This is a genomic window from Streptomyces sp. NPDC088732 (assembly GCF_044751205.1).
In the GTDB taxonomy this organism is placed as follows: Bacteria; Actinomycetota; Actinomycetes; order Streptomycetales; family Streptomycetaceae; genus Actinacidiphila.
The window spans coordinates 168,479-283,821 of the sequence record NZ_JBIVLI010000002.1 but is presented as its reverse complement, the minus strand read 5'-3'; the positions used below and the strand labels follow the sequence as shown (position 1 = coordinate 283,821).

Sequence of the window (115,343 nt, the reverse complement as noted above, 5' to 3'; positions counted from 1 at the left end):
TGGCCAGCGCCGACGGCGCGGCGATGCCGGCGGTCGGGTCGACCGCCTCCTCGTCGTCCGCCGCCGCCGGGAGTCCGCCGACGATCGCGATCCCGGCCTCGTCGAAGGTCCGCTTGATACGCCAGCGCAGTTCGCGTGCCGCCGACAGCGCCTTGCCCGGCATCGTCCTGGCCTGCGCCTGAAGGACCATGGAGTACGCGGTGACCGACTCCAGCCCCAGCACCTCGACCGGCTCCCAGAGCACCTCGTCCCATGGCTGGGTCTTGGCCATCTCCTCGGCCGCCCGCAGGATCAGCGCCCGCGCCCGGTCCAGGTCCTCGTGGTAGCCGATCCGCACGTCCACGGTCGCCGTCGCCCAGCCCTGGCTGAGGTTGCCGATGCGCTTGACCTCGCCGTTGCGGATGTACCAGATCTCGCCGTTGTCGCCGCGCAGCTTCGTCACCCGCAGACCGACCTCGATCACCGTGCCGCTGGCCACGCCCGCGTCGATGACGTCGCCGACGCCGTACTGGTCCTCCAGGATCATGAAGACCCCGGAGAGGAAGTCCGTCACCAGGTTCCGCGCGCCGAAGCCGATGGCCACACCCGCCACACCGGCGCTGGCCAGCAGCGGCGCCAGATTGATCTGGAGCACCGACAGCACGGTCAGCGCGGCCGTGCCCATGATCACGAACGAGGCCACGCTGCGCAGCACCGAGCCGATGGCCTCGCTGCGCTGCCGCCGCCGCTCGGCGTTGACCAGCAGCCCGCTGAGCGCGCCCGGGGCGGCGGTCTCCGCGCCGCGGTTCATGCGCTCGATCAGTTTGGTGAGCATCCGGCGCACGATCACGCGCAGTACCAGCGCGATGACCAGGATCAGCACGATCCGCAGCCCGGCGCCCAGCCAGTCCGCCCAGTTCTGGCCGATGTAGTCGGCCGCGCCGTTGGCGGATTTCTGGGCGTCGTCGATGGTCGAGGCGGTGGCGAGCGGTGTGGACACAGGCGGGAACCTCCGGTCGGGCAGGCTTCCCACACTAACGGGGTAAACGATGTGTCTCGTTGCCTCGTTCGAGAGCGACGTGCGCCGATTCAGGGCATGTAAAGGGGTGTGGTCGAAAACACCCTCGGTCCGTTACCCGGTCATGGTGGCGCCGCGGCCAGGCTTCCGGAGAGACTGTGGGCAGATCGTCCCGGCGCGAGCCACGCGCCGCCGGCGTAAAAGGAGGCACCCGTGCCGCATGTCCTGGTCCTCAATGCGTCGTACGAGCCGCTCGGCGTCGTACCGCTCCGCCGCGCACTGATCCTCGTGCTGAACAAGAAGGCCGTGTGCCTCGAGGAATCCGGCGCTTATCTGCACAGCGCGACCTGTTCTGTCCCCGCACCCAGTGTTGTCAAGCTCACCAAGTTCGTCCGAGTCCCCTTTCGCGGCCCCGTGCCCCTGACCCGGCGGGCGCTCTTCGCCCGGGACGGCGGCCGGTGCGCGTACTGCGGAGGCGTCGCAACCAGCGTCGACCACGTGATCCCGCGCAGCCGCGGAGGCCAGCACACGTGGGAGAACGTGGTCGCTGCCTGCCGCCGGTGCAACCATCTCAAGGCCGACCGGCATGTCGCCGAGCTCGGCTGGCGCATGCGCCATCAGCCCGCCCCGCCGTCGGGCCTCGCCTGGCGGATCATCGGGACGGGGCATAGGGACCCGCGCTGGCTGCCATACCTGCAGCCATTCGGCGCGGACGACGCCTTGGCCCGGATCGACGGCATATCCGCCTGAGACCGGGCCTTTGTGTTGCCCGGCGCGGGGCCGCGGGGCGCGGCTCCCGGGCCGCCCGTCGCGGTCCCGGAGGCCCCGTCCCGCGGCCCGGCCTACTCGTGGCGCAGCTGCGCGGGGTGCGCGGCGTGCCGCAGCAGGGGGAGTGAGCAGGCGGCGGCGAGCAGGGCGGCGACGGGCAGCGCGACGGCGACGAGCAGGGGTTCCAGCAGCGGGAACGCGTACGAATGGTCGAGTCCCAGCGCCTTCCACCAGCCTCCGACGGCCATCAGCCCGCATCCCGTGGCCAGCACGGCGGCCGGTACCAGCGGGAGCGCGGTCTCCAGCAGCGCCGCCCGGTTCAGGACGCTCCGGGGCACCCCGCCGGCGGCCAGCGCCGCCAGCGTGCGGCGCCGGGTGAGCACCGATTCGGCCGCCCCGACCGCCAGGGCGCCCAAGGCCACCGCGAAGGCGATCGCGATGCCGGCGCCGGCCAGTCGGAGCCCGTCGGTGTAGTACTCCAGGCCCATCGCGCTGTGCGGGTACCGGTGCGGCGCGGTCAGGTCCTCGATCAGCAGGCGCCGTACGCCCATGAAACCGACTCCCGCCAGCACGGCCGCCAGCACCGCCCCGCGCGCCCGTGCGCCCGCCCAGGGATCCGCCTGGAGGCGTTCCCCCGCGATCAGCAGTTCCGGGCGCCCGGAGCGGGCCGCGAGGCGCCCGGACAGCAGGGCGAGCCCGGCGCTGCCGTGGACCACGCCGACCAGGCAGAGCACGACGGCGGCCACGGTCACCGAGGCGGTGACCGCGGGCGTCACCGTCCGGCCGTCGAGCACGAACAGGTTCACCAGGTGCAGGCCGGTGCCCATGACGAGCGCCGCAGGTGCCAGCGCCCACAGCGCCAGGCGCCCCCGCCCCGGCCGCGGGTGCGGCCGCCGGCTCCCCGGGGCGGCCCCGAGCGGATCGGCCGCCGCGCGGCGCAGCGTGAACCGGGCCTCCAGCGTCGCCAGCAGCGGCATGCCGAGCACCACGGCGACGGCCGCGAACCACGGGACGGGCACATCGACGGGCCAGGCCACGGCGACGGGCTGCACAGCGGCGAGCACCGCCCGCAGCACCAGGAAGGCCGCCAGCCCGGCGAGGGCGCCGGCCCCGCAGGCCGCACCGGTCTCCAGCGCCTGGATCCGCCGCACCTGGCGTGCGGTCGCCCCGGCCAGCCGGAGCGCGGCGAGCCGCCGCTCCAGGCGCAGGGCGCCGATCCGGGTGCACTGCCCGAGGAACGCCAGCAGCGGGACGAGCAGCAGCACCAGCCCGGTGGCCAGCGCGTTCCGTGCGGTGGGGTCGTTGAACAGCCGACGGGTGTACCAGTGCACACCGCCGCCGAACCGGGTGCCGATCACCGCGACGACCACGGCCGCCAGCGCGAAGCCCGTGCCGAGCGCCGTGCCCGCCGCCGTCAGGCCGAGCCGCCACCATTCGCCGCGCGGGGCGCCGCGCAGCAGCGACCAGGCCAGCCGGGCGTCGGCCCGCAGCGCGGTCACCGCGGCACCTGCGCGGGTTCGCCCTCCACGGCGCCGTCGCGGACGGTGGCCTCGCGGTCGGCGTAGGCGGCGACCTGGGCGTCGTGGGTGACGAGCAGGACGGCGGTGCCCGTCTCGCGGGCGGCCCCCACGAGGGCGGTCATGACCTGCTCCCCGGCGAGGGAGTCCAGGGCGCCGGTCGGCTCGTCGGCGAAGACGGCCTTGGGGCCGGTGACCATGGCGCGGGCCAGGGCGACGCGCTGGGCCTGGCCGCCGGACAGCTCCCCAGGGCGCAGGCCCGCCCGGTCGCCGGCGCCGAAGCGCTCCAGCCACGCGCGGGCACGGTCGTGGGCGGTGGCGCGCGAGGTGCCCGCCAGCAGCAGCGGCAGCGCGACGTTGTCGAGCGCGGTCAGCTCGCCGACGAGCTGCCCGAACTGGAAGACGATGCCGAAGTCGGTGCGGCGCAGCGTCGTACGGCGGGTCTCGCCCGCCTGGTCGAGGCGCTCGTCGCCGTACCGCACCTCGCCCCTGTCCGGCCGGACGATGCCCGACAGGCAGTGCAGCAGCGTGGACTTGCCGCTGCCGCTCGAGCCGCTGACGGCCAGGATCTCGCCGGGGTGCAGACGCAGCGACGCACCGCGCAGGGCGTCGGTGGTGCCGTAGCGCTTGACCAGGCCGCGGGCCTCGATCAGGGGTGGGGTCATGCGGAGGCGACCTCCTCGGCCAGGCCGCCGAGGCGCTGCGCGGCGTTGTCCATCCAGCGCAGGTCGGCGTCGAGATGGGTGAGGGCGTAGTCGGCGGAGAGCACGGCCGACAGGGGGGCGCCGGGTGCCGTCTTCACCGCGGTGAGTTCGCGCATCCGGGCCAGGTGGGCGGCGCGCTGGGTGCGCAGGAAGTCCGCCGGGTCGCCGTGGCCGGAGGCGATGATCGCCGTGACCTTGGCGAAGATCTCATTGGCCGCGGTGACCGGGGCGGGCGGCACGGGTTCGGCGAGCCAGCCGAGCAGCGCGCCGGTGCCCCGCTCGGTGAGCCGGTAGGTGGTGCGCTCGGGGCCGCCCTCGCTCTCGGTGGCGTCGATCTCGGCGAGGCCGTCGCGGACGAGGCGCTGGAGGGTCGAGTAGACCTGGCCGTAGGCGAGCGGGCGGGCCTGCGGGAAGCGTTCGTCGTGCCGCCGCTTCAGGTCGTAGCCGTGGCCGGGGCCCGCGGCGAGCAGTCCCAGCAGCGTGTTGCCGGTGCTCAACGGTTCCTCCCCGGGGATCTATTCACTCCATACATGTATTGAGTGAATAGTGGCAGGCGCGGGATCACCGGGGCAAGAGGTGTGCCGGAAGGTGCCCGCGAGGACGGGCTCAGCCCGTGACGGCGAAGGCCTGGAGCGCGTACAGCGAGTAGCCGTACTTCGTGCCGCGCTCCACGCCCTGGACGCGGAGGAAGCGCGTGTCGCCGGGCGCGTCCAGGCGCACCGACTCGGTGCCGCCGCGGCCGTCGTCGACGACCGCCGCCGTGTGCCAGTTCTGCCCGTCTGCCGAGGTCAGGATCGTGTAGCGGGAGGCGTACGCGTCCTGCCAGCGCAGCGTCACCCGGCCGATCCAGGCGGCCCGCCCCAGCTCGACCTGCACCCACGCGTCGTCCTGGGCGGGTGAGGACCAGCGGGTGCCGGGGTCGCCGTCGGTGAGCGCGGAGGCGGGGAAGTCCGCGGTCTCGTCGCCGGAGGAGGTGGCGGCGGCGCCCTGTGCGACGTCCGGGCCGCCGGTGCGCGGGTAGGCGTGCACGGTGACGGTCTGCCGGACCGTGCGGCCCTCGGCGCGGAACTCCAGCGGCACCTCGTAGACGCCCGGCACGCCGTCCTCGGGCAGCGACAGCCGCACCGGCACCACGACCCGCCCGCCGCGCGGCAGTTCTACGTCACCGGGGGCCGTCGCCCGTATCCCCGGCGGGGCCTTGGCCGTGAGGGTCACCCGGGCCGCCCCCGGGGAGGCGTCGGTCAGTTCGGCGGTGACCGTCGCCGGCGCGCCGCCGGCCTCGACGTCCGCCTCGGTACGGTCCAGCGTCATCCGGGCGGCCGGCCGGTCCGCGTACCAGGGCACGATCTCGTGGACGACCGGCGGCGGCGTCCCGGGCGCCGGGGTGACCCGCACCGCGTCCACCCGCAGACCGTGCGCCGGGAGTTCGGTCCAGCCGCTGCCCAGTGCGCCCAGCCGGCGCCAGCCCTGCCCGGGCACGCGCGCCTCGACGGAGCCGCCGGTGCCGCCCTCGGGCCCGGTCAGCACGGTCAGCGCCTCCAGGGGGCGGGCCGCGCCGTACTCCAGGGTCAGCCCGTCCGCCGGTAGGCGGTAGGCCGTGGTTGCGTCGCCGTCGGCGGCCGCGCCGGCCGCCGGGTCGCCCGCGGGGACGGCGGGCTCGTGCCCGTCCCGGGTGGTCACGGTGAACTCCCGTACGGTGACGGCGTTCTCCTGCGCGGCGGTGGCCCTCAGCCGCACATAGCGGGCGCGGGTGCCCTCCGGCAGGGTCGCGGTCACCGTGCGCTCGCCGGCGACCTCGGTGACGGGCCGCCAGCCGGCGGCGTCGCCGGCCGAGTACTCCAGCACCGCACGGCCCAGGTAGTCGTCCTGCTCCGGTCCGGGCTGCGCGGACCCCATGGCGATCCGCACCTCGCGGATCTCGTGGGTGCCGCCCAGGTCGACCCCGAAGGTGTCGCCCTCCTGCGGCGGGGCGTCGCTGGCCCAGGCGGTGGAGTCCTTGCCGTCGGTCATGAGGGACGGCTCCGTGGCGCGCGCCGAGCCGAGGGTCGCGGTGGCGGTGCCGTCCTCGGCGCGCATCCCGGTCCAGGCGTCGGCCGTGGCCAGGGTCCTGGCCAGGAACGGGTCGAGCACCCTGTCGCCCACGGTCGCCGCGCTCCGCGCGATGTGCCGCCGCGCCGACTCCAGTGCCAGCCGGTCCTTCCACGCGCCGGTGCCGTCGCCCGCGCGCAGCGACACCAGCATGTCCACCGCGTGCTCCCCGGCGGTGCCGTAGCGCGCCAACTGGTCCAGCCAGGGTTGCACTTCACCGCCGAAGGAGCCGCCGGCGAGGGTGTCGAGCCGCTGCGGGGCGCCGCTCATCGTGGTGAAGGCCGCGCGCAGCCGGCCCGCGGCCTTCGCCAGCCGCTGCGCGCTGCCGTTCCCGTACGCGTCCAGGAACTCCTTGAGCAGCGGCCGCAGATAGGCCGACTCGTTGTCGTCCAGGGCGGAGGAGGCCTCGTTGCCCGCCAGCGCGCGCAGCGCGTCCCGCGTGGCCGGGTCGGTGCCCGCGAGGTCGTCGACGGCGGCCTTCCAGGACGAGGCGCGGTCGTAGGCGTGCGGGTTCCAGGCGTAGTCCGCGGCCGTGAACAGGGCGATCCGGGACGCCGCCGGCTGCCGCATGGCGGTCGCCAGCACTCCGGCCGTGACGGCCGCGACGGCCGGCTCGCGACCGGAGTAGGGGCCGAGGAAGATGCGGTCGTCCGCCCAGTCGTTGACCGGGTAGTTGTCCATCGTCAGCAGCGGGTGGCGGAGGGCGTCCTGCGCGCCGGCGACCTGCGCGCCCGTGATCGTCCCCGGTATGACGCCGACGCCGGTCCAGGCCACCTGCACGGTGCCGTCCAGCGTCCGCGCGAGCTCGTCGCGGAAGTCGGTGGCGCCGTCCTGGTAGTACTCCGTGGGCAGCAGCGAGAGCGGCACGCCGCCCTCGCCCCGGCGGCGCTCCAGATGGCGTGCGATGGCGCCCGCGACCTCCGCCTGGGCGCGGGCGGCGGCCCGCGGGCCGTCCCCGTAGAGCGCGGCGTCCGCCCGGCAGTGCCACTCGCTGTAGCTGACGTCCTGGAACTGGAGCTGGAAGCCGCGCACGCCCAGCGCCCACATCGCGTCGATCTTGCGCAGCAGCGCCTTGCGGTCCTCCTGCGAGGAGAAGCACAGCGCCTGGCCGGGGGCCACGGCCCAGATCAGGGTGACGTGGTTGGCCCGGGCGCGCTCCGCCAGGGCGCGGAAGTCCGCCCTGCGCGCGGCCGGGTAGGGATCGCGCCACGACTCCTGGCGGTAGGGGTCGTCGCCGGGTGCGTAGAGATAGCCGTTCTGCTTGGTGCGGCCCAGGAAGTCGACCTGCGACAGGCGCTGTTCGGCCGTCCACGGTTCGCCGTAGAAGCTCTCGGCCATGCCGCGTGTCGCGGCCACCGGCCAGTCGCGCACGACGACGCCGGGCAGGCCCTGCGGTGTCATGAGCTGACGCAGCGTCTGCGCCGCGTGGAACAGCCCGTCCTCGCCCGTGCCGGCCAGCGCCACGGTGCCGTGGCCGAGGACGTGGCCGACGGCCAGCCGGTAGCCCCCGGGGGGCAGGTCGCCCACGGGTGCGGCGCCCAGCGCGCGGAGCGCCGTTTCCGCGCCCTCGCCGTCGGCGTACACGGTCAGGCCGCCGCGCGGGACGTCCGTGCTGTCGCGCAGGTCCCGCACCCCGGCGTCGCGCAGGATCCCGCGGAGCACGGCCAGCGCGTAGGGGTCGGCGCCCGGGCCGGCGACCAGGGTCACGGTGTCCGGCACGGTGGTGAGGCCGCCGCGTTCGCGCATCACCTGGGGCGTGGGACGGACCGCGGGGAGGGCGGCGGCGGTCCTGCCCGTGGCGGCCGGCGCGTCCGGCAGGGCGGCGGGAGGGGAGGGGGTGGCGGGCGGCGCGGCCACGGCGCCGGGCGACACGCCCAGCACGCCACCGACCACGGCGGCGACGATGGCGGCCGTTCTCGCTGCGGCGGTTCTTCTGCCCCGGGTCATGTTCGCGACAGCCCATCACCCGCACGGAGGGCGTGTCAACGCGTTCGGGAGCCCCTCCATCCCCTCCCGTCCCGGTGGTGTGCGGCCCGTACCGCCGGTAGCCGCCGCCCATAGGGGGAACCGTCCGCCGGTCGAGGGAAAACCCCTGGCCGCCCGGCCCCCCTCGCGTGCGAGGATGGCCGAAAAACCGACGAAGGAGACGGAAACGTGCCTGGCACGAACCTCACACGTGAGGAGGCGCGCCAGCGAGCGCGCCTGCTGACCGTGGACGCATACGACATCGAGCTCGACCTGAGCGGCGCCCAGGAGGGCGGCACCTTCCGGTCGGTGACCACGGTGCGCTTCGAGTCCGCCGAGGCGGGTGCCTCGACCTTCATCGACCTGGTCGCGCCGGCCGTCCGCGAGGTGGTCCTCAACGGCACCGCGCTCGACCCGGCCGAGGTCTTCGCGGACAGCCGTATCGCGCTGCCGTCGCTGGAGGCCGGCCCCAACGAGCTGCGGGTCGTCGCGGACGCGGCGTACACCAACACCGGCGAGGGCCTGCACCGCTTCGTCGACCCGGTCGACAAGCAGGCCTACCTCTACACCCAGTTCGAGGTGCCCGACGCCCGCCGCGTCTTCGCCAACTTCGAGCAGCCCGACCTCAAGGCGACCTTCGCCTTCACGGTGAAGGCCCCGGCGGGCTGGACGGTCATCTCCAACTCCGCGACCCCCGAGCCGGTCGACAACGTGTGGCGCTTCGAGCCGACCCCGCGGATCTCCACCTACATCACCGCGCTGATCGCCGGCCCCTACTACGCCGTGCACAGCACCTGGGAGGGCGAGGGCGGCCGCACCGTGCCCCTGGGCCTGTACTGCCGTCCGTCGCTGACCGAGTTCCTCGACGCGGACGCGATCTTCGCGGTCACCCGGCAGGGCTTCGACTGGTTCGAGGAGAAGTTCGACTTCCCGTACCCCTTCACCAAGTACGACCAGCTCTTCGTGCCGGAGTTCAACGCCGGCGCCATGGAGAACGCGGGCGCGGTCACCATCCGCGACCAGTACGTCTTCCGTTCCAAGGTGACGGACGCGGCCTACGAGGTGCGCGCCGAGACCATCCTCCACGAGCTCGCCCACATGTGGTTCGGCGACCTCGTCACCATGGAGTGGTGGAACGACCTGTGGCTGAACGAGTCGTTCGCCACCTACACCTCGATCGCCTGCCAGGCCTACGCGCCCGGCAGCAAGTGGCCGCACTCCTGGACCACCTTCGCCAACTCCATGAAGACCTGGGCGTACCGGCAGGACCAGCTGCCGTCCACCCACCCGATCATGGCGGAGATCAACGACCTCCAGGACGTCCAGGTCAACTTCGACGGCATCACCTACGCCAAGGGCGCCTCCGTCCTGAAGCAGCTGGTGGCGTACGTCGGCACGGACGAGTTCTTCCGCGGCGTCCAGGCGTACTTCAAGCGCCACGCCTGGAAGAACACCCGCCTGACCGACCTGCTGAGCGCGCTGGAGGAGACCTCCGGCCGCGACCTGAAGACCTGGTCGAAGAAGTGGCTGGAGACGGCCGGCATCAACATCCTCCGCCCGGAGATCGAGACCGCCGCCGACGGCACCATCACCTCCTTCGCCGTGCGCCAGGAGGCCCCGGCGCTGCCGGCCGGCGCCAAGGGCGAGTCGATCCTGCGGCCGCACCGCATCGCGGTCGGCGCGTACGACCTGCGCGACGGCAAGCTGGTGCGCGTCCAGCGCGTCGAGCTGGACATCGACGGCGAGCTGACGGCGGTGCCCGAGCTGGTCGGCACCGGGCGCCCGGCGGTCGTGCTGCTCAACGACGACGACCTGTCCTACGCCAAGGTGCGGCTCGACGAGGTCTCGCTGGCCACCGTGCGCGACCACCTCGGCGACTTCACCGAGTCGCTGCCGCGCGCCCTGGTGTGGGCCTCCGCCTGGGACATGACCCGTGACGGCGAACTGCCCACCCGGGACTACCTGGAGCTGGTGCTCTCCGGCATCGGCAAGGAGTCCGACATCGGCGTCGTGCAGTCGCTGCACCGCCAGGTGACGACGGCACTGGAGCTGTACGCCGCCCCCGAGTGGCGCGAGACGGGGCTGGCCCGCTGGACGGAGGCCACGCTGGAGCACCTGCGCGCGGCCGCCCCGGGCAGCGACCACCAGCTCGCCTGGGCCCGCGCCTTCGCGGGCACCGCGCGCACCAAGGACCAGCTGGACCTGCTGGGCGCGCTGCTCGACGGCTCCGAGGTCGTCGAGGGCCTGGCGGTCGACACCGAGTTGCGCTGGAGCCTGCTCCAGCGGCTGGTCGCCACCGGCCGCGCCGACGAGGCCGCCATCGCCGCGGAGCTGCAGCGGGACGCCACCGCCGCCGGCGAGCGCCACGCGGCGACCGCGCGCGCCGCCCGGCCGACCGCCGAGGCCAAGGCCGAGGCCTGGGCCGCGGTCGTCGAGGCCGAGACGCTGACCAACGCCGTTCAGGAAGCGGTCATCGGCGGCTTCTCCGTGCCGGACCAGCGCGAGCTGCTGGAGCCGTACACGGAGCGCTACTTCGCCGCGATCGCCGGCATCTTCGAGTCCCGCTCGCACGAGATGGGCCAGCAGATCATCGTCGGCCTGTACCCGGCGATCCAGGTCTCGCAGGCCACGCTGGACGCCACCGACGCGTGGCTCGCGGCCGCCGACCCGGCGCCCGCGCTGCGCCGCATGGTCACCGAGTGCCGTGCCGGCGTGGAACGCGCCCTGAAGGCACAGGCCGCGGACGCCGCGGCGGCGTGACCGCACCGGGGCCCGGGGACGTCGCTCCCCGGGTCCCGGCGGACGCCCGCCCGCAGGGCGGGCACACTGCGCCGTACGGGGGAACGCCGGAACGGGCCGCGGCGGAACCGCGGCCCGGCCCGAGCGGTCGGTCGGGGGGAGGAGCCCGTCAGGCCTGCGGCTTGCGCGACTTGTCGGTCACGGTCACCAGGCCCGCGATGATGAGGAAGGCCACGACCGGGATGCCGAGGAACAGCCCCAGCGTCTCGATCACGCTCAGCCCCGGCCCCGGGTCGGAGCCGTCGTCCACGCTGTTGGCGAACGCGGGGGACGACACGAGCAGCATCAGCGCCGTGGTGGCCGAGACGGCACCGGCGCGCAGGGCGTTCTTGTTGAGCTTGTCCACGCTCTCAAAGTAGCGAACGCTCCCGTACCCCGCGCGCCCGGGGTGCCCTTCACGGGGGCTACGGGACATCCGTCGCCCCCATCGCCGTGCGCACCTCGTGGGCGAGGGCGTGCAGCCGCGGCGAGGCGGCCAGCTGCTCCAGGGTGAGCGGGCGGCCCTCCGCGTCGGCGATCGGCAGCCGCCAGTTGGGGTACTCGTCCCAGGTGCCGGGCAGATTCTGCGGGCGCCGGTCGCCGACGCCGTCGGGCAGCCACACCCCGACCATCCGCGCCGGCGTCGCGGCCAGGAAGCGGTGCACGGCCTTCACCACGGACTCCTCGTCCCGCGTGCCCTCCGGCAGCAGCCCGAGCCGGCCGAGCAGCGCCAGCCACTCCGCGACGTCCACCGCGTCGGCGGCCTGCTCCTCCTCCAACGACCGCGTCAGCAGCCCCAGCCGGTGCCGCAGCCCGACGTGCTCGCCGGTCAGCCGCGCGGCCGTGGTCGGCAGGTCGTGCGTGGTCACGGTGGCCAGCACGTCCGCCCGCCACTCCCGCGGCGGCAGCGGCCGGGCGTGCCCGTGCCCGCCCGCGGCGGCCGCCCCCTCCCAGTCCCGCTCGAACCAGAGCACCGACGTGCCGAGGATGCCCCGGTCCGCGAGCTCCTCCCGTACGCCGGGCTCCACCGTGCCGAGGTCCTCCCCTATGACGACCGCTCCCGCGCGGTGCGCCTCCAGGGCGAGGATGCCGAGCATGGCCCCGGCGTCGTAGCGCACGTACGCACCCTCGGTCGGGGGCCTGCCCTCCGGCACCCACCACAGCCGGAACAGCCCCATCACATGGTCGATGCGCAGCCCGCCCGCGTGCCGCAGCACACCGCGCAGCAGATCGCGGTACGGCGCGTACCCGGTGGCCGCGAGAGCGTCCGGGCGCCACGGCGGCAGCCCCCAGTCCTGGCCGCGGGCGTTGAAGGCGTCCGGCGGGGCGCCCACCGACATGCCGCGGGCGAGGGCGTCCTGCAGCGCCCAGGCGTCGGACCCGGAGGGGTGCACCCCCACCGCGAGGTCGTGCACGACGCCCACGGCCATCCCGGCGTCACGCGCTGCCCGCTGCGCCGCGCCCAGCTGACTGTCCGTCAACCAAGCCAGCCAGCAGTGGAAGTCGACCTGGTCCAGCCGCTGCCCGCGCTGCCGGGCGACCTGCCCCGACCGCGGGTCCCGCAGCCCGGCCGGCCAGGAACGCCAGTCGTGACCGTGCAGTTCGGCCAGCATCGACCACGTGGCGTGGTCGTCCAGCGCCTGCCCCTGCTCGGCCAGGAAGTCCCCGTACGCGGCCCGGCGGCCCGGCGACAGCGGCACCTTGCGGACCAGCGCCAGCGCCTCGCGCTTGAGCTCCCACACCGCGTCACGGTCGATGAGGGCGTCCTTCAGCAGCACCGAGTCGCGCAGCACCGCCGCCCGGCGCAGCAGGTCCGCCGCGCGCTCGCGGTCCCCCGCGTCGAGATGGGCGTACTCCGGGATCTCCTCCACCCGCAGGTACACCGGGTCCGGGAAGCGGCGCGAGGACGGCCGGTACGGCGACGGATCGGTCGGCCGCCCCGGCACCGCCACGTGCAGCGGATTGACCTGGAGGAAACCCGCGTGCAGCGCCCGCCCCGTCCACGCCGCGAGGTCCGCCAGGTCACCGAGGTCGCCCATGCCCCACGAACGCGCCGACAGTACGGAGTACAGCTGCGCCATGAAGCCGAACACCCGCTCGGGCGGCCCCGGAAGCCGCTCCGGCGCCACGACCAGCAGCGCCGACGCGGTCCGCCCGTCCGGCGTCCGCGCCCGCAGCGCGTGCCGGCCGACCGGCAGCGCCGCGCGGCCGTCCCACGCGCTCTCGACCCCGTCCTCGCGCTCCACCCGCAGGGCCGTGCCCTCCGGCAGTGTCAGCCCCGCCGGGCGCCCGGCCCGCAGCACCACGTTCCGGGGCAGCAGCCGCTGCCCCGCCCGCTGCTCGTGCTCCGCCAGTGCGTCCCGCACCGCCGCGGGCGTCGAGGCGTCCACCCCGAGCGCGGCCAGCACCTGGACGACGGTGTCGTCCGGCACCCGCACCTCCCGGTCGGCCGAGGGGCGGTACGTGGGGGCTACGCCGTGCAGCACGGCAAGTCGGTCCCGCTCGGCGGCATCGGTCATCGGGGTGCGCTCCCGGGGGTGGTCGAAACAGGGCGACAGCCTCAGCCATACCCAATGCGTGCGGGTTCGCTGCGCTGGCCGCCCGGGTTTTTTCCCCGCCCTCCCGCCCTCCCCCAACCTTCGGCCGGGGGTGCCCCCAGCCCGGCACGGTAAGTGCGGGCCCCGCCCGTTTGCCGTGGGGTCGGTGCCGCGCCGGGGTACGTCCTCAGCGCTCGCGGGTTACCCCCGCGATTCGTGTACCGCGGTCACCGCTCGTCGCTTCCGGGCGCACCCCGCCACACCCCCTCCCGGGGCCGGTGGGGCGACTTACGGCCGGTGGGGGTTCGGATGGGCACTTGCGGTGACCCCGGACCGCCTCTTCGCCCACCCACCGGGGATCAGGCGCATGGCGAAACCTGAGGGGGCGGGGTCGGAGGGGTGGCGTTCTGGACTGTGGAGCATATTTGGGTGCACAACCCGGAGTGATCAAGCCGGGTACCAGAGGCACCTAAATGTGCTGTCCAGAATGGCAGCCCCGGAGGCCCCGAACCCGGCCCCCGGACAACGCGCGTCGGGGCGCCCTGACTTCACAGGGCTCACGGGAGGGTGGGTGGGGGAGAAACAGGCCAGGGGGCCGCAGCCTCAAGCTGCTGCGCCAGGGCGAGAAGCGGCCCCTCCGCGCCGTGAGGCGCGCCGAGCATCATGCCGATCGGCAGTCCCCCCGCGCTCCACCCCAGCGGCAGCGACACCGACGGCAGCCCGGCGATGTTCCAGGGCGCGGTGAAGGGGGTGAAGGCCAGTTGCGCGGCGAAGTCGGCCGCGGGGTCGGCGTCGTCACGCAGGGTGCCGACGGGTGCGGGGAGCTGGGCGAGGGTCGGGGTGAGGACGGCGTCGTAGGGCTGGACCGCGCGGGCCAGTTTGCGGCCCGCGGCCTGCATCGTGCCGAGGGCGCGCGCGTAGTCGAGGCCGCCGACGTCCAGTGCCTGGGCGCGCAACCACGCGGTGAGCGGGAGCAGTTCGTGCTCGCGCTGCGGCGGGACGGGCGTGAGGGCCGCCATGACCGCCCATACCGGGGTGAACGCGTCCCGGTCGCCGGGGGCCAGCGGTTGGGGCACGTCGACGACCTCGTGCCCGAGGCTTTCCAGCAGGGCCGAGGTCCGCTCGTACGCGGCGAGCACTTCCGGGTCGACGGTGGCCCCGGCGACGTCCGGGCGGGCCCAGCGGGCGATGCGCAGCCGGCGCGGTTCGTGGTCGCACCACCGCAGGAACGTCCGCTCGGGCCGCGGCAGCGGGAAGGGGTCGCCGGGGGCCGGTTCGGAGAGCACGTCCAGGAGCGCGGCGGCGTCGCGTACCGTGCGGGCGATCGGGCCGCCCACGGCGAGTCCGCTGATGTCGCCGCCGGGTGCGAGGCTCACCCGGCCGCGGCTCGGCTTGAGGCCGACCACGCCGCAGCAGCTCGCCGGTATCCGGATGGAGCCGCCGCCGTCGCCGGCGTGCGCGGCCGCCGCGAGGCCCGCGGCGACGGCGGCCGCGGCGCCGCCGCTGCTGCCGCCCGCGCCGCGGGTGAGGTCGTACGGGGTGCGCGCGGGCGGTCCGACGCGGCCCTCGGTGTAGGCGGGCAGTCCGAACTCGGGGGTGTTGGTCTTGCCGGTCATCACCGTGCCCGCGTCCCGGAGCAGGGTCACCACGTGGGCGTCCTGTTCGGCGACGCGGTCGGCGAACACGGGGGAGCCCGAGGTGAAGCGGATCCCCGCCACCGGGGTGAGGTCCTTCACCGGGACCGGTACCCCGAGCAGGGGTGGCAGGTCCCCGCCGGCCAGCAGCAGCCGCTCGGCGCGCCGGGCGTCCTGAAGGGCCCGTTCCGGGGTGACCGTGAGGTACGCCCCGAGCGCGGGGTCGATCCGTTCGATCCGGTCCAGGTGATGGGTCGTCAGCTCGACCGGTGAGATCTCCCGGCGGCGTACCGCGGCGGCCTGTTCCAGCATCGTCAGCTCGTGGGGTGCGGTCACCCTGCCCAGCCTAGGCCGGTACGGCCCGGGCAAAAGGCCGGGGCGGGTGCTCGTTCCAGCACCCGCCCCGGATCGTGCGCAAGGTCGCGCGGACTAGCCCGCGTTCACCTTGCCGATGATGACGCTGCCGGTGCCCGCGGCGGTGCCGTTGGCGTTGAGCAGCTGGACCTCGCCGAAGAACTGGCGTCCCGCCGGAGCGGGGGCGGCCACCAGCACGTTCGCGGTGACGTTCGCCGAGGCGCCGTTGGCCAGCGGCACGCTTGCCGCCTCGTCGACGACGACCGAGCCGAGCGACGCCGAGTAGAAGACGTCACGGTAGTCGTACGCGGTGGTGCCGGACGGGACGGCGAAGCCGTCCACCTCGATGGTGTAGGTGCCGGCCGCCGGGTTGGCGATGCTGACGGCCTCCTCGGAGTCGCCGTCCGCGGAGCGGCCGACCTCGACGCCGTTGCGGAAGACGTACAGGTCCAGGTCGGCGCCGGTGTCCGAGGTGCTGCCGATCGCCACGTCGAGACGGGTGGCGCCCGCGGGCACGACGACCTGCGTGTCGATGACCTGGCCCTCGCTGATGGACGGACGGGTCGCCTCGGCCGAGCCGAGCGCGCCGCCCTTCAGCTTGCCCTGCACGGCGGCGAAGCCGTTGGTGACCTTCCACGAGACCGGGGCCGGGGTGCCGACGGTGGCCTCGGCGACGGTCTGGACCTCGGGGTCGAAGGAGACGCCGAGCGCGGTCGCGGTCAGGGTGTACGGGTTGTCCAGCAGCGGCGAGGTCCGCCGTGCCTCGACCTCGAACTCCCAGACGCCCGGCAGCGGCTTCGCGTAGGAACGCAGGTCGGGGCGGCAGGTGTTGGCCGGGTTGTTGTAGTTCGGGTAGCAGGACGGCGTGGAGGTGTCGTCCACCGGGACGCCCCACGGGTTGATGGCGATGAAGCGGGTCTGGCTGCCCGCCGCGAGACCGCTCATCCTGACCTCGAGCGACTTGGCGCCCTCGGGCACGGTCACGAAGTACGACGTGGTGCTGTTGCGCTGGACCGTGTCGGACGCGGTGAACGCGTAGCCCGGCTTGGCCTGCGGCGTGGCGACCACGACCGTGTTGAGGATCTGCTGGTCGACACCGCGCGTCGACGGGTCGTCGACCTCGAGGATCGCGCTGTGCGCGCCGGCGGTGTGCGGCTTGGCGGTGATCTGCACGGTGACCGGCGTGTTCAGCGGCAGGTCGACGGTGTCGTCACCGGGGAACCGCCAGGTGCTGTCGTCGTTCAGCCAGTGCAGGTCGTGGCGGATCACGCGGTCCGGGCCGGAGGTGCGGGTGAGCGTGACGTCGTACGTCTTGCTCTGGTTCGCCTTGAGGCCGGTCTCGCGGTCGTAGACGCCGGTGCCGTAGCCCGGGGTGGCCAGGAACTGCGACAGGGCGGTGGAGACCGGGGCCTTGACCGTGTAGGTGTTGGCGTCGGCACCGGTCTTGATCAGATGCCAGGCGCGGTCCACGTCCAGCAGGCCGGCGCCCTGGGCGAAGGCCTGGACGTCCTTGATCTTCTTCGCGGTGCTGATCAGCGCGGTGCGCAGCTTCACCGGAGTCAGGTCGATGCCGGCGTCCTTGGCCGCGGACAGCAGCAGCGCGGAGGCGCCGGCGGCCTGCGGGGAGGCCATCGAGGTGCCCTGGAGCATGCCGTAGCCGGGCGGCAGGCTGTAGCCGGCCTCGGCGACGGGGGCGCCGGGCTCCCAGGTCGGGATGGCGTTGATGGAGGCACCGGGGGCCGAGATGACCGGCGCGATGCCGCCGTCCTCACGCGGGCCGCGCGAGGAGAACGGCATCATGTCGTAGTCCTTGGTGACCTGCGAGCCGTAGTTGGCCGCCCAGGTCTCCTTGGAGATCGTCGCGCCGACGCTGATGACCTTGTCGGCCAGGCCGGGGTCGCCGATGGTGTTGAGGCCGGGGCCGCTGTTGCCGGCCGAGATGACCAGCTGGACGCCGTAGTCGTCGATCAGGCGGGTGTACAGCTGGGCGCGCACGTTGTTGCCGTCGTTCAGCGCGGGCAGGCCGCCGATGGACATGTTGACGATGTCCACACCGCGGTTGACGACCAGGTCGATCATGCCCTCGGTCAGCGCGATGTTGGTGCAGCCGCCGTCCCAGGAGCAGGCGCGCGAGGAGACGAGCTTCGCGCCCGGCGCCGCGCCGATCATCTTGCCGCCGAACAGGCCGTTGGCGGAGGTGATGCCGGCGACGTGCGTGCCGTGCTCGGACTGGATGACGCCGATGTTGACGAAGTCGGCCTTCTTGCCGATCCAGTCGCCGCCGTACGGGTCCGTCGGGACGTCCTTGCGGATCTCCACCACGAACGGGATCCGCTCGGAGATGGCCGTCGCGGGGTTGTCGGTGCCGAAGTACCCGACCTGGAAGCCGTCCTTGTACGGCTTCATCGGGGTGTCGTCACCGAAGTTGCCGTTGTCGTTGAGGTCCACCCGGACGGTGCCGGCGGCCGGGTCGTAGAGCACGCCCCACAGGTCGGTGGTGTCGCCGTCCCGGTTGAGGTCGCCGGCCATGTCGCCGCCGACGGTGGCCGACTCGCGGAACACCGTGACCTGCTGCGAGGGGTTGAGGGCGGTCCAGGTCCTGGTGCCCACGGTGACCGTCGGGCCGTTGGTCATCCGGCGCCAGGTGGCATCGTTGTCCAGGATCGGGTCGGTCGCCGTGACCCAGTCGACGATCTTGCGCTCGCCGGTGGTGGTCTTCTGCAGCGCCGGGTGGCCGAGGTCGACGCCCGAGTCGAGGATGCCGATGGTGACGCCGCGGCCGTCGGCCTCGGGGTTCTTGCGGACGAAGTCGGCCGCGCCGGTCTCCCACGCGGGCTGGTACGGGTTGACCGCCGGGGTGTTGGCGTCCGGGCCCGGGTAGGTGACGGCCGCGGACTTCTTCGCGGAGGCCGTGGCGGCGTCGCCCGACGGGGTCGGGTCGTCGAGCTTGATCTCCTGCTTCAGGTCGACGGCCTGCACGGAGGAGAGCTCCTGCGCCGCCGCGATGGCGGCGTCGGCCTTGCCCGTCGGGACGGTGGCGCGGACGTAGCCGAGCTTGTCGTACGTCCGGTCCACCGAGGCGCCCTTGAGGGCGTCGATCTCGTCCGAGATCTGCTCGGTGGAGCCCGCCTTGGTGGCGATCATCATCGTGACGTTCTTGTCGCCGGCGGCCTTGGCCTTGGCGAGCAGTTCCGCGTCGGCGGATCCGAGCTTGTCGCCGGCGGTCTTGACCGCCGCGTCCGCGGGGTCGTGCGCCGGGTCGGCGAAAGCGGTGGAGGCGGATATTCCGGTCGCGGTCAACGCGGCGACGAGGCCCGCGGCGAGCGCGATGCGGACGCGTCTCTTCCCGCGTATGTGTTCAAGAGACATGGGCATCCTTGTTCAAGATTTGGGCGCCAGTTGACGGACACAGTGGTCCATGTGCCGGGTTGTTGGGGAGTGCCGGAGATGGCGCAGGTCTGCCATGACGCGAATGCGTCAACGTGGCGACGACTGCGAATGCCGCACAATGCCCCAACCCGCCCAAGTCGCCGTCCACGCGCCCGCGGTACGGCCCTGCCATGCGGGGGGACGGGTGAACATCGAATGAGCAGTTCACTGCGGAAGGGCCGGTCCCGGATGGCCGGCGCGCGGACCGCCGGCCGATGTCAGGGGACCGGCGTCGGCCGTTCCGCCCGTGTTGGGCCACCGGTCACACCGGTCACCGGTGCCGCCCCGCCCCTCGCGAGGTACCGCGCCGCTGTGTCCACTCCGTCCACACCGAACCTTGGCCGATTGCCACCGAGCATCGACCGACGGCCCTGCGCGGGCGGGGGGTCGGCTCAGCGCCCGGCACGATGGAGCCATGGAGATCGAAGTCCCGTTGTCGGGCGGACGCATCACTCCTGGCGTGGTCAGGGTCGGCAGCACCGTCCGGCGGCCGGTCGGCGCGTCGTCCTCGTTCGTCGCCGAGCTGCTCGGTCATCTGCGGCAACAAGGTTTCACCGGCGCTCCGCGTCACCTCGGGTTCGACGCGGTCGGTCGGGAGGTGTTCAGCTACCTCCCCGGCTGGGTGCCTGCCCGTTTCCAACGCTGGACCGACACGCAGGTGGCCGCCGCGGGCTCCCTGCTCCGCGCTTTCCATGACGCCACGCGCGGCAGCCGCCTGGCCGGCCGGCACCCCGTGGTCTGTCACCACGACCCAGGGCCGAACAACACGGTCTTCGCGAACGACGTCCCGGTCGCCTTCATCGACTTCGACACCGCCGCGCCCGGCGACCCCCTTGAGGACCTCGGATACATGGCGTGGACCTGGTGCATCTCCTCCAGACCCGACGCACCGCCCGCCACCGCACAGGCGGCGCAGGTGCGCGTCCTCGCCGACGCGTACCGGCTCGACTCCGCTGCCCGTCCCCGCCTCATCGATGCCGCGCTCGACCGGCAGACCCGAAACGCCCATTGGTGGCGCAGCCACCTCGCAGGCCCGCCCCCGCACGTCGCCGGAGGCCAGGAGATCGCCGAACGCATCCGGTGGTCCGACAGCGATCACGCCCATACCTCGGCCAACCGCGCGATCTTCGAAGCGTCCCTGGTCTGACGGATCGACGCGACGGCCATCGGTCAAGGGTCGATGTCGCAGGACACCCCCTGCCGCACCCGGTCTGACGGACCGGCAGTCCCCGGCGCCGCGTGTGCCCCCGCCTCGTCCCGGCCGCCGGCTTGTACCCACCCCCGTGGCCCCCGCCGGCGGACCGTCTTCCGTGGCCGGAACGGGCGCCCAGTGCCCGTATCGGTGAGACCGCGCCTCTGCACGGCCGTTCCCGGGAGGTCCCCACCGCCTCCCGTCCCCGGCTCGTCCGCAGAGCCCGGTCTCTGGTCGGCCTCAGCGGGGGAGTACCACCACGTACGAGGCCGGGTTGCGGTCCACCGAGGCCATCAGCGCGGTACGGACGACGGCCGCCTGCTGCTCCAGCGCCTCGCGCAGCTTCTTCGGGGTGATGTGCACCACCGTGATGCCGAGCCGCTCCAAGTGCTCGCGCTTGCGGGCGTACTCCGACCACAGGGCGTCCTCGTCCTGGCGCGGGGCGCGCGCGTCGATCTCGACGGCGACCGCGTGCTCCGGCCAGTACGCGTCGACGCCCCCCAGGTGCGGGCCGCCGGGCAGCCGCAGGTCCACGTTCCACACCGGGTCCGGCAGGCCGAAGCAGCGCACCATGTCGTACAGGCGGCTCTCGGCGATCGCGCGGCCCTCGGCCAGCAGCGCGTCCACGGCCTCGACGACGTGCGGCCGCGACAGGAGCCGCGCGCGGCTCAGCTCCCGGACGACGGACGTGGCCTCGCAGTGCCCGCCGCGCACCGCCTCGGTCAGCACCAGGCGCACCGTCTCCGCGTCCTCGAGTTCGGCCACCGCGTCGGCCAGTGCCCGCTGCACCGGGGCGCACGGGATACCGCCCACCAGGTGCGGGCGCGGCGGGGTCTGCGTCCGCACGAAACCCACGTCGCCCGCGGCGCGCACCTTGCGCTGACGGGCCACCAGCAGGTCGATCCGCTCCAGCCCGAGCAGTGGGGGGACCGAGGAGAAGCGGTGCAGGGCGAGGCACGCCAGGCCGGTCACCATCGCGTCGCCGTCCGCGTACAGCAGCGCCGCCTGCAGCCGTTCCTCGCTGGTGGGCGGTCCCGGGTGCAGCACGTAGACCTTGGGCAGCACCTCCTGCCACGGGCCGTCCGGTCCGCAGCGTTCCGAGAGCGTGCCGGGGGTGACGCCGTGCTCGCGCAGCTGACGTGCGGTCAGTACCGCGGGCCGCTTGCGGGAGGGGTGGTCGAGGGGGCGGGGGCTGAGGGGGGTGTTGTGGTTCATGTCGGGTCAATTCCCGCTGCCCGGGGGCGGGCTAACCGCTGTTACCGTTCCGTCGACAAATGCGGACATCCCCGCACTAAAGTTCAGACGTTCGGTTGCCGAAGGGCGGATTTCACCTATCCGGGTGTACCGGCCCCGGCTGCCTGCGGATTCGTCACCGCGGTACCCGGGGCACCAGGGGGTGCCCGGACGGGGGACCGTACGCCGTTGGGGTGACCGGACGTCTGTTCCCGGGGGAGCGGGGGCGCGCGGGTAGCGTGCGGGGGTGCGCCGACCGCCGGGCGGCGCACCCCCGCACACGACCTCGGGTCAGGCCTCCGCGCCGGCCGCGGTGTCGCGTTCCTGGGCGCGCAGCGCCCGCGCGAGGTCGTCGCGGCACTCGGCGACGAGCCGCCGCAGGGCGGGAGCGGCACCGGAGTGCGCGTCCAGCCACGCGTCCGCGGCGTCGACGGTCTCCGCGCGGTCCTGCAGATGCGGGAAGAGCCCCCGGACCACGGCCATGGCGATCTCGATCGACCGCTCCGCCCAGATCCCCTCGATGGCGGCGAAGTACCTCTCGGCGTACGGCGCCAGCAGTGCGCGCTGCCCTGCCTGCTCGAAGCCCGCGATGGTCGCCTCGACCAGCGCGTTGGAGAGCGTGTCGGACTCCACGACCGCCGCCCAGGCCTGCGCCTTGACCGCCGCCGAAGGACGCGCCGCCAGGCAGCGCACCTGGTGCCGCCTGCCGGAGGCGGTGTCGTCGCGGGCGAGTTCGGCGTCGATGACGGACCCGTCCGCGGCGCCGCCCGCGGCCAGCGACTCCAGGAACGTCCAGCGCAGTTCCTGGTCCACCTCCAGGCCGTCGACCTTCTCGGTGCCGTCCAGGAGCGAGCGCAGGAACGCCGTCCCGGCCTCGCCCGAGGCGACCGAGGCGTGGAAGCGGGCCCAGGCCAGCTGGTGCCCGCTGCCGGGCTCGGCCGCGCGCAGCTCGCGCAGGGCGCCCTGCTCCAGGGCGCGCAGCCCCTCCTCGCGCCACTGCGGCGCCGCGTAGTCGTGCAGGGCCGTACGGGCCTGCATGTGCAGGCCCTGGAGCACGCCGATGTCGGTCTCCGCGCCCGCGAAGCGCAGCACCAGGCCGAGGTAGTCACGGGCCGGCATGAGCCCGTCGCGCGTCATGTTCCACACCGCGGACCAGGTCAGCGCCCGCGCCATGGGGTCGGCCAGCTCGCCCAGGTGCTCCCGGACGGCGGCCAGGGAGTCCTCGTCGAAGCGGATCTTGCAGTACGTCAGGTCCTCGTCGTTGACCAGGACGAGGTCGGGGCGCTCGGCCCCGGCCAGCTCGGCCACGACGCTGTGCGCTCCGGCGACGTCGGTCTCGGTGCGCGCGTACCGCTCCAGGGCGCCGCCGGGCGTGCGGCGGTAGAGCCCGACCGCCACGCGGTGCGGCCGCAGCTGCGGGTGCGAGGCCGCGGCCTCCTGCACCACGGCGAGCTCCGCGACGCGCCCCTCGGCGTCGTACGTCACCTGCGGCGTCAGCGAGTTGACGCCCGCGGTCTGCAGCCAGGCCCGGGACCACTCGGCCATGTCGCGCCCCGAGGTCTCCGCCAGCACCGACAGCAGGTCGCCGAGCCCGGTGTTGCCGTACGCGTGCCGCTTGAAGTAGCGCCGCGCGCCCTCGAGGAACGCGTCCCGGCCGACGTAGGCGACCAGTTGCTTGAGCACCGAGGCGCCCTTGGCGTAGGTGATGCCGTCGAAGTTGAGCTTGGCGTCCTCCAGGTCGCGGATGTCGGCCGTGACCGGGTGCGTGGACGGCAGCTGGTCGGCGCGGTAGGCCCACGCCTTGCGACGGTTGGCGAAGGTGATCCAGCCGTCCTTGTAGCGGGTCGCCTCCACGAGCGAGAACGCGCCCATGAAGTCGGCGAACGACTCCTTGAGCCACAGGTCGTCCCACCACTTCATGGTGACCAGGTCGCCGAACCACATGTGCGCCATCTCGTGCAGGATGACGTTGGCCCGCGCCTCGTACGACGCCTGGGTGACCTTGCCGCGGAAGACGTACTCCTCCCGGAAGGTGACCAGGCCCGGGTTCTCCATCGCGCCGATGTTGTACTCCGGCACAAAGGCCTGGTCGTACTTCCCGAAGGGGTACGGGTAGTCGAAGTGGTCGTGGAAGAAGTCCAGGCCCTGCCGGGTGACGGTGAAGATGTCCTCGGCCTCGAAGTGCCGGGCCAGGCCCTTGCGGCACAGCGCGCCCAGCGGGATCTCCAGCTCCGTGCCGTCCGCCAGGGTGCGCCGGTAGCTGTCGTGCACCATGTGGTACGGCCCGGCGACGACCGCCGTGATGTACGTCGAGATCGGCCGGGTCGGCGCGAAGTGCCGGGTCTCGCCGCCGTCCGAGACGCCGGTGACCCGCTCGTTGCTCAGCACCACCCAGGACTCCGGGGCGGTCACCGAGAAGGTGAAGGGCGCCTTCAGGTCGGGCTGTTCGAAGTTCGCGAAGACCCGGCGGGCGTCGGCCGGCTCGTACTGCGTGTAGAGGTAGACCTCGCCGTCCTCGGGGTCGGCGAAGCGGTGCAGACCCTCGCCGGTGCGGCTGTACGCGCACTGCGCGTCGACGACCAGCACATTGTCGGCGGCCAGGTCCGGCAGCGCGATCCGCGCCCCGTCGAAGACCTCCGCGGGGTCCAGCTCCCGCCCGTTGAGGAGCACCGACGTGACGGAGGGCGCCACCAGGTCCGCGAAGCTCGCCGTGCCCGGCTCGGCGCAGCGGAAGCGGATCGTGGTGACCGAGCGGTAGGTCGGCTCCTCCGCCCGGACCGCCGACCGGAGGTCGAGCGCGACCTCGTAGCCGTCCACGGCGAGCAGCCGGGCCCGCTCGTGGGCCTCGTCACGCGTGAGGTTCTCACCGGGCACGGGGTCTCCATCCTTGGCACGTCGTTGTGGGGTCCGTCTTGTGGACGCCAGGCATCTTCGCACGCGGCACCCGGGGCCACCGCACGGGAATGGCGATGCGGCCGGGGGTGTTCCCTGTTCCGCACCACGTGTCGATGTGTCATGCCCCGAGGAGACAACCGTGACCGAGACCACAGACGCCACCACCCCGACCCCGGTGGACTTCTGGTTCGACCCCGCCTGCCCCTGGGCGTGGATGACCTCCCGCTGGATGCTGGAGGTGGAGAAGGTGCGCCCCGTCGAGGTGCGCTGGCACGTGATGAGCCTGGCGGTGCTCAACGACGGCCGCGACCTGCCCGAGCAGTACCGCGAGTTCCTCACCACTGCCTGGGGCCCCGTCCGTGTGTGCATCGCCGCCGAGCAGAAGTACGGCAGCAAGGTGCTCGGCCCCCTGTACACCGCCCTGGGCACCCGTATCCACAACCAGGGCCTGGGCCACAAGGACCGCGACGTGATCGTCGCCGCCCTGGAGGAGGCGGGCCTGCCCGCCGACCTGGCCGACTTCGCCGACAGTGACGCCTACGACACCGAGCTGCGCGCCTCCCACCAGGAGGGCATCTCCAAGGTCGGCCAGGACGTCGGCACCCCGGTCATCGCGGTCCCCGGCGCCGACGGCGAGCAGATCGCCTTCTTCGGCCCCGTCGTGACCCCCGCCCCCAAGGGCGAGGCCGCGGCCCGCCTCTGGGACGGCACGCTGCTCGTCGCGTCGACCCCCGGCTTCTACGAGATCAAGCGGACCCGCGACCAGGGCCCGATCTTCGACTGATCCCCCCTCCGGGGCACCTGGGGCCGCTCAGAAGTGGCGGAGCAGTTCGGGGAAGGCCGTCAGCCGCAGCACGCGCCCGTCGGCCGGGTCGATCTCGGACTGCTCCAGCACCCAGGTGTGGGCGTTGGGGATGTGGACGGCGTTCATCCCCGCCTCACGGGCGGGGATGATGTCGGACTTGGGGGAGTTCCCGATCATCCACGTGGCCTCCGGCACGAAGCCGTAGTGCGCGATCAGCCCCCGGTAGGTCTCCACGTCCTTCTCCGGGACGATGTGCACCCCGCGGAACCGGCCGGCCAGCCCCGACGCCTCGACCTTGCGGGACTGCTCCTCCGTGTCGCCCTTGGTGAGCAGCAGCAGGTCGTGGCGGCCGCCCAGCGCGTCGAGGGTGTCCGCGACCCCGGGCATCAGCTCCACACGGTGCTCGGTGAAGGCCAGCGCCAGCTCGTCGATGCGGCGGGCCTCCTCCGCCGTCCTCGGCCGCTCCCGAAGCTGCTCCAGGCACTCGCCGAGGCTGCGCAGGAACACCTTGCTGCCGTACCCGTGGACGAGCGCGTTCGCCGCCTCGATCTCGTCGAGCAGCGCCCTGATCCGGCCCCGGTCCAGCACCGGGTGGTCGACCCAGTCGAGGAAGTCCTCTATCACCCGTTCGAAGACGACGTTGTTCTCCCAGAGCGTGTCGTCCGCGTCGAAGATCAGTACCTGCCCGGTCGGCCTCGCGTCACCCATGGCGGGAGCCTAACCAGCGCACGGGCTCCGGGGCCCGCGATTATCCGGCGGGGCAGGCGGCGTCGAGCTCGGCCCGCGTCGGGGGATCGGCGCCCACCCGGGTGCAGTTGATCGCGGCCGCGGTGACACAGCGGGTCAGTACCCCGGACAACCGCTCCGGGGCGGTGGGCACGCCCGACGCGGCGACCGCGTCCAGCAGCGCGGCCTGGAAGGCGTCGCCCGCCCCGATGGTGTCGACCACCGCCACCGGCGGCGCCGCCACCCGCACGACCGCGTCCCGGGTGACCGCCGCAGCGCCCCCGGCGCCCAGGGTGACGACGGCCAGCCGCGGCCCCTCGGCCAGCAGGACCCGGGCCGCCTCGGTGGGATCGAGGCGCGGGAAGAGCCAGGCCAGGTCGGCGTCGCTGGCCTTGACCACATCGGTGACCCCGGCCAGCCGGAGGCACGCCTTGCGGTAGGCGAGCCGGTCCGGCTGCACCGCGGGCCGCACGTTGAGATCGGCGACCACGGTGCGCCCGGGGAGCGCGTGCAGGTCCCGGCACAGCTCCAGCACCCGGCCCGCCCCCGGCTCGATGACGGTGGCCAGCGAGCCGGTGTGCAGCACCGCGGTGTCCGGCGGCACGGCCAGGTCCTCGGGGTCCCAGGAGGCCAGGAAGTCGTACGAGGCGGAGCCCTCCCGGTCCAGGTACGCCATCGCCAGCGTCGTCCGCCCGGCCGGGCCCGGCGCCCGGACGACGTCGATCCCGGTCGCCGCCAGATGGTCCCGGACCAGCTCGCCGGGCGGGTCCTCGCCCCAGGTCGTGACCAGGGTGGTGGGCCGGCCGAGCCGCCGCAGGCCGACCGCCACGTTGGCCGGGCTGCCGCCGGGCAGCGGGGTGACCCCGCGCTCCCCGGAGCGCCACAGCAGGTCGACGAGGACCTCGCCGACCACGGTGACCCGGGACGGGGCGGACGGAGACGCGGGGGACGGCGACGGAGCACTCATCGGGTCGGGTACGCCTCCAGTTCGGTGCGATCGGGCGGCATCCGGAGCGGGGCGCCGTCGCAGAAGGATAAGAGCGGGACGCCGCGGCCGCCCCCGCGGGGCCGGGCGCGGCGCCGTTGCGGCGCGATTCCCCCGGCGCCACCGATTGGAGAGATCCCACAGCGGCCGTTTCGCCTTCCCGTGACGAAGCTCACGTGTCGTGTGGTTCCTTGTAGGGATGCCACCACCACGGCGATCAGGGCTTTGTGCTCGGCCGACGATGATCGGGGCGAGGGAGCCGGGTTAACGTCGCGGTGACCGAACAGACCCTCACTCCGCGGAGTACCGATGGCCACCGCAGTTCCCGCCGCTTCCGCCGTACGCACCCACCCGGTCCTCGCCGACCTGATCCCCGCGTCGCGGCTGCGGGACGCCACCCTCGTGCTGGGCGGCGCCGTACTGACCGGCCTGGCCGCGCAGTTGTCGGTGCCGGTGCCCGGCTCGCCGGTGCCGGTGACGGGGCAGACCTTCGCGGCGCTGCTGGTCGGCACCGCGCTCGGCGCCCGCCGCGGCCTGCTCGCGCTCGCCCTGTACGCGGTGGCCGGCGTCGCCGGGATGCCGTGGTTCGCCGACGGTTCGTCGGGCGCGGGCGCGCCCAGCTTCGGCTACATCCTCGGCATGGCGCTCGCCGCCGCCGTCGTGGGCGGGCTGGCCCGCCGCGGCGCGGACCGCAACGTGTGGCGCACGGCCGGCACGATGGTGCTCGGCAGCGCCGTCGTCTACGCCGTCGGTGTCCCCTACCTCGCGCTGGCCGCGCACCTCTCGCTGAGCCAGGCCGTCTCCCTGGGCCTCACGCCCTACCTGATCGGTGACGCCGTCAAGGCGGCCTTGGCCATGGGCGCGCTGCCCGCGGCCTGGAAGCTCGTCGGCCGCCGCGGCTGACCGTACGACCCGTACGCAACGACCGAGGGGGCGGCCGCCGGCCGCCCCCTCCGTCGTGCCGGCGCGGCCGGTCAGTGCCGGGCCGACCGCGGGCGCCGGGTCAGCCACAGGCCGGCGCCGCCCGCGGCCAGCAGCAGGCTGCCGCCCAGGGCGAGGACGGCTGTGCGGTCGGGGGCGCCGGTACTGGGCAGGGTGCCCGAGGCACTCGGGCTCGGACGGACGGACGCGTCGGGGCCGAAGGGCACGTTGTCGGTGCCCAGCAGCAGCGGGGTGTCGGGTGCGTTGGGCGTCGGCTTGCTGGTGCCGAAGGGAACGGGCCCCTGCTGCCACAGCAGCACGCCGTCCCGGTCCATGACGGGCAGGCAGATCCTGCCCTTGCCCTTCAGGTCGTAGGTCGCGGACACCGGGTAGCTCCGGCGCTTCCCGGCGGCCAGAGTGCCGACGTCGCAGCTGAACCCGCTGTTGGAGCCCTTGGGCAGCTTGCCCTCGGGGATCGGGTCGCAGCCCTTGACCCCGGTGATCCTCATCGCGTCGAAACCGACGACCAGCAGCGTGAGTCGAGGGGACTCCTTCTTCCCCTTGTTGAGGACCGTCGCGGTGATCGAGGTCTTCCCCGTCGTGTTGTCGACGGAGATCCGGGACGGCAGTTCGGTGGCCACCTTCACCCCCGCGGGGACCTTCGGCCCCGGGGTGCCTCCCTGGCCGCTGCCGGGTACGGGCTCGGCCCCGAACGCGGGCCCGGCGAACGCCAGCCCCAGCACGGCCACCGCCGCGGCCGTCCGCCGAACGTGAATTCGCCGATCGAAAAGGCGCATTGCGCTTCCCCCTTCTTGCCTCCGCATCAGCGGTATCTGTGAAGAGGTACCACAAGATTCGGGGCATCTATGCTGTGATGGTGGCAAGTTCATACTTCTGTCCCGGACCCGTCGTGAATGATGCGATACCGGACAGGAATTGAGGGGCAGGGGGAATTCCTCCCGCAGTGGGGAGTCCGGGCATGGTGGGAAACACGGGCGGCGACGTGCGCGGCCGGCTGGTCGTGGGCCGCTACCGGCTGGCGGAGACGATCGGCCAGGGCGGGATGGGCCGGGTGTGGCGGGCCGTCGACGAGGTGCTGGACCGCCAGGTCGCGGTCAAGGAGATGCGGCTGGACGACATGGCGGCCGAGGACGCGCGCGTCCGCCGCGAGCGCACCCTGCGCGAGGCGCGCGCCACGGCCCGCATCGACCACCCCAACGTGGTGCGCGTCTACGACGTGGTCCAGGAGGCCGACCGGCTCTGGATCGTGATGGAACTGGTCGACTGCCGCTCCCTGGAGCAGGTGCTCGTGCAGGACGGCCCGGTCGACCGCGCCGAGGCGGTGCGGATTGCGACCGGTCTGGCACGGGCGCTGCGCGAGGTCCACGCGGTCGGCGTGCTGCACCGGGACATCAAGCCGGGCAACGTCCTGATCGACACCCGCGGGCGGGTGGTCCTCACCGACTTCGGGATCGCCGCGATCCAGGACTCCGCCGCGCTCACCATGGCCGGGATGCTCATCGGCTCCCCGGACTACATGGCCCCGGAGCGCATCGAGGGCCGGCAGCAGGGGCCGCCGTCGGACCTGTGGTCGCTGGGTGCCACCTTGTGCGCCGCGCTGGCCGGGCAGTCGCCCTTCGCCCGCCCCACCACCCTGGCCACCCTGCACGCCGTGCTGTACGAGGAGCCCCAACTGCCCCCGGAGGCGGGCCCGCTGCGCGAGACGCTGGCGGCGCTGCTGCGCAAGGACCCGGAGGAGCGGCCGACCCTCGACCTGCTCGACGAGGCGCTGGCCGCCCTCGCCGGCCCCGTGGGCGGGCCCACCGTCGTGACCCGGCAGGCCCCGCCGCCCGCCGAGGAGGGGTACGTCCCCACGCTCGCGGTGGGCGGGGCGCCGCCGCCCGCACCGGAGCCGGAGGACGCGGTCCCGCCCGGCTGGGAGGCGTACGCGGCCGCGAAGAGCGAGCAGCCGGCGCCCGAGCCTGCGCCCGAGCTCGCGCCTCCACCGGAACCGGCCGTCCCGGCCGGGACGCCCGAACCGCCCCCCGCCCGCGCCCGGTTCCGCCGCGCCGCCCTGCTCGCCGGTGCGGGCCTGACCGCCGCTGCCGTCGCCGCGACCGTGGTCGTGCTCACCGCCTCCCGCACCGGCCACCGCGAGGGCCCCGTCGTCGCCGGCACCAGCCGCCCCCCGGCGAGCGCCACGGCGCCGCCCGCCACCTCACCCGCCACCGCGTCGGTCTCCGGCCGCAACGAGACCGGCTTCGCCTGGCAGCCCCCGCACGGCTGGACCCGAACGGCCAAGAGCCCGTCCAACGTCCACTACCACGCCCCGGACGGACGGCAGGAGATCGCCGCCTCGTACGCACTCGCACGCGGCGGCGATCTCCTCCAGCAGTGGCAGGACTTCGAGGCGAACTCCCACGACGTCCCCGGCTACCGGAAGATCCGGCTGGAGCGGACGACGTTCCGCGGCCGCCCGGCCGTCGTGTGGGACTACTCCTTCTCGCAGGCCGGCTCCCCCTGGAAGGCGCGGCAGCTCGGGTTCACCGAGGCGGGCAAGTCGTACCAGGTCAACATCTGGTACGACGCGGCCGTCGAGCCCGCCGCGCTGTCGGTCTACGAGGAGGTGACCGCGTCCTTCCGGCCGCTCTGAACCCGCCGGCGGACCACCGCGACGCCGATCACCCCCAGGGCCAGCAGGACCGAGACGACCACCTGGTCGCGGCCCCCGCAGCCGCACCCGCCCCGGCGCATGCGCAGCCGTAAGAAGCAGATCACCAGCCGGACGAACAGCGCGATCGCGCCGGAGGCGTTGCGCACGAAGAGGAAGACGCTGTCCGGGTACGTGTGGTCGCAGAAGACGGCGGCGAAGCCGAAGACCACCGAACCCAGGATCGCCGCACGCGGCACACCGTGGGTGCTGGTCCGGGCGAACGCCTTGGGCGCGTCGCCGCGCCGGCCGAGCGAGAACGCCGTGCGGGAGGCCGACACCGCACACGGCCATCACTCCCTCACCTGTTTTCTCCCGGGAGACCCGGGCCGTCGAGCCGGGGAGGAATGGGTGCTCAGGCCGGAGCCGCGGAGCGGCGGAGTCGGCTGCGCATCGCCCACGTGATGCTGGTCCGGGCTGGTCCCAACCCGGCTGGTGCCGATCGTGCAAGAGCCGGCGGACTGCTGGTCCCCAGCCCACGTGAGCCAGAAATCCCCGCCCGTTGGGGCGGCGGGGAGGACGTCAATCGGAGCACCCGGGGCGGCACCCTCGGGGGTGGCCGTGCCACACTCGACGCTATGCGCGTGTACCTCGGCTCCGACCATGCCGGCTTTGAACTGAAGAACCACCTCGTCGAGTGGCTCAAGGCCAACGGCCACGAGCCCGTCGACTGCGGACCGCACGTCTACGACGCCCAGGACGACTACCCGCCGTTCTGCCTGCGTGCCGCCGAGGGCGCGGCCGCCGACCCCGACAGCCGTGGCATCGTCATCGGCGGCTCCGGCAACGGCGAGGCCATCGCGGCCAACAAGGTCAAGGGCGTGCGCGCCGTGCTCGCCTGGAGCGAGGAGACCGCGACCCTGGGCCGCGAGCACAACGACGCCAACGTCATCAGCGTCGGTGCCCGCATGCACTCCCGCGAGGACGCCACCCGCTTCATCGAGGTCTTCCTGGGCACGCCGTACTCGGGCGAGGAGCGCCACTCCCGCCGGATCGCCATGCTCACCGCCTACGAGGCCACCGGCGAACTGCCGCCCGTCCCGGCCGACCCCCGGGAGAGCTGATCCGGGCATGCCCGAGGGGCATACGATCCACCGCCTCGCCGCGGACCACGAGGAGCGCTTCGGCGGCCACGCGGTCCGCGCGAGCAGTCCGCAGGGCAAGTTCTCGGACGGCGCCGCACTGCTGGACGGCCAGGTGCTGCTGGGCGCCGAGGCCCACGGAAAGCACCTGTTCCTGGGCTTCGGGCCGCTCGGCTGGGTCCACGTCCACCTGGGCCTGTACGGCAAGTGCGCCTTCGGCGCCGGGCCGGGCGGCGCGCCCGTCGGCCAGGTGCGGCTGCGGCTGGCCACCCGCGACCACCACATGGACCTGCGCGGCCCCACCGCCTGCGAGCTGATCACGGACGGGGAGAAGCAGGCGATCCACGACCGCCTCGGCCCCGACCCCCTGCGCCCCGCGGACACCGGCGACCGCGCCTGGTCCCGTGTCGCGCGCAGCCGTACCAGCGTCGCCGCGCTGCTCATGGACCAGAAGGTCGTCGCCGGCGTCGGCAACGTCTACCGCGCCGAGGTCCTCTTCCGGCACGGCATCGACCCGTACACGGCGGGCCGCGACCTCGGCCGCGAGCGGTGGAGCGCGGTCTGGGACGACCTGGTGGCCCTCATGCGCGAGGGCGTGCGCAACAACCGGATCGACACCGTCCGGCCCGAGCACACGCCGGAGGCCATGGGACGGCCGCCGCGCGTCGACGACCACGGCGGCGAGGTCTACGTCTACCGCCGCGCGGCCATGCCCTGCCTCGTCTGCGGCACCGAGGTCCGCACCGCCGCCCTCGCGGCGCGGAACCTCTTCTGGTGCCCGGGCTGCCAGCCGGCCGCGGGCGGCCGCGGCTAGGACCGCCCTGGGCGCCGTGCCGTCGGACGCCTTCCCCCAGCGGCGGCCGGGGGAGGGCATGCGACGACACGGCCCGGAACCGCCCCTAGAAGCCGTGCGGCAGCCACGGCGCGATGTCGCCGGCAAAGGCGACCGACGTCTCCTTCACCGCCCCGCCGCGCAGTTCCCGTACCCGGCCGGCCCGCTCCAGCGCGGTGAGCGAGGTGCCGCCCAGGTACGCCGCGCCCAGCTCCCGCGCCGACAGCGCGAGGTCCGCGGGGTCGGTGGTGCGCTCGCACGAGGCGCCCTTGGTGTCGCCGCAGAGCCGCCACCGGCCCTCGTTCCAGGGGCAGAAGGGGTCGGTGACCTCCAGCACGACGTCCACCGGCGCGGTGTACGTACGGGCCGCGAGTGCGGCGCCCACCTCGACCGGGCGCAGCAGCATGCCCTCCTTGAAGCGCACGCCGCAGCGGCGCACGTCCTCCACCATGTGCAGGACCGCGTCGTCGGCCGGGCGGTTGCGGGAGGTGATCCGGCAGGTCAGGTCGATGCCGAACAGGTAGCGCCACAGGGCGCCGCGGGCGGCCGGGTCCAGGGCCTCCAGGTCGCGCAGCACGACCGTGCCGTCCGGGCCGTGCGCGTTCCAGGAGCTCTTGACCGCGTAGCGCACATAGCCGACGACCTCGCCGTCGCGCTCGGCGAGCACGCACTGGAGGTTCGACGCCCCGTCGCGGTACGCCTCCGGGTCGAGCACCCCCTTGCGCTCCCATCCGGGGCGCCGCTCCAGCATGCCCGGGCGGCCCGGGACCAGTCGCGCGTAGACCGCCTCGCACGCCGGGACCGACGCCTCGGGGTCCGCGAAGCGCAGTGTCACGTCGTCGGCGCCGTTCGGCACCGTCAGGCCGGCGCGCACGGTGTCGATGTCCACGATCATCTGGTCGGTGGCCACCGCGTAGCCGAAGCGGCCGTAAATCGCCGGTTCCGAGGCGGTCAGCACGGCCAGCGGTTCACCGAGCCCGCGCACCTCGTCCAGCTGCCGCCGCATCATCGCGGTCAGTACCCCGCGGCGCCGGTGCGTCGCGGCCACGCTCACCATCGTCACGCCGGCCGCGGGCACCACCACCCCGCCCGGCACTGTCAGCCGGAAGGAGAAGGCCCCCGCCGTGCCGACGATCTCGTCGCCGTCCCAGGCGGCCAGCGACCGCCCGGTCTCCGTCACGGAGCGGTCGAAGTCCCGCTCCTCCGCCGGCATCGCCGCGCTGCCGAAGGCCCGCTCCAGCGTGCCGAACCACGTGTCCCACTGCCCGGGTTCGAGTACCCGCAAGTCCACCGTCATGTTTCCTGACTACCAGCGGCCTCCCGTACCGGCGAGCGATTTTCGCCGCGGGTTGCGACGGGACGGCGAACCGCCGGGGGGACCTGCGCTGCGGAGAACGGGTGACAGTGGATAGGGTCGCCGGGAACATGGCACAACGCCCGGTAGGAGACGGCTTGAGGGCCAGGTGGGGGAGGACCGCCCACCAGGCCCGCGTCGGCCTGCGCAAATCCGCGGTCGACTACTTCCGCGGGGACGCCGCCGACTGGCTCGCGCTGGTCGTCCTGCTGCTCTGCGTCCCCGTGATCGCCTGGGGCACGGTGCTCGCCCCGCAGTGGTGCCCGCCCACCACGCTGGTGCTCCCCGTCCTCCTCGGCGGGCTGCTGCTGCGGCCGTCGAGCCTGCTGCTGCTGTACGGCAGCTCGGCGGTGGCGCTGGTCGTGGAGTCGGCGGTGCTGGGCCCGTACCGGGACGGCGTGGGCCGGGTCACCCCGGGCACCGTGCTGGTCGTGGCGGCGGTCGCGCTCGCCGGGCTGGTCGTGGCCCAGTTCCGCGCCCGGGTCGGTGTGCCCTGGATGCGCGGCGGCACCATGCTCTTCGACCTGCGCGAGCGCATCCGGGTGCAGAGCAGGATTCCGCGGCTGCCGGACGGCTGGCACGCGGAGATGGCGCTGCGCCCGGCCGGCGGCCAGTCGTTCTCCGGCGACTTCGTGGTGGCCACCCGCACCACCGGGGGGCGGATCCTGGAGGCCGTCCTCACCGACGTCTCCGGCAAGGGCATGGACGCGGGCTCACGGGCCCTGCTGCTGTCCGGCGCCTTCGGCGGGCTGCTGGGCTCGCTCCCGCCGCACGCCTTCCTCACGGCCGCCAACGGCTATCTGCTGCGGCAGAACTGGGACGAGGGCTTCGCCACCTCCGTCCACCTGGTGCTGGACCTGGAGACCGGGGACTACGAACTGCTCTCCGCGGGGCACCTGCCCGGCATGCAGCTGAGCGCCGGCACCGGCCGCTGGGAGGAGAAGGCCGCCGAGGGCCCGCTGCTGGGCGTGTACGACGGTGCCGAGTTCCACGGCGTGAAGGGCACGCTGCGCTCCGGCGACGTCCTGCTGCTGTTCACGGACGGCCTGGTGGAGGCCGCCGGACGCGACATCGCCGAGGGCATCGACCGGCTCATCGGCGAGGCCGACCGCTATGTCGCGCACGGCTTCCGCGGTTCGGCCTGGCAGTTGATCGAGGCGGTCGCCAAGGACGTCAACGACGACCGCGCCCTGCTCATCGTGTGCCGGGACTGACCGTCTCGGTACGGCGGAACGCCCAGGCCATCCGCGGCTGCACCGCGAAGCGGAACAGCCTCTGCACCGGCGGCGTGCACAGCGCACTGACCACGGCGGCCGCGATCAGGGTGCACGCCACCCTGCCCGGCGCGGTGTGCACCCACGGGGGGTCGAACCAGCCCAGGGACAGGGCGGTCTTCACCGCGAAGCCGTGCAGCAGGTAGCCGTACAGCGTCCCGGCTCCCAGGGCGGTGAACCAGGTGCGGCGGCGCGGCACCCATGCGAAGAAGCACGCGGTCAGCAGCAGGGAGAGGCAGAAGAGCCCGGCGGTCGCCACCGCGCCGAGGGCGACCAGGAACCAGGTCAGGTACCAGGGATCGAAGATGCTGATCGGCTGCGACGGGTCGTGCTCCGCCCAGCGCCTGAAGAGGCCGTACGCCGTCTCGAAGAGCACGTACGGCACGACGACACCGGTGACGAGGCGACGGGTCGCGGTCGCCGGGGGAGCGGGCACCGCCGGGCCCGGTGGTCCCGCGGGGGACCGGCGGCGGGGACGTGCCGTCGAACTCCTGCGGGGGCTGGAACATTCGAGGCACCAGGGCGAGCTGAAACCTGTCGCGTGAATTCTCTCTGGAATGCGGATGACGTCTCGGCTGCCCCGGAGTTGACCTCCCATCCCGATGTCGTATTCGTCCGTTGATGTCCTGCGTCAAAAGGGCTGAACGGGAGGGAATACCCACCTTCCGGTACCCGCGGTGACGGTGCGTGCGTCAACTGAATGTGTACGACAACGATGTGACGGACATTCATGTGCGACGGGCAGTGCAATGACCGGAATCGCCTTGCCGGAAGGACGCGGGATGCCGCCGCGCGGCGGCCGTTGGGCGGGCGGGTGCCCCGCGTCACAGGTGTGCGCCCCCGGTCTGCGGGGAAGGTGAGCCCTGCGGGGTCTCGGTGTCGGTGGCAGGTGGCACGATGGACGTCGCGGGGGCGCGGCTGCCGCTGTTCCCCCGGAACGATGAGGCGTCAGACCGAGGATGTGATCCCCAGTGGCCATCTCCCTGTCCGTGGTGCTCTTGTTGGCGATCATCATGGTCGTGCTCATCAGGGGCAAAACACTCAAAGTCGGACCGGCGATCATCGCCGCCCTGTTCGGCTTCTTCCTTGCTTCCACGGGCATGGCGCCCGCGATCACCAAGTTCCTGGACTCGCTGGCGGACACCATCAACCAGATCAACTTCTGACGGTGCGGGCCGGACGGCCCGATCCGCCCCCTGGGGAGTGGAGCTGACGCGGGCTCAGACGCCTGCGGGCGTCCGCTCCTGCGCGGTCCCGACGATGCGCCGCAGTGCCTCGGCGCGTTCCGCGGGGTCCGTCGCCGACAGCAGCGCGGCGAGCACCGCGATCCTGGCCTGTCCGGCGCGCAGTGTGCCGGCCAGTACGGCGCCGGCCGCCGCGAGGTCCACGGCGCCCCCGCCGGTGTAGATCGGCGCGACCGGCCCGGCCGCGACCCGGGTGCTCACGGCGACCAGCACGCCCGCGTCCACCGCCCGCCGCACGGCCTCGGTGAACTCGGGGGTGGCGTTGCCTGCGCCGGTGCCCACCAGCACGATGCCCTGGGCGCCGGCGGTCAGCGCGGCGTCGAAGAGCACCGGGTCGGCGTCCACGTGGTGCATCACGACGTCGACGCGCGGTGCCGGCGTCCCGGTGCCCGGGAGGGGCAGCGCGGCGGCCCGCGCGTGCGGCCCGTCCCAGGCGATCTCGCCGAACTTGACCCGCCCCAGCGGCCGTCCCGACGGGTCCGCGAAGGCCTGCACGTCCAGCGTGTGCGCCTTGACGGTGCCGCGGGCGGCGTGCACGAAACCGCCGAAGGCGATGACCACGCCGACGTCCTGGGCGGTCGCGGCGGTCAGCAGGGCGTCGTACAGATTGCCCGCGGCGTCGCCGTCGACGGCGTCCAGGGGCAGTTGGGCGCCGGTGAACACCACCGGTCGCCGGTCGTCGTGGTGGAGGTCCAGCAGGAAGGCGGACTCCTCCATGGTGTCGGTGCCGTGCGTGACCACGATGCCGTCCACGGCCGGGTCGGCCAGTACCTCGTGCACCGTGTGCAGCAGCAGCATCTGGTGGGCGGTGGTCAGCTGGGAGCTGTTCACCGTGAACAGGTCGCGGACGGTCACGTCGACGCCCTCGGGGACCGCTCCCGCCGCCAGCACCTCGCGGCCGGCGGCCTCGGCCGCGTAACCGACCCCCTGCCACCGGCTGGCGATCGTGCCGCCGGTGCCGATCACGACGATGTGCTTCACGTGTCCCTCGCTCGCGTGCGCGCCCAGTCAACCGCCGCAAGGATATGCGCAAGGTTCCGGCACGCGATTGCGAATCAGCCCGCGTAGATCGCGCAGGCGTGGTAGAAATCGCCGACATGGATGCCATCGACAGAAGTATCTTGCGCGAGCTCCAGGCGGACGGCCGGCTCACCAACCAGGAACTCGCCGCCCGCGTCGGGCTGACCCCCTCGCCCTGTCTGCGCCGGGTGCGGCAACTGGAGGAGGACGGCGTGATCCGGAGCTACCGCGCGGTGGTCGACCCGGCCGCCGTGGGCCGCGGCTTCGAGGTCTTCGCCTCCGTGGAGGTGCGCCGGGACCGCGTGTCCGTCGAGGCGTTCGAGACCCAGGTCCGGGCCACCCCGGACATCGTGGAGGCGTACCGGCTGTACGGCGCGCCCGGCTGCCTGCTGCGCATCGCCGTGAAGGACAGCGACGCCTACGAGCGCTTCTGGACCGAGACGCTGATCTCGCTGCCGGGGGTGAGCGAGGTCAACTCACAGATGATCATGAAACGCATCAAGGGGCCGCGGGGCGTGCCCGTCGAGTAGGCGGGCCGCGCTGTCAGGCGTCCCCGGCGGCCCCGGCGAAGACGGGCAGCGCCCGCACCAGGTCAGGGGGCAGGGCCAGGCCCTCCTCCGTGGACGGGTCGACCGCAAGCCACAGCTCGTCGGCCGGCCAGTTGGCGGCGAGTTCGGCAACGGATATCCGCAGCGCGGTCGCCGGGTCCCCGCCCGCCGCCACGAGCGTCTCCTCGGCCGTGAAGACCGGGATGTACTGGGTCCCGTCCTGCTCGATCACCGGCAGCGAGACGGCCCCCTCGGGACGCGCCGGCTCGCCCTCGGCCGGCGGCACCTGCGGCAGCAGGGCCGTCCTGCCCGCCAGGTCGGCCAGCACCGCCTCGGTCTCGGCGATCTGCTGCGCGGACGGCGCGTCCTCGGGCGGGGCCGCGTGCTCGAAGCTCTCGCCGGCCCGGTGGTTCTCGTGGGGCGTCGGGGCGTTCATGAAGTCTCCTCTCGGCCCTCCGCATCCACCTCGTCGGCGGGCGGCGGGGTCCAGTGGTACTCACGGGCGCCTGCCCGGGGGCCCGCCGCATAAGCGGCCCCCTTTGAACAATGTGGACGGCTGGCGGGCGTGCCCGGGGGGACGCACGATGAATGGGCTCCCGCAGGGTCCTCGGCTCCTTCCGCGAAAGGCGGGTGTCATGACCACCAACCCTCACCAGGATGCCGCCGGGATGCCGGCGGGATTCCTCGCCGCCTTGTCCAAAAGGGGCTGGCAGGTCCTTCTCACCGCAGGCGTCGCCGCGATCGTCCTCGGCGTCTGCGTCCTGGCGTGGCCCGGCGAGACGCTGCTCGTGATCGGTGTCCTGTTCGGGATCTACCTGCTGATCAGCGGCGTGTTCCAGCTGGCCGGCGCCTTCGGCCCGCACGTGCCGGGCGGAATGCGGGTGCTGCACTTCGTCACCGGCGCCCTGAGCATCCTGCTCGGCCTGATCTGCTTCCGCGGGGCCGCGCAGTCCCTGCTGCTGCTCGCCCTGTGGATCGGCTTCGGCTGGCTGCTGCGCGGCATCATGCTGGTCGCCGCGGCGGTCTCCACCGAGGGCCTGCCGGCCCGCGGCTGGCAGATCTTCTTCGGCGCGATCACCCTTGTGGCGGGCATCGTCCTGATCGTCTCGCCCTTCGGCTCCCTCGCCGCCCTCACCCTGGTCTCCGGAGTGTGGCTGGTCGTCCTCGGCGTCGCGGAGATCGTCCACGCCTTCCACATCCGCGCGCTGGCGGCCCACCACCGGCCGGGCCTCCCGGCGGCCCACCAGCCGGCCGGCTGAGCACCGCGGCCGAACGCCGTACGGGTGTCAGTGGCCCTTCCTAGACTCGGCGCATGGTCACCGAAGCGGACACCACACTGCGCGACGGACGCACCCTGCACTTCTACGACACCGGTCCGGCGGCGGGCGGCGACGGCCTCGCCGTCGCCTGGCTGCACGGCACGCCCAACGTGGGCGAGCCGCCGGAACCGCTCTTCGAGGCCGCGCGCAAGCGCGGCATCCGCTGGTTCTCGTACGACCGGCCCGGGTACGGCGGTTCCACCCCGCAGCCGGGCCGGGACATCGCGGCCGCGGCGGCGGACGTCGCCGCCGTCGCCGACGCCCTCGGCATCGGCCGGTTCGCCGTCCTCGGCCACTCCGGCGGAGGCCCGCACGCCCTGGCGTGCGCCGCGCTGCTCCCGGACCGCGTGGCCGCGACGGTCAGCGGGTCCGGCCTCGCCCCGTACGGCGCCGAGGGGCTCGACTGGCTCGCCGGGATGTGCCCGACGAGCGTGGCCGAGCTGAGCGCGTCGGCGGCGGGCCGGGGCCCGCTGGAGGAGTACCTGGCCACCAGTGAGTTCGACCCGGAGATGTTCACCCCCGCCGACCGCTCCGCGCTCGCTGCGGAATGGGCCTGGCTCGCCGGGGTGGCCGGCCGGGCACTGGAGGGCGGACCCGACGGCATGATCGACGACAACCTCGCCTACGTCGCCCCCTGGGGCTTCGACCCGGCCGGCGTCCGCACGCCCGTGCTCCTCCTCCACGGCGGGCAGGACCGCATGGTCCCGGCCGCTCACGCGACGTGGCTCGCCCGCCGCATGCCCACCGCCGAGTTGCGCGTCCTGCCGGAGGAGGGCCATGTCTCGGTGCTCGCCGCCGCTCCCGGGGTGCTCGACTGGCTCGCCGACCGGGCGGCGGAGGGCGGCGGCGCACCCGGTCGCTGATCCCGCGAACGTCCCCCCGGCGCACGGCGGTCGGCACCGGCGCACGTGGCGGATTGTCGATCTCCCGTGGCGGGAAACATGCGTTCGGGGAGAGTGTGACGGGGGGATGTGCCATGGGGTGGGGATCCGCGGCGTCCGGCACGGCCGATGACGCCGGTTTCTGGGACGGTTTCTGGCAGCAGTCGGGCGGCACCGCCGTGTGGGTGCTGGGCATCTTCGCGGTGATCGTGATCGTGGTCGCCGTACGCCTGGGCTCCGGCCTGCTGCTGCGGCACCGCAGCAACCGACTGCTGCCGGTGGTGGTCTCGGAGGACCGCGGCCTGCTCGGCGGCCAGGCGGGCGGCCACCGGGGCAACGGCGGCGGGCACGGCGCGGGGACGCCCGCCCCCGGCCACGCCGAGGAGCCCGCGCGCACGAGGGAACTGGCCGCGTACATCACGGAGCACATGGCCGCCGACGCGCTCGGCCCGCGCGTCCTGACCCCCGGCAGCGGCACGCCCACCGGCCCCGACCCGGCGCCGGAGACGACGTCCTCCCCGCACGGCTGGGTGGACGTGATGAAGCGCCTCGCCCTCTTCCGGCCGCGGGCGTACCACGTGATGCTGCACTGCCTGTCGGCCGACGACAAACCGCCCCGCTTCTCGGTCCGCGTCCTCTACATGCCCAAGAACACCGTGGTGGCCGCCACCATCATGGAGGGCGAGGAGACCGGCCCCGACGCCGCGGACGAGGAGGTCCGGCGGCGCGACCGCCGGCTGTACGAGCGCATCGCCTGCTACTGCACGGTGAAGATCCTCGGCGACCCGCGCTCGCAGGACCGCATCCCCCGCTGGGAGAGCTGGGGCGACGACTACGACTCGTACCGCTTCCACCGCATGGGCGTACGCGCGCAGGAGGAGGCGCTGGCGGCGAAGAAGCGCGGCGACCACGCCCAGGAGCTCGCCCACTACCGGCACGCGCTGCGGCACTACAAGGAGGCCGCCGCGCTGGTCCCCGGGAACCTCACCGTCCGGCTCCACCAGGCCGGTGTCCTGGAGCTCATGGGCCAGGACGGGGGCGCGGAGGAGCCCGCCGCCCACATCCAGCACGCCATCGAGATCTACGAGGACTGCATCCAGCTGTGGCCCGAGCACGTCGAGACCGCCTACCGGCTGTCCATCGCCTGCGCCGAGCAGAACCGCGCGCGGACCGGCGGCCGCCACCGGCCCGAGGACTACGAGCGCGACTCCCGTGAGCACCTGCGGCTGCTCCTGAACCGGCTGTCGTGGTCGGCGATCGCCCGCCGCTACGCCCGCACCTGGCTCCTCGGCCGCCGCAACCTCGGCGAACGCCGCTACTGGCGCCAGTGGTTCGCCATGGAGCGGCCCCGCCCGGCGCTGCGCACCCGCCGCCGTTCCTTCCTCGCGGCCGTGCGGATAGCCGAGGCCGCCGAGGAACTGCGGATGAACCGCAGGCCGGATCCCGACCGGCTGCGCGAGGCGTTCGCCACCGTGGCCGGCGAGGTGACGGGCGGTGTGTGGGCCCGCTGGGGCCGGCTGTGGGGCGGGCCCGACTGGGGGATGCGCCGCATGCTCCACGCCGACCACCGGCGGGGCGGCGGCCACGCGGGCGACGGCGCCCCCGCGCCGCGGCCGTGGCACCGCGGGGGACCCGGTGCGCGCACCCACGCCGAGGCGCTGATCACCGGCCCGGCCCCGGGCCACCGCGTGCCCAACCGCGCCTCCGCGGGATACCTGGTCTACTACAACGCCGCATGCTTCCTGAGTCTCGCGCTGAACGCGGCGCCCCCCGCGGGGTCGGTGACCTGGTCCGGCGACGAGTGGCGCGAGGACTGCGCCCGCGCGGCCGTCGCCCAGCTCAACTGCAGCCTCCGCGTCACCCGCAGCCAGTTCTCCGCCGCCTGGGCCGAACGCGACACCGATCTGCGCCCGTTGTTCACCGGCCGGCTGCGCGACGAGCCGCCGCCGGCTGGCGGACCGGCCACCGCCCTGCCCCGCTGGGCGCGCATCGGGCGCAACTGGGCGGGGTTCGCCGGGATCGACGTCGCGGACTGAGGGACCGGTACCGCCGCGGACGCGGTCGGCGTACGGCCCCGCGCTCCCGCGCCACGGGCGAACCGCCCACGGTGCGCGGAGACGTGCGGCGCGCACACCCTGGACCGCGATCACGGCGAACGTCTATCGTCCCTACTCGTGGACTGGTGGGGATCGTTGGGGCTGGAGCGCGGCCGTCTCGTGCACTTCCTTCTCGCCTGCGGGCTGTGCGTGCTCGCGCTGCTGCTCACCGCCGTGACCTGGCTGTCGGGCCCGGACTCCGTGCCCCGTGCCGCCATGGCCGCTCTCGTGCTCCCCGTCTTCCCGGTCTTCGGCGCCGCGCTCTTCCGCGCCCTGCACTCCGGCAGCGCCGCGAGGCTCCTCGGCCGGGGGAACGGGGGACGGCTGCTGTGGTTCGTGTGGGACCTGCCCGCACGCCTGAAGTGGTTCTACGCCGTGGTGTTCGCGCTGTCCGTGCTGGGCTTCGCCGGAGCGGGCACCGAGGACGTCAGGACGGACGCGCACGGTGTCCACTACGTCGTCCGGAAGGACGCCGCGGACCCGCGCGGCGAACGGGTCGTCCTGACCGACGCCGAGTACGACAGGGCCGAGTGGCGGCCCCTCACCGCCGGAGTCGCGATCTTCTACGCCATGAGCAGCTTCGTCGTCCTGGCGGCCGCGTCGCTCCAGCCCTTCGAGTTCGCGGAGACGGACCCGGAACGGCCGTGGTGACCCGCACCGCCGGCGCGCACGCAGGGACCGAAGGAACGTCCTCCGCGCGCGCAGCCCGGGGCGACGTGGCGTCTCAGGCCGGGCGGGCGGCGGAGATGCCGCCGTCCACGGGGAGCGTGATGCCGTGGACCATGGCCGCGTCATCGCTGACCAGGTACAGGACGCCCTTGGCGATGTCGTCCGGCCGCACGACGACGCCCGCCGGGGTGGCGGCCGTCATCGCGTCGAGCTCCGCACGGGCCGCCTCGTTGCCCGGCGTGAGGGTCGCCCCGGGCGCGACGGTGTTCACCCGCACGCCGCGCGGCCCGTACTCCGCGGCCCAATTGCGGGTGAGCTGCTCGTCGGCCGCCTTGGTCGCGGTGTACATCGCCGCATAGGGGGTGCCGACCCGGGCCATCCAGGAGCCGACGGTGACGATGGCGCCGCCGCCCCGGGCGGCCATGGCTGGCGCCAGCGCAGCCACGAGCACGTGAGGGGCGCGGAGGTTGACCGCGAGCATGGCGTCGAGGTCCGCGTCCGGCAGGTCCTCGGTGCGCGTCGCCGGGTAGATGCCCGCGTTGTTGACCAGGATGTCGACGCGTCCGCCGAGCACGTCCGCCGCCCGCGCGGCGAAGGCGCGCAACTGCGCGTAGCCGCCTGCCAGATCCGCCGCGACGAAGTCCGCGCGGCCGCCCGCCCCGCGGATCTCGTCGACGACGCGTGCTCCGCCCGCCGCCTGCCGGCCGCTGACGACGACGTGCGCGCCCTCTCCGGCCAGGACGCGGGCGATCGCCGCGCCGATCCCGCTGGTCGATCCGGTGACGAGCGCGGTGCGGCCGGCCAGCCGGGATCCGGGGGCGGAGGCGGTGCTGTGGTTCGTGTGAAGGGAAGTAGTCATGCCTTCCGTTCTAGGACGCCTCGCGGACATCGGGCCAGGTCAGGAGGAACCTGGGCACGGCAGGACCACCCAGGACGCCGGGAGGCCGCCTACGCTGGAGCCATGCCACGCGACCGCGCCGCGCTCGGGGCGTTCCTGCGCTCCCGCCGGGACCGCCTCACCCCCTCCCAGGCGGGCATCGAGGCCTTCCCCGGGGCCCGCCGGGTGCCGGGGCTGCGGCGCGAGGAACTGGCCGTGCTGGCGGGCCTGAGCCCGGACTACTACAGCCGGCTCGAACAGGGACGCCAGGCCAACATCTCCCCCGAGGTGCTCGACGCGCTGGCCCGGGCGCTGCGCCTGGACGAGGTCGAGCACGCGCACCTCCGCGACCTCGCGGCGCCCACCGCGTGGCGCCGCGCCGCGGCCTCGCGGGTCGCCCAGCGACCCGATCCCGGGCTGTTGCGGCTGATGCAGACGCTCGACCACGTCCCGGTGCTGCTGCTCGGCCTGCGCGGCGAGGTCCTGGCGCGCAACGCCCTGCTGGTGGAGGTGCTGGGCCGTCCGCTGGAGCCCGGGACGTCCTTCGTCCGCTTCATGTTCCAGGACCCGGCCGCGCGCGAACGGATCGTGAACTGGGCGGACTTCGCCTCGGCCACCGTCGCCACGATGCGCCGGGAGATCGCCCGCCGCCCGGGGGACGGCCGCCTCACCGCGCTCGTGGACGAGTTGCGGGCGACCGACGAGGACGTCGCCCGCTGGTGGGACGACCACGCCGTGCGCGACTACGCGTCGGTGACCAAGCGCGTCCAGCATCCCGCCGCCGGTCCGATGACCTTCCGGATCGAGATCGTGTGCGCGCCGCACGAGCCGGACCAGCGCCTTGTCGTCTACACCGCCGAACCGGACTCCCCCACCGCCCGCGTCCTGCCGATGCTGGCCGGCTGGAACGCCGTGTCCCGCGCGTGACCGGCGACGCCCCGGCGTTCTCTCAGGACGACGCCATCAGGGCACGCCGGTAGCGGAGCCGGAAGAACCGCTGCGCCACGAGCAGCACCGGGAACAGCGGCCGCCACGGACCGTCCGGAGCGGCACGGGTCAGGGAGCGGATCGTCAGCGCGACCGTGCCGTCGGGGGAGCGGTGGACGACGAAGGCCTCCTCGCCGCGGACGGGATGCCCGGGCAGAGTGCCGTACGCGAAGCCGCAGCGATCCGGCAGGTCCACCACCGCCACGACGCGCACCGGCTCCCGCACCGTGAACGGGCCGCGGCCCGCGGTGATCCGGTACTCGGCCCCCACGGTGACGCGCTCCCCGGCCCCCGCGCAGCCCGTGACGGTGAAGCCGCTGCGCCGCTTGACCTCCCAGTGCAGCACCGCGTCGGCGGCCGCACGCCAGTCCCGCTCCCCGTGACCGATGACGACGGTGCACGCGTACGGGCGCAGGCCCGTGCGCCCGGCCGCCCAGTGCTCCTCGGCCGGTCGCGTCGCGCCGACGGAGCCGTAGGTGAGGCCGTTTGCGCGGTGAGGGGGCATGGCACTTCCGGCCGGACGGTGAACGGATGACGGTGGTGATGCCTGCACGCTACAGCCCGTTCGGTGGATCACCTGCGGCGCGTTCGTTTGTCCTTCACCTGTCCGTCGCCCCGGCGTGCGGCGAGGCGCGCATTCTTGCGCGATGCGGTCGGGCTCAGGGGGTGGGCCCCCGATCGCGCCGCGGGCACGGACACCGTGCGCCGTGACAGGGGGGAGCGGGGCAGCGTGGCACCACGCACGAACAGGCGAAACCCGCCTCATCCCCTCAGCGACCACGTCGGCCCGCACGCGACCGCACCGACCAGGAGTCCTTCACCATGCCCGGCTCGCTTCCGGCATTTCTCGCGCGTCTGAGAGTCGTCACCGCTCTCACCCTTCTGGCCGGCGTCCTGTTCGGCGCCGGCCCGGCAACAGCCGCCACGTACGTGCCGATCTCGGGCGCCGGGTCGACCTGGAGCCAGAACGCGCTCGACCAGTGGCGGGCCTACGTCAAGCAGTACGGCATGACGGTGAGCTACAGCGGCACCGGTTCCTCCGACGGCCGCAACCAGTACCGCAACGGCACGGTGGACTACGCCGTTTCCGAGATCCCCTACGGTGTCGACGACTCGGGCACCGACGCGCCGCCGTCCCGCAACTTCGCCTACCTGCCGATCACGGCCGGTGGCACGTCCTTCCTCTACAACCTCACCATCGACGGCATGCGGGTGACCGACCTGCGGCTGTCCGGCGACGTCATCACCAAGATCTTCACCGGCCGGATCACGAGCTGGAACGACCCCGCCATCAAGGCCGACAACCCCGCGATCGCCGCCAAGCTGCCCGACCGCCCGGTCGTCCCTGTGGTGCGTTCCGACGGCTCGGGCAGCACGGCGCAGTTCAGCACCTGGATGAGCAGGCAGTACCCGTCCCTGTGGAACGACTACTGCGCCCGGGCCGGCCGCAGCACCCCCTGCGGGACGACCTCGGACTACCCGCTGGCGCCGGGCACCGGCGTCATTGCCCAGGCGGGCTCGAACGGCGTCGCCGGCTACGTGGCACAGGCCCGCAACGCGGGCACCATCACGTACGTCGAGTACTCGTACGCGAAGTACACCACCGGCTACCCGGTCGCCAAGGTGCTCAACAAGGCCGGGTACTACGTCGCGCCCACGCCGCGGAACGTCGCGGTGGCGCTGACGAAGGCGCGGATCGGCCAGGACACGACGCAGAACCTCGACGCTGTCTACAACAACACCGACCCGCGTGCCTATCCGCTCTCCAGCTACAGCTACATGATCGTCCCGACCGCCTTGGAGTCGCACTTCACCGCCCAGAAGGGCCAGGCCCTGGGCGCCTTCGCGTACTACTTCCTCTGCCAGGGCCAGCAGAACGTGGACGACCTCGGTTATTCGCCCCTGCCGGTCAACCTCGTGCAGGCCGGTCTGCAACAGGTCCGCAAGATCCCCGGCGTCAACGTCGAGTCGATCGACATCAGCAACTGCCGCAACCCCACCTACTCGGCCGACGGCACCAACCCGTTCGTCACGACGGCCCCTTACCCGTCCGATTGCGACCGGGTGGACAGCGGTCCCTCGTGCGACGGGCCCGCCCTTGGCGCGGAGCAGTTGATCAGGACGACGCTCGAACCCGGGGCGCTCGTGATGTCCGTCGCGGGCGACCCGCACGTGGAGCTGCCGACCCCGCTGCTCGACGAGTCGGGCGAGTTCCTGCACACCTCGGGTCAGATGGCCCCGGTCACCGTCACCGACACCCGCCCGGGCGAGTACATGTGGGTCGTCAGCGCCCAGGCAGGCGACTTCACCGACCCGGCCGGCCACGTCATCGACGCGAGCCACTTGACCTGGGCCCCCACCGTCCTGGACCACGGCAACGTCCACACGGTCATCGCGGGCGACCCGGTCGCTCCCGGAGGCACCGGCCTCAAGGACGCCCGGACCCTGGCCATGGGCATCGGCCTCGGCACCACGGAACTCGGCGCCAGACTCGACCTGGACGCCCCGACCTTCACCCCGGCCGGCACGTACACCGCGGTCCTCACGCTGACCGCCATCTGATCCGCACCCACGGAAGGGCTCGTGTCCGCCGCACGCTCGTTGCGGCGGGCGCGCGGCCCTGACACCGGGACCGCCTCCGCACACCGCGGACCTCGCTGTTACGTTGCGGCGCATGGGGAGACGGTGGGGACACGCAACGGCCTGCACGCTGCTACTGACGGCATTGGGATGTGCCGCGCCAGCCGGTGTACCGGCGTCGGTCGACGGGCAGGTCCCGAGCCGGGCCGCCCCGGCCGTCACGCCCTCCCCGGCCCCGACTCCCCCCACTACCCCTGTCACGCGCCCGTCCGCCACCGCGGCGGCCTTGCCGACCCTCTCCGCGACAACCGCGGCTGCAACGGCAACGACGCCCACGACCCCCGAGATCCGGGACTGCTCGGCCCCCGACCTCACCGCCTCGACCGCGTACCCGGGGCTGTTCTCGGGCCAGTACGGGGAACAGACCGTCACCAGAGTCCTGCTGCGCAACGCGGGCCGGTCGACGTGCCGGCTCAACGGCTGGCCCGGTCTGATCTTCTACGGCTACGACATGGTGTCGATCTGCCTCCCCGGGCCCACCCCGCACACCCGGTCGTGTCCGCCGGGAACAAGACTGAACGAACAGCGGCGTCTCACAACGGTCCGCTCGCGGCTGCGGCCGCCTGCGGACGTCGTGCTCTCCCCCGGGCACAGCACGTCCTTCGACTTGCTGTGGCTCAACTCGTTGTCCATCGACTGCTCTCACCCGGTCCCCGAATCGCCGCTCAGAGCCGAGGTCAGGGTCCCCCACGACGCACGCCCCGTCGTCCTCTCGAAGCCCGGTCTGCAGCCGTGCGACGGGCTCATCGAGGTCACCACGTTCGGGACCCGGCTGGCCACCCACCAGTGACGCAGGGCGTGGCGGCCGTACCGCGTGTCAGTCCCCGGAGAAGCCGAAGAAGCCCACATGGGTGGGCCGGTCGTCGGTGTGGAGGAGCACGCAGAAGCCCGTCCAGCGCGCCCGGAGTTCACCCAGCAGCGTCGTGTCCTCCTCGCCCGGCCGCCTTGTGTCCATCGCCTCGTACGACCGGGCCAGCGCGTCATTGAACTGGTCGACGGTCGGACGTTCGGTGCCGAAGTGATGCATGAGCGGGGCGGGAGCCAGCGGCCGAATCGTGCCGTGCTCGGGCGATCGAGGATTGCGCCGGCGCCTCTTCGTCTCGACGACGCGTTCGATGTCCAGGATCGAGTGCGTGCCCTCCTCGCCCATGAACTCCTCGTCGGCGTAGAGCTCCTGAAGGCTCCCGTACTCCTCGCCGCCGCCGTAGAGCTCCTGGAACACCTCGCCGTGCAGGGCTGTCAGCGTCGCCCGGAGGCTTCCTCGGTACGCAGTGACGTAGTCCCACCCGCTGGCACCCATGGCTCGCCTTTCGTGGTTCTCGACCGGTGGCGGTCACCGTAGGTGCCGGGTACGACAAGGGGGGATCAACCGCGGCTTGAGCCGTACGGGCGACGGCTTGCGCGGTTCAGCGGGCCCGGCGACGGGCGTCGCGAACGTCACGGACGAGCGTGTGGACTGCGGCGGCGGAGGTGGCGGCCGCAACGGCCGGCCACACGAGGGAAGCCCCCGACAGGGAGTCCCGGACGAAGACGCCCAGAAGCCCCAGGCCGACGAGAGCGCCGAATGCCGAGAGCGCGATGCGGTGTGTCACGCCCACATCATGACGGCCGACGTGACCCGTGTGGCACGTGCGTGGCACGGCGTCCCGGACCGGACCGGGAACGACGAAGGCCCAGGCCGGGGAAAACCTCCCCTGACCTGGGCCTTCGCCTCACAGAGCGGGCGACGGGAATCGAACCCGCGTAGCCAGTTTGGAAGACTGGGGCTCTACCATTGAGCTACGCCCGCAACGGCCAGTCATTCTGGCACACCGCATCGTAGCCGATCGACCTGGCTTCCGCGCACCCGCATATATGGGCGCCAGGGTGTGCGGGGGCATGTACTCTACGTGTCGCACCGACGGGGTGTGGCGCAGCTTGGTAGCGCGTCCGCTTTGGGAGCGGAAGGTCGTCGGTTCGAATCCGGCCACCCCGACCAGTCCCCGGCGCCATGCGCCGGAGAGGCCCGGCCGCACGTTTGTGGTACCGGTAGGATGGGTTGTCGGCCACCCGGCATGCGACCGCATTCGCCGAATCCGCATGATCACCGAGCGGCCGCCCATCAACGTAAAGCCCCCAAGGAGACCCAACCGTGAAGAGCGCCGTCGAGACTCTGAACCCGACCCGGGTTCGACTCACTGTCGAGGTGCCCTTCGAGGAGCTCAAGCCCAGCCTCGACGCGGCGTACAAGAAGATCAACCAGCAGGTCACGGTGCCGGGCTTCCGTAAGGGCAAGATCCCCGCGCGTGTCATCGACCAGCGGTTCGGCCGCGGCGCGGTCCTCGAAGAGGCCATCAACGACGCCCTGCCGAAGTTCTACACGGAGGCTGTCAACGAGGGCGAGCTCAACGTCCTGGGCCAGCCCGAGGTCGACATCACCGAGTTCAACGACGGTGAGGAACTGAAGTTCACCGCCGAGGTGGACATCCGTCCGGTCATCGAGATCCCGGACTACTCCGGCATCGAGGTCACCGTCGACCCCATCGAGGTGTCGGACGAGGACGTCGAGAAGTCCCTGGAGCAGCTGCGCGAGCGCTTCGCGTCCACCACGGTGGTCGAGCGCGCCGCCGCCGACGGTGACGTCGTCGTCGTGGACCTGGAGGCCAAGGTCGACGGCGAGGTGCTGGAGGACGGCGTCGCCAAGGGCGTCAGCTACACCATCGGCTCGGGCGAGCTGCTCGACGGCATCGACGAGGCCGTGACCGGCGTCGAGGCCGGCGGCTCCGCCACCTTCTCCTCCGAGCTCAAGGGCGGCTCCGCGGCCGGGCAGACGGCCGAGGTCAAGGTCGACGTGACCTCCGTCCAGTCCCGCGAGCTGCCGGAGCTGGACGACGACTTCGCCCAGCTGGCCAGCGAGTTCGACACGCTGGAGGAGCTGCGCGCCGACGCCGTCAAGCGCCAGGAGCGCATCAAGCAGTACGACCAGGCCACCCAGGCGCAGGAGAAGGTGCTCGACGCCCTCCTGGAGCTGGTGGAGATCCCGCTGCCGGAGAAGCTCCTCACCGACGAGATCGAGACCCGCACGCACAACCTGGAGCACCACCAGTTCCCGGCCCTCGGCCTGGACTGGGACACGTTCCTGGAGCGCGAGGGCAAGACCCGCGAGGAGTACGACGCGGAGATCGAGTCGCAGGCGAAGAAGGGCATCAAGACCCAGTTCGTGCTGGACGAGCTGGTCTCCAAGGAGAAGCTGTCGGTCAACCAGGAGGAGCTCACCGAGCACCTCATGCGCCGTGCCGCCTCCTCGGGCATGAGCCCCGACCAGTTCGCCCAGGCCGTCGTCGAGGGCGGCCAGGTGCCGCTGCTGGTGGGCGAGGTCGCCCGCGGCAAGGCGCTGGCGCTGGTGGTCGAGGCCGCGACGGTCAAGGACACCAACGGCGAGGTCGTCGACCTGGAGGACGAGGAGGACGACACCGACGAGACCGGCGAGACGGTCGAGGCGTCCTCCGAGGCCGCCGGCGAGCCCGCGGCCGAGGCGAAGAAGGACGACGCCGAGGCCTGAGCCCCGCGCCGCCCGATGCGTCGTAGAACGGGCCCGGACGCCCTCCGCGTCCGGGCCCGTTCTGCTCGGGTTCGCTCACGGCGTAGGGCCAGCCTGCGCTCACAGCGAACAGTTTCGCGTGGGGGATTGCCGGGCCCCACCTGCGCGTTAGGGTCCGTAAGTACGAGGGCCCGTGCCCTACGAGAAGTCCCTGAGACGGCTCACCGCCGTCCGACAACGAGCAGGTGGATACGTGACGACTCCGATGCCTTCCGCCGCCGGCGAGCCGACCATCGGTGGCCTCGGCGACCAGGTCTACAACCGGCTGCTCGGCGAGCGGATCATCTTCCTCGGCCAGCCTGTTGACGACGACATCGCCAACAAGATCACCGCGCAGCTGCTCCTCCTTGCCGCCGAACCGGACAAGGACATCTACCTCTACATCAACAGCCCCGGCGGTTCCGTGACCGCGGGCATGGCGATCTACGACACCATGCAGTTCATCAAGAACGACGTGGTCACCATCGCCATGGGCCTGGCCGCCTCCATGGGCCAGTTCCTCCTGACGGCCGGTACGCCGGGCAAGCGCTTCGCGCTGCCGAACACCGACATCCTGATGCACCAGCCGTCCGCCGGCCTCGCCGGTTCGGCGTCCGACATCAAGATCCACGCCGAGCAGCTCCTGCGCACCAAGAAGCGCATGGCCGAGCTGATCGCGCAGCACTCCGGCCGTAGTGTCGAGGAGATCACCCGCGACTCCGACCGCGACCGCTGGTACTCCGCGGACGCGGCCAAGGAGTACGGCCTGATCGACGACGTCATCACGCACGCGGTGAACGTACCGGGCGGCGGCGGCACGGGCGCCTGACCGGGCCTGAGCCCGATCAGCCCCGCAGGACCGACCCCAGCCCACTGCTCATCATCAGGACGGTGAACGTGACCACCCAGAACTTCCCCGGCAGCGGTATGTACGACCGTATGAGCGCCGCCGAGGCCCGCTATGTCGTCCCGCGCTTCATCGAGCGCACCTCCCAGGGCGTTCGCGAGTACGACCCGTACGCGAAGCTCTTCGAGGAGCGCGTGATCTTCCTGGGCGTGCAGATCGACGACGCGTCCGCCAACGACGTCATGGCGCAGCTGCTGTGCCTGGAGTCGATGGACCCGGACCGCGACATCTCGGTCTACATCAACAGCCCCGGCGGCTCCTTCACGGCGCTGACCGCCATCTACGACACGATGCAGTTCGTCAAGCCGGACATCCAGACGGTCTGCATGGGCCAGGCGGCGTCCGCCGCGGCCGTGCTGCTGGCCGCCGGTACGCCCGGCAAGCGCATGGCGCTGCCGAACGCCCGCATCCTGATCCACCAGCCGTACAGCGAGACGGGTCGCGGTCAGGTCTCCGACCTGGAGATCGCCGCGAACGAGATCCTGCGCATGCGTGCGCAGCTGGAGGAGATGCTCGCCAAGCACTCCAGCACCCCGATCGAGAAGATCCGCGACGACATCGAGCGCGACAAGATCCTCACCGCCGAGGAGGCCCTCTCCTACGGTCTGGTCGACCAGATCGTCTCGACTCGCAAGAGTTCGAGCGTCGCGGTCTGAGGACCGCAAGAGGCCCTGTGGGCCTCTTGAGGCACGAAAGTCCCTTCTTGGGGCGGCAGGGTTGTGCAGGTCACGACCCAGTCGTCCCAAGGGGGGCCCGCACTGGGGGCGCGGCAAGGTACCGTCGATAGGCAAGCACCAGGACTCGTCGAACTGACGGGACCCAGGCGAAGGGGAAGCACCTCGTGGCACGCATCGGTGACGGCGGCGACCTGCTCAAGTGCTCGTTCTGCGGAAAGAGCCAGAAGCAGGTGAAGAAGCTCATCGCAGGGCCCGGTGTGTACATCTGCGACGAGTGCATCGATCTCTGCAACGAGATCATCGAGGAGGAGCTCGCCGAGTCCTCCGAGGTGCGCTGGGAGGATCTCCCCAAGCCGCGTGAGATCTACGAGTTCCTGGAGAGCTACGTCGTCGGCCAGGAGCCGGCGAAGAAGGCGCTCTCCGTCGCGGTCTACAACCATTACAAGCGCGTGCAGGCCGGCGAGAACAGCGGCGGGCGCGGTCACGACGACGGCATCGAACTCGCCAAGTCGAACATCCTGCTGCTGGGCCCCACGGGCTCCGGCAAGACCCTGCTGGCGCAGACCCTGGCCCGGATGCTCAACGTGCCGTTCGCGATCGCGGACGCCACGGCGCTGACCGAGGCCGGCTACGTCGGTGAGGACGTCGAGAACATCCTGCTGAAGCTGATCCAGGCGGCCGACTACGACGTCAAGAAGGCCGAGACCGGGATCATCTACATCGACGAGATCGACAAGGTCGCCCGGAAGAGCGAGAACCCGTCGATCACCCGCGACGTCTCGGGCGAGGGCGTGCAGCAGGCGCTGCTGAAGATCCTGGAGGGCACGACGGCCTCGGTGCCGCCGCAGGGCGGGCGCAAGCACCCGCACCAGGAGTTCATCCAGATCGACACGACCAACGTGCTCTTCATCGTGGGCGGCGCCTTCGCCGGCCTGGAGAAGATCATCGAGTCCCGCGCGGGCGCCAAGGGCATCGGCTTCGGCGCGACCATCCGCTCCAAGCGCGAGATGGACGCGGCCGACCAGTTCTCCGAGGTCATGCCCGAGGACCTGGTCAAGTTCGGCATGATCCCCGAGTTCATCGGCCGTCTGCCGGTCATCACCAGCGTGCACAATCTCGACCGCGAGGCGCTGCTGCAGATCCTCGTCGAGCCGCGCAACGCACTGGTCAAGCAGTACCAGCGGCTGTTCGAGCTCGACGGTGTCGAGCTCGAGTTCGAGCGCACCGCCCTGGAGGCCATCGCGGACCAGGCCATCCTCCGCCAGACCGGCGCGCGGGGTCTGCGCGCCATCATGGAGGAGGTGCTGATGTCGGTCATGTACGAGGTGCCGTCCCGCAAGGACGTCGCCCGCGTGGTCATCACCGAGGACGTCGTTCACTCCAATGTGAACCCCACCCTGGTGCCGCGCGAGCCGCGCATCATCGGCAAGGGCGAGCAGAAGAGCGCGTAACGCTCCCGCCGTACACGTGAAGGGGGCGCCCGGCGAAGGCCGGGCGCCCCCTTTCGCGTTGGCGCGGTGCTACTTCTTGACCCGGACCTCGTCGCGGATCTTCACGGTGCTGTCGGCCCACTCGGCGACCGAGGGGGTCCGGGTGGTGCCGAGGATGTCCAGGTTCATGTTCATCGCCATGGCGACCGTGCTGTCGTCGGCCCAGGCGCAGTATGGGAACGTGACGCCGCCGGAACCGAAGGTGCCGCACTTCATGACGGCCCCGTCGAAGCCCGCCGGGTGCTGCTCGGTGGGCTCCTGCCCCGCCGAGGAGGCGGCGCTGTTCTTGAAGCCGGTCAGCATCGCGTCGAGGGCGGCGCCGGGGTCGGTGATGTCGCCGTAGGCACCGGAGACGACCAGCTGGGAGTTCGAGGAGTTCTTGTACGCGCCCGAGACCGTCTTGGCGCTCTTGATGCCCGCGTCGTTCCCCGACTCGCCGTTGCTCAGCCCGGAGTTGGCGCCGTTGGACGCGTCCTTGGTGTATTCGCCGCCCAGCAGCGTGGCCGGCATCGACAGCGTGTAGTCGCCGCCGCCGCCGCCACCGAGGCCGCCGCCGTTGCCGCCCAGCAGGAACACCAGCCCGCCGCCGATCAGGGCGATCGCGAGGACGACCCCGATGACGATGCCGGCCACCTTGCCCTTGCCGCCGCCGGAGGGCGGGGGAGGGGGCGGGGCGCCCCAGGCACCGGGCTGCTGACCCCACGCACCGGGCTGCTGCGGGATGCCGCCCTGCGGGGGCTGCGCGGGCTGCGGCGGGTAGCCGTAACCGTCCTGCGGCGCGCTTCCGTAGCCGGGCGGGACCTGCGGCTGGGGCTGGGTGGGCGGCTGCGGGGGAGGGCCGTAGCCGGGCTGGCCTCCCCAACCCGGCTGGGGAGGCGGCTGGTTGAAGCTCATGCGGGGGTCCCCTCGTTGTTCACTGCTGTCTGGTGCTCATCCTGGCGCTTGTTTAACCCGCCTTTACGTCCGGGCCGTCAGGAATCGGTAACAAGAACGTACGGACGTCCGGTTGGCATCATTCAGGGCGAACCGGCGCCGCCGTGCGGCCGTCGACCGTCCGTCCCGCTGCCCGCCCCGCCCCGCCCCGTTGCGCGGCGACCGGGCAGGCGCCCGCGGACCTCCCCCTACCCTTGTCCGTGTACGGTCACTCCTTCGGGTTCCGGTCCCGCCCGTGCCCCGCGGCGGCAGGGGATTCGTTGGCGGGGCGGCCGCGCCCGTAAACTGAGCGCCGTGACCGACAACACTCAGCAGGCCGCCGCGAGCGGGCCGAACAGCGCGATCCCCGAACTGCCGACCCAGTACGCGCCGGCCGAGGTAGAGGGGCCGCTGTACGAGCGCTGGGTAGAGCGCGGTTACTTCGAGGCGGACGCCAAGAGCGACAAGCCGCCGTACACCGTCGTCATCCCGCCGCCCAACGTCACCGGCAGCCTCCACCTCGGCCACGCCTTCGAGCACACGCTGATCGACGCCCTCACCCGACGCAAGCGCATGCAGGGCTTCGAGACGCTGTGGCAGCCCGGCATGGACCACGCCGGCATCGCCACCCAGAACGTCGTGGAGCGCGAACTCGCCAAGGAGGGCAAGTCCCGCCACGACCTCGGGCGCGAGGCCTTCGTCGAGCGCGTGTGGCAGTGGAAGGCGGAGTCCGGCGGCCAGATCTCCGGGCAGATGCGCCGCCTCGGCGACGGCGTCGCCTGGTCGCGCGAGCGCTTCACCATGGACGAGGGACTGTCCCAGGCCGTCCAGACCATCTTCAAGAAGCTCTACGACGACGAGCTGATCTACCGCGCCGAGCGGATCATCAACTGGTGCCCGCGCTGCCTGACCGCCATCTCGGACATCGAGGTGGAGTACCAGGACGACGAGGGCGAGCTGGTCTCCATCCGCTACGGCGAGGGCGATGCGTCGATCGTCGTGGCCACCACCCGCGCCGAGACGATGCTCGGCGACACCGCGGTCGCCGTCCACCCCGAGGACCCGCGCTACCGCCACCTGGTCGGCACCGAGATCGAACTGCCGCTCACCGGCCGCCGCATCCCGATCGTCGCCGACGAGCACGTGGACCCCGCGTTCGGCACCGGCGCCGTCAAGGTGACCCCGGCGCACGACCCCAACGACTTCGAGATCGGCCAGCGCCACGGCCTGCCGAACCTCGCCGTCATGGACGAGCACGCGATCATCACCACGCACGGCCCCTTCCAGGGCCTGGACCGGCTGGAGGCGCGCAGCGCCATCGTCGCCGCGCTGCGCGCCGAGGGCCGCATCGTCGCCGAGAAGCGCCCCTACACCCACTCCGTCGGGCACTGCTCGCGCTGCAAGACCACCATCGAGCCGCGGCTGTCCATGCAGTGGTGGGTCAAGGTCGCCCCGCTCGCCAAGGCCGCCGGTGACGCGGTCCGCGACGGCCGGGTCGCCATCCACCCGCAGGAGATGGAGAAGCGCTACTTCGACTGGGTCGACAACCTCCACGACTGGTGCATCTCGCGCCAGCTGTGGTGGGGCCACCGCATCCCGGTCTGGTACGGGCCGAACGGCGAGGTCGTCTGCGTCGGCCCGGACGAGCAGCCCCCGTCCGGGGACGGGTGGACGCAGGACACCGACGTCCTGGACACCTGGTTCTCCTCCGGCCTGTGGCCCTTCTCCACCCTCGGCTGGCCCGGGCGGACCGAGAGCCTGGAGAAGTTCTATCCGAACTCCGTCCTGGTCACCGGCTACGACATCCTCTTCTTCTGGGTCGCCCGGATGATGATGTTCGGCCTCTACGCGATGGACGGGACCCCGCCGTTCCACACCATCGCCCTGCACGGCATGGTCCGTGACCAGAACGGCAAGAAGATGTCGAAGTCCTTCGGCAACGTGGTCAATCCGCTGGACTGGATGGACAAGTACGGCTCCGACGCGCTGCGTTTCACCCTCGCGCGCGGCGCCAACCCCGGCACCGACGTGCCGATCGGCGAGGACTGGGTCCAGGGCTCCCGCAACTTCACCAACAAGATCTGGAACGCCACGCGCTTCGCGCTGATGAACGGCGCCACGGTCGAGGGCGCACTGCCCGCGCCGCAGGAGATGTCGGCGACCGACCGCTGGATCCTGTCGCGGCTGGAGTCCACGGTGGCCGAGGTCGACGCGCTCTACGACGACTACCAGTTCGCCAAGCTCAGCGACGTCCTGTTCCACTTCGCGTGGGACGAGGTGTTCGACTGGTACGTGGAGCTGTCCAAGACCACCTTCATGGCGGGCGGCCGGTCCGCCGAGGTGTCGCGGCGGGTCCTCGGCGAGGTGCTGGACAAGCTGCTGCGGGTGCTGCACCCCGTCGTCCCGTTCGTCACCGAGACGCTGTGGACGACGCTGACCGGCCGCGAGACGCTCGTGACCGCCGACTGGCCGCAGGACTCCGGCTTCCGCGACGCGGCCGCCGAGAAGGAGATCGGCGCCGTCCAGTCGCTGGTCACCGAGGTCCGCCGGTTCCGTGCCGACCAGGGCCTCCAGCCGGGCCAGCGGGTCCCCGCCCGCCTGGACCTGGCCGGTACCGGCCTGGACGCCCACGAGGCCGCGGTGCGCCAGCTGCTGCGCCTCCAGCCGGAGGGCGAGGGCTTCGCGGCCACCGCCACCCTGCCGGTCGCGGGCGCCACGGTCGCGCTCGACCTGTCCGGTGTCATCGACGTCGAGGCCGAGCGCAAGCGGCTCGCCAAGGACCTCGCGGCGGCGGAGAAGGAGAAGGCGCAGGCCACGGCCAAGCTCGGCAACGAGGCGTTCCTGGCCAAGGCGCCCGATCCGGTGGTCGCCAAGATCCGCACCCGGCTGGAGACGGCCGAGGCGGACATCGCCCGCATCACCGCCCAGCTGGCCGGACTGCCGCAGGCATGACCGGGAGCCGTGGGCGGGCGCGAGTGCCCGCCCACGGCCCGGACCGCTCCGCCCGGTTCGTAGACTGGTGGCGTGAGTACTTCGCGCCCCGGCAACGGCCACGACCCCCACCCCGACCCCGAGGGTGACGCCCTCTCCGACCCGCTGACCGCGCTCGGCCTGAACGCCGGTGCCGGCGAGGCCGGTGACGCCGACGCCGACGAGGGGGCCGAGGGGGCCGGCCCCGTCCGCGAGGCGGATCTCGCGGTCATCGAGGCGGGCAGCCGCACCCTGCGGACCGGCGGGCCGGTGCCCCCGGACGACGACATCCCCGGCCGTCCGGCCGACCCGGAGCTGGACAAGGCCCTGCGCGAGGTCGAGACGGAGCTGGCGGGCCGCTGGCCGGAGACCAAGCTGGAGCCGTCGCTGGACCGCATGACGGCCCTGATGGACATCCTGGGCGAGCCGCAGCGCTCGTACCCCTCGGTCCACATCACCGGCACCAACGGCAAGACCAGCACCGCGCGCATGATCGAGCGGCTGCTGCTCGCCTTCGACCTGCGCACCGGCCGGTACACCAGCCCGCACGTGCAGTCGGTGACCGAGCGCATCAGCCTGGACGGGCGGCCGATCGCGCCGGAGCGGTTCATCGAGACCTACCGCGACCTCCAGCCCTACGTGGAGATGGTCGACGGTTCGCAGCCGTACCGCATGTCGTTCTTCGAGGTGATGACGGGCATGGCCTACGCGGCCTTCGCCGACGCGCCGGTCGACATCGCCATCGTCGAGGTCGGCATGGGCGGCAGCTGGGACGCCACCAACGTCATCGACGCCTCGGTCGCGGTCGTCACCCCGATCTCCCTGGACCACACCGACCGGCTGGGGTCCACGACAGGCGAGATCGCGGTGGAGAAGGCCGGGATCATCAAGAAGGACGCGACCGTCGTGCTGGCGCAGCAGCCGGTCGAGGCCGCGCAGGTGCTGCTCCAGCGCGCGGTGGAGGTGGGCGCGACGGTCGCCCGCGAGGGCATGGAGTTCGGCGTCGTGCACCGGGAGGTCGCCGTCGGCGGGCAGTTGCTGACGCTGCGCGGCCTGGGCGGCGAGTACGAGCAGGTGTTCCTGCCGCTGCACGGCGAGCACCAGGCGCACAACGCGGCCGTGGCCCTGGCCGCGGTGGAGGCGTTCTTCGGCATCGGCAGCGAGCACGACCGCACGCTGGCCATCGACACCGTGCGCGCGGCCTTCGCGTCCGTCACCTCGCCGGGCCGGCTGGAGGTCGTCCGCCGCAGCCCGAGCGTGGTGCTGGACGCGGCGCACAACCCGGCGGGCGCGCGGGCGGCGGCGGCCTCGCTCGCGGAGGCGTTCGGCTTCACCCATCTGGTGGGTGTCGTCGGCCCGAGCGGCGACAAGGACGTGCGCGGGCTGCTGGAGGCCTTCGAGCCGGTCTTCGCGGAGGTCGTGGTGACCCGCAACTCCACCCCGCGCGGGATGGACGTGGACGAGCTGGCCGCGCTCGCGGTCGAGGTCTTCGGCGACGAGCGGGTGCAGGTCGAGCCGCGGCTGGACGACGCGATCGAGGCGGCGGTCACGCTGGCCGAGGACCAGGGGGAGTTCTCCGGTGCCGGGGTGCTGATCACCGGTTCGGTGGTCACCGTGGGAGAGGCCCGGCTGCTGCTGGGCCGCAAGTGACGAGCGGGAAGCGGAACCAAGCGGATGCGGACCCTGTGCGCGAGCACTCTGATCGGTGAATTCTTCGTGATCGGCTTCGCGGGGCTGGTCGCGATGAAACAGCCGGACCTGTCGGCGGGCACCGTGTGGGCGGTCTGCGGCGTGGCGATGGCACTGTGCGTGCTGCTCTGCGGAATGCTGGGCCGCCGCGGCGGTCTGGCGGTCGGCTGGGTGCTCCAGGCGGGGCTGGTCCTGAGCGGCCTGGTGCTGCCGGTGATGTTCTTCCTCGGCCTGGTCTTCGCCGCGCTGTGGTGGGCCGCCGTCCACTACGGCCGCAAGGTCGACCAGGCCAAGGCGGCCCGGGCGGCGCGGACGGCCTGACCGGTGCCGAGGGGGCGGGCCGAGGCGCACACCGGCGCCCGGTAATGTCGTCGTACCCGCTACCCCGCACATAGGAGTCACACCGTGTCGCAGCGCACCCTCGTCCTTCTCAAGCCGGACGCCGTTCGTCGCGGCCTGGTCGGCGAGATCCTCGGCCGCATCGAGCGCAAGGCCGGCTGGAGCATCACCGCGCTGGAGCTGCGCACGCTCGAGCGGCAGGTCCTGGAGCAGCACTACGCCGAGCACGTGGGCCGCCCCTTCTACGAGCCGCTGATGGAGTTCATGGCCGGCGGCCCGTCCGTGGCCCTGGTCGTCGAGGGCGAGCGCGTCATCGAGGGCGTGCGTGCGCTGGCCGGCCCGACCGACCCGATCGCCGCCGCGCCCGGCTCGATCCGCGGCGACTTCGGCACCATCGTCCGGGAGAACCTGATCCACGCCTCCGACTCCGAGGAGTCGGCCGAGCGGGAGATCAAGATCTTCTTTCCCGGTCTGGCCTGATCCCCGGCGCCATTCGCCCCGGATTCCCCGCTGACGCCCGATCAGCGCAATGGGTGGCCGGAATTTTTCCCGGCCACCTGGCGGCATATGCCCGTCGTACGGGGGAACCAATTCCGCCGACACGGCGTCACCATTGCCGGGGGCCGCTGTGTGTTCTGATGACAATGGCGGCGGATCCCTGACCCCGCGCCCCGACGGGCGCGACTAGGATGGAATCTCCGCTCCTCAGGCTTCGCGCACAGCGCCCCGCCGTGCTCACCCCCACACTGCTCCAGCTCGGGAAGGCCAGACGTACCCTCATGGCGAACAACATGTCGTTCATCGGCCGTGACATGGCTGTCGACCTCGGCACTGCCAACACGCTGGTGTACGTCAGGGGTCGCGGGATCGTCCTCAACGAGCCGTCCGTCGTCGCCATCAACACGAATACCGGCGGCATCCTCGCGGTCGGCTCCGAGGCGAAGAAGATGATCGGCCGGACCCCCGGCAACATCGTCGCGGTCCGTCCTCTCAAGGACGGGGTGATCGCCGACTTCGAGATCACCGAGCGCATGCTGCGCTACTTCATCCTCAAAATCCACAAGCGGCGCTACCTGGCCCGTCCGCGGGTCGTGGTCTGCGTTCCCTCCGGCATCACCGGTGTCGAGCGCCGCGCGGTCATCGAGGCCGCCACCCAGGCCGGCGCGCGCCAGGTGCACATCATCGAGGAGCCGATGGCGGCCGCGATCGGCGCCGGGCTCCCGGTCCACGAGGCGACCGGCAACATGGTCGTCGACATCGGCGGCGGCACCACCGAGGTCGCCGTCATCTCGCTCGGCGGCATCGTCACCGCGCAGTCCATCCGGGTCGCCGGCGACGAGCTGGACAACGCGATCATCCAGCACATCAAGAAGGAGTACAGCCTTCTGCTGGGGGAGCGCACCTCCGAATCGATCAAGCTCACCATCGGCTCGGCCTTCTCGGTCGACGACGAGGAGCACACCGAGATCCGCGGTCGCGACCTGGTCTCCGGCCTGCCCAAGACGGTGGTCATCTCCGCCGCCGAGGTCCGCAAGGCCATCGAGGAGCCGGTCAACGCCATTGTCGACGCGGTGAAGACGACCCTCGACAAGTGCCCGCCCGAGCTGTCGGGCGACATCATGGACCGCGGCATCGTCCTGGCCGGCGGCGGCGCGCTGCTGCGTGGTCTCGACGAGCGCCTGCGCTCCGAGACGGGCATGCCCATCCACATTGCCGAGAACCCGCTCGACTGCGTGGCGCTGGGCGCCGGCAAGTGCGTCGAGGAGTTCGAGGCACTCCAGCAGGTCCTGGACGCGCAGCCGCGCAGGTGAGTTCGCACGATCCTTCGTACGGGCGAACTCCCGCCCGTACGCCGGATCGTTCTCCTCTCCGGCACGGCACACCGGGCCCACGGCCCACACGCTCTGACGAGGAAGGCACGGACTGGCCCCCGTGAGGGACACACGAGAGAGCCGGCTTCTGCTGGTGCTGCTGGTGGCGATCGCGTTCGCGCTGATCACCGTCGACATCCGCGGGGGTGAGGACTCACCGCTGGACGGTGCCCGGTCCGCCGCGGCCGCCGTCTTCGGCCCCGTGGAGAACGGGGTCGCGGCGGCCGTCGATCCGGTGGACAACGCGGTGGACGCGGTACGCGACTCAGGCGACCGCAGCAGCCGGATCAGTGAACTGGAGCGGCAGAACGCCGAGCTGAAGCAGCAGCTCGGCAGCAAGGACGCCACCCGCGCCCGCGCCCGCGAACTCGACAAGCTGCTCAAGACCGCCGGGGCCGGCCAGTACCGCGTCAAGGGCGCGCAGGTCATCGCCATAGGAGCCGCGCAGGGCTTCTCGTGGACGGTCACCATCGACGCCGGCGCCAACGACGGCATCGAACGCGACATGACCGTCATCAACGGCGACGGCCTGGTCGGCCGGGTCACCACCGTCGGGCCGTCCACCTCCACCGTGCTGCTCGCCTGCGACCCGGACTTCACTGTCGGCACCCGGCTGGAGAAGTCCTCCGAACTCGGCTTCGCCTCGGGCCAGGGCAACCGCCCCATGCAGGTGCAGCTGCTCAACGGCAAGGCGCACGTGCGGAACGGCTACCGGCTGGTGACCTTCGGCTCGCAGGCCGACAAGCCGTTCGTGCCGGGTGTCCCGGTCGGCACCGTCTCCAAGGTCGACCGCGCGGGCGGCGGCCTCACCCGCACCCTCGAGGTCACCCCGTTCGTGGGCTTCACCAAGCTCGACATCGTCGGCGTCGTCGTCCAGGGCCCGCGCAAGGACCCCCGCGACTCGGTGCTGCCCGCCGGCCCGAAGCCGATCCCGACGGTCACCGTCACGGTGACGCCGAGCGTCGACCCCTCGCAGTCCCCGCTGAACGGGCAGGAGGTCCGATGAAGCGCGTGCTGCTCTCCACCGGCCTGGTGGTCGCCGCCATGGTGATCCAGGTGTGCGTGCTGGCCCGGCTGCACCTGCCCGGCGCGGTGCCCGACCTGCTGCTGCTGGTCGTGCTCGGCCTCGCACTGACGTACGGCCATGTCGCCGGTGCCCTCATCGGGTTCGGCGCCGGCCTGCTCGCCGACCTCGCCCCGCCCGCCGACCACGCCGCCGGGCGCTACGCGCTCGTGCTGTGCGTCATCGGCTACGCCGCGGGCCTGGCCAAGCCCGACAGCGGCCAACTGCGCTCGGCCACCCGGCCGATGCTCGTCGTCGTCGCCGCGGCCATCGGGTCCACCGTGCTGTACGCCCTCGTCGGCGCCCTCGTCGGCGATACCGCGGCGCAGCATGTGGGCCTGGGCAAGCTGCTGTTCACGGCCGCCCTGTACGACCTGCTGCTCGCGCCCTTCACCGTGCCCTGGATCATGGGCCTGGCCCGCCGGCTGGACAACGACCCACTCACCGACGACACCTCGGCGAGCGGCTTCGGCGCCCGCATCGGCGGCCAGCGCCCGAGCCTGCTCGGCAAGGTGGGGAGCGTCGCCAAGGGAGGGCGGCGGCTGTGAGCAACATCCCCGAGACCGGGCGCACGCCGCGCGTCACCATCCGCCTGGTGGTCCTCCAGATCCTCGTGCTGTCGCTGCTGTTCACCCTCGGCGGCCGGCTGTGGTTCCTCCAGATCCGCGACGGCGACGACTACACCGCGCAGGCCAACAGCAACAACGTCCAGGAAGTCGTCACCCCCGCCGTGCGCGGGGCGATACTGGACGCCAAGGGCGTGCCCCTCGCCGACAACGAGACGCGCCTCGTGGTCTCCGCCAGCCGTACCGACCTGCTCAAGCAGAAGGACGACGGCCGCGCGGTGCTCACCCGGCTGGCGTCCGTGCTGCACATGAAGCCGGACGAGGTCCTCAAGAAGGTGCGGCTCTGCGACTCGCAGACCCCCAAGCCGTGCTGGAACGGCTCCCCGTACCAGCCGATCCCCATCACCGACGAGGCCACCACCCAGCAGGCGATGCAGATCATGGAGCGCCGCGAGGACTTCCCCGGCATCACCGCGGAGCCCACCGCCGTGCGCCGCTACACCTCGCCGTTCGGGGCCAACGCCTCCCAGGTGCTCGGCTACCTCTCGCCCGTCACCGACGACGAGATCACCGACGCGGAGAAGCAGGGCCGGTCGCTGCTGCGCTCGGACCAGATCGGCCGCTCCGGCCTGGAGCGCACGTACGACACCCAGCTGCGCGGCACGGCCGGTGTCACCCGCTACGAGGTGGACAACCTCGGCCGGGTCATCGGCAAGGCCGGCGAGACCGCCGCCGTGCCCGGCAGCAACCTGGTCACCAGCATCGACGCCCGCGTCCAGTCGGTCGCCGAGAAGGAACTGCTCCAGGCGATGAAGGTGGCCCGCAAGACCTTCGACTCCGTCACGGGCAGCTACTACAAGGCGGACTCCGGCGCGGTCGTCGTCATGGACGTGCACACCGGCCAGGTCATCGCGATGGCCAGCGCCCCGAGCTACGACCCCAACGTCTGGGTCGGCGGCATCTCGGCCAAGGACTACGCCAAGCTCACCGGCAAGAAGTCCAACTTCCCGCTGCTGAACAGGGCCATACAGGGTCAGTCCGCCCCCGGTTCGACGTTCAAGGCGATCTCCACCTCCGCGGCGGTGAAGGCCGGCTACTCCATCAACGGGCACTACCCCTGCCCGTCCTCGATGACCATCGGCGGCCGGGTCTTCAACAACTTCGAGGGCGAGAGCGCCGGCGAGATCACCCTGGCGCACGCGCTGGAGATCTCCTGCGACACCGTCTTCTACCACCTGTCCTACGACCAGTGGCTCAAGGACGGCGGCACCAAGCCCAAGAAGCACCCCGCGGACTGGTTCTACAAGACCGCCAAGGCCTACGGCCTGGGTTCGCTGACCGGTATCGACCTGCCCTCCGAGGTCACCGGCCGGATCCCCGACCGGCAGTGGAAGCGCGACTACTACGAGGCCAACAAGACCTACTGGTGCAAGGTCGCCAAGAGCGACAAGCAGGACTACGCCAGCCAGATCGCGCGCGAGAACTGCGTCGACGGCTATGTCATGCGTGCCGGTGACTCGGTCAACTACGCGATCGGACAGGGCGACACGCTCGTCACCCCGATCCAGATGGCCCGCATCTACTCGGCCATCGCCAACGGCGGCAAGCTGTACCAGCCGACCATCGGCAAGGCGATCATCAGCGCCGACGGCAAGACGATCACGAGGATCAAGCCGAAGGTCACCGCGAAGGCCCCGGCAAGCGCGAACACCCTGAAGTACATCAACGAGGCCCTGGAAGGCGTGGTCACCAGCGGTACCGCGGCCTGGCGCTTCAACGGCTGGCCGCAGGACAAGATCACCCTGCACGCCAAGACCGGTACCGCGGAAGTCGCCGGCAAGCAGACCACCTCGTGGTTCACCACGTACACCAAGGACTACGCGGTCATCATGACGATCTCCCAGGGTGGTACGGGTTCCGGCGGTTCCGGCCCGGCCGTCCGCGCCATCTACGAGGCGATGTACGGCGTCCAGAAGGACGGGTCGATCAACAACAAGAAGGCCCTGCTCCCGCACCCCGAGACCGCGCTGCCCAAGATCACCGCGGACGGCACGATCCAGGCCCGCAAGGCCGCCTGGGACGTGCCCGCCGTCCCGTCCGCCCCGGGCGACGGCGTGTACACGGCCGCCGCACTGCCCCCGGACCGCTCCGAGAGGTTCCTGCTGGGCAGGAGGTACGGGGCATGAGCACCAGCGGCTACACCATGCGGCGCTTCACCCCGGAGAAGGGCGCCATCGGCAAGCTCATGGCGCGCGACTCGATAGTGCGCCGGATGGACTGGGTCCTGCTCGGCTCGGCGCTCGCGCTGTCGATGATCGGCGCCGCCCTGGTGTACTCGGCGACCCGCAACCGCACCGAGCTCACCCACGGCGACCCGCTCTACTTCCTGCTGCGGCACCTGCTCAACACCGCGATCGGCTTCGGACTGGCGGCCGGCACCGTGGCGCTCGGCCACCGCCGGCTGCGCGGCGCGGTCCCGGTGCTGTACGCGATCTCGGTCCTGCTGGTCCTGGCCGTCCTCACCCCGGTCGGGTCGACGGTCAACGGCGCGCACGCCTGGATCGTGCTCGGCGGCGGGTTCTCCCTCCAGCCGTCCGAGTTCACCAAGCTCACCATCATCCTGAGCATGGCGATGATGCTCTCCGCCCGGGTGGACGCGGGCGACCGGATCCACCCGGACCACCGCACCGTGGCCCAGGCCCTGGGCTTCGCCGTCCTGCCGATGGCCATCGTCATGCTGATGCCCGACCTGGGTTCCGTGATGGTCATGGCGGTCATCGTGCTCGGTGTGCTCCTCGCCTCCGGGGCGTCCAACCGCTGGGTGCTCGGCCTCATCGCGGCGGGCGCCGGCGGCGCCGTCGCGGTGTGGCAGCTCGGCGTCCTGGACCAGTACCAGATCGACCGCTTCGCCGCCTTCGCCAACCCCGCCCTCGACCCGGCGGGCGTCGGCTACAACACCAACCAGGCGCGCATCGCCATCGGCTCGGGCGGACTGCTCGGCAAGGGCCTTTTCCACGGCAGCCAGACCACCGGCCAGTTCGTGCCGGAGCAGCAGACCGACTTCGTCTTCACCGTGGCGGGGGAGGAGCTCGGCTTCGTCGGCGCCATGCTGATCATCGTTCTGCTCGGCGTCGTCCTGTGGCGGGCCTGCAAGATCGCGCGCAACGCGACCGACCTCTACGGCACGATCATCGCCGCCGGCGTCGTGGCCTGGTTCGCGTTCCAGGCGTTCGAGAACATCGGTATGACGCTCGGCATCATGCCGGTCGCCGGTCTGCCGCTGCCCTTCGTCTCGTACGGCGGATCCTCGATGTTCGCGGTCTGGGTCGCGGTCGGACTGCTCCAGGCAGTGAAGATGCAGCGCCCCATGTCCGCCTGAACGAGTCCACTGGGTGAATGCACCATTGCGGTGGCCCCAACCCCCGATTACGGTCCAGTCATGGGAAAGCGTGTCGCGGAGACCGAGCGCAAGTACGAGGCCGCCGGACGGGGCCGGGAGCCGGACCTGGACGGGCTGCCGGGCGTGGCGTCCGTCCGGGTCGTGGAACCGGCCGAGCTCGACGCGGTGTACTACGACACCACCGATCTTCGCCTGGCGACCCGCCGTGTCACCCTGCGGCGGCGCACCGGGGGCGACGACGCGGGCTGGCACCTGAAGCTGCCCACCACCCTCGCCGACACGCGCACCGAGGTCCACGCCCCCCTGGGCAAGCAGGGACGCAAGGGCGGCCCCCGCGTCCCCGCGGCCCTCGCCGACGAGATCGCCGCCGTCGTCCGCGGCCGTGAACTCGTCCCCGTCGTACGGCTGCGCACCGCCCGCAAGCGGATCCGGCTGCTGGACGCCAAGGGCAGGGCGCTGCTGGAGATCGCCCGCGACCACGTCACCGCCTCCGTCCTCGACAACGGCGGCCACCCCACCTCGGAGACCACCTGGGACGAGGTGGAGGCCGAACTCGCCGACGGCGGTACGGCCCTGCTCGACGCCCTGGAGAAACGCCTCGTCAAGGCCGGGCTGCGACGTTCCGACAGCCCCTCCAAACTCGCCCGCGCCCTCGGGGACCGCCTGACGGCCGCCCCCCGGCCGAGCGCGCCGCCCTCCTCCGTCGAGTCCGCGGGCGACGTGGCGATGGCCTACGTCCACCAGCAGGTCGACGCCATCGCCGCCTGGGACCCGGCCGTCCGCCGCGACGAGGCGGACGCCGTCCACCAGATGCGCGTCTCCACCCGGCGGCTGCGCAGCGCCCTCAAGAGCTTCCGCCGCGAACTCGACCGCGGGGCCACCGACCCGATCGGCGACGAACTGAAGTGGCTGGCGGGCGTCCTCGGTCTGGAACGCGACCGAGAGGTGCTCGCCGAGCGGCTCCGGGACCGCCTCGACGACCTCCCCGTCGACCTCGTCACCGGCGACCTGACCGAGCGCGTCGGCGGCGACGCGCCCGTCCACGAGGGCGCCCGCGCCGAGCTCCTGCGCGAACTCGGCGGCGCCCGCTACTTCCGCCTCCTCGACACCCTGGAAGCCCTCCTCGCCGAACCCCCGTACCGCGACCGCGCCAAGGCGCCGGCCGCCTCCGCCGGCGCCAAGGCCGTCAGCCGCGACCACCGGCGCCTGCGCGAGCGCGTCGAGCCCGCACTCGCCATGGAACGCGGCCACGAGCGCGACCTCGCCCTCCACGAGGCCCGCAAGGCCGCGAAACGCGCCCGCTACAGCAGCGAGGCCGCCCAGGCCGTCCCCGGCCTGCGCAAGCCCGCCAAGCAGCACACCAAGCGCATGAAGTCCGTCCAGCAGGTCCTCGGCGAGCACCAGGACAGCGTCATCTGCCGCGAGGCCGTCGCCCGCCTCGCCGGCGACGCCCGCACCGCCGGCGAGGACACCTTCCCCTACGGCGTGATGTTCCAGGTCGAACGCGATCTCGCCGACGCGGCGGAGGACGCCCTCCCCAAGGCCTGGGGCAAGGCCGACCGCGGCAGCCTGGCGGGGTGACCGGGTCCCCGCGGCGCCCGTGCGGGGGCGCCGCGGGGGGCCGTGAGCGGCCGGGGAGCCCACCGTGACGCGTTACGCTGAATGGTCACCACCCTGCCAGCTCACGAAAGACACCTCTCATGCCTGTCGAGTCGGTCTTCCCTCGCCTGGAAGCGCTTCTCCCCCACGTTCAGAAGCCCATCCAGTACGTCGGCGGAGAGCTGAACTCCACCGTGAAGGACTGGGACTCCTGTGACGTCCGCTGGTCGCTGATGTACCCGGACGCCTACGAGGTCGGACTCCCCAACCAGGGCGTCATGATTCTCTACGAGGTGCTCAACGAGCGCGAGGGCGTGCTGGCCGAGCGCACCTACAGCGTCTGGCCGGACCTGGAGGCGCTGATGCGGGAGCACGGCGTCCCGCAGTTCACCGTGGACGCCCACCGCCCCGTGAAGGCCTTCGACGTGCTCGGCCTGAGCTTCTCCACGGAGCTCGGCTACACGAACATGCTGACCGCCCTGGACCTCGCGGGCATCCCGCTGGAGGCGAAGGACCGTACCGAGGACGACCCGATCGTGCTCGCGGGCGGGCACGCGGCGTTCAACCCCGAACCCATCGCCGACTTCCTGGACGCGGCGGTGATCGGCGACGGCGAGCAGGCCGTCCTGGAGATCACCGACGTCATCCGCGCCTGGAAGGCCGAAGGCCGCCCCGGCGGCCGCGACGAACTGCTCTTCCGGCTGGCCCGCACCGGCGGGGTGTACGTGCCGAAGTTCTACGACGTGGAGTACCTGGCCGACGGCCGGATCGCCCGCATGGTGCCCAACCGCTCCGGCGTGCCGTGGCGCGTGTCCAAGCACACCGTCATGGACCTCGACGAGTGGCCGTACCCGAAGCAGCCCCTCGTCCCGCTCGCCGAGACCGTCCACGAGCGCATGTCCGTGGAGATCTTCCGCGGCTGCACGCGCGGCTGCCGCTTCTGCCAGGCGGGCATGATCACCCGCCCGGTGCGCGAGCGCAGCATCACCGGCATCGGCGAGATGGTCGAGAAGGGGCTGAAGGCGACCGGCTTCGAGGAGGTCGGCCTGCTGTCGCTGTCCTCCGCCGACCACACCGAGATCGCCGACGTCGCCAAGGGCCTCGCCGACCGGTACGAGGAGGACAAGATCGGCCTGTCCCTCCCGTCCACCCGCGTCGACGCCTTCAACATCGACCTGGCCAACGAACTCACCCGCAACGGCCGCCGCTCGGGCCTCACCTTCGCCCCCGAGGGCGGCTCCGAGCGCATCCGCAAGGTCATCAACAAGATGGTCTCGGAGGAGGACCTGATCCGCACCGTCGCCACCGCCTACGGCAACGGCTGGCGCCAGGTGAAGCTGTACTTCATGTGCGGCCTGCCCACCGAGACCGACGAGGACGTCCTGCAGATCGCGGACATGGCCAAGAACGTCATCCAGAAGGGCCGCGAGGTCACCGGCCAGAACGACATCCGCGCCACGGTCTCCATCGGCGGCTTCGTGCCCAAGCCGCACACCCCGTTCCAGTGGGCCCCGCAGCTCGGCGTCGAGGAGACCGACGCCCGCCTGGAGAAGCTCCGCGACGCCATCCGCGGCGACAAGAAGTACGGCCGCAACATCGGCTTCCGCTACCACGACGGCAAGCCCGGCATCATCGAGGGCCTGCTCTCCCGCGGCGACCGCCGCGTCGGCGCCGTCATCCGCGCCGTCTACGAGGACGGCGGCCGCTTCGACGGCTGGCGCGAGCACTTCAGCTTCGACCGCTGGGCCCGCATGTGCGAGAAGGCGCTCCCGGAGCAGGGCGTCGACCTCGACTGGTACACCACCCGCGAGCGCACCTACGAGGAGGTCCTGCCCTGGGACCACCTGGACTCGGGCCTGGACAAGGACTGGCTCTGGGAGGACTGGCAGGACGCCCTCGACGAGACCGAGGTCGACGACTGCCGGTGGACCCCGTGCTTCGACTGCGGGGTGTGCCCCCAGCTCGACACCCACATCCAGATCGGCCCGACCGGCAAGAAGCTGCTCCCGCTGACGGTCAAGAACGCCGCCCCGGTGGGAGCCGCCGGCGGTCACACGCACTGATGCCGGGGCGCGCCCGTCCGCACACGGGCGGAGCGCGCCTCCGGCATGCCCGCGGAGCTCAGGCCGTGAGGCTCTCGATCGCGACGGGGAGGTGGCGGGGGCCGCGCAGGACCGCGTTGGCGCGGTAGGGGGGCGGGTCCTCGAGCAGCCGGGAGAACTTGACCCGGCGGAACAGTTCGGGCACGGCCAGGTGGAGTTCCATCCGGGCGAGCGGGGCGCCGAAGCAGTAGTGGATGCCGGTGTAGAAGCCCAGGTGCTCGTTGTCCTTGCGGTCGGGGTCGAACCGGTCGGGGTCCTCGAAGCGCTTGGGGTCGCGGTTGGCCGCGGCCAGCATGAGCCACACCGGCGAGCCCTTGGGGATCGTGGTGCCGGCGATGTCGATGTCGGCGATCGCGGTGGTCCACGGCACGAACTGCACGGGCGGCTCGTACCGCAGGACCTCCTCGACGATCGGGACGGCCAGGTCCGGCTCCTTCAGGAAGCGTTCCAGGACGTCGGGGTGGCGCAGCAGGGTGAGCGTCGTGTTGGTGATCGCGTTGACCGTGGTCTCGTGGCCCGCGACCAGGAGCAGCACGGCGGTGGCCTCCAGGTCGGCCGGTGTCATGTCGGGCGCGAGCGCGCTGAGCATCCCGGTGCCGGGGTGGCGGCGTTTGCTCTCGATCAGGTCGGACAGGTAGCCGCCCAGCTCCTCGCGCGCCTGCTGCCCCTTGGCCTGGCCCGCCTCGCCGGCCTGGGGATCCTGCGCCGACGCCAGCGCGTCGGCCCAGACGTGGAAGCGCGACTCGTCCTCGCGCGGCACGCCCAGCACCTTGCAGATGGCGGTGACGGGAAGGGGATAGGCGAAGTCGTCGACGATGTCGACCTGGTCCTTGCCCTCGAAGGCGTCGAGCAGTTCGGTGACGACCCTGGCGAGTTCCCCGCGCAGGTCCTCGATGAACCTGGGGCTGTGCGGGGGGCCGAAGGGCCGGTTGATGGTGTCGCGCAGCCGGTCGTGCACCGGCGGGTCGGTGAAGATGAAGCTCGGCGGCAGGTTGGTGTCGTCCGCGTGCCCCGTGCGCGCGAAGCCCGCGGGCCGGTTGCGCGTGTCGTTGCTCAGCCGCGGGTCGTTGGCCAGGCTCCGCACCTCGTAGTAGGTGCTGACCACGTAGGTGCCGTCGTCCAGCAGCCTCACCGGGATCTCGCGCAGTTCCTCGTAGAGCGGGTACGGATCGGCCCGGTGGGCGTAGTCGGTGATCTGCTCGATGATGCTGCCGGACGTCATGGCGTCTCCTGGGGGCTCCGGGCGGCACGGTGCCGGCGATCAGGCGTGCGACGGAGTGAAGGCGACGCGCCGTTCACTCGGTGAGTGGCCCGTCAGCGTGACCGTGGCCCCGTGGGTGGGCAGATGGGGGTCCGGGAAGGCCGGGTCGACCGGCTGCGCGGTCTCGGAGCGGCAGTCGACCGTGCGGTACTCCGGCGGGAAGGGCGCGCCGGCCGCGATCTGCTGCTCGTAGAAGCCCAGCCACTTGGCCCCGTCGAAGGACACCGCGGCGATGACGCGGCCGCGGTAGCCGTACACCGCGACGAACCGGTCCTCGGCGAGGGCCCCTTGGGCGACGACCAGCCGGTCTCCCAGCGGGGGCACGCCCACGGACTTGATGTTGACGCCGAACTGGGAGGACCAGAACATCGGCAGCCACAGGTGGGGACGGCGCTCGGGGCTCGCGCAGACCATGTTGTGGGCGGCGATCTCTGCCTGCTCGACCGCGTTGCCCCAGTGCTCCAGGGACAGGAACTGGTAGTCGAACAGCGGGTGGGGGCTGCGGGCGACGTCGCCGGCGGCGTAGATGTCGTCGGTGACGATGCCGTTGACGTCGAACACCCGGCATCCGGCGTCGCAGGCGATCCCCCGGGGACCGGCGGCCACTCCCGAGCCGGCGAGCCATTCGGTGTTGCGGACGGCGCCGAGCGAGACGACCGCCACCTCCACGTCGATCACCGAGCCGTCCGACAGATGGGCGCGCCTGAGCCGCCCGACGTAGTCACCCTCCAGTGCGGTGACGCTGATGCCGCAGCGCAGATCGACCCCCTTCCTGCGCTGCATGCGGTCCGCGACCGCGCCGATCACTCCGCCGAGCGCGCCCACCAGCGGTGCCGGGCCGCGTTCGGCGACCGTGACCTCGATGCCGAGTTCCCGGCACGCGGAGGCGACCTCGGAGCCCGTGAAACCGGCGCCGATCACCAGCACGCGGGAGACACCCCCGGTCAGCTTGCGGTGCAGGCGTACGGAGTCGTCGCGGGTACGCAGCACGAACACGCCGTCCAGCGCGGCCTCTTCCGGATGGATCCAGGGTCGCGCCCGGGTCCCGGTGGTGATCAGCAGGCGGTCGTAGGGGACGGTGTCCCCGCCCGCCAGGCGCACCAGTTTGGCGTCCCGGTCCAGGCCCTCGGCGGCGGTGCCCAGCCGCCACTCGGCGTCGATGTCGCGCCGCCGCGGCAGCGCGGTGTCCTCGGGCCGGGCCCGTCCGAGCAGCGCCTGCTTGGACAGCGGCGGCCGGTCGTAGGGTTCGTACGGCTCGTCGCCGATCATGGTCAGCGATCCGGTGAAACCCCGGTCGCGCAGGGTCTCCGCGGCGCGCAGCCCGGCCAGCGAGGCACCGACGACGACGATGCGGCCCCTGCGCCGCAGGACCTCGACGTCCGTGTCAGCCGACATGGGGCCGCACCCCCTTCGTCGGTTCGTCCGACCAGTCGACGAGGATCGCCTGGACCGGGCATGCGGCGGCGGCCTGCTCCACGCGGTCGCGTTGCGCCTCGTCGAAGCGCGGGGTGAACAGCAGCGCCTCGTTCCCGTGGAGGGAGAAGACGTCCGGGGCGAGGAAGACGCACTGCGCGAATCCCTGGCACCGGTTGAGATCGACGACAAGCCTCATCTGGAATCCGCTCCCTGGTCAGGCCGCGGCCCCCCGGTGCACCGGCGCTCCGCGCCGCGGGCTCCGCAACCGTTGCGCTCGGTCTACCCGATCCGATGGCATGCCTTCCCCTCAGAATCGGCTCCCTCCCAGCGGCCCGCAAACCGGGAGCGGGCGGGACGAAGGTCCAAGGGCCCGGTTGGCGAAGGGCGGACCGGGTGCCGCGGGGACGCAGCGCCGCCGCGGTGCGGGGCCGGCGAACTTCTCACCGCCGGAGCGCAGTTCCCCCGGGTGTCGGGGAGTGCCGCGCGCGGCGAACGGACCTGCCCGGCCGCGCCGTCCGCCCGGCGGTGACGCAGACTGAGGCCGTGCCGCCCTCACTCGTGCGTCCCACCACCGCCGTCCACGCGTCCTACGTCGCCGCGATGGAGGAGTTCCGGGCCGAGGGGCGCGGCGCCCGGGGCGAGCTCTCGGCGATCGGGAACGCGCTGCGCAAGTACGGCGACCGCTGGCGGGACCCGGCGGTCTTCGCCGAGCACGTGACGAAGGTCCGGGGCCCGACCCGCGACCCGGTCGACCTGTGCGTGACGTACTGGTACGTGGACGGCGACGCCTTCCTCGGCCGGCTCTCCGTCCGCCCGCAACTGACGCCGCCCTGGGGCGAACTGCTCGGCCACGTCGGCTACGACGTCCGGCCGTCCGCACGGCGCAGGGGGCACGCGACCGCGATGCTCCGTGCCGCTCTGCCGCTGGCCCGTCAACTCGGCCTCGACCCGGCCCTGGTCACCTGCGACGCGGGCAACGCGGCCTCGCGGAGGGTCATCGAGGCCAACGGCGGGATCCTCGACGGCGCCACCGGGGGCAAGCTGCGCTTCCGGGTGTGACGGGGCAGCCGGCGGGCACGGGACCCGCGGCGCCCGGGGCGCGGGGACGGTTGCGGGGCCCGTGGTGCACGGTGCGGATTCGGAAGCCCGGAACCCCCAGTAACCTGGAAGGTGACAAGCAGCCCCACTCGGGGCGACCAGACGCACGAGGGACTGAACGACACTGGGCAAGCGACAGCCCGAAGGCCCGCCGCCCGCACCCGCGGTGCAGCGCATCCGACTGCGCTACACCAAGCGCGGCCGCCTCCGGTTCACCAGCCACCGCGACTTCCAGCGCGCATTCGAGCGGGCGCTGCGGCGCGCCGAGGTGCCCATGGCGTACTCGGCCGGTTTCACCCCGCATCCCAAGGTGTCGTACGCGAACGCCGCACCCACCGGCGTCGGCAGCGAGGCCGAGTACCTGGAGATCGCGCTCGCCGAGGCCCGGGAGCCGGAGAAGCTGCGCCTGCTGCTGGACGAGTCGCTGCCCGGCGGTCTCGACGTCGTCGACGCCGTGGAGGCCCGCACCTCGGGTCTCGCCGAGCGCCTGGAGGCGTCGGTGTGGCAGCTGCGGCTGGACGGTGTGGAGCGGGCCGACGCCGAAAAGGCGGTGGCCGCGTTCCTGGCCGCCGAGGCCGTCGAGGTCCAGCGGATGACGAAGAACGGCGTGCGCAGTTTCGACGCGCGCGGCGCCGTGACCCGGCTCGAAGTGGTCGACCCGCAGGTCGCCGCGGGCCATGGCGACGGCTTCGAACAGGGTGCCGATAGGCCTGGGCCAGCACCTTGTGCGATACTGCGGCTGGTTGTTCGGCATTTGACACCTGCCGTGCGACCCGACGACGTCCTGTCCGGCCTCCGTGCGGTGGCCGACCTCGCGCCGCCGGTCCCCGCAGCGGTGACCAGGCTGGCGCAGGGGCCGCTCGACGAGGAGACCGGCACGGTGACCGATCCGCTCGCGCCTGACCGCGATGCCGCGACGGTACCGGAAGGCTCAGCGTAGGACTGCCGTCGTTGTGCCGCCGAGGCGTTCGGGGTGACCCGGAACCGGCAGCACGCATCAGACGAGACTTTCGTCGGCCCGTCAGGGCGGTGCCGACGAGCGATACGACAGCTCCCGTGTGGCGCCCGCGCCCCCGGGCGGCGGCACCGCGAAGACGCGGGCCGCCGTGGACCGGATCAGGGTGCGGCGCCCGGGAGCGTGACGGGAGAAATGCCCGCATGCTCGAGAACAACGAGCCGAACGAGGCGCCCGAGAACGGCGCCCCCGAAAACGCCACCGGTGGCACCGGCGGCACCGACACGGAGGCCACGGCCGCTCCGCGCCGACGGCGCCGCGCGGCCTCACGGCCGGCGGGTCCGCCCGCCGGCGCCGTGAACGCCCCCGAGGCGGCCGACGCGCCCGCCGGTGCTCCGGCCATACCGGCCGAGGCGCCCGCCGAGGCCGAGGCCGCTCCCGCGCGCACTCGCCGCCGGGCCACCCGCAAGGCCGTCGCGCCGGAGAGTGCGCCCGCGGAGACGGCGGAGGCGGCCGAAGCCGCACCGGCTCCGGCCCGTCGTCGTGCCACGCGCAAGACGGCCGCACCGGCGCAGAGCGCCGAGACCCCCGAGATCCCCGAGACCCCCCAGGACACTGCGTCCACGCAGGCCGCTCCCGCGGAGCAGGCCGAGCCGTCCGCGGCGCCGCCCCGCGCGCGGCGCCGTGCGACCCGCAAGGTCGCCAGCCCCGAGCCGGTCGAGGCCGCGATGCCGGCCGAGGCCGCGGACACGCAGGCCAAGGAGCTCCAGTCGGACCTGCCGCTGCACGCGGAGGCCCCGGCCGAGCAGGCCGCCGCCCCGGCGCGCACCCGCCGTCGTGCGACGCGCAAGGTGGCCAGCCCCGAGCCGGCTGCCGCCGCCGAGTCGCCGGCCGCCCCCGTCGAGGCCGCTGCCGCCGCGGACGCTCCCGCGAAGGCACTGCGGGAGCCGGCCGGCAAGGCCGCGGCGGCGGAGCAGCCCAAGGCGCGCCGCAGCCGCAAGCGGGCCGCCCCGGCCGCTTCGTTCCTCGCGGCCGACGACGGCTCGCGCCGCCTCAAGCCGGGCGCGCTCGCGCCGCGTGAGGAGGAGGCGAAGGCTGTGGAGGCGCCCGCCCCCGAGGCCCCCGCCGCCGTGGCGCAGCCGCGCGTCTACACCGCCAAGGCGATCCAGGACGGGACCGGCTGGGCCGTCGAGGTCGAGGACGCGTACGAGATCCGCGGCTACGGCGACACCGTCGAGGAGGCGCGTGCCAGGGCCGTCGAGGCCGTGGCGGAGGCCTTCGGCGTACCCGCTGGCAGCGTGGTCGTCGAGGTCCGGGACGAGGTGCCCCGCGGCGGGCGGCACGAGGCCGTGAAACCCGTTGTTGAGGCCGCCGAGGCTGCCGAGGCCCCCGAGGAGGAGCCCGCGCCGTCGCGGGGCCGCCGTCGCGCGACCCGCCCGCCGATGGCGGTGTTCCAGGCGCCGGTGTTCCAGGCGCCCGGCACGGCGCCGGTGGAGCGGCCCCAGGCCGAGCGGCCCGTCGAGCACGAGGACGAGCACGAGCCCGAGAGCGACGTCGCCGACGGGCACGACACCGACGAGTACCCGGCCGCCGAGAGCGCCGGCCGCCGTCGCCGCCGCCGTCGCCGCGGTGAGCCCGCCGAGGTCGCCGTGGCCGCGGAGACGCACGCCGGCCGGATCGCCGACGAGCACGACGACGCCGAGGCCGACGACCACGACGACGCCGAGACCGACGCCCACGAGGACGCCGAGGCCGACGAGCACGAGGCGGACGACGACCACGAGGGCGACCGCCCGTCCCGCCGCCGCCGCCGTGGTGGCCGCCGCCGCCGTCGCGGCGAGGCCGCCGAGGGCGAGGAGACCGCCGCCGGCGAGGAGGACGAGGAGGACGAGGGCGAGGAGGACGCCGAGGACCACGCGGGCGACAGCACGAGCAGCCGTCGCCGACGCCGTCGCCGCCGCCGTGGCGGTGACGGGAGCGAGGAGAACCTGGGCGAGGACGCCCCCGAGCGCACGGTCGTCAAGATCCGTGAGCCCCGCAAGGCGGCCGAGCCGGCCGACGAGGTGCAGTCCATCAAGGGCTCCACGCGTCTGGAGGCCAAGAAGCAGCGCCGCCGGGAGGGCCGCGAGCAGGGCCGCCGCCGGGTGCCGATCATCACCGAGGCCGAGTTCCTGGCCCGCCGCGAGGCGGTCGAGCGCGTCATGGTCGTGCGTGAGAACGGCGACCGGACGCAGATCGGCGTGCTGGAGGACGGCGTCCTCGTCGAGCACTACGTCAACAAGGAGCAGGCCACCTCCTACGTCGGCAACGTCTACCTGGGCAAGGTCCAGAACGTGCTGCCGTCCATGGAGGCCGCGTTCGTCGACATCGGCAAGGGCCGCAACGCGGTGCTGTACGCCGGTGAGGTCAACTTCGAGGCGCTGGGCATGTCGGGCGGGCCGCGCCGCATCGAGGCGGCCCTGAAGTCGGGCCAGCCGGTCCTGGTGCAGGTCACCAAGGACCCGATCGGCCACAAGGGCGCCCGTCTGACGAGCCAGGTCTCGCTGCCCGGCCGCTACCTGGTCTACGTGCCCGAGGGCTCGATGACCGGCATCAGCCGCAAGCTGCCCGACACCGAGCGCGCCCGGCTGAAGCAGATCCTCAAGAAGATCGTCCCCGAGGACGCGGGCGTCATCGTGCGCACCGCCGCCGAGGGCGCGAGCGAGGACGAGCTGCGCCGCGACGTCGAGCGGCTCCAGTCGCAGTGGGAGGACATCCAGAAGCGGGCCAAGACCGGCAACGCGCCGTCGCTGCTGTACGGCGAGCCGGACATGACCGTCCGGGTCGTCCGCGACATCTTCAACGAGGACTTCAGCAAGGTCGTCGTCAGCGGTGACAACGCGTGGGAGACCATCCACGACTACGTCACGAACGTCGCGCCGGACCTGGCGGACCGGCTGGGCCGCTGGAGCTCCGAGGTCGACGTCTTCGCCACGTACCGGATCGACGAGCAGCTGCTGAAGGCGCTGGACCGCAAGGTCTGGCTGCCGAGCGGCGGTTCGCTGGTGATCGACCGGACCGAGGCGATGGTCGTCATCGACGTCAACACCGGCAAGTTCACCGGTCAGGGCGGCAACCTCGAGGAGACGGTCACCAGGAACAACCTGGAGGCGGCCGAGGAGATCGTGCGCCAGCTGCGGCTGCGCGACCTGGGCGGCATCATCGTGATCGACTTCATCGACATGGTGCTGGAGTCCAACCGCGACCTGGTCATGCGCCGCCTGCTGGAGTGCCTCGGCCGGGACCGCACCAAGCACCAGGTGGCCGAGGTCACTTCGCTCGGCCTGGTGCAGATGACCCGCAAGCGGGTCGGCCAGGGCCTGCTGGAGTCGTTCTCCGAGACCTGCGTGCACTGCAACGGACGCGGTGTCATCGTCCACATGGACCAGGCCACGGCGGTCGGCGGCGGCGGCAAGCGCAAGCGCCGTCGCGGCGGCGGCGGCGATGAGCCGGTGGCCGCCGAGGTGGCCGGCGGCATCGCCGAGGTCGAGGCCGACGAGGCCGACGAGACCGAAGCGTTCACCGAGTTGGAGCCGGCCGCGGTCGCCGAGGCCGAGCTGGTGCCCGCGGTCGGCGGAGCCGACGACGAGTGGTTCAGCAGCCCGGCGGAGGCCGAGGCGGCGGCCGGCCGGCGTTCCCGGCGGCGCGCGTCGCGGCGGGTCACCGCCCCGGTGAGCTCGCCGGACGCCACGGCGGAGGTCGTCACGGTCGTCCCGGCCGCGGCCCCTGCCACCGAGCCGCAGGCGGCGGAGGCCGCCGCGGTCGCCGAGCCGGCCCCGGTGGCCGAGGAGGCCGTCGCGGAGGCGGCGCCCCCGGCCCGTACCCGGCGCCGGGCGACCCGCAAGGTCAGCGCGCCCAGCGCCCCGGCCGGCGAGGCCGAGACGGTGGTCGTCCCGGCCTCGGCGGAGCCGGTCGCCGAGCAGGCCCCTGCCGAGGAGCCCGTGGCGGAGGCCGCCGAGGCCGCGCCGCCCACCCCGCGCCGTCGTGCCACGCGCAAGGTGTCGGCGCCCTCGGGCCCGTCCAGCGCCGAGGCCGAGGCCGCCGTTGTGGTCATCCCGGCCGCCGACGCGCAGCCGGCGGACACCGGCGCGGAAGCGGCGGAGGAGGCGGAGGCCGAGGCGGAGCCCAAGAAGCGGGCCCCGCGCAAGACCGCGGCCAAGAAGGCCCCGGCCAAGAAGGCCGCCGCGAAGAAGACGGCCGCGAAGAAGACCGCGGTGAAGAAGACGGCGGCGAAGAAGTCCGCCGCGAAGGCCACGGCCGAGGCGCCCACCGAGGCGTCCTGACCCCGGGTCACCGCACGCGGGCCGTCCCCCACCGGGGGGCGGCCCGCGGCGCGTCCCGGGGCATGCGCATCCCGGTTTGACCCCATCGGGGGCGCCCCGTAACCTTGACCTTCGGCGTTTTAGCGCCCATTCCTGAGCACCTCCCTCCCGGCCCGGCCGGGAGAGGCCCCCCACGCTCCGCAGGGACGGCTGGCGTCAGGAGTGACGATCCGAGCGAGAGAGTGAGTTCCGCGTGTACGCAATCGTGCGCAGCGGTGGCCGCCAGCACAAGGTGGCCGTCGGCGACATCGTCGAGGTTGACAAGATTTCCACGGGCAAGGTGGGCGACGCGGTCGAGCTCTCGACCCTGCTCGTGGTCGATGGCGAAGCCGTCACCAGCGACCCGTGGGTGCTGGCCGGGATCAAGGTCCAGGCCGAGATCGTGGACCACCACAAGGGCGTCAAGATCGACATCCTGCGGTACAAGAACAAGACCGGCTACCGCCGTCGTCAGGGTCACCGCCAGCAGTACACGGCGCTGAAGATCACCGGCATCCCCGCCGCTGCGAAGTAAGGGACTGAAGAGAGATGGCACACAAGAAGGGCGCATCGTCCACCCGGAACGGTCGCGACTCCAATGCCCAGCGGCTCGGCGTCAAGCGCTTCGGCGGCCAGGTCGTGAACGCCGGTGAGATCATCATCCGCCAGCGCGGCACCCACTTCCACCCCGGCGCGGGCGTCGGCCGTGGCAAGGACGACACGCTGTTCGCCCTCGCCGCCGGTGCGGTCGAGTTCGGCACCAGCCGTGGTCGCAAGGTCGTGAACGTCGTCCCGGTCGCCTGAGCGATCGCACGCGTACGACGTCACCGAGGGCGGACGCTGCTTCCCGGGCGGGAAGCAGGTCCGCCCTCGGCGCGTTGCACCATCGGCACCAGCACGTCACTGTTTGTTTGAGGAGGAAGACGGCATGACAACCTTCGTGGACCGCGTCGAGCTGCACGTCGCCGCGGGTAACGGGGGCCATGGCTGCGCCTCCGTGCACCGGGAGAAGTTCAAGCCCCTGGGCGGCCCCGACGGCGGCAACGGCGGGCGGGGCGGTGATGTGATGCTGGTCGTCGACCAGGCGGTCACCACGCTCATCGACTACCACCACAGCCCCCACCGCAAGGCGACCAACGGCAAGCCCGGCGAGGGCGGCAACCGCTCCGGCAAGGACGGCACGGACATGGTCCTGCCGGTGCCGAACGGCACCGTCGTCCTGGACAAGCAGGGCAATGTGCTCGCCGACCTCGTCGGCCACGGCACCACCTTCATCGCCGGCCAGGGCGGCCGCGGCGGCCTCGGCAACGCGGCGCTGGCCTCCGCCCGCCGCAAGGCCCCCGGCTTTGCGCTGCTGGGCGAGCCGGGCAAGGACCAGGACATCGTCCTGGAGCTCAAGACCGTCGCCGACGTGGCGCTGGTCGGCTACCCGAGCGCGGGCAAGTCCTCGCTCATCTCGGTCCTGTCGGCCGCCAAGCCGAAGATCGCCGACTACCCGTTCACCACGCTCGTGCCCAACCTGGGCGTGGTGACCGCCGGGTCCACCGTCTACACCATCGCGGACGTCCCCGGGCTGATCCCGGGTGCGAGCCAGGGCCGCGGGCTGGGGCTGGAGTTCCTGCGGCACGTCGAGCGCTGCAGCGTCCTCGTGCACGTCCTGGACACCGCCACGCTGGAGTCCGAGCGCGACCCGGTCTCCGACCTCGACACGATCGAGGAGGAGCTGAAGCAGTACGGCGGTCTGGGCGACCGGCCGCGGGTCGTCGTGCTCAACAAGGTGGACGTGCCCGACGGGCAGGAGCTGGCCGACATGGTCCGCCCCGAGCTGGAGTCCCGCGGCTACCAGGTCTTCGAGGTCTCCGCGGTCGCCCACAAGGGCCTGCGGGAGCTGTCGTACGCCCTCGCCGGCATCGTCGCCGAGGCGCGGGCCGCCAAGCCCGTCGAGGAGGCCACCCGTGTCGTCATCCGGCCCAAGGCCGTGGACGACGCGGGCTTCACGATCGTCGCCGAGGACGGTTTCTACCGCGTCGTCGGCGAGAAGCCCGAGCGCTGGGTGCGCCAGACCGACTTCTCCAACGACGAGGCCGTCGGCTACCTCGCCGACCGGCTCGCCCGCCTCGGGGTCGAGGAGCAACTCCTCAAGGCCGGTGCCCGCCAGGGCGACGAGGTCGTCATCGGCAGCACCGAGGACGCGGTCGTCTTCGACTGGGAGCCGACCATGGCCGCAGGCGCCGAGATGCTGGGCCGCCGCGGCGAGGACCACCGCTTCGACGCACCGCGGCCGGCCGCGCAGCGGCGCCACGACCGCAATGCGGAACGGGACGAGGCCGAGCGCGAGTACCACGGCTTCGAGCCGTTCTAGAGCCGGCTGAAAGCACAGACAGCGGTCCGCGTACTCGGCGGAGAACTTTTCGGAGTCGCCGAGTACGCGGACGGGCCGCTCGAGGGTACGGATCCCGGATCAGGGTGCATCGTTTAGCCACCACGGGGTGGAAGCGGCTTTCCGTCGCGTCGCGCAATGCCGCAATCCATACTGCGTCAGAAGTTCTCACTTCTTTCGAGATATTTCGCCCGGAACCCGCTTGGTCAACTCCCGTGGACAAACGCTTGGACCACGTTGGACCCGAGCGATATGGCGCTGAATGCTTTCGATCCCGTAGTCGATGTCGTGATCGGCAACCGGGTCGTTCGGGCGACTGCTCAGAGATAGAGTCATCTGATAGCTTAAGCGGAAACACGCAGGCCGGAACGGAGGTGCGAGGGGCTGGTCCGACCCTGACCCGGTCGAGCGCATACCCTCAGAAACGATGCTGCAACTGCACAAGCTCGAGCGTTACAAGGACGATCAGGGAAATGAGATCGTCTACGACGGTGAGATACGCGAGGACAAGATCGATATCCGGTTCAAGGGATCGAACAACACACTCGTCATCAGCGCCGACGCCGACATCAGGGACCTGCTCGTCACCTTCTCGGGAGACAACGGGCGGATCGAAATAGGTTCGACCGTGAAGAAGCGCGCGGGTCTCCGCTTCGAGTTGCGCTGCGGACACGAGTCCCGGATCCGGATCGGCGAGAACGTGGGCTGCGCCGGCCGCACCTTCATCTCCGCAGTCGAAGGCGTGTCGGTGACGATCGGTGACGATGTGATGTTCGCGAAGAACATCGAGGTGCGCGGCGACGACACCCACCCGATTTTCGACGTGCGCACCGAGAAGCGCATGAACCCGTCCCAGTCGATTGTCGTGGGCGAACACGTCTGGATCGCGAAGCACGCGGTCGTGATGGGCGGTGTCACCATCGGCAACGGCTCGGTGATCGGCTTCCGCAGCATCGTCACCTCGTCCATTCCGAACAACTGCATCGCGGTCGGAGCACCGGCGCGCGTGGTGCGGAAGGACATCGCCTGGGAGCGTCCCGAGGTCGTGCCGCGCCGCCCGAACGAGCAGTATCCGCGCAAGGGCGAGAAATCCCCGAAGTACTGGAACCTCACCGATGAGACGGCGATCCCGGAGAAGCCGGTGGTGCGGCCGCGGGCGGAGGCGCCGCAGCGGCGATTGGCCCGACGTCTCCCGGCACCGGTACGGCGACTGGCCCGCAAACTGCGCCCGTCGCGAAAGGTCTGACGCGACCGTCGATCGCGGTGGCCGTCCGGCACCGAGGTGTTCCGGATGCCGAATGACATCAGCCCGGCAGCAGATCGCCTCGGCACGAACTTCGTTCGTGCCGAGGCGATCTGCTGCCGGGCGGCTCTCGTTCTCAGCCTGCTGGGTGCGGAGTTCGCCCGACGGTCGCCTCCAGATGGGTCACCATGCGGTTCAGCCCGACCGACAGGTCGACCACCGGGCTCCAGCCGAGGGCCGCCAGCCGCGCGCTGTCCAGTCCCTGCTTCTTGGCCAGGCTGTAGGACCGCGCGTCGGACTCGTTGCTGAAGCGCAACTGGAGTCCACGGTCCGGCCGGACCTCGGTGAACAGCTCCGCCAGGCGCCGGATGGAGACCAGCCCGGCCGGATCCGCGACGTTGTAGGCCGTCTGGTCACCGCGGAGCAGCGCATAGAACATCCCGGCGATGGCGTCGGCCACGTACGTGTAGGTGCGCACGCCCGAGCCGTCGCTGTTGAGCACGATGTCCTTGCCGGCCACCACGCTCGCCGCGAAGTCGGCCTGCACCCGCCCGTCGTCGAGCGCCATCCCGGGCCCGTAGATGTGGCCGAACCTGACGACACGGCAGTCGATGCCGTGCTGAGCCTGGTAACTCGCGCAGATGGTCTCCGCGGCGCGTTTGCCCTCGGCGTAGCAGGCGCGAGGGTTGAGGATGTCGAAACCGCCGTAACTCTGCTCGTCGATGAGCTCGGTCTCCGGAGGCTGGGCTCCGTACACCTCGGCAGAGGACATCAGCACGAAACCGCGGCTGGCCTTCGCCACGCAGAGGTCGAGCAGATGGAAGGCGCCCAGGAGGTTGGCCTGGATCGTCGCGACCGGCCGGCTGCCGTGCAGGGCGGGCCGTGCGGCACTTGCCCCGTGGATCACGTAGTCGACGGGGCCGGACAGTTCGAGCGGGACCGACACGTCCTGGACCACGAGGTGGAAGTCGGGGCGGTCGAGCACGTCCGCGAGCAGACGCCTGGCCTTCTCCTCGTTCCGCACCAGACCGTGCACGGTGATGCCCAGCCCGTGCCGGTCGTTCAGCGCGAGCAGGGTGTAGACGGCGTACGAGGGCAGCATGCCGCTCGCGCCGGTGACGAGCACGGCGCGACCGGACAGCTCGTTCCACGGCAGGTCGCGGTCGAGGATTTCGTCGAGGTCGTGCGCCACGACCGAGCTGGAGACGGTGGTCACTGGAGTCACGTACCTACGATCTGCTGGTTCTCGATGATCTCGAAGAAGGTCCGGCAGAGGTAGAAGTCCTCGGCCGTCGTGATCTTTATGTTCGAGCGGGGGCCGACCACCCGGTAGAGCTTCTGACCGTACCGGTGCATGAGGGAGCACGAGTCGATGCTGTCGTGCTCGCCCTCGGCGACCGCCCGGTCGTACAGCCCGAGGATCTGGCCGAGCCGGAAGCTCTGCGGGGCCTGCGCGGCGTAGATGTGGTCGCGCGGGATCACATCGTCGATGTGCTCGTTCTCGCTCGACACCACGGTCTCGTTGAACTTCGTGCAGGTGATGGCGGAGCCGTGCTCCTTGACGGTCTCGATGTTGGCGGTGATCAGCTTCGCGTCGATCAGCGGCCGCACGCCGTCGTGGATGAGGGCCACGGTGTCCTCGGGGCACTCGGCGGCCACCGTCCTGAGAGCGTTGTGCCGGGACTCCTGACCGGTCTTGCCGCCGTCGACGATCCACCTCACCTTCTCGATCTCGTACCGCTTGAGCAGCTTCGCCATGTGCTCGCGGTATTCGGGAAGGATCGCGATGGCGATGGCATCGATGTCCGGGTGGCTCTCGAAGCGCTCGAGGGTGTGGATGATGATCGGCTTGCCGTTGATCTCCAGGAACTGCTTCGGGAGGTCCCGCGAGTTCATCCTTGAACCGATGCCGCCGGCGAAAAGCAACGCAACGTTCACAGCTCATGCCTCCGATTGGTCACTGAGCGGTTGGTCGCCCACCGCCGTGTCGTCCGGGGCGAGATCGAGCCACCGGTGGTCGCCGTTTGTGTCTCCGTCTGCGGCGGGATCCCCCAGCACCACCCAGTCGATCACCCGGTCCGCGGAATTCGTGTCGACGAAGTCGAAGTTCTCCTGCCGGAACTGCTCGACCTTCGAGAGGTCGTAGTCCTCGTCCTGAAGGGCCTTGAGCAGTTCGTCGAAGGTCACGCAGATCTTGCCGGGAGCGACGGAGTCGTAGTCTCGGTGGAACCCGCGGATCACCGAGTAGGTTTCCTTGTCGTACGCGTAGAACAGGATCGGTCTGTCGAGCAGTGTGTACTCGTAGATGATGGACGAGTAGTCGGTGACGAGTACATCCGTGACATGCAGCAGGTCGTTGGTGTCCGGGAACGACGCAAAGTCCAGCAGCCGGTCGGAATATTCCGCGGGAATCGGAACGGAGCCCGGAATGAAGTGGTGCATGCGGAAGAGCACGACGAACTTGTCCCCGCAGACTTCGTGCAGCTTCGCGAAGTCGATGCGGTCGTAATCGTAATGAGCGTCGCCGATGCTTTTCCCGCGGAAGGTCGGCGCAAACAGCACGATCTTCTTGCCCTTGAGCTTCGGGTTGGCGACGAAGAAGTCCTCGACGACCTTGCGGGAGTGGTCCTTGTCGAGGAACGTGTCTATTCGGGGCAGGCCGGTCGGTACGACCGCGGATTCCTCGATGCCAAATGCCTCGGCGTACACCGGCACCAGATGCTTGGATCCGGTGATCACGTAGGTGTACTTGCGGTGGGCGTTGGTCAGCTTCGGCGAACCGTATCGTCCGAACCGGCTGTAGCCGACCGACTTGAATCCGCTTCCGGCGTGCCAGAGTTGGATGATCTTGGTTTTCGGGGAGATGCCCAGCTGCGCGAGGAGCCCGAAGTAGTCGTCCATCAGAACGGTGTCCGACGTCGCGAGCAAGTAGATCAGACGCAGCGTGCTCCACTTGTTCGCGGTGCTGGGAACCCGGAACGAGTGGCGGAACGAGTACTTCTTGTCGAGGCCCCGCTCGATCATCCGGTCATGGACGCGCGCCAGGTTGCCGCCGAGGCCTGTGCGCATTTCTGAGGCGAACAGGATCCGGTTGCCACGCGGGGGGTTCAGGCGGCGCGAGAGGGAATAGACGTGATTGGCGAGCTTGCGGCGCCGGGCCCGTGGCAGGACCCGCAGCCCGAGTCGCTTGCGCAGCGGTGCCTTCGGGGCGTCCTTGTTCGTGCTCGGCCCGGCGCTGCGGAACAGCTGGTACGTCCGCATCAGGAACTCGGGGTTCTCGTCGTCGTCCGAGAGTCCGAACGCGATCACGTACGCCGAGCGGTTGCGGTCGTAGAGGAAGGTACGGGAGTCCACGTCAAGGCGATCCGTGGCCTTGAGGTCGAAGCCGGCGGCCGGCAGTCGTTCCTCACCGATCACCGGAACGATCCGCCAAGTGCCGTTGGGTACCTGGCGGCGATCCTGGAAGTTGGTGACGTTGATCTCCAGGCGGTGCTGTTCGGCGCCTGTTTGCCGAGAGTTCACCGGAAACTCTCGCTCACCGTCCACAATCAGGAAACGGAGAGCACTAGGATCTCCAGTGAAGCCAGAGACGACCGCGGTGAGAGAAAGGTGTATGCGCTCCCACGAAATCGCCGCTATCAAGCAACGTGCCATCGTCATCCTTCCGTCCGTGAACCGTCGCGCAATCATGAGACCCGCGCGACGGCCATGAGGCATGCGTGCGCCGGGTAGGGCGACCATGGGAGCATAGCCTACTGACTCAGAGCTCCCCCAAGCCGTGACGAGCGCCACCAGCCTCGGAGCGAGGGGTTGAGCTGCACCGTCGAAGGCCTTGTGCGAGGTTCCTGGCTCTCCGGCGCCGCTTGAAGCGGACGGGTCCACAGGCCGGTGTCCGAATAGTACTCCGGCAGGCCGGCTGTAGCGATAAACCCGGTTTCGTCGGGCGCGGGTCGCGTGGCGCCGGCGGTGGCTGTCACGACCGGAGTGCGGTGGCGGATGCCGAGCAGTTCGCCACGGACCCCGCAACCGTCCCGCCGGGTCCGGGTGATCACTCACGGTCCTCGCCCGGGAGTGCCCTCTCCGGCTCGTGCCGCCGGCGCAGGACGGCGGGCTCCCCGTGCGGCCGCCCGGCGGTCGCCGCCGGGCCCCGCGGAGCAAGTCCCCCGGCAGGGCGCGTCATTGGGGTTCCGGTCGCGCTGCGGGGAGCCTGGCGGAGCACGGGAGGAGCCGAGTGGACGAGAGCCGTCCGTGTGCTGGACGCATGCGCGGCGGCCACGCCGACTTCCCGTAGATTCGGCACGTGGACGCGAGTGTGCAACCCAACCGGCGCGAGGAGACGGGCAGCGAAGTGGCAGGGGCAAGCCAGGCTGTGCGCGAGGCCCGCAGGATCGTCGTCAAGGTGGGTTCCTCGTCGCTGACGACGGCCGCCGGGGGCCTGGACGCGGACCGCGTCGACGCCCTGGTGGACGTGGTCGCCAAGGCGCACGGCACCGAGCGGGAGATCGTGCTGGTCTCCTCCGGCGCCATCGCCGCTGGGCTGGCGCCCCTGGGCCTGGACCGGCGCCCCCGGGACCTCGCCCGGCAGCAGGCCGCCGCCAGCGTCGGCCAGGGCCTGCTGGTCGCCCGGTACACCGCCTCCTTCGCCCGGTACGGCGTCCGCGTCGGGCAGGTGCTGCTCACCTCCGACGACATGAGCCGCCGGGCCCACTACCGCAACGCGTACCGGACCCTGGACAAGCTGCTCGCCATGGGCGCCGTCCCCGTCGTCAACGAGAACGACACGGTGGCCACGGACGAGATCCGCTTCGGCGACAACGACCGCCTGGCGGCCCTGGTCGCGCATCTCGTCCGGGCCGACCTGCTGGTGCTGCTCTCCGACGTCGACGGCCTGTACGACGGCGACCCGAGCACCCCCGGCACCTCCCGCATCGCCGAGGTCCGCGGCCCGCGGGACCTCGACGGCGTCTCCATCGGCAGCGCCGGCAAGGCCGGCGTCGGCACCGGCGGCATGGTGACCAAGGTCGAGGCCGCGCGGATCGCCGCGGGGGCCGGGATGCCCGTGGTGCTGACGTCCGCCTCGCAGGCCGCGGACGCGCTCGCCGGACGGCCGACCGGCACCCTCTTCCACCCCACCGGCAAGCGGTCCGCGGACCGCCTGCTGTGGCTGGCCCACGCCTCCGCCCCGCTGGGCGCGCTCATCCTCGACGACGGCGCCGTCCAGGCCGTCGTCAAGCGCCGCACCTCGCTGCTGCCGGCCGGTATCGCGGGCATCGAGGGCGACTTCTCGGCCGGCGACCCGGTCGAGCTGCGCGACGCCTCGGGACACGCCGTGGCGCGCGGACTGGTCAACTTCGACGCCCGCGAACTGCCCCGGCTGCTCGGCCGGTCCACCCGCGAACTGGCCCGCGAGCTCGGTCCCGCGTACGAGCGGGAAGTCGTGCACCGGGACGACCTCGTACTCCTGAACCCGTAGCCCGCCCCCTTCGTGGTTACTTCGTGAAAACGGCCCCGCGGCCGCCCGCCGACTGCTCAACTTTGAGGGCGGGGAAGGAATTCGACGGAGACGACGACAACGGCAACGACAGCGACCCACAGGGACGACAGGTGACGACAGGGAGGCCGCCGGTGAGACGAGTGCGCCCAGGGGCATCCTCGTCCCGCGGGACGGCGGAGCGGACACTGGTGAGCGTGGCGGCCGACGAGGGCGCACCGAGGACCCACGCGGCCCCGCAGCAGACCCCGTCGACGGCGAAGCCGCAGGAGCGCCCCGTGTCCCGGCTCTGGCACGTCACGCTCAGCGTCTCCGGCCCCGAGGCCCCGCTGGCGGAGGTGCGGCGCGCCCTGGAGCAGCTCGCGCACGACCACCCCTTCCTGCTCACCAGCCGGTACGCGGCCGACCACGCCGAGATCCGGTACTGGGAGGAGGCGCGCGACCTGCACGACGCCGCCGCCATCGCCCTGCGGCTGTGGGGCGAGCACCGGGCGTCCGCGAAGCTGCCGCCCTGGGAGACGGTCGGCCTGGAGGTCATCGACCGCGACACGTACCACCAGCGCATCGCCGAGGGCTACGGGCCACCGCCCGCCGCCCCCGTCGGAGTGCACCCGTACTGAGCCGTACGGAACCGTCCGGGTCTCACCGGCTGGAAAGACACCCCCCAGGGCGGTGCCCACGCCGTACGCTGACGGCTATGAGCAGCCGCAGCCACAGCAACGACGACCTCGCCGCCTCCCTGCCCTCGCCGTGGCCGGCGTCACCGGTCCTGCAGGCCGCCTACCGGGCAAGGTCCGCCGCCGCCGACATCGCGCCGCTGCCGCGCGCGGCCAAGGACGACGCGCTGCTGGCCATCGCCGACGCCCTCCTGGTGCGCACCAAGGAGATCGTCGAGGCCAACACGCTCGACGTGGAGCGGGCCCGCGCCGCCGGCACCGCCGAGGGCATCGTCGACCGGCTCACCCTGAGCCCCGAGCGCGTCCGCGCCATCTCCTCCGACGTGCGGGACGTGGCCGGGCTGCCCGACCCGGTGGGCGAGGTCGTCCGCGGTTCGACCCTGGCCAACGGGCTCGACCTGCGACAGGTCCGGGTGCCGCTGGGCGTGGTCGGCATCATCTACGAGGCGCGTCCGAACGTCACCGTGGACGCCGCCGCCCTGTGCCTGAAGTCCGGCAACGCGGTGCTGCTGCGCGGCTCGTCCTCGGCGTACCACTCCAACACCGCCCTGGTCACCGTGCTGCGCGACGCGATCGGCGGCGCCGGGCTGCCGGCCGACGCGATCCAGCTGGTGCCGGGCGAGAGCCGGGAGTCGGTGCGCGAGCTGATGCGCGCCCGCGGCCAGGTCGACGTGCTCATCCCGCGCGGCGGCGCCTCACTGATCCGCTCCGTGGTCGAGGAGTCCACCGTCCCGGTCATCGAGACCGGCACGGGCAACTGCCATGTGTACGTGGACGCGCAGGCCGACCTCGACATGGCGGTGCGCATCCTGGTCAACTCCAAGGCGCAGCGTCCCAGCGTCTGCAACTCCGCGGAGACCCTGCTGGTGCACCAGGACATCGCGGGCGAGTTCCTGCCGCGCGCCCTGGACGCGCTGGCCTCGGCGGGCGTCACCGTGCACGCCGACGAGCGCGTCCGCGACATCGCGGAGAAGTCCGGCACGAAGGCGACCGTCGTCCCCGCCACCGTGGAGGACTGGGAGACCGAGTACCTGAGCCACGACATCGCCGCGGCCGTCGTGGACTCCCTGGACGCCGCGGTGGCGCACATCCGGCTGTGGTCCTCGGGGCACACCGAGGCGATCGTCACCGCTTCGCAGCCCGCCGCCCGCAGGTTCACCCAGTTGGTGGATTCCGCCGCGGTCGCCGTGAACGCCTCGACGCGCTTCACCGACGGGGGGCAGTTCGGCTTCGGCGCGGAGATCGGCATCTCGACGCAGAAGCTGCACGCCCGCGGCCCCATGGGCCTGCCGGAGCTGACCTCGACCAAGTACGTCATCACCGGCGACGGCCAGACCCGCGGCTGAGGGCCGGCGGGCGGGACACGGGCACTTCACGGCGTTCGGGGCGGACTTTCCCCGGCGGCCTGCCCAATCCGCGTCATCGGCCCTATTCTGGACGGGTGCCGGACGACCTGGGGGGCAAGCCGTTCCCGGACGGCGAGGACCACGGTGGCGCGGATGACGAATTCGCGTCCGTGGTGTTCGACGAGGCCTTCATACGTGCGGCAGCCTTCCACGAGCCCAGCGCCCACGAGCGCATGCTCGCGGCCGCCACGGCCCAGGCCGAGGCCGAGGCCTCCCGCGCCCGCCTCCTCGGCGTCCAGGACGGCTCCGCCCCGTACGACGAGCACGCGGACCGCACCGCGGAGGACGACGAGTACGACGAGCTCTACGCCCAGCGCCGCCCCTACCGCGGGCACGGCCGCTGGCACCGCATGGTGGCCTGGCTGCTGGCGGTCGTCATGGGCATCGGGGTCGTCGCACTGACGTTCGCCGCGGTCTACCGGGGAGCCGGTGGGGGCAGCCGCCAGCCGGCCGTCCCGCCCTCCCCGGCGGGCCGTATCGGCGCGCCCTCGATGCCCCCCGTAGTGGTCAGCCCAACGCCCTGAGCGTCGAGAGAAGTTGTGCGTACCAGGACGTTTTAAAGAGCCCGGACAGACCTACGCTTGTTGTATGACCGGGCCTGGTGACCCACCTGAGGGGATTCCCGAGGGCTCCCCGGGAAGCGGCGACGACGAGTACCGATCCGTCGTGTTCGACGAATCGTTCGTACGTGCTGCCCGGATCCAGGAGTACTCGGCCCGCGAGCGCCTCGACGGTTCGGCCCGCGCGGTCCGCACCCGGCGCTTCTGGGCCCGGGGCGGCGCGACGCGCCAGGCGCTCGTCCTGGTGGCCCTGATCGCCGTCGCCTTCGGCACCGCCGTCTACCTCGGCATCCGCAATCCCTACGAGCAGGGGCCCGAGCCCGTCGCGGAGCCGCTGCGGATCACCCTGGTCCCGCTCGCCCCGGCCGGCGTGGTGCCGCCCACGGACCGCACCCGCCCCTTCGACGGCCACGCGGCGGCCGGCTACCAGATCGGCAGCAAGGGATTCACCCTTCCGGCCCCCTTCGGCACCCCGCATTTCGGCGAGAGCCAGGTCACGCAGGCGCTGACCCTGGCCAAGGACTACCTCTGGGCCTCCGCCGTCGATCCCACCGCCCTGACCGGCGGCAACGTGAGCAAGGTCCGGGACCTGCTGGACCCCGGGCAGCGCGTGCAGTTCGACCGCAGCCTGTCCGCCCCGGCCGACGACGGGCGGCACGCCGCCACGGGCTGGCTGGTGCGCCTGGACCCCGGCAGGATCGCCCTCGCCTCCGACGAGGTGCGGGTCGACGGGACGATGGCCGTCATGGAGACCGCCGACGACGCCCTGGAGGTCCTCACGGACCACACCATGGTCTACGCCGTACGGACGGCGGCCTCCGCGGGCGGCGAGCCGTCGCTGTTCACCGTGCGGCGCGCGCTGCGCCTGCGGTTCGACCGCCAGGACCTGCGCGACATGCATGTGCAAGTGCTGCAGGCCGACGTCGAGGCCGGGCCGCTGTCCTGCGGGTCGGAGCCGGCCAAGCGGTTCGAGCCGCTGCTGGCGGGGGAGAAGGCCCCCGCGCAGGCCGGCGTCGACCCGTACGACCACCGCCACCAGATCACCTCGGTGTGCGGAGTGCTGGCCCCCGGGTCGCTCGCCGGCCCCGGTGTCACTCCGCGGACGGGTCCGGCGGCGCGTCCTTCGGGGAGCTCTGCGGCCCCTGCGAGCCCTGCGCCGTCCCGGTGAACCGGTCCCGCAGCTTGCCGCCGATGTCGCCGGCGCCCGAACCGATGTCGTTCAGCAGCTTCATCAGCGGGTCCTTGCTGGTCTTCACCGTGTCGGCGTAGTGGTTCGCCGACTCCTTGAGCGAGTCGTACACCGAGGTGTCCTTGTCCTCGCTGCGCCGCGGGTAGTGGCCGTCCATGAGGCGCTGGTAGTCGCGGGTCGCGGCCCACTTCTTCAGCTCCGCGGCACGCACCGTGGTGAAGGGGTGGCTGCGCGGCAGCACGTTCAGGATCTTCAGCACGGAGTCGCGCAGGTCGCCGGAGCCCTCGTACTCCTCGGCCTGCTTCAAGAACGCGTCCACGTTCATCTCGTGCAGGTGGTTGCCGCCGGCGATCTTCATCAGACCGCGCATCGACGCCTGGAGGTCCTGGCCGACCAGCAGGCCGGCGCGGTCCGCGGACAGCTCCGACTTGCGGAACCACTCGCGCAGGGCCGTGATGATCGCCATGATCGCGACATTGCCGAGCGGGATCCAGGCGATCCGCAGGGCCAGGCTGGTGAGGAAGAGCAGGATCGTGCGGTACACGGAGTGACCTGACAGCGCGTGGCCCACCTCGTGGCCCACGACGGCCCGCATCTCCTCCTCGTCCAGCAGCTCCACCAGGCCGGTGGTGACGACGATGATCGGCGCGTCGAGCCCGATGCACATCGCGTTCGGCTGCGGGTCCTGCGTGACGTACATGGCCGGGACGGTCTCCAGGTCCAGGATGGAGCAGGCGTCCCGCAGCATGTCGTTGAGGTGGGTGAACTGCTCGTCGCCGACCCGGACCGAGTCCGACAGGAACAGCAGCCGCAGCGAGCGCTCCGGGAGCAGCCCGCTGAGCGCCTTGAAGACGGTGTCGAAGCCGCTGAGCTTGCGCAGCGCCACCAGGGCCGAGCGGTCGGCCGGGTGCTCGTACGCCCGGGAGGAGATCCCCGGGAACCGCCGGCGGTTCCGCCCCGGCAGACGGTCGCCGTCGCCCTCCGTGCCGCCCCGCACGCCGTTCGGATCATTCGGACCGGACATGTCTCCCCGTTCCCCTGGTCGGCTGGCCATACACAGGAAGGACGCGCGGAGCCACCTCGAAGTTCCGTCCGCACCGCCCGTACCATGTCCCCCAAGTCCCCACGTCCGCCAAGAGCACGCACCGTCACCAAGGGAACCGCGAATGACCTCTTACGCGACCGCCGCCGTCCTGACCACGCTCGCCGAGGGCGAGGGCGGCGGCAACCACGAGAGCCTGAGCCCGTACCTCACCGGTGGCGGCGCCCTGTTCGCGCTGCTGCTCCTGCTCTTCATCACCACCCGTTTCAACCGCGACCGCTGAGGCCGCAGAGGCGGATGCGGGTAGGGTCTGTCCGCATGAAGGAGCGAATCGGTGTGATGGGTGGGACGTTCGATCCCATCCACCACGGTCACCTCGTCGCGGCCAGCGAGGTGGCGCACCTCTTCGAGCTGGACGAGGTCGTCTTCGTGCCGACCGGCCAGCCCTGGCAGAAGAGCGACCAGAAGGTGTCGGCCGCCGAGGACCGCTACATCATGACGGTGATCGCCACCGCGTCGAACCCGCAGTTCTCGGTCAGCCGCAGCGACATCGAGCGCGGCGGCCGCACGTACACCATTGACACGCTCCGCGATCTGCGGTCCGACCATCCCGAGGCGGAGCTCTTCTTCATCACGGGTGCCGACGCGCTGGCGCAGATCTTCTCCTGGCGCGAGGCCGAGGAACTCTTCTCCCTGGCGCACTTCATCGGCGTCACGAGGCCCGGGCACGTGCTGTCCGACCCGGGCTTCCCGGAGGGCGGCGTCTCCCTGGTGGAGGTGCCCGCCCTCGCGATCTCCTCCACCGACTGCAGGCACCGGGTCGCCAAGGGGGAGCCCGTCTGGTACTTGGTGCCCGACGGTGTGGTGCGCTACATCGACAAACGCAGGCTCTACCGGTAATCGATCAGCGGCTCAGCGGCAACTGGAGGGGTCCCCAGTGAACGACTACCCCCGATGGCACTACGCCGAGGGAACACCCGAGCAGGAGGGACCGGACCCCTACCCCCAGGACCCTTACGCACAGCAGCAGGGTGACTACGGATACCAGCAGCAGGGCCAGGGCTACGACCCGTACGCCCAGGGGGCGCAGCCGCAGCAGCCGCAGCGCTACCAGGACCAGGGCTACGGTCAGCAGCAGGACTACGGCTACGACCAGCAGCAGGCGCAGGCGCAGCAGACCCAGCAGTACCAGGGCTGGATCCCGCAGCAGCCGCAGTACCAGGAGCCGTACTACGAGCCGCAGCAGCCGCCCCAGCCCGAGCAGCCGCAGTACCAGCAGCACACGCATCCGCAGCCTCTCTACCGCGACCCCGAGCGCCCGTCCCGGCCCGTGCAGGGCTCCGTCCAGGCGCCGGTGCAGGCTCCCGCGCAGGCTCCCGCGCAACCCGGTCCTTCCGGCCGCGGTCCGGCGGGTCCCCCGGGTCCCGCAGGTCCCGCGGCTCCCTCGGGCAACGGGGACTACTCCACCGGGCAGTTCTCCTTCGTCGACGAGGAGACCGAGGAGTCCGAAGAGGTCATCGACTGGCTGAAGTTCACCGAGTCCCGCACCGAGCGGCGCGAGGAGGCCAGGCGCCGCGGCCGCAACCGCGTCGTCGCCCTCGTCGTCGTGGTCGCGCTGGCCGCGGTCGGCGGTGTCGGCTACCTGTGGAAGGCCGGCAAGATCCCCGGACTCGGTGGCGACTCGGCCGCCACGCAGCAGGCCGCCGGCGGCCAGAAGCGCGACGTGCTCGTGCTGCACCTGCGCCCGGTGGACGGCAACGAGACCTCCACCGCCCTGCTGGTCAGCAACTCGACCACGAAGAAGGGCACCACGGTGCTGCTGCCCAACTCGCTCGCCGTGAGCAGCGACGACGGGGGCAGCACCACGCTCGGCAAGTCGGTGGTCGACGGCGGCTCCGCGCCCACCCGCGAGGCCCTGGAGACCCTGCTCGGCACGAAGATCAGCGGCACCTGGCGGCTGGACACCCCGTACCTGGACAACCTTGTCGAATCCCTCGGCGGGATCATCGTCGACACCGACGCCACGGTGAAGGCCGACAAGAAGAAGGGCGGCAAGGTCCTCGTCAAGCCCGGCAAGCAGCAGGAGCTGGGCGGCCAGGCCGCCGTCGCGTACGCCGTCTACCGCGCGCCCGGCGAGGCGCAGGACAAGCAGCTGGCCCGGTTCGGCCAGGTGGTCCAGGGCGTGCTGAAGAAGATGTACAGCGACCCGGACCTGGCCACCAAGACCATCGAGGGGCTCAACCAGGTCATCGAGCCGCCGCTGACCGCCAAGGACCTCGGCACCAGCCTCGCGGCGCTGTCCGAGGAGGCCAAGACCGGCGCGTACAAGACCGACACCCTCCCGGTGCAGGCCGACGGCACCGTCAGCGAGAAGGACACCGACGGCGTCGTCAAGGACGTGCTCGGCGGCACCGTGACCAACACCTCCTCCGACGGCATCCCCCGGGTAGGCCTGAAGAACGGCTCGGGCGAGTCCGCCAACGCCGGCGAGGCCCAGGTGCAGATCGTCGGCGGCGGCTACACCTATGTGTCCGGCACCTCCACCGCCACCCAGGCGGCGTCCAAGGTCCTCTACGGCGCCGCGGAGCAGAAGGCGAACGCGCAGGAACTGGCGAAGACCCTGGGTCTGCCCGCCAAGTCCGTCACCAAGGGCACCGTCCCGCCCAACGCGGACATCCTGGTGGTGCTCGGCCAGGACTACACCCCGCCGCCCAAGCAGTGAGCCGTCCGGTCCCCGGCCGGATAACCGGTCGGGGACTGTCCGCGGTCCGTGAGACCCTTGGGGGTACGACGTCCCCGACCGGAAAGCCGCACCTGTGACCGCCACGGACCGCTCCATCGAGCTCATCCAGACCGCCGCCCAGGCGGCAGCCGACAAGCTCGCGCACGACATCATCGCCTACGACGTCAGCGACGTCCTCGCCATCACCGACGCGTTCCTGCTCGCCTCCGCGCCGAACGACCGCCAGGTGAAGGCCATCGTCGACGAGGTCGAGGAGCGGCTCGCCAAGGAGCTGGGCGCCAAGCCGGTGCGCCGCGAGGGTGAGCGCGAGGGCCGGTGGGTGCTGCTCGACTACGTGGACATCGTGGTGCACGTCCAGCACTCCGAGGAGCGCGTCTTCTACGCCCTGGAGCGGCTGTGGAAGGACTGCCCCGAGCTGGAGCTGCCCAAGGACGCCGTGGCGACCCGCGGCAAGGCCGAGGAGCACGCCCGCGCCATGTCGGTGGCCGACGAGGACGGGGAGCTCAGCTGAACGGGCACAGCCGCGGGCGCGGCCGGCGCATCGTCTTCTGGCGGCACGGCCAGACCGCGTGGAACCTGGAGGGCCGCTTCCAGGGCACCACGGACATTCCGCTGACCGCCACCGGCGTCGGGCAGGCCAGGCGCGCCGCCCGCCTGCTGGCCGCGCTCGAACCGGACCGGATCATCGCCTCGGACCTCCAGCGCGCCGCCGACACGGCCGCCGAGCTGGCGGCCGTGACGGGCCTGGACGTCACCTACGACCAGGGCCTGCGGGAGACCTACGCGGGCGTCTGGCAGGGACTGACCCACGAGGAGATCACCGCGCGCCACCCCGAGGAGTACGCGGCGTGGAAGCGCGGGGAGCCCGTGCGGCGCGGCGGCGGCGAACTGGAGACCGAGGTCGCCGACCGGGCCGCTCCCGTGGTGCTCGCGGCCGCCGACAAGCTGCCCGACGGCGGCATCCTCGTGGTGGTCAGCCACGGCGGCGCGATCCGCACGACGATAGGCCGGCTGCTCGGCCTCGACCCGCGCAGCTGGGAGGCGCTCGGCGGCCTGTCCAACACGTGCTGGTCGGTGCTGGGCGAGGGCGCCCGCGGCTGGCGCCTGCTGGAGCACAACGCGGGCACCCTGCCCGAGCCGGTGCTCGGCGACGACGACTGAACCGCCGCGGCGGGGCCACCGGGGCCGATTTCGGAAATCCGGCCCTGACCGGCTAAGCTTCTTCTCGTTCGCCAGGCGGAAAGCCTGAGGACAGCGGGGCTATAGCTCAGTTGGTAGAGCGCTTGCATGGCATGCAAGAGGTCCGGGGTTCGAATCCCCGTAGCTCCACAGCGACACAGTGGTCACGGAATCCCGTCCTCCCGTCAGGGAAGGCGGGATTCCTCGCGTTCCAGGACGAGCTCGGACAGCGGGCGCGCGTGCAAGGGGCAGCCGATCAGCGGGTCGGGCAGCTCCCGCAGCCGCGCCATCCGCGCGCGGCTCTCCTCGTCGGCCGGGGTGTAGGCCACGATCCGGTGCTCCGGCGCGGAGTCCACCGACAGCGAGGTCGAGGCGAGCCGGACGACGCCCACCGACGCGTGCTGGATCACCTTGACCCGCGGCCCCGGCGGCGCCACGTCCCCGCTCGCCCACATGCGCGCGAACTCCGGGCTCGAGTCGGTCATCCGCCGGATGAACGTCTCCCAGACGGGCTCGCCCACGTGCCGTCCGTAACCGCCGCGCAACTGCGCCACCATGCGCGGCAGTTCGGCGCCCCGGTCGAGGAAGGCCGAGCAGCACGGCGGGCCGGTGAACAGCCGCCGCAGCACATTGCGGTCGGCGGGGGAGTCCAGCCGCACCGACGGAAAGACGTACCGGTAGGCGGCGTTGCAGGCCAGCACGTCGTAGCGGGTGTTGTAGACGACCGCGGCGAGCGGGTCGAGGGCGTCGATGATGCCCTGCACGTCCTCGCCCACCGACTCCGCCTCAGCGGCCTGCTCCCGGACGAAGGGCACTCCCGCCAGCCGGTACAGGTGCTCCCGCTCGGTGACGTCCAGCCGCAGTGTGCGCGCCACCGCGTCCAGCACCTGCACGCTCGCGTTGATCGGGCGGCCCTGCTCCAGCCACGTGTACCAGGTCACCCCGACCCCGGCGAGCTGCGCGACCTCCTCGCGCCGCAGCCCCGGTGTACGGCGGCGCAGTCCCGGCGGCATGCCGACGTCCTGCGGTGTGATCCGGGCGCGGCGGCTTCGCAGGAAGGCGGCGAGTTCGTTGCGGCGCGGAGCGGACACGGCGGACATGTGCCCCATCGTCCACCGGGTCGGGACGCGGTGCCAGGTGCTGTCAGTACCAGCATCCATGGGCTCTCGGCACCGGTACGCGGGCGCCCGCAGGCTCGTGCCATGGCTCATCCCACACTCTCGGCCCCACCGGTGCCCCGTGCCGGTTCAGGCGGCCGCGCCCCGTCCGGCCGGCTGCTCGGCACCGTGCTCACCGGCCAGTTCATGGCCCTGCTCGACGTCTTCATCGTCAACGTGGCCGCGCCCACCATCCGCACAGACCTGCACGCCTCGGGCGCCGCGCTCCAGCTCGTCGTGGCGGGCTACACCGTCTCCTACGCCGTCCTGCTCATCACCGGCGCCCGCATCGGCGACCTGTGGGGCCACCGCAGGACCTTCGTCGCCGGGCTCGGCCTCTTCACCGCGGCCTCCCTGGCCTGCGGACTCGCCCAGTCGGCCGGGGAGTTGACCGGATTCCGGCTGGTCCAGGGAGCCGGGTCGGCCCTGATGATCCCCCAGGTGCTCAGCCTCATCCAGCGCAACTTCACCGGCGAGCGGCGGGTACGCGCCCTCGGTGTCTACTCCGCGGTCCTGGCCACCGGCGCGGCGGCGGGGCAGTCCCTCGGCGGCGTCCTCGTCAGTGCCGACCTGTTCGGCACGGGCTGGCGTCCGGTGTTCCTGGTCAACGTGCCCATCGGGCTCTGCCTGCTCGTCCTGGCGCCCCGGGTCATTCCGCGCGACCCCGGCGGCGCCGAGGAGCGCCGTCGCGGCCTGGACCTGCCCGGCCTGGTCACCCTGGGCGCCGCCGTGACGCTCTTCACCGTCCCGCTCGTCCTCGGCCAGGAGGAGGGCTGGCCGCTGTGGGGCTGGATCTGCCTCGGCCTCAGCGTCGTGCTGCTCACCGTCTTCGCCGTCCTGGAGGCCCGCCTGACCCGCCGCGGCGGGGCGCCGCTGGTCTCCGCGCGGGTCCTGCGCGCACCCGGCATGCCCCGCTCCGTGGCCGTGATCGCCGTCGCGATGGCGCTGAACGCCGGCTTCCTGTTCTCCATCGCCCTGCACTTGCAGAGCGGTCTCGGCCTCAGCGCCCTGCGCACCGGGCTGACCTTCACCGCCGCGGCCGTCGCCTTCGGCGGCGTCGGTCTCAACTGGCGGCGCCTCCCGGCGCGCACCCACGGTCTGCTCGCCCCGCTCGGACTGCTGGTGGCGGCCGTCTCGTTCGCGGCCATGGGACTGCTGCTGCGCGACGGGGAACAGCACCAGTTGCCCTTCCTCGCCGTCCAGTTCGGGATCGGCCTGGGCCTCGGTGCGTCCTTCAGCCCCACGCTGACGCTCGCCCTCGGCAGGGTCGCGCCGCAGGACGCCGCGGATGCCAGCGGGCTGCTGGCCACCGTCACGCAGCTCGGCCAGCTGATCGGCGTCGCCACCCTGGGCACGCTCTTCCTCAACCGCCTCGCCTCCTCCGGCTCCTCCGCGCACGCCATCGCCCTCACCTCCTGGGCGCTCGCCCTCACGGCCGTCCTCGGTGTCCTGGCGGGGCTGCTCAGGGGGCGTGCGGGGCGGGGGTGAGGGACCGGGCGCCGCTCGTGCCGCGGGACCGGGCCCGCTGCCGCCGTACGGCCACCGCCGCGACGCACAGGAAGGCGGCGCCCACCGCCGGGTAGACCGCCGACAGGGCCATCTGCCCGGCGGACTGGTGGAGTTCGGGCCGGGCGACGCCGTCGCCGTGCGGGATGAGCCAGAGCCCGTACGAGCAGAAGACGAGCCCCGCCGCGACGGCTCCGGCCCGGGAGGCCCGGCTCAGCAGCACGACGAGCGGCACCGCCCACACCCAGTGGTGGGACCAGGAGACGGGACTGACCAGGAGCGCGGTGACCGCGCAGGAGACGACCGCCCAGGCCCGGGCACCGGAGACGAGCGCGGCCACGGCCACCGCGAGCCCGGCGCACGCCACCAGTGCGGCGGTCACGAGCCACCACGTCCCCGGGTCGCCGGTGTGCAGGGCCCGCGCGAGCACCCCGCGCAGGGACTGGTTGGCGGTGTCCTCGCCGTGCCCGGCCCGGTCCGCGGAGAAGATCACGCCGGTCCAGAAGCGCCGGGAGTCGTGCGGCAGGACCACCGCGGACAGGCCGACCGTGGCGGCGAGGACGGCCGCGGCGACCGAGGCGTGCCGCAAGTGGTCGTTCCAGCGCTCCCGGCGCCGCCAGGCCAGCACGAGTCCGCCGGCGGCGAGCAGGACCACGAAGAGCGCGGGGGTGAGCTTGATCCCGGCGGCGATGCCGATCCCGACGCCCGCCGCCCGCGAACCCTTCCGCAGGGTCAGGTCCCACAGCACCAGCACGGCCAGCAGCAGGTTGATCTGCCCGTACCGCAGCGTCGTCCACACCGGTTCCGACCAGACCGCGACCGCCGCCACGGCGAGGGCCGCCGCGGCCGGGGGCAGCCGGCGCGGCAGGCCGGCCAGCCGCAGCGACAGGGAGGCGAGCGCGACGAGCAGTCCGAGGTTGAGCGCGGTGACCGCGATCTGCGCCGCACCGGCCGGCAGGACCGTGAGCGCGGTGAAGAGGAGGGCGGCGAAGGGCGGGTAGGTGTTCGGCAGCTGCGCGTGGGTGACGCGCATCGCGTACAGGTCGCCGCCCTGCCGCACCGTCCATCCCTCGGCCCGGTAGACGGTGAGATCGATCATCGAGACATGGGCGGCGCGCTGCGCCAGGCAGAACGCCGCGAAGGAGACCAGGCACACCGCGGCCGCCACGACCGTGGGGCGGCGGAGGCGGCGGTCGCGTTCCGCCGTGGCGTCGGCGATGCGCTGCGTGGCGGTCACGGGGGCCGTCTCCAGTCCTGGGGGTCGGGGGTCAGCCGACAGTACCGGAATGGATTTGGCGAACCGCCCCCACGGCCGTGTAATGTATGCCGAGTCGCCGGGGGGACCCGGAGGAACGGCAACGCGGGGCTATAGCTCAGTTGGTAGAGCGCTTGCATGGCATGCAAGAGGTCCGGGGTTCGAATCCCCGTAGCTCCACTTCACGTGAAGGGCCCGGTACCTCAGGTACCGGGCCCTTTCGCGTGACCGGACCGACCCGGCCCGGCGGCCGCCACCGCCGGGCCGGGCGGACGCTCAGCGGCGTCCGCCCTCCTCCATCCGCAGCGCCAGCGCGGGGCAGCGGGCCACCGCGCGCTGGGCGGCGGCGTCCAGGTGCGGCGGAACGGGGGTCCCGGCGATGTCGGGGTAGCCGTCGCGGTCCAGCCGGACGATCTCCGGCAGGACGCCGGCGCACAGCCCGTGCCCCTTGCACAGCGTCCAGTCGACCACCAGGCGCTTGTTGCTGGCGGCCGCGGGCGCGCCGCCGCCGGAGGGGCCGCCGAGCAGCGGCGAGGGCTCGGACTTCAGCAGGGGGAGCACACCGACCGTGGGGCGGCCGCAGCCGCCGCCGAGCACATGGGCCGCGAGGTCGTCGGTGAAGGCGTTGATGGTGGACATCACAAAGCGCATGGAGCCGTCGGGGTGCTTGCAGACCCCGCGCCCCTTGACCGCCACCGCGGTCTGCCGCAGCTGCTCCAGCGCGGCCTGGCCGCCGCCGTTGAGCACGTCTTGCAGCAGCCCGGCCATCCGCGGCAGGCCGAGGCGGCACGGGCCGCACTGGCCCGCGGTCTCGGCGGCCAGCCACTGTGCGACCCGCAGCGACTCGCCGAGCGGGCACAGGCCCGGGTCCAGCGGCAGCAGCGCGCCCGCGCCGAGCGTGGCCTTGTGGGCCTCCAGGGACTCGCGGGCGATCGTCACCATCGAGGCGATGTTGGGGTCGATCCAGTTGCCGTGGTAGCCGCCCACGAGCACGCCCTGGCCGGGATTCCCGCCGCACATCTGCAGGATGTACGACATGGGCACCCCGGTCGGGGTCTCCACGACCGTCTGCCGCGGCACCGAGCCCGACACGGTCAGCATGGCGGTGCCGGGCTCCCCGGGCGCTCCCGCGGAGCCGAAGCGGATGGCCCCCATGCGGGCGCCGACGGCGAGTTGGGTGAAGGTCTCGGTGTTGGAGAAGAGCGTCGGCATCCCGCCGATGCCCGACTCGCTCGCGCTGACCTTCTTGCCGGGAGGCAGCGGCAGCCCGCCGTTGGCGGCCGAGATGATGCCCGAGGACTCACCGGACACGAAGCGCTCCGGCATGCGCACGATGCGGGCGCGCAACTGGCGGCCGCGCTTGGTGCCGAGGCCGCGTTCGGCCAGGGCGTCGCGCACGGACTTCTCGTTGGCGTCGCGGGTGACGCTGATCACCAGTTCGCGCGCGCCGAGGATCTCGGCGCACATCAGGGCGCCGTCCAGCATCAGATGGGGTGCCCGGCGCAGGATCACCGCGTCCTTGCGGCAGGCGGGCTCGCCCTCGCAGCCGTTGACCACGACCGCGGTGGGGCTGCCGCGACGGCGCGCGGCCTCTCCCACGGCTTTGAGCTTCTTGTAGAACGGGAAACCGGCGCCGCCGCGGCCGCGCAGGCCCATCAGCTCGGAGAGGTCCAGGAGTTCGCCCTCGGTGAGGGTCGGCATGGAACCGTGCACATTAAGGTGGGTGACCCGGTCCAGCCGTTCCACCTCGTCGAACCCCGCGGTTATTCGGGGCAGCCCGACGGTACGCACGTCGGGCAGCACATCACCCGCCCCCTGGCGAAGGGCGGGTGAGCGGTCCGGCATGGCGGGCAGATTCATCGCTGTCCTTCATAAGGTCCGGGCGTCGACTGCTGCCAGGAGATCGGCTGGAGCCGTTCGGCTCCCAGCGGATCGGTCTCCTGGACGCCGCCGGGCACTTCGGTCCCCCAAGGAGGGGTGCCGTCCCAGGCGCCGGGCTGGGGCTGTTGCGGATACGGCTGCTGGAACTGCTGGGGCTGCTGAGAATACGGCGCCTGCGGGTCCGCGGGAACCTGCGGCAGCTGCGCGGTGGCGGCCGCGGTGTCCATGCCGAGCAGGCCGCTGGGTGCCGGGGGAGGGGTGGGCATGTACTGGCCAGCGGTCGGGAAGCCGGGCAGCGGCGGCAGCGGATCGGTGTACGCGCTGGCCAGGGCCGGGCCGCCCTCCTCGCGGACGGCGCGCCTGCGGCTGCCGGAACCGCCGCCGCGCGCGAGGTTGCGGAAGGAGGCGGAGCGTTCGCGGGTCTCGGGGAAGACGGACTCGCCGCGCAGCTTGCGCAGCCGGACCACCAGGCCGATGGCGACGCCGACCAGGCAGACCATGTAGGCGATGATCACCCAGGGCTTGGCGGCCCGGCCGGACTCCAGTCCGTGGATGAGGGCGGCGCACCACGAGGCGTACGCCATGCCGTGCAGGATGCGCCAGCGCACGGGGTGGCGCTTGGCGGCGAAGATGCTGCGCATCGCGCCCGTGGCGGCGGCCAGGATCATCAGGTAGGCGGCCAGCACGCCGAGGGATATGAGCCCGTCGCGGCCGGTGACCCCGAGGGGGAGGAAGGCGCCGGCGGTGGTGACGCGGACCTCGACGACCTTCGTCGTCACATGCAGGATCAGGAAGCCGATGGCGGCGACGCCCAGACCGCGGTGGATGCCCTGGGTGACCAGCCGCTCGCGCGGGCCGAGGAAGACGGTGTCGGTGGACACCAGGCCCCAGATGACGGTGCAGCTGAGCGAGACGAGGGTGAGGACACCGGCGCCGAAGTCCAGGAAGGCACGCAGGGCCGGGCCGGCGGTGAAGGCCAGGACGAGCAGAGCGGCTGCGGTTCCGGCGGTCGCCCAGACACGCGGCGACCGTGCGGTGCGGAGAGCCCCGGACAGTGTGGCGCTCGCCGGGAGCGGGGGGTTCCGGCGACTGTCGGAGGACTGACGGTTGGTGCGCATGCGCAGACGCTAACCCGGACGGGTACCCACTTCGATCGTCTTTCGACAACCCCGGATGCGGATCATTACGAACTGCTAACGTCGGTTTGTTCGGGCGCCGTTCGGTGAAGATGTCGTGCCGTCCGGCATCCGTTTCTTCGCCACTTCTCCCCATATGGTGCCGGCCGCGTTCTGTCCCCGGATCCATATGTCCGCATTCCGGATCGCGGCGCCTCCCCAATTGCCCTTTCGTGAAGCTTCCTTGGGGCCTTCTTGGTGAACAGATGCCCCTGACATGAGCGGTTCACCGCAAGAGTGGCCTGGCGGTTCACGTGCGTGGCCGGTCCTGGCACGCCGACGTACGTCAGAACTTCACACAGCAGGGGGTTACATGAGCTCCACCCGCTCCAGAAAGCGGGCCGGCCTGGCCCTGGCCGCGGCGCTGCCGCTGGTCGCCGGTGCGCTGGCGATGGGCATACCCACGGCCCAGGCCGACGCCTCGCACGGGCGCCACACCCTCGCAGGCAGCAAGCCGGCCTGGGCGACGGCCAAGTCCGACAAGGGTGCCACCTCCGACGCGAACAAGGTCACCCTCCGGGTGTACCTGGCCGGCCGTGACGCCCAGGGTCTCGCCGCCTACGCCCAGGCGGTCTCCGACCCGGCGTCCGCCTCGTACGGCTCGTTCCTCTCCGCCGCGCAGGCCAAGTCCCGCTTCGGCGCGACCCAGCAGCAGGTCGCCGAGACCACCGCGTGGCTGGAGTCCTCCGGCCTGCAGGTCACCGGCGCCAACGACCACTACCTGACGGTCACCGGCGACGTCTCCGCCGCCGAGAAGGCCTTCGGCACCCAGCTGCACAACTTCGCCAAGGGCTCGAAGACCTACCGTGCCCCGGTCGGCACCGCCTCGGTCCCCGCGGCCCTGAGCGGCACGGTCCTCACGGTCACCGGCCTGGACAACTCCCCGCGGCGCGCCCAGCACCAGGACACGCTCCCGCCGCCCGGAGCCGTCTTCAAGAACTCCGGCCCCTTCTCCACGTACTTCGGGTCGAACACCGACAAGAAGCTGCCGGTCGCCTACGGCACGCACGCCCCGTACGCCGTCAAGGGCTACACGGGCCAGCAGCTGCGCTCCGCCTACGGAGCGGGCTCGTACACCGGCAAGGGCGTCACCGTCGCCATCACCGACGCGTTCGCCTCGCCGACGATCGCCGCCGACGCCAAGAAGTACGCGGCGCGCAACGGTGACGCGGACTACAAGCGCGGCCAGTTCTCCCAGGTGCTGCCGGCCGACTACCGCTTCACCGGCCCGGACGAGTGCGACGCGTCCGGCTGGTACGGCGAGGAGACCCTGGACGTCGAGGCGGTGCACGCCCTCGCCCCGGCGGCCGACATCACCTACGTCGGCGCCTCCTCCTGCACGGACGACGACCTGCTCGACGCGCTCAACAAGATCGTCGACCACCGGCTCGCCGACATCGTCTCCAACTCCTGGGGCGACCTGGAGAGCAACGAGACCCCCGACATCGCCGCGGCGTACGACCAGATCTTCCAGCTGGGCGCGGTCGAGGGCATCGGCTTCTACTTCTCCTCCGGCGACGCGGGCGACAACGTCGCGAACCCCAACGGAAACGGCACCAAGCAGGTCGACACCCCGTCGAACTCCCCCTGGGTCACCTCCGTCGGCGGCACCGCGCTCGCCGTCGGCAAGGGCGACAAGTACCAGTGGGAGACCGGCTGGGGCACGCTGAAGGCCTCCCTCTCCGCGGACGGCTCCGCCTGGACGGCCTTCCCCGGCGCCTACACCTCCGGCGCGGGCGGCGGCACCAGCAAGCTGTACGCGCAGCCCTTCTATCAGCGCGGCGTCGTTCCCAACGCGCTCGCCCTGGCCAACGGCGGCACGGTCAAGCAGCGCGTCGAGCCGGACATCTCGGCCGTCGCCGACCCGAACACCGGGTTCCTGGTCGGCCAGACCCAGGCGTTCCCCGACGGGTCCTTCCAGTACAGCGAGTACCGGATCGGCGGCACCTCGCTCGCCGCGCCGGTGATCGCGGGCGTCCAGGCGCTGGCGCAGCAGGCGCGGCACGGTGTGCCGATCGGCTTCGCCAACCCGCTGATCTACAACCGCTACGGCACCGGGGCGTACCACGACGTCACCGACCACCCGCTGGGCCGCGGCCAGGACCTCGCGGTGGTCCGCGTGGACTTCGCCAACGGCTTCGACGCCTCGGACGGTCTGCTCACCTCGCTCCGCAGCCTCGGCAAGGACAGCTCGCTGTCCGCGGTCACCGGCTACGACGACGTGACCGGCGTCGGCACCCCGGCGCGCGGCTACGTCGACTCGTACAAGCCGGGTCACCGCCGCTGAGCACGGCAGGAAACGGCACGTAAGGGCCCGCACCGGGGGGAACCTCGGTGCGGGCCCTTACGGCTCTGCGGTAACCTGACCCCATGCATGCCGTACGCCTTCTGCTTAGCAAGCCGCGCTGACCAGGATCGATGTCAGTGCGGCGCCCCTCCTGTGCGAGGGGCTTTTTCGTTTCCGCAGGCAGACACCCCGTACGGCCGGGCCGCAGGCCGTCATGACAGCGATGGAGTACGAAGGACGATGAGCGAGACCACCCCCGCCGCAGAGGCGGCCGCGCCCCACCGCTACACGGCCGCGCTGGCCGCCGACATCGAGAGCCGCTGGCAGGACTTCTGGGACGAGAACCAGACCTTCGCCGCGCCCAACCCCACCGGCGACCTGGCCGGGAACGGCGAACTGGCCAAGCCCAAGAAGTTCATCATGGACATGTTCCCGTACCCCTCGGGCGCGGGACTGCACGTCGGCCACCCCCTGGGGTACATCGCCACCGACGTCTTCGCCCGCTTCCAGCGCATGACCGGCCACAACGTGCTGCACACCCTGGGCTTCGACGCCTTCGGCCTGCCCGCCGAGCAGCACGCCGTGGCCACCGGTGAGCACCCCCGGATCACCACCGAGGCCGCCATGAACAACATGCGGTCGCAGCTGCGCCGGCTGGGCCTGGGCCACGACAAGCGCCGGTCGTTCGCGACGATCGACCCGGACTACTACCGCTGGACCCAGTGGATCTTCCTGCAGATCTTCAACTCCTGGTACGACGAGGAGGCCGGCCGGGCCCGCCCGATCGGTGAGCTGATCGAGCAGTTCGAGAAGGGCGTGCGGGAGACGCCCGGCGGACGGGGTCCCTGGACCGAGCTGACCTCCGTCGAGCGCGACGCCGTCCTGGGCGAGTACCGGCTGGCGTACGCCTCGGAGTCGCCGGTCAACTGGTGCCCCGGCCTGGGCACCGTGCTGGCCAACGAGGAGGTCACCGCCGACGGCCGCTCCGAGCGTGGCAACTTCCCGGTCTTCAAGGCCAAGCTGCGCCAGTGGATGATGCGCATCACCGCCTACGCGGACCGCCTGCTGACCGACCTGGACGGGCTGGACTGGCCCGAGGCGATCAAGCTGCAGCAGCGGAACTGGATCGGCCGGTCCGAGGGCGCCAAGGTCGACTTCGCCGTCGAGGGCCACGGGTCCACGCCGATCACCGTTTTCACCACCCGGCCCGACACCCTGTTCGGCGCCACCTACATGGTGCTGGCTCCCGAGCACCCCCTGGTCGACACCCTGGTGCCGGCCGCGTGGCCCGAGGGGACGAAGGACGCCTGGACCGGCGGTGCGGACACCCCGGCCGAGGCCGTCGCGGCGTACCGCAAGCAGGCCCAGTCCAAGTCGGACGTCGAGCGGCAGACCGAGGGCAAGAACAAGACCGGCGTCTTCAGCGGCGCCTACGCCGTGAACCCGCTGACCGGCGCCCGCATCCCGGTCTTCGTCGCCGACTACGTCCTGATGGGCTACGGAACCGGCGCCATCATGGCCGTCCCCGGCCAGGACGAGCGCGACTGGGAGTTCGCAGGCGTCTTCGACCTGCCCATCGTGCGCACGGTCCGGCCCCCGGAGGGCTGGGAGGGCGAGGCGTTCACCGGCCAGGGTCCGGCGATCAACTCCGCCAACGACGAGATCGACCTGAACGGCCTGGAGGTCACCGAGGCCAAGCGCAAGGTCATCGAGCACCTGGAGCAGCGCGGCATCGGTCAGGGCACCATCAACTACCGGCTGCGCGACTGGCTGTTCAGCCGTCAGCGCTACTGGGGCGAGCCCTTCCCGATCGTCTACGACGAGGACGGCGTCGCCCACTCCCTGCCCGACTCGATGCTGCCGCTGGAGCTGCCCGAGGTCGAGGACTACTCGCCGCGCACCTTCGAGCCGGACGACGCCGACACCGTGCCGGAGACCCCGCTGTCCCGCAACCAGGAGTGGGTCGACGTCGACCTGGACCTGGGCGACGGCCGGGGTGTGCGCCGCTACCGCCGCGAGACCAACACCATGCCCAACTGGGCGGGTTCGTGCTGGTACGAACTGCGCTACCTGGACCCGCACAACGGGCAGAAGCTGGTCGACCCCGAGATCGAGCAGTACTGGATGGGCCCGCGCGAGGGGCAGCCGCACGGCGGCGTCGACCTGTACGTGGGCGGCGCCGAGCACGCCGTGCTGCACCTGCTGTACGCGCGCTTCTGGTCCAAGGTGCTGTTCGACCTGGGCCACGTCTCGTCCGTGGAGCCGTTCCACAAGCTCTTCAACCAGGGCATGATCCAGGCCTACGTCTACCGCGACAGCCGGGGCTTCCCCGTCCCGGCCACCGAGGTCGAGGAGGCCGACGGTGGCTACGTGTACGACGGCGAGCCCGTCAAGCGCGAGCTGGGCAAGATGGGCAAGTCCCTGAAGAACGCCGTCACGCCGGACGAGATCTGCGCCGAGTACGGCGCCGACACCCTGCGCCTGTACGAGATGGCGATGGGCCCGCTGGACGTCTCCCGCCCGTGGGACACCCGCGCCGTCGTCGGCCAGTACCGGCTGCTGCAGCGCCTGTGGCGCAATGTCGTCGACGAGGCGACCGGCGAGGTGACGGTCACGGACGCCGCGCCGGACGAGGACGCCCTGCGCGCCCTGCACAAGGCGATCGACGGCGTCCGCCAGGACCTGGAGGGCCTGCGCTTCAACACCGCGATCGCCAAGATCACGGAGCTGAACAACCACCTGACCAAGGCGGGCGGCGCCCTGCCGCGCTCCGTGGCCGAGCCCCTGGTGCTGCTGATCGCCCCGCTGGCCCCGCACATCGCCGAGGAGCTGTGGCGGCGGCTGGGCCACGAGGGGTCCCTGGCGCACGAGGACCTGCCGGTGGCCGACCCGGCGTACGTGGTGGACGAGACCGTCACCTGCGTCGTCCAGATCAAGGGCAAGATCAAGGCCCGCCTGGAGGTCCCGCCGGCGATCTCCGACGCCGACCTGGAGGCCCAGGCCCTGGCCGACCCCGCGGTCGTCGCGGCCCTGGACGGCGCGGCCGTGCGCAAGGTGATCGTCCGGGCGCCGAAGCTGGTCAACATCGTCACGGGCTGAGGCAGCGGGCCTGATCGGCGGCTCGCTCGCGGGGTCGCCGGTCCCGCGACTGCCGCGCTCCGGATCTCAGGGGCGGATGAGGGTTTCCCCGGAACCCTCGTCCGCCCCCGGCCGTTTACGGTGGGCATACAGCCGATCGAGCGGATCGGGCCGACCGGGCAAAGGAGCCGCCGTGGATGTCGCCGTCGCCCTGATCATGCTGCTCTTCGCCTCCTTCGTCGCGCTCGGCCTCGTGGCCGCGGTCAGGACGGCCCGGGCGGTCCGGCGCGGCGTGGAGCGTACGAGCATCGAGGCCCGGCGCGTCGTGGAGGACACCGGTCTCAAGGCCCGGCGCTACACCCAGCCCGGCCCCGCGGGGAAGCTCGCCGAACTGCGGCTGGCGCTGCGCACCTCGGTCACCAGCACCGAGACGGCCCTGGAGGCCCGAGCCGCGGACGACACCGGGCTCAGCGAGGCCGTCGCGCTCTTCCGGCGGCTGCGCGGACATGCCACGGAACTCGACGCCGAACTCAAGCTCCTGGAACGCGAGCCCGACCGCGCCCGCATCGCCGCGCGCCTGGGCGACCTGGAGGAGCGCACCCGACGCATCACCCACTCCGCCGACTCGCTGCGCTGGGCGGCCCAGGACCGGGCCCGGCGCTTCGCCGACGACGACCTCGCGGCGCTGGGCCGCGACATCGACCTGGAGGCGGGCGCCCTGCGGCACTGGGCGCCCGCGAGCCTGCCCGAGCCGGGCACGGGGGCGTCCGCGTCCGCGGAGCGTCCGCCGAAGGCGCTGTGAGCGCGGTCAGGACGGGCGGGCCGGGCCGGCGGGGGTGGTCTGCCCGGTTCGCGTGTACCGGGAGCCCCACTCGCGTTCACCTCAGCGGGGCCGTACTGTTGCCGGGCCTTCGGCGCGGGTAACCTCCCGCACATGTCGTCCCATGTCGCCATCGTCACCGATTCCACGGCCTACCTGCCGCAGGAGGCCCTGACCCGGCACCGGATCACCGTGGTCCCGCTGGCGGTGGTCATCGGCGACGAAGCGCTGGAAGAGGGTACCGAGGTCTCCGCCCCCGCGGTCGCCCGAGCCCTGCTGCGCCGCAAGCCCGTCACCACGTCCCGGCCCAGCCCCGAGGAGTTCGCCGCCGCCTACCGCGCGGCGGCGGAGGCCGGGGCCACCGAGATCGTCTCCCTGCATCTGTCCGCCGAGTTCTCCGGGACGTACGACGCCGCTCGGCTGGCGGCGGGGAGCGCGCCGGTGCCGGTGCGGGTGGTGGACACCGCGATGGTCGCCATGGCCCTCGGCTTCCCCGTACTCAGCGCGGCCGAGGCCGCGGAGGCGGGCGGCAGCTCCGACGAGATCGTTGCCGCGGCGGAGAAGCGCGCGTCGGACACGTCCGCGTACTTCTACGTCGACACCCTGGACTACCTGCGGCGCGGCGGCCGCATCGGGGCCGCCCAGGCCCTGCTGGGCTCGGCGCTCGCGGTGAAGCCGCTGCTGCAACTCGACGAGGGCCGCATCCAGCTGATGGAGAAGGTGCGGACCGCGTCCAAGGCGCTGGTGCGCCTGGAGGAGATCGTGGTCGAGCGCGCCGGTTCCCGGCCCGTCGACATCGCCGTGCACCATCTCGCCGCCGCCGACCGCGCCTCCGGCCTCGCGGACCGCCTGCGCAGCCGGCTCCCCGAGCTGCGCACCCTCGTCCTCAGCGAGGTCGGCGCGGTGATCGGCGCCCACACGGGGCCGGGGCTGCTGGGGGCGGTGGTCTCACCCCTGTGAGGTGGGACGGGGGACAGGTGGCTCCCGGCTCCGAGGGGCGTGGGTGCGCAACCCCTGCGGGTGACGGAGTTATCCACAACGGCGGGGTTGTCCACAGGAATTGAGCAAGATCATCTCGGTGGCCGGGCGGGGCCTACCGTCGCGGACATGGGACCGATCACCGCAACCAGCCGCCGTCACCGGCACCTTCACACCAACTCCGTCCGCGACCGCGCCGCGGCGCTTTTCGACCCGCCGCCCGTGCGCCCGCCCGCCGTGCTGAACGGGCCCGCGTCGCGCGGTGGTTCCGTCGGCGTCGATGCGGGTGCGGACGTCGACGTGGGCGCGGACGGGGAGTCACAGGTGCCCGATGCCGTCCGGGGAGGTGCTGCGCCGCCGCGTGGGGCGGCCGCCCGGCACGGACCGCGGAGCGGGTTGGAGCCGCCGGGACCATTCCGACCTGCGAGTCGGCGCGGTACGGCCTGGCGGCCGGCGCTGACCGAGCGGCTGCCCACGTGGTTCGCGCTGCGGTGCGGGATGGAGCCGAGGACCGCGCTCGCGCTCGCCGTCGTGCTGGTCGTCGCGATCGGTTTCGCGGCGCACCACTTCTGGACGGGGAGGCCGCGCACCGTCGCGGTGCCCCCGGCCGTCGCCACGCTCCCCGCGGCCGCGGCCGCGGCCGCCCCCGCGGCTGCCGGCTCCCGCACACCGCGTCCGGAGCCGGGCCCGCAGGCGGCCCTGGTCGTCGACGTGGCCGGCAAGGTCCGGCACCCGGGTCTGCGGCGGCTGCCGACCGGGGCGCGGGTCGCCGACGCGCTGGAGGCGGCCGGGGGAGCGCTGCCCGGGGCCGACACCAGCGCCCTGAACCTCGCCCGCAGGCTGGCCGACGGCGAGCAGATCGTCGTCGGCCGGGCCGCCGCGCCCGGCATGCCCGTCCTCGCGGCACCGGGCGCCGCGCCCGCCCCGCCCGCCGCCGTGAGCCTGAACGGCGCCACCGCGGATCAGCTGGACACCCTCCCCGGCGTCGGCCCGGTCCTGGCACGGCACATCCTCGAGTACCGCGCCCAGCACGGCGGTTTCACCTCCGTCGACCAGCTCCGGGACGTCAACGGCATCGGCGACCGCCGCTTCGCCGACCTCAAACCGCTGGTGACGCCGTGAGCACCCGCCGCCCCGCGGTGCACGCGGAAGCGGCCTCGCCCCGGGGCTCGTCCCATCCGCGTCAAGAGGGGCCCGCGGACCTGCGGTTGGTCCTGCCGGCCCTGGCCGCGTGGATCGCCGCGGGCGTCGCGCTCGGCGCACCCGGGGCAGTGGCGACCGGGTTCTGCGCGGCCGGGGCGCTCGTGGGGGCGGGCCTGCTCCTGGCGCCCCGGCTCCTGCGGCGGAGCCTGCCGGTGAGCACCCTCACGGCGGTGGCGGCCGCGCTGCTCTGCGCCACCGCCTCCGCCGCCGTGGCGGTCCTGCACGCCGCCGACCTCCACCGGGGCCCGCTGCCGGGCCTCGCCGCCCAACACGCGCACGCCCGCGTCGAGATCACCCTCACCGCGGACCCCCGGACGATCCGGCCCCATGTGCGCGGCGCGGCCCGCGCGCCCGCCGCCGTGCTGCTCGAAGCCGAGGCGGTGCGTGTCACCGCGCGCGGCACGACGACTGCCGTGCGCACGCCCGTGCTGCTCGTCGCCCGGCAACCGGTCGCCCCCTGGATGACCTTGCTCCCCTCGACGCGGCTCCTCGTGGAAGGCCGGCTGGCCCCGCCCGCCCACCCGGGCGACCGAGTCGCCGCGGTGCTGTCCGTGCGCGGACCACCGCGCGCCGTCGGGCAGCCGTCGGCCGTGCAGCGCTTCGCCGGCGGGCTGCGCGCGGGCCTGCGCACGGCCTCCGAGCACCTGGCGCCCGACGCCCGCGCCCTGCTGCCCGGTCTCGTGGTGGGAGACACCACGCGCATCGGCCCGGAGCTCCACGAGGCCTTCGAGGCCACCGACCTGACCCATCTCACCGCCGTCAGCGGGTCGAACCTCTCCCTCGTCCTGGTCCTGCTCATCGGGCCGCCCGGCATCGCGCTGCGCGCCGAACGCCGGGGCCTGGCCCCGCGACTGGCGCTCCCGCTGCACACCACCGCGGTGCTCGGCGGACTGCTCACGCTCGCGTTCGTCGTGGTGTGCCGTCCCGACCCCAGCGTGCTGCGCGCGGCGGCCTGCGGCCTGATCACCCTGCTGGCCATCGGCACCGGGCGGCGCCGCTCACTCCTGCCGGCCCTGTGCGCGGCCGTCCTGCTGCTGCTCCTCCACGACCCCTGGCTCGCCCGCTCGTACGGCTTCGCCCTCTCCGTGCTGGCCACCGGAGCCCTGCTGACGCTCGCCCCGCGGTGGAGCGAGGCCCTGTGCCGCCGACGGATCCCGCCCCGCCTCGCCGAGGTCCTCGCGGCGTCCGCCGCCGCCCAGGCCGTCTGCGCCCCGCTCATCGCCGTGCTCGCCGCCCACGTCAGCCTGGTCGCCGTTCCGTGCAACCTGCTGGCCGAACTCGCCGTCGCTCCCGCCACCGTGCTCGGTTTCGCCGCGCTGGCCACCGCGCCGCTGCTCATGCCCGCCGCCAAGGCCCTTGCCTGGCTCGCCGGTCTGCCCACCGGATGGATCGCCGCCGTCGCCCGGCACGGGGCCGCCCTCCCCGGCGCCACGGTGGACTGGCCGGGCACATGGACGGGCGCCTTCCTGCTCGCGGCGGTGGTGGCGGCCGTCGTCGCCGCAGGCCGCCGTCTGCTGCGCCGGCCCTGGCTGTGCGCGGCGGCGGTGCTGCTGGTCGCGCTGACCGTCGTCCGGCCCGTCCCGCTGCCCCGGGCCGTGACGGGGTGGCCGCCGCCCGACTGGCGCATGGTCGCCTGCGACGTCGGTCAGGGCGACGCCCTGGTGCTCTCGGCGGGCGGCCAGGGCACCGCGGTGGTCGTCGACACCGGGCCCGAACCCCGACTGGTCGACCGCTGCCTGCGGTCGCTGCGCATCCGGGCCGTCCCGCTCCTCGTCCTGACCCACTTCCACGCCGACCACGTCGACGGCCTCCCCGGCGTCCTGCGCGGACGGGCCGTCGGCGCCATCGAGACGACCACCCTCGACGAGCCCGCCGACCAGGCGGCCTTCGTCCGCGCCCGGGCGGCCGCGGCCCATGTACCCGTGATCCGTGCCGCCGCGGGCGAGCACCGCCGCCTCGGCCCGCTCGACTGGCGCGTCCTGTGGCCCCCGGCCGCGCCCACGGCCCTCCCCGTCGGAGACGACGCCAATCCGAACGACGCCAGCGTGACGCTCCTTGTACGCATCGCCGGGCTCACCGTGCTCCTCCTCGGCGACCTCGAACCCGACGCCCAGCGGGCCCTGCTGACGGCCGCGCCCGACCTGGGCCGCATCGACGTGCTGAAGGTCGCCCATCACGGCTCGGCCTACCAGGACCCCGCCCTGCTCGCCCGGCTCCGCCCCCGGCTGGCCCTCATCAGCTGCGGCAGGGACAACCCCTACGGCCACCCCTCACCGCGCACGATCGGTGCCCTTCGCGCCCAGGGCACCACCGTTCTCCGCACCGACACCGACGGACCCCTCGCCGTCCTCGGCGACACCGCCCGTCTCCGCGCCGTGCCCATGGGCCATTCCCCATGACGCCGGGCCCGTGGGTCCCGGTGGCGCCAACAGCGCTGGCGAAGCGGTGCAGTCGGGACCCTGCGCCCGGGCACCCGGCCCGGACCGGGTGCCGGCGGTGATGCGCGGCGCTCTCAGCGCCCGTCGAGGCCCAGTTCCTCCTCCGGCACGGAGATCACCCAGCGGGTGCTCTGCCGCGGCCGGAGATAGAACCACCAGTAGGCGAGGGAGGCCACCACGATCACGCCGGTGATCACCAGATCCTGCGCGGTCTGCTGGACCAGCACGTAGGCCAGCACCGCGACCAGCAGCACCGGCACCGCCGGCCACAGCGGCATGCGCCACGCCGAGCGCTCCTTGTGGCCGCCCCTGCGCGACCCGAGCGCCGCGAGCGCGACCACGATGTACATCGCGGCGACCGCGACACCCGTCACCCCGCT

92 protein-coding genes, 4 tRNA genes and 1 pseudogene (2 of these 97 running past the window's edge) are annotated in these 115,343 nt (G+C 72.4%); 60 read left to right on the top strand and 37 right to left on the bottom strand.

Annotated features, from left to right (window positions below; all coding sequences use genetic code 11):
* Positions 1-979, bottom strand: partial view of a mechanosensitive ion channel family protein gene (locus ACIP9H_RS04130; protein ID WP_401582862.1) — the 5' portion only. 53 nt of this gene lie to the left of the window's left edge; only the first 979 of its 1,032 coding nucleotides appear in the window; the start codon lies at positions 977-979; its stop codon lies off the left edge, out of view.
* 231 nt (positions 980-1,210) lie between these two features.
* Here ACIP9H_RS04130 and ACIP9H_RS04125 point away from each other — a divergent pair, with 231 nt between their 5' ends.
* The gene (locus tag ACIP9H_RS04125) at positions 1,211-1,747 is read left to right on the top strand and encodes an HNH endonuclease (protein ID WP_319661379.1); all 537 of its coding nucleotides are present in this window, start codon (positions 1,211-1,213) and stop codon (positions 1,745-1,747) included.
* Positions 1,748-1,839: 92 nt separating this feature from the next.
* Here the strand turns inward: ACIP9H_RS04125 and ACIP9H_RS04120 are convergent, their stop codons facing one another.
* The 4 genes from ACIP9H_RS04120 to ACIP9H_RS04105 form a co-directional block, all read right to left on the bottom strand.
* On the bottom strand, positions 1,840-3,264 hold the full coding sequence (locus ACIP9H_RS04120; protein WP_401582860.1) for an FtsX-like permease family protein: 1,425 nt from the start codon (positions 3,262-3,264) through the stop codon (positions 1,840-1,842).
* Positions 3,261-3,947 (bottom strand): ABC transporter ATP-binding protein, encoded by a 687-nt coding sequence (locus ACIP9H_RS04115; protein ID WP_401582859.1) that lies wholly within the window; start codon positions 3,945-3,947, stop codon positions 3,261-3,263. The genes ACIP9H_RS04120 and ACIP9H_RS04115 overlap by 4 nt, the downstream gene beginning before the upstream one ends.
* On the bottom strand, positions 3,944-4,483 hold the full coding sequence (locus ACIP9H_RS04110; protein WP_360905869.1) for a PadR family transcriptional regulator: 540 nt from the start codon (positions 4,481-4,483) through the stop codon (positions 3,944-3,946). Before ACIP9H_RS04110 ends, ACIP9H_RS04115 begins: the two co-directional genes overlap by 4 nt.
* Positions 4,484-4,592: 109 nt before the next feature.
* On the bottom strand, positions 4,593-8,021 hold the full coding sequence (locus ACIP9H_RS04105; RefSeq protein ID WP_401582857.1) for a beta-N-acetylglucosaminidase domain-containing protein: 3,429 nt from the start codon (positions 8,019-8,021) through the stop codon (positions 4,593-4,595).
* Positions 8,022-8,228: 207 nt separating this feature from the next.
* On the opposite strand from ACIP9H_RS04105, the gene pepN (ACIP9H_RS04100) reads away from it, so the two are divergent.
* Entirely contained in the window at positions 8,229-10,799 is a 2,571-nt protein-coding gene (gene pepN / locus ACIP9H_RS04100) for an aminopeptidase N (protein ID WP_401582855.1), read from the top strand.
* A 148-nt stretch (positions 10,800-10,947) separates the two neighbouring features.
* On the opposite strand, the gene ACIP9H_RS04095 is transcribed toward pepN (ACIP9H_RS04100), so the two are convergent.
* From ACIP9H_RS04095 to ACIP9H_RS04080, 4 genes are all read right to left on the bottom strand, one after another.
* Positions 10,948-11,184, bottom strand: coding sequence for a hypothetical protein (locus ACIP9H_RS04095; RefSeq protein WP_401582853.1), 237 nt, complete (start codon positions 11,182-11,184; stop codon positions 10,948-10,950).
* Between the two features lie 58 nt (positions 11,185-11,242).
* Complete coding sequence (gene malQ, locus ACIP9H_RS04090) at positions 11,243-13,336, bottom strand: 4-alpha-glucanotransferase (RefSeq protein WP_401582851.1); 2,094 nt, start codon at positions 13,334-13,336, stop codon at positions 11,243-11,245.
* 575 nt (positions 13,337-13,911) lie between these two features.
* A complete protein-coding gene (locus ACIP9H_RS04085) occupies positions 13,912-15,324 on the bottom strand; it encodes an amidase (RefSeq protein ID WP_401582849.1) in 1,413 nt (470 codons plus the stop codon).
* A 93-nt stretch (positions 15,325-15,417) separates the two neighbouring features.
* The gene (locus ACIP9H_RS04080; RefSeq protein ID WP_401582848.1) at positions 15,418-18,711 is read right to left on the bottom strand and encodes a S8 family serine peptidase; all 3,294 of its coding nucleotides are present in this window, start codon (positions 18,709-18,711) and stop codon (positions 15,418-15,420) included.
* A 475-nt stretch (positions 18,712-19,186) separates the two neighbouring features.
* Between ACIP9H_RS04080 and ACIP9H_RS04075 the strand changes: the two genes are divergently transcribed.
* Positions 19,187-19,918, top strand: coding sequence for a phosphotransferase family protein (locus ACIP9H_RS04075; RefSeq protein WP_401582846.1), 732 nt, complete (start codon positions 19,187-19,189; stop codon positions 19,916-19,918).
* 285 nt (positions 19,919-20,203) lie between these two features.
* On the opposite strand, the gene ACIP9H_RS04070 is transcribed toward ACIP9H_RS04075, so the two are convergent.
* Positions 20,204-21,178 (bottom strand): hypothetical protein, encoded by a 975-nt coding sequence (locus tag ACIP9H_RS04070; protein WP_401582844.1) that lies wholly within the window; start codon positions 21,176-21,178, stop codon positions 20,204-20,206.
* 309 nt (positions 21,179-21,487) lie between these two features.
* On the bottom strand, positions 21,488-24,070 hold the full coding sequence (gene pepN, locus ACIP9H_RS04065) for an aminopeptidase N (RefSeq protein ID WP_401582843.1): 2,583 nt from the start codon (positions 24,068-24,070) through the stop codon (positions 21,488-21,490).
* Positions 24,071-24,230: 160 nt separating this feature from the next.
* On the opposite strand from pepN (ACIP9H_RS04065), the gene ACIP9H_RS04060 reads away from it, so the two are divergent.
* The gene (locus ACIP9H_RS04060; protein WP_401582841.1) at positions 24,231-24,875 is read left to right on the top strand and encodes a DsbA family protein; all 645 of its coding nucleotides are present in this window, start codon (positions 24,231-24,233) and stop codon (positions 24,873-24,875) included.
* A gap of 27 nt (positions 24,876-24,902) precedes the next feature.
* On the opposite strand, the gene ACIP9H_RS04055 is transcribed toward ACIP9H_RS04060, so the two are convergent.
* Together ACIP9H_RS04055 and ACIP9H_RS04050 are read right to left on the bottom strand one after the other, a co-directional pair.
* Entirely contained in the window at positions 24,903-25,604 is a 702-nt protein-coding gene (locus tag ACIP9H_RS04055) for an HAD family hydrolase (protein WP_401582840.1), read from the bottom strand.
* Between the two features lie 40 nt (positions 25,605-25,644).
* Positions 25,645-26,589: a carbohydrate kinase gene (locus tag ACIP9H_RS04050; protein ID WP_401582838.1), complete on the bottom strand. Its 945-nt coding sequence runs from the start codon at positions 26,587-26,589 to the stop codon at positions 25,645-25,647.
* A gap of 327 nt (positions 26,590-26,916) precedes the next feature.
* On the opposite strand from ACIP9H_RS04050, the gene ACIP9H_RS04045 reads away from it, so the two are divergent.
* Positions 26,917-27,510, top strand: a complete 594-nt coding sequence (locus ACIP9H_RS04045; RefSeq protein ID WP_401582836.1) for a biotin transporter BioY — start codon at positions 26,917-26,919, stop codon at positions 27,508-27,510.
* Positions 27,511-27,581: 71 nt separating this feature from the next.
* Here the strand turns inward: ACIP9H_RS04045 and ACIP9H_RS04040 are convergent, their stop codons facing one another.
* A complete protein-coding gene (locus tag ACIP9H_RS04040; RefSeq protein ID WP_401957358.1) occupies positions 27,582-28,325 on the bottom strand; it encodes an LPXTG cell wall anchor domain-containing protein in 744 nt (247 codons plus the stop codon).
* Between the two features lie 182 nt (positions 28,326-28,507).
* Here ACIP9H_RS04040 and ACIP9H_RS04035 point away from each other — a divergent pair, with 182 nt between their 5' ends.
* Complete coding sequence (locus ACIP9H_RS04035; RefSeq protein ID WP_401582832.1) at positions 28,508-30,181, top strand: serine/threonine-protein kinase; 1,674 nt, start codon at positions 28,508-28,510, stop codon at positions 30,179-30,181.
* Here ACIP9H_RS04035 and ACIP9H_RS04030 read toward each other — a convergent pair.
* Positions 30,145-30,519 (bottom strand): hypothetical protein, encoded by a 375-nt coding sequence (locus ACIP9H_RS04030; protein WP_401582830.1) that lies wholly within the window; start codon positions 30,517-30,519, stop codon positions 30,145-30,147. The genes ACIP9H_RS04035 and ACIP9H_RS04030 overlap by 37 nt on opposite strands.
* A gap of 297 nt (positions 30,520-30,816) precedes the next feature.
* Between ACIP9H_RS04030 and ACIP9H_RS04025 the strand changes: the two genes are divergently transcribed.
* Together ACIP9H_RS04025 and ACIP9H_RS04020 are read left to right on the top strand one after the other, a co-directional pair.
* Positions 30,817-31,302 (top strand): ribose-5-phosphate isomerase, encoded by a 486-nt coding sequence (locus ACIP9H_RS04025; protein ID WP_401582829.1) that lies wholly within the window; start codon positions 30,817-30,819, stop codon positions 31,300-31,302.
* Between the two features lie 7 nt (positions 31,303-31,309).
* The gene (locus ACIP9H_RS04020) at positions 31,310-32,134 is read left to right on the top strand and encodes an Fpg/Nei family DNA glycosylase (protein WP_401582827.1); all 825 of its coding nucleotides are present in this window, start codon (positions 31,310-31,312) and stop codon (positions 32,132-32,134) included.
* Positions 32,135-32,219: 85 nt separating this feature from the next.
* On the opposite strand, the gene ACIP9H_RS04015 is transcribed toward ACIP9H_RS04020, so the two are convergent.
* On the bottom strand, positions 32,220-33,449 hold the full coding sequence (locus ACIP9H_RS04015; protein WP_401582825.1) for a GNAT family N-acetyltransferase: 1,230 nt from the start codon (positions 33,447-33,449) through the stop codon (positions 32,220-32,222).
* Positions 33,450-33,577: 128 nt separating this feature from the next.
* On the opposite strand from ACIP9H_RS04015, the gene ACIP9H_RS04010 reads away from it, so the two are divergent.
* Positions 33,578-34,720: a PP2C family protein-serine/threonine phosphatase gene (locus ACIP9H_RS04010; RefSeq protein WP_401582824.1), complete on the top strand. Its 1,143-nt coding sequence runs from the start codon at positions 33,578-33,580 to the stop codon at positions 34,718-34,720.
* On the opposite strand, the pseudogene ACIP9H_RS04005 reads toward ACIP9H_RS04010, so the two are convergent.
* Positions 34,701-35,189 (bottom strand): annotated as a pseudogene (locus ACIP9H_RS04005) (hypothetical protein); the annotation flags it as partial. The gene ACIP9H_RS04010 and the pseudogene ACIP9H_RS04005 overlap by 20 nt on opposite strands.
* A gap of 562 nt (positions 35,190-35,751) precedes the next feature.
* On the opposite strand from ACIP9H_RS04005, the gene ACIP9H_RS04000 reads away from it, so the two are divergent.
* Entirely contained in the window at positions 35,752-35,946 is a 195-nt protein-coding gene (locus tag ACIP9H_RS04000) for a hypothetical protein (protein WP_401582822.1), read from the top strand.
* Between the two features lie 54 nt (positions 35,947-36,000).
* Here the strand turns inward: ACIP9H_RS04000 and ACIP9H_RS03995 are convergent, their stop codons facing one another.
* Positions 36,001-37,005, bottom strand: coding sequence for an asparaginase (locus ACIP9H_RS03995; RefSeq protein WP_401582820.1), 1,005 nt, complete (start codon positions 37,003-37,005; stop codon positions 36,001-36,003).
* Between the two features lie 116 nt (positions 37,006-37,121).
* On the opposite strand from ACIP9H_RS03995, the gene ACIP9H_RS03990 reads away from it, so the two are divergent.
* The gene (locus ACIP9H_RS03990) at positions 37,122-37,574 is read left to right on the top strand and encodes an Lrp/AsnC family transcriptional regulator (RefSeq protein ID WP_401582819.1); all 453 of its coding nucleotides are present in this window, start codon (positions 37,122-37,124) and stop codon (positions 37,572-37,574) included.
* Between the two features lie 13 nt (positions 37,575-37,587).
* Here ACIP9H_RS03990 and ACIP9H_RS03985 read toward each other — a convergent pair whose 3' ends face one another.
* Entirely contained in the window at positions 37,588-38,028 is a 441-nt protein-coding gene (locus ACIP9H_RS03985; RefSeq protein WP_401582817.1) for an SseB family protein, read from the bottom strand.
* A gap of 199 nt (positions 38,029-38,227) precedes the next feature.
* Here ACIP9H_RS03985 and ACIP9H_RS03980 point away from each other — a divergent pair, with 199 nt between their 5' ends.
* The 4 genes from ACIP9H_RS03980 (at position 38,228) to ACIP9H_RS03965 (ending at position 42,539) form a co-directional block, all read left to right on the top strand.
* The gene (locus tag ACIP9H_RS03980; RefSeq protein WP_401582815.1) at positions 38,228-38,851 is read left to right on the top strand and encodes an HdeD family acid-resistance protein; all 624 of its coding nucleotides are present in this window, start codon (positions 38,228-38,230) and stop codon (positions 38,849-38,851) included.
* A gap of 53 nt (positions 38,852-38,904) precedes the next feature.
* A complete protein-coding gene (locus tag ACIP9H_RS03975) occupies positions 38,905-39,774 on the top strand; it encodes an alpha/beta fold hydrolase (RefSeq protein WP_401582814.1) in 870 nt (289 codons plus the stop codon).
* A gap of 113 nt (positions 39,775-39,887) precedes the next feature.
* Positions 39,888-41,828 carry a hypothetical protein gene (locus ACIP9H_RS03970; protein WP_401582812.1) on the top strand — a complete coding sequence of 647 codons (1,941 nt, stop codon included), beginning with the start codon at positions 39,888-39,890 and terminating at the stop codon, positions 41,826-41,828.
* A gap of 138 nt (positions 41,829-41,966) precedes the next feature.
* Entirely contained in the window at positions 41,967-42,539 is a 573-nt protein-coding gene (locus tag ACIP9H_RS03965) for a hypothetical protein (protein WP_401582810.1), read from the top strand.
* A 73-nt stretch (positions 42,540-42,612) separates the two neighbouring features.
* On the opposite strand, the gene ACIP9H_RS03960 is transcribed toward ACIP9H_RS03965, so the two are convergent.
* The gene (locus tag ACIP9H_RS03960) at positions 42,613-43,416 is read right to left on the bottom strand and encodes an SDR family NAD(P)-dependent oxidoreductase (protein ID WP_401957349.1); all 804 of its coding nucleotides are present in this window, start codon (positions 43,414-43,416) and stop codon (positions 42,613-42,615) included.
* 102 nt (positions 43,417-43,518) lie between these two features.
* Here ACIP9H_RS03960 and ACIP9H_RS03955 point away from each other — a divergent pair, with 102 nt between their 5' ends.
* Entirely contained in the window at positions 43,519-44,361 is an 843-nt protein-coding gene (locus ACIP9H_RS03955) for a helix-turn-helix domain-containing protein (protein WP_401582807.1), read from the top strand.
* A 22-nt stretch (positions 44,362-44,383) separates the two neighbouring features.
* Here ACIP9H_RS03955 and ACIP9H_RS03950 read toward each other — a convergent pair whose 3' ends face one another.
* Positions 44,384-44,926, bottom strand: coding sequence for a DUF1990 family protein (locus tag ACIP9H_RS03950; RefSeq protein ID WP_401582805.1), 543 nt, complete (start codon positions 44,924-44,926; stop codon positions 44,384-44,386).
* Between the two features lie 317 nt (positions 44,927-45,243).
* Between ACIP9H_RS03950 and pstS the strand changes: the two genes are divergently transcribed.
* Positions 45,244-46,983, top strand: coding sequence for a phosphate ABC transporter substrate-binding protein PstS (pstS, locus tag ACIP9H_RS03945; RefSeq protein WP_401582803.1), 1,740 nt, complete (start codon positions 45,244-45,246; stop codon positions 46,981-46,983).
* Positions 46,984-47,287: 304 nt separating this feature from the next.
* Positions 47,288-47,851, top strand: a complete 564-nt coding sequence (locus tag ACIP9H_RS03940) for a DUF4232 domain-containing protein (protein ID WP_401582801.1) — start codon at positions 47,288-47,290, stop codon at positions 47,849-47,851.
* Between the two features lie 27 nt (positions 47,852-47,878).
* Here ACIP9H_RS03940 and ACIP9H_RS03935 read toward each other — a convergent pair whose 3' ends face one another.
* The 3 genes from ACIP9H_RS03935 to ACIP9H_RS03925 all read right to left on the bottom strand — a co-directional run bounded on the left by ACIP9H_RS03935 (position 47,879) and on the right by ACIP9H_RS03925 (position 48,850).
* Positions 47,879-48,361 carry a hypothetical protein gene (locus ACIP9H_RS03935; RefSeq protein ID WP_401582799.1) on the bottom strand — a complete coding sequence of 161 codons (483 nt, stop codon included), beginning with the start codon at positions 48,359-48,361 and terminating at the stop codon, positions 47,879-47,881.
* 106 nt (positions 48,362-48,467) lie between these two features.
* Positions 48,468-48,653, bottom strand: coding sequence for a hypothetical protein (locus tag ACIP9H_RS03930; RefSeq protein ID WP_401582798.1), 186 nt, complete (start codon positions 48,651-48,653; stop codon positions 48,468-48,470).
* Positions 48,654-48,779: 126 nt separating this feature from the next.
* A tRNA-Gly gene (locus ACIP9H_RS03925) sits at positions 48,780-48,850 on the bottom strand.
* A 112-nt stretch (positions 48,851-48,962) separates the two neighbouring features.
* Between ACIP9H_RS03925 and ACIP9H_RS03920 the strand changes: the two genes are divergently transcribed.
* The 5 genes from ACIP9H_RS03920 (at position 48,963) to clpX (ending at position 53,655) form a co-directional block, all read left to right on the top strand.
* Positions 48,963-49,039, top strand: a tRNA-Pro gene (locus tag ACIP9H_RS03920).
* Between the two features lie 153 nt (positions 49,040-49,192).
* Entirely contained in the window at positions 49,193-50,602 is a 1,410-nt protein-coding gene (gene tig, locus ACIP9H_RS03915) for a trigger factor (RefSeq protein ID WP_401582796.1), read from the top strand.
* A gap of 244 nt (positions 50,603-50,846) precedes the next feature.
* Positions 50,847-51,449 carry an ATP-dependent Clp protease proteolytic subunit gene (locus tag ACIP9H_RS03910; RefSeq protein WP_319661580.1) on the top strand — a complete coding sequence of 201 codons (603 nt, stop codon included), beginning with the start codon at positions 50,847-50,849 and terminating at the stop codon, positions 51,447-51,449.
* A 98-nt stretch (positions 51,450-51,547) separates the two neighbouring features.
* The gene (locus tag ACIP9H_RS03905) at positions 51,548-52,183 is read left to right on the top strand and encodes an ATP-dependent Clp protease proteolytic subunit (protein WP_401583206.1); all 636 of its coding nucleotides are present in this window, start codon (positions 51,548-51,550) and stop codon (positions 52,181-52,183) included.
* A 185-nt stretch (positions 52,184-52,368) separates the two neighbouring features.
* Entirely contained in the window at positions 52,369-53,655 is a 1,287-nt protein-coding gene (clpX, locus tag ACIP9H_RS03900) for an ATP-dependent Clp protease ATP-binding subunit ClpX (protein ID WP_360906930.1), read from the top strand.
* Positions 53,656-53,724: 69 nt separating this feature from the next.
* Here clpX and ACIP9H_RS03895 read toward each other — a convergent pair whose 3' ends face one another.
* Positions 53,725-54,588: a hypothetical protein gene (locus tag ACIP9H_RS03895; protein WP_401957343.1), complete on the bottom strand. Its 864-nt coding sequence runs from the start codon at positions 54,586-54,588 to the stop codon at positions 53,725-53,727.
* A gap of 333 nt (positions 54,589-54,921) precedes the next feature.
* On the opposite strand from ACIP9H_RS03895, the gene ACIP9H_RS03890 reads away from it, so the two are divergent.
* The 11 genes from ACIP9H_RS03890 to ACIP9H_RS03840 all read left to right on the top strand — a co-directional run bounded on the left by ACIP9H_RS03890 (position 54,922) and on the right by ACIP9H_RS03840 (position 70,166).
* On the top strand, positions 54,922-57,558 hold the full coding sequence (locus ACIP9H_RS03890) for a valine--tRNA ligase (protein ID WP_401582793.1): 2,637 nt from the start codon (positions 54,922-54,924) through the stop codon (positions 57,556-57,558).
* Between the two features lie 72 nt (positions 57,559-57,630).
* The gene (locus ACIP9H_RS03885; protein WP_401582791.1) at positions 57,631-59,226 is read left to right on the top strand and encodes a bifunctional folylpolyglutamate synthase/dihydrofolate synthase; all 1,596 of its coding nucleotides are present in this window, start codon (positions 57,631-57,633) and stop codon (positions 59,224-59,226) included.
* A gap of 24 nt (positions 59,227-59,250) precedes the next feature.
* Complete coding sequence (locus ACIP9H_RS03880; RefSeq protein ID WP_401582789.1) at positions 59,251-59,586, top strand: DUF4233 domain-containing protein; 336 nt, start codon at positions 59,251-59,253, stop codon at positions 59,584-59,586.
* Between the two features lie 84 nt (positions 59,587-59,670).
* Positions 59,671-60,084: a nucleoside-diphosphate kinase gene (gene ndk, locus ACIP9H_RS03875; RefSeq protein ID WP_360906922.1), complete on the top strand. Its 414-nt coding sequence runs from the start codon at positions 59,671-59,673 to the stop codon at positions 60,082-60,084.
* Between the two features lie 311 nt (positions 60,085-60,395).
* Positions 60,396-61,415, top strand: coding sequence for a rod shape-determining protein (locus tag ACIP9H_RS03870; RefSeq protein WP_360907006.1), 1,020 nt, complete (start codon positions 60,396-60,398; stop codon positions 61,413-61,415).
* A 121-nt stretch (positions 61,416-61,536) separates the two neighbouring features.
* A complete protein-coding gene (mreC, locus tag ACIP9H_RS03865) occupies positions 61,537-62,481 on the top strand; it encodes a rod shape-determining protein MreC (RefSeq protein ID WP_401582787.1) in 945 nt (314 codons plus the stop codon).
* Positions 62,478-63,086: a rod shape-determining protein MreD gene (gene mreD / locus ACIP9H_RS03860; RefSeq protein ID WP_401582785.1), complete on the top strand. Its 609-nt coding sequence runs from the start codon at positions 62,478-62,480 to the stop codon at positions 63,084-63,086. Before mreC ends, mreD begins: the two co-directional genes overlap by 4 nt.
* Positions 63,083-65,290, top strand: coding sequence for a penicillin-binding protein 2 (gene mrdA / locus ACIP9H_RS03855; RefSeq protein ID WP_401582784.1), 2,208 nt, complete (start codon positions 63,083-63,085; stop codon positions 65,288-65,290). Before mreD ends, mrdA begins: the two co-directional genes overlap by 4 nt.
* The gene (gene rodA / locus ACIP9H_RS03850; RefSeq protein ID WP_401582782.1) at positions 65,287-66,483 is read left to right on the top strand and encodes a rod shape-determining protein RodA; all 1,197 of its coding nucleotides are present in this window, start codon (positions 65,287-65,289) and stop codon (positions 66,481-66,483) included. The genes mrdA and rodA overlap by 4 nt, the downstream gene beginning before the upstream one ends.
* 60 nt (positions 66,484-66,543) lie before the next feature.
* Positions 66,544-68,085 (top strand): CHAD domain-containing protein, encoded by a 1,542-nt coding sequence (locus ACIP9H_RS03845; protein ID WP_401582780.1) that lies wholly within the window; start codon positions 66,544-66,546, stop codon positions 68,083-68,085.
* 119 nt (positions 68,086-68,204) lie between these two features.
* A complete protein-coding gene (locus tag ACIP9H_RS03840; protein ID WP_401582778.1) occupies positions 68,205-70,166 on the top strand; it encodes a TIGR03960 family B12-binding radical SAM protein in 1,962 nt (653 codons plus the stop codon).
* Positions 70,167-70,224: 58 nt separating this feature from the next.
* On the opposite strand, the gene ACIP9H_RS03835 is transcribed toward ACIP9H_RS03840, so the two are convergent.
* Genes ACIP9H_RS03835 through ACIP9H_RS03825 form a run of 3 tightly spaced genes read right to left on the bottom strand, consistent with a single transcriptional unit; the run spans position 70,225 to position 73,078 of the window.
* Positions 70,225-71,427, bottom strand: a complete 1,203-nt coding sequence (locus tag ACIP9H_RS03835; protein WP_401957335.1) for a cytochrome P450 — start codon at positions 71,425-71,427, stop codon at positions 70,225-70,227.
* Between the two features lie 39 nt (positions 71,428-71,466).
* Entirely contained in the window at positions 71,467-72,861 is a 1,395-nt protein-coding gene (locus ACIP9H_RS03830; protein WP_401957333.1) for an NAD(P)/FAD-dependent oxidoreductase, read from the bottom strand.
* Positions 72,851-73,078, bottom strand: coding sequence for a ferredoxin (locus ACIP9H_RS03825; protein WP_401582774.1), 228 nt, complete (start codon positions 73,076-73,078; stop codon positions 72,851-72,853). The genes ACIP9H_RS03830 and ACIP9H_RS03825 overlap by 11 nt, the downstream gene beginning before the upstream one ends.
* 347 nt (positions 73,079-73,425) lie before the next feature.
* Here ACIP9H_RS03825 and ACIP9H_RS03820 point away from each other — a divergent pair, with 347 nt between their 5' ends.
* From ACIP9H_RS03820 to ACIP9H_RS03790, 7 genes are all read left to right on the top strand, one after another.
* Complete coding sequence (locus ACIP9H_RS03820) at positions 73,426-73,941, top strand: GNAT family N-acetyltransferase (RefSeq protein ID WP_401582772.1); 516 nt, start codon at positions 73,426-73,428, stop codon at positions 73,939-73,941.
* Between the two features lie 205 nt (positions 73,942-74,146).
* Positions 74,147-74,920 (top strand): TIGR03936 family radical SAM-associated protein, encoded by a 774-nt coding sequence (locus ACIP9H_RS03815; protein WP_401957329.1) that lies wholly within the window; start codon positions 74,147-74,149, stop codon positions 74,918-74,920.
* Between the two features lie 218 nt (positions 74,921-75,138).
* A complete protein-coding gene (locus tag ACIP9H_RS03810; RefSeq protein WP_401957327.1) occupies positions 75,139-79,257 on the top strand; it encodes an Rne/Rng family ribonuclease in 4,119 nt (1,372 codons plus the stop codon).
* Positions 79,258-79,489: 232 nt separating this feature from the next.
* Positions 79,490-79,810 (top strand): 50S ribosomal protein L21, encoded by a 321-nt coding sequence (rplU, locus tag ACIP9H_RS03805; protein ID WP_360906893.1) that lies wholly within the window; start codon positions 79,490-79,492, stop codon positions 79,808-79,810.
* Between the two features lie 14 nt (positions 79,811-79,824).
* Complete coding sequence (rpmA, locus tag ACIP9H_RS03800; RefSeq protein ID WP_319664657.1) at positions 79,825-80,079, top strand: 50S ribosomal protein L27; 255 nt, start codon at positions 79,825-79,827, stop codon at positions 80,077-80,079.
* 124 nt (positions 80,080-80,203) lie between these two features.
* The gene (gene obgE / locus ACIP9H_RS03795) at positions 80,204-81,637 is read left to right on the top strand and encodes a GTPase ObgE (protein WP_401582767.1); all 1,434 of its coding nucleotides are present in this window, start codon (positions 80,204-80,206) and stop codon (positions 81,635-81,637) included.
* A gap of 445 nt (positions 81,638-82,082) precedes the next feature.
* The gene (locus ACIP9H_RS03790) at positions 82,083-82,901 is read left to right on the top strand and encodes an acyltransferase (RefSeq protein WP_401582766.1); all 819 of its coding nucleotides are present in this window, start codon (positions 82,083-82,085) and stop codon (positions 82,899-82,901) included.
* Between the two features lie 133 nt (positions 82,902-83,034).
* On the opposite strand, the gene ACIP9H_RS03785 is transcribed toward ACIP9H_RS03790, so the two are convergent.
* The 3 genes from ACIP9H_RS03785 to ACIP9H_RS03775 are packed head-to-tail and all read right to left on the bottom strand — an operon-like array spanning position 83,035 to position 86,444.
* The gene (locus ACIP9H_RS03785) at positions 83,035-84,123 is read right to left on the bottom strand and encodes an NAD-dependent epimerase/dehydratase family protein (protein WP_401582764.1); all 1,089 of its coding nucleotides are present in this window, start codon (positions 84,121-84,123) and stop codon (positions 83,035-83,037) included.
* Positions 84,120-84,836, bottom strand: coding sequence for a 2-C-methyl-D-erythritol 4-phosphate cytidylyltransferase (locus tag ACIP9H_RS03780; RefSeq protein WP_401957323.1), 717 nt, complete (start codon positions 84,834-84,836; stop codon positions 84,120-84,122). Before ACIP9H_RS03780 ends, ACIP9H_RS03785 begins: the two co-directional genes overlap by 4 nt.
* 3 nt (positions 84,837-84,839) lie before the next feature.
* Positions 84,840-86,444 (bottom strand): CDP-glycerol glycerophosphotransferase family protein, encoded by a 1,605-nt coding sequence (locus ACIP9H_RS03775; RefSeq protein WP_401957321.1) that lies wholly within the window; start codon positions 86,442-86,444, stop codon positions 84,840-84,842.
* An 823-nt stretch (positions 86,445-87,267) separates the two neighbouring features.
* On the opposite strand from ACIP9H_RS03775, the gene proB reads away from it, so the two are divergent.
* The 5 genes from proB to ACIP9H_RS03750 all read left to right on the top strand — a co-directional run bounded on the left by proB (position 87,268) and on the right by ACIP9H_RS03750 (position 92,200).
* Positions 87,268-88,371, top strand: coding sequence for a glutamate 5-kinase (proB, locus tag ACIP9H_RS03770; RefSeq protein ID WP_401583204.1), 1,104 nt, complete (start codon positions 87,268-87,270; stop codon positions 88,369-88,371).
* 152 nt (positions 88,372-88,523) lie between these two features.
* Positions 88,524-89,009 carry a hypothetical protein gene (locus ACIP9H_RS03765; RefSeq protein ID WP_401582761.1) on the top strand — a complete coding sequence of 162 codons (486 nt, stop codon included), beginning with the start codon at positions 88,524-88,526 and terminating at the stop codon, positions 89,007-89,009.
* Positions 89,010-89,086: 77 nt separating this feature from the next.
* The gene (locus tag ACIP9H_RS03760; protein ID WP_401957319.1) at positions 89,087-90,412 is read left to right on the top strand and encodes a glutamate-5-semialdehyde dehydrogenase; all 1,326 of its coding nucleotides are present in this window, start codon (positions 89,087-89,089) and stop codon (positions 90,410-90,412) included.
* A gap of 95 nt (positions 90,413-90,507) precedes the next feature.
* Positions 90,508-90,996, top strand: a complete 489-nt coding sequence (locus ACIP9H_RS03755) for a hypothetical protein (protein ID WP_401582757.1) — start codon at positions 90,508-90,510, stop codon at positions 90,994-90,996.
* 64 nt (positions 90,997-91,060) lie between these two features.
* Positions 91,061-92,200: a hypothetical protein gene (locus ACIP9H_RS03750; protein ID WP_401582755.1), complete on the top strand. Its 1,140-nt coding sequence runs from the start codon at positions 91,061-91,063 to the stop codon at positions 92,198-92,200.
* On the opposite strand, the gene ACIP9H_RS03745 is transcribed toward ACIP9H_RS03750, so the two are convergent.
* Entirely contained in the window at positions 92,124-93,245 is a 1,122-nt protein-coding gene (locus tag ACIP9H_RS03745; RefSeq protein ID WP_360906874.1) for a M48 family metallopeptidase, read from the bottom strand. The genes ACIP9H_RS03750 and ACIP9H_RS03745 overlap by 77 nt on opposite strands.
* A 142-nt stretch (positions 93,246-93,387) precedes the next feature.
* Between ACIP9H_RS03745 and ACIP9H_RS03740 the strand changes: the two genes are divergently transcribed.
* From ACIP9H_RS03740 to ACIP9H_RS03715, 6 genes are all read left to right on the top strand, one after another.
* Complete coding sequence (locus tag ACIP9H_RS03740) at positions 93,388-93,546, top strand: hypothetical protein (protein ID WP_018556595.1); 159 nt, start codon at positions 93,388-93,390, stop codon at positions 93,544-93,546.
* Positions 93,547-93,581: 35 nt separating this feature from the next.
* Positions 93,582-94,163, top strand: a complete 582-nt coding sequence (gene nadD / locus ACIP9H_RS03735; RefSeq protein ID WP_401582754.1) for a nicotinate-nucleotide adenylyltransferase — start codon at positions 93,582-93,584, stop codon at positions 94,161-94,163.
* Positions 94,164-94,200: 37 nt separating this feature from the next.
* A complete protein-coding gene (locus ACIP9H_RS03730) occupies positions 94,201-95,985 on the top strand; it encodes a LytR C-terminal domain-containing protein (RefSeq protein ID WP_401957315.1) in 1,785 nt (594 codons plus the stop codon).
* 94 nt (positions 95,986-96,079) lie between these two features.
* Complete coding sequence (rsfS, locus tag ACIP9H_RS03725; protein WP_319664644.1) at positions 96,080-96,517, top strand: ribosome silencing factor; 438 nt, start codon at positions 96,080-96,082, stop codon at positions 96,515-96,517.
* The gene (locus ACIP9H_RS03720) at positions 96,514-97,167 is read left to right on the top strand and encodes a histidine phosphatase family protein (protein WP_401583202.1); all 654 of its coding nucleotides are present in this window, start codon (positions 96,514-96,516) and stop codon (positions 97,165-97,167) included. The genes rsfS and ACIP9H_RS03720 overlap by 4 nt, the downstream gene beginning before the upstream one ends.
* A 95-nt stretch (positions 97,168-97,262) precedes the next feature.
* Positions 97,263-97,335, top strand: a tRNA-Ala gene (locus ACIP9H_RS03715).
* A gap of 35 nt (positions 97,336-97,370) precedes the next feature.
* Here the strand turns inward: ACIP9H_RS03715 and ACIP9H_RS03710 are convergent.
* Positions 97,371-98,285 (bottom strand): helix-turn-helix transcriptional regulator, encoded by a 915-nt coding sequence (locus ACIP9H_RS03710; RefSeq protein WP_401957312.1) that lies wholly within the window; start codon positions 98,283-98,285, stop codon positions 97,371-97,373.
* Between the two features lie 102 nt (positions 98,286-98,387).
* Here ACIP9H_RS03710 and ACIP9H_RS03705 point away from each other — a divergent pair, with 102 nt between their 5' ends.
* Complete coding sequence (locus ACIP9H_RS03705) at positions 98,388-99,830, top strand: MFS transporter (protein WP_401957309.1); 1,443 nt, start codon at positions 98,388-98,390, stop codon at positions 99,828-99,830.
* On the opposite strand, the gene ACIP9H_RS03700 is transcribed toward ACIP9H_RS03705, so the two are convergent.
* Positions 99,805-101,085, bottom strand: a complete 1,281-nt coding sequence (locus tag ACIP9H_RS03700; protein WP_401957306.1) for a glycosyltransferase 87 family protein — start codon at positions 101,083-101,085, stop codon at positions 99,805-99,807. The genes ACIP9H_RS03705 and ACIP9H_RS03700 overlap by 26 nt on opposite strands.
* A 125-nt stretch (positions 101,086-101,210) precedes the next feature.
* Between ACIP9H_RS03700 and ACIP9H_RS03695 the strand changes: the two genes are divergently transcribed.
* Positions 101,211-101,283, top strand: a tRNA-Ala gene (locus ACIP9H_RS03695).
* A 96-nt stretch (positions 101,284-101,379) separates the two neighbouring features.
* Here the strand turns inward: ACIP9H_RS03695 and ACIP9H_RS03690 are convergent.
* Both ACIP9H_RS03690 and ACIP9H_RS03685 read right to left on the bottom strand, forming a co-directional pair.
* Positions 101,380-102,963 (bottom strand): NADH-ubiquinone oxidoreductase-F iron-sulfur binding region domain-containing protein, encoded by a 1,584-nt coding sequence (locus ACIP9H_RS03690; protein ID WP_401957303.1) that lies wholly within the window; start codon positions 102,961-102,963, stop codon positions 101,380-101,382.
* Complete coding sequence (locus ACIP9H_RS03685; protein WP_401957301.1) at positions 102,960-104,102, bottom strand: hypothetical protein; 1,143 nt, start codon at positions 104,100-104,102, stop codon at positions 102,960-102,962. Before ACIP9H_RS03685 ends, ACIP9H_RS03690 begins: the two co-directional genes overlap by 4 nt.
* Before the next feature lie 370 nt (positions 104,103-104,472).
* On the opposite strand from ACIP9H_RS03685, the gene ACIP9H_RS03680 reads away from it, so the two are divergent.
* From ACIP9H_RS03680 to ACIP9H_RS03655, 6 genes are all read left to right on the top strand, one after another.
* Positions 104,473-106,446, top strand: a complete 1,974-nt coding sequence (locus ACIP9H_RS03680; protein WP_401582743.1) for a protease pro-enzyme activation domain-containing protein — start codon at positions 104,473-104,475, stop codon at positions 106,444-106,446.
* A gap of 240 nt (positions 106,447-106,686) precedes the next feature.
* Entirely contained in the window at positions 106,687-109,545 is a 2,859-nt protein-coding gene (gene leuS, locus ACIP9H_RS03675) for a leucine--tRNA ligase (protein ID WP_401957298.1), read from the top strand.
* A gap of 172 nt (positions 109,546-109,717) precedes the next feature.
* Complete coding sequence (locus ACIP9H_RS03670) at positions 109,718-110,326, top strand: hypothetical protein (protein ID WP_401957296.1); 609 nt, start codon at positions 109,718-109,720, stop codon at positions 110,324-110,326.
* Positions 110,327-110,458: 132 nt separating this feature from the next.
* Entirely contained in the window at positions 110,459-111,304 is an 846-nt protein-coding gene (locus ACIP9H_RS03665) for a DegV family protein (RefSeq protein WP_401582738.1), read from the top strand.
* A 516-nt stretch (positions 111,305-111,820) separates the two neighbouring features.
* Positions 111,821-112,444 carry a helix-hairpin-helix domain-containing protein gene (locus ACIP9H_RS03660; RefSeq protein WP_401582737.1) on the top strand — a complete coding sequence of 208 codons (624 nt, stop codon included), beginning with the start codon at positions 111,821-111,823 and terminating at the stop codon, positions 112,442-112,444.
* Positions 112,441-114,924: a ComEC/Rec2 family competence protein gene (locus tag ACIP9H_RS03655; protein ID WP_401957293.1), complete on the top strand. Its 2,484-nt coding sequence runs from the start codon at positions 112,441-112,443 to the stop codon at positions 114,922-114,924. Before ACIP9H_RS03660 ends, ACIP9H_RS03655 begins: the two co-directional genes overlap by 4 nt.
* Before the next feature lie 113 nt (positions 114,925-115,037).
* On the opposite strand, the gene ACIP9H_RS03650 is transcribed toward ACIP9H_RS03655, so the two are convergent.
* Positions 115,038-115,343: the final stretch of an APC family permease gene (locus ACIP9H_RS03650; protein ID WP_401582718.1), read on the bottom strand. It continues 1,116 nt past the right edge of the window; 306 of the gene's 1,422 nt are visible here — the last part of the coding sequence; its start codon lies beyond the right edge, outside the window; its stop codon occupies positions 115,038-115,040.

Excerpts from the sequence above, each read along its gene's own strand:
- ACIP9H_RS04115 (WP_401582859.1), bottom strand. The coding sequence starts at position 3,947 with ATGACCCCACCCCTGATCGAGGCCCGCGGCCTGGTCAAGCGCTACGGC.
- ACIP9H_RS04105 (WP_401582857.1), bottom strand. The coding sequence starts at position 8,021 with ATGACCCGGGGCAGAAGAACCGCCGCAGCGAGAACGGCCGCCATCGTC.
- malQ (WP_401582851.1), bottom strand. The coding sequence starts at position 13,336 with ATGACCGATGCCGCCGAGCGGGACCGACTTGCCGTGCTGCACGGCGTA.
- ACIP9H_RS04080 (WP_401582848.1), bottom strand. The coding sequence starts at position 18,711 with ATGTCTCTTGAACACATACGCGGGAAGAGACGCGTCCGCATCGCGCTC.
- ACIP9H_RS04075 (WP_401582846.1), top strand. The coding sequence starts at position 19,187 with ATGGAGATCGAAGTCCCGTTGTCGGGCGGACGCATCACTCCTGGCGTG.
- ACIP9H_RS04070 (WP_401582844.1), bottom strand. The coding sequence starts at position 21,178 with ATGAACCACAACACCCCCCTCAGCCCCCGCCCCCTCGACCACCCCTCC.
- ACIP9H_RS04055 (WP_401582840.1), bottom strand. The coding sequence starts at position 25,604 with ATGGGTGACGCGAGGCCGACCGGGCAGGTACTGATCTTCGACGCGGAC.
- ACIP9H_RS04050 (WP_401582838.1), bottom strand. The coding sequence starts at position 26,589 with ATGAGTGCTCCGTCGCCGTCCCCCGCGTCTCCGTCCGCCCCGTCCCGG.
- ACIP9H_RS04045 (WP_401582836.1), top strand. The coding sequence starts at position 26,917 with ATGGCCACCGCAGTTCCCGCCGCTTCCGCCGTACGCACCCACCCGGTC.
- ACIP9H_RS04040 (WP_401957358.1), bottom strand. The coding sequence starts at position 28,325 with ATGCGCCTTTTCGATCGGCGAATTCACGTTCGGCGGACGGCCGCGGCG.
- ACIP9H_RS04035 (WP_401582832.1), top strand. The coding sequence starts at position 28,508 with ATGGTGGGAAACACGGGCGGCGACGTGCGCGGCCGGCTGGTCGTGGGC.
- ACIP9H_RS04025 (WP_401582829.1), top strand. The coding sequence starts at position 30,817 with ATGCGCGTGTACCTCGGCTCCGACCATGCCGGCTTTGAACTGAAGAAC.
- ACIP9H_RS04020 (WP_401582827.1), top strand. The coding sequence starts at position 31,310 with ATGCCCGAGGGGCATACGATCCACCGCCTCGCCGCGGACCACGAGGAG.
- ACIP9H_RS04015 (WP_401582825.1), bottom strand. The coding sequence starts at position 33,449 with ATGACGGTGGACTTGCGGGTACTCGAACCCGGGCAGTGGGACACGTGG.
- ACIP9H_RS04010 (WP_401582824.1), top strand. The coding sequence starts at position 33,578 with ATGGCACAACGCCCGGTAGGAGACGGCTTGAGGGCCAGGTGGGGGAGG.
- ACIP9H_RS03990 (WP_401582819.1), top strand. The coding sequence starts at position 37,122 with ATGGATGCCATCGACAGAAGTATCTTGCGCGAGCTCCAGGCGGACGGC.
- ACIP9H_RS03985 (WP_401582817.1), bottom strand. The coding sequence starts at position 38,028 with ATGAACGCCCCGACGCCCCACGAGAACCACCGGGCCGGCGAGAGCTTC.
- ACIP9H_RS03980 (WP_401582815.1), top strand. The coding sequence starts at position 38,228 with ATGACCACCAACCCTCACCAGGATGCCGCCGGGATGCCGGCGGGATTC.
- ACIP9H_RS03975 (WP_401582814.1), top strand. The coding sequence starts at position 38,905 with ATGGTCACCGAAGCGGACACCACACTGCGCGACGGACGCACCCTGCAC.
- ACIP9H_RS03970 (WP_401582812.1), top strand. The coding sequence starts at position 39,888 with ATGGGGTGGGGATCCGCGGCGTCCGGCACGGCCGATGACGCCGGTTTC.
- ACIP9H_RS03960 (WP_401957349.1), bottom strand. The coding sequence starts at position 43,416 with ATGACTACTTCCCTTCACACGAACCACAGCACCGCCTCCGCCCCCGGA.
- ACIP9H_RS03955 (WP_401582807.1), top strand. The coding sequence starts at position 43,519 with ATGCCACGCGACCGCGCCGCGCTCGGGGCGTTCCTGCGCTCCCGCCGG.
- ACIP9H_RS03950 (WP_401582805.1), bottom strand. The coding sequence starts at position 44,926 with ATGCCCCCTCACCGCGCAAACGGCCTCACCTACGGCTCCGTCGGCGCG.
- pstS (WP_401582803.1), top strand. The coding sequence starts at position 45,244 with ATGCCCGGCTCGCTTCCGGCATTTCTCGCGCGTCTGAGAGTCGTCACC.
- ACIP9H_RS03935 (WP_401582799.1), bottom strand. The coding sequence starts at position 48,361 with ATGGGTGCCAGCGGGTGGGACTACGTCACTGCGTACCGAGGAAGCCTC.
- ACIP9H_RS03910 (WP_319661580.1), top strand. The coding sequence starts at position 50,847 with ATGCCTTCCGCCGCCGGCGAGCCGACCATCGGTGGCCTCGGCGACCAG.
- ACIP9H_RS03905 (WP_401583206.1), top strand. The coding sequence starts at position 51,548 with ATGTACGACCGTATGAGCGCCGCCGAGGCCCGCTATGTCGTCCCGCGC.
- ACIP9H_RS03895 (WP_401957343.1), bottom strand. The coding sequence starts at position 54,588 with ATGAGCTTCAACCAGCCGCCTCCCCAGCCGGGTTGGGGAGGCCAGCCC.
- ACIP9H_RS03880 (WP_401582789.1), top strand. The coding sequence starts at position 59,251 with ATGCGGACCCTGTGCGCGAGCACTCTGATCGGTGAATTCTTCGTGATC.
- ACIP9H_RS03870 (WP_360907006.1), top strand. The coding sequence starts at position 60,396 with ATGTCGTTCATCGGCCGTGACATGGCTGTCGACCTCGGCACTGCCAAC.
- mreD (WP_401582785.1), top strand. The coding sequence starts at position 62,478 with ATGAAGCGCGTGCTGCTCTCCACCGGCCTGGTGGTCGCCGCCATGGTG.
- rodA (WP_401582782.1), top strand. The coding sequence starts at position 65,287 with ATGAGCACCAGCGGCTACACCATGCGGCGCTTCACCCCGGAGAAGGGC.
- ACIP9H_RS03845 (WP_401582780.1), top strand. The coding sequence starts at position 66,544 with ATGGGAAAGCGTGTCGCGGAGACCGAGCGCAAGTACGAGGCCGCCGGA.
- ACIP9H_RS03840 (WP_401582778.1), top strand. The coding sequence starts at position 68,205 with ATGCCTGTCGAGTCGGTCTTCCCTCGCCTGGAAGCGCTTCTCCCCCAC.
- ACIP9H_RS03835 (WP_401957335.1), bottom strand. The coding sequence starts at position 71,427 with ATGACGTCCGGCAGCATCATCGAGCAGATCACCGACTACGCCCACCGG.
- ACIP9H_RS03830 (WP_401957333.1), bottom strand. The coding sequence starts at position 72,861 with ATGTCGGCTGACACGGACGTCGAGGTCCTGCGGCGCAGGGGCCGCATC.
- ACIP9H_RS03825 (WP_401582774.1), bottom strand. The coding sequence starts at position 73,078 with ATGAGGCTTGTCGTCGATCTCAACCGGTGCCAGGGATTCGCGCAGTGC.
- ACIP9H_RS03810 (WP_401957327.1), top strand. The coding sequence starts at position 75,139 with ATGCTCGAGAACAACGAGCCGAACGAGGCGCCCGAGAACGGCGCCCCC.
- rpmA (WP_319664657.1), top strand. The coding sequence starts at position 79,825 with ATGGCACACAAGAAGGGCGCATCGTCCACCCGGAACGGTCGCGACTCC.
- obgE (WP_401582767.1), top strand. The coding sequence starts at position 80,204 with ATGACAACCTTCGTGGACCGCGTCGAGCTGCACGTCGCCGCGGGTAAC.
- ACIP9H_RS03790 (WP_401582766.1), top strand. The coding sequence starts at position 82,083 with ATGCTGCAACTGCACAAGCTCGAGCGTTACAAGGACGATCAGGGAAAT.
- ACIP9H_RS03760 (WP_401957319.1), top strand. The coding sequence starts at position 89,087 with ATGAGCAGCCGCAGCCACAGCAACGACGACCTCGCCGCCTCCCTGCCC.
- ACIP9H_RS03750 (WP_401582755.1), top strand. The coding sequence starts at position 91,061 with ATGACCGGGCCTGGTGACCCACCTGAGGGGATTCCCGAGGGCTCCCCG.
- ACIP9H_RS03745 (WP_360906874.1), bottom strand. The coding sequence starts at position 93,245 with ATGTCCGGTCCGAATGATCCGAACGGCGTGCGGGGCGGCACGGAGGGC.
- ACIP9H_RS03740 (WP_018556595.1), top strand. The coding sequence starts at position 93,388 with ATGACCTCTTACGCGACCGCCGCCGTCCTGACCACGCTCGCCGAGGGC.
- nadD (WP_401582754.1), top strand. The coding sequence starts at position 93,582 with ATGAAGGAGCGAATCGGTGTGATGGGTGGGACGTTCGATCCCATCCAC.
- ACIP9H_RS03710 (WP_401957312.1), bottom strand. The coding sequence starts at position 98,285 with ATGTCCGCCGTGTCCGCTCCGCGCCGCAACGAACTCGCCGCCTTCCTG.
- ACIP9H_RS03705 (WP_401957309.1), top strand. The coding sequence starts at position 98,388 with ATGGCTCATCCCACACTCTCGGCCCCACCGGTGCCCCGTGCCGGTTCA.
- ACIP9H_RS03690 (WP_401957303.1), bottom strand. The coding sequence starts at position 102,963 with ATGAATCTGCCCGCCATGCCGGACCGCTCACCCGCCCTTCGCCAGGGG.
- ACIP9H_RS03685 (WP_401957301.1), bottom strand. The coding sequence starts at position 104,102 with ATGCGCACCAACCGTCAGTCCTCCGACAGTCGCCGGAACCCCCCGCTC.
- ACIP9H_RS03680 (WP_401582743.1), top strand. The coding sequence starts at position 104,473 with ATGAGCTCCACCCGCTCCAGAAAGCGGGCCGGCCTGGCCCTGGCCGCG.
- leuS (WP_401957298.1), top strand. The coding sequence starts at position 106,687 with ATGAGCGAGACCACCCCCGCCGCAGAGGCGGCCGCGCCCCACCGCTAC.
- ACIP9H_RS03665 (WP_401582738.1), top strand. The coding sequence starts at position 110,459 with ATGTCGTCCCATGTCGCCATCGTCACCGATTCCACGGCCTACCTGCCG.
- ACIP9H_RS03660 (WP_401582737.1), top strand. The coding sequence starts at position 111,821 with ATGGAGCCGAGGACCGCGCTCGCGCTCGCCGTCGTGCTGGTCGTCGCG.